The sequence below is a fragment of the Streptomyces sp. NPDC001492 genome, from assembly GCF_053597275.1.
Genome location: NZ_JBSFHW010000028.1, coordinates 19,289 through 129,736, shown reverse-complemented (window position 1 = coordinate 129,736; position 110,448 = coordinate 19,289). Strand labels below are relative to the sequence as shown.

The 110,448-nt window shown below is 70.8% G+C and carries 96 protein-coding genes, 3 tRNA genes and 3 pseudogenes; 60 read left to right on the top strand and 42 right to left on the bottom strand.

Features of this window, described 5'->3' with window-relative positions; translation table 11 throughout:
- Positions 1–137, top strand: a pseudogene (locus ACWC1K_RS31510) (DNA polymerase III subunit beta); the annotation flags it as partial.
- Here the strand turns inward: ACWC1K_RS31510 and ACWC1K_RS31505 are convergent.
- Positions 113–781 carry a pirin family protein gene (locus tag ACWC1K_RS31505; RefSeq protein ID WP_450836353.1) on the bottom strand — a complete coding sequence of 223 codons (669 nt, stop codon included), beginning with the start codon at positions 779–781 and terminating at the stop codon, positions 113–115. The pseudogene ACWC1K_RS31510 and the gene ACWC1K_RS31505 overlap by 25 nt on opposite strands.
- Before the next feature lie 62 nt (positions 782–843).
- On the opposite strand from ACWC1K_RS31505, the gene ACWC1K_RS31500 reads away from it, so the two are divergent.
- The 5 genes from ACWC1K_RS31500 (at position 844) to fabF (ending at position 5,786) form a co-directional block, all read left to right on the top strand.
- On the top strand, positions 844–2,049 hold the full coding sequence (locus tag ACWC1K_RS31500; RefSeq protein WP_450836344.1) for a PucR family transcriptional regulator: 1,206 nt from the start codon (positions 844–846) through the stop codon (positions 2,047–2,049).
- Positions 2,050–2,138: 89 nt separating this feature from the next.
- Positions 2,139–3,056 (top strand): ACP S-malonyltransferase, encoded by a 918-nt coding sequence (locus ACWC1K_RS31495; RefSeq protein ID WP_450836343.1) that lies wholly within the window; start codon positions 2,139–2,141, stop codon positions 3,054–3,056.
- Positions 3,057–3,076: 20 nt separating this feature from the next.
- Positions 3,077–4,078, top strand: a complete 1,002-nt coding sequence (locus tag ACWC1K_RS31490) for a beta-ketoacyl-ACP synthase 3 (protein ID WP_450836342.1) — start codon at positions 3,077–3,079, stop codon at positions 4,076–4,078.
- A gap of 108 nt (positions 4,079–4,186) precedes the next feature.
- The gene (locus ACWC1K_RS31485; protein WP_030931809.1) at positions 4,187–4,435 is read left to right on the top strand and encodes an acyl carrier protein; all 249 of its coding nucleotides are present in this window, start codon (positions 4,187–4,189) and stop codon (positions 4,433–4,435) included.
- Between the two features lie 79 nt (positions 4,436–4,514).
- Positions 4,515–5,786 carry a beta-ketoacyl-ACP synthase II gene (fabF, locus tag ACWC1K_RS31480; protein ID WP_099928643.1) on the top strand — a complete coding sequence of 424 codons (1,272 nt, stop codon included), beginning with the start codon at positions 4,515–4,517 and terminating at the stop codon, positions 5,784–5,786.
- Positions 5,787–5,919: 133 nt separating this feature from the next.
- Here the strand turns inward: fabF and ACWC1K_RS31475 are convergent, their stop codons facing one another.
- Positions 5,920–6,414 (bottom strand): DUF3145 domain-containing protein, encoded by a 495-nt coding sequence (locus ACWC1K_RS31475; protein ID WP_115908388.1) that lies wholly within the window; start codon positions 6,412–6,414, stop codon positions 5,920–5,922.
- Between the two features lie 266 nt (positions 6,415–6,680).
- On the opposite strand from ACWC1K_RS31475, the gene ACWC1K_RS31470 reads away from it, so the two are divergent.
- On the top strand, positions 6,681–7,568 hold the full coding sequence (locus tag ACWC1K_RS31470; protein ID WP_450836341.1) for an SGNH/GDSL hydrolase family protein: 888 nt from the start codon (positions 6,681–6,683) through the stop codon (positions 7,566–7,568).
- A 45-nt stretch (positions 7,569–7,613) separates the two neighbouring features.
- The gene (locus ACWC1K_RS31465; RefSeq protein ID WP_450836340.1) at positions 7,614–8,588 is read left to right on the top strand and encodes an aldose epimerase family protein; all 975 of its coding nucleotides are present in this window, start codon (positions 7,614–7,616) and stop codon (positions 8,586–8,588) included.
- A 77-nt stretch (positions 8,589–8,665) separates the two neighbouring features.
- Here the strand turns inward: ACWC1K_RS31465 and ACWC1K_RS31460 are convergent, their stop codons facing one another.
- The gene (locus tag ACWC1K_RS31460; protein WP_450836339.1) at positions 8,666–11,110 is read right to left on the bottom strand and encodes a beta-glucosidase H; all 2,445 of its coding nucleotides are present in this window, start codon (positions 11,108–11,110) and stop codon (positions 8,666–8,668) included.
- A gap of 105 nt (positions 11,111–11,215) precedes the next feature.
- Here ACWC1K_RS31460 and ACWC1K_RS31455 point away from each other — a divergent pair, with 105 nt between their 5' ends.
- The gene (locus tag ACWC1K_RS31455; protein ID WP_398950805.1) at positions 11,216–11,794 is read left to right on the top strand and encodes a TetR/AcrR family transcriptional regulator; all 579 of its coding nucleotides are present in this window, start codon (positions 11,216–11,218) and stop codon (positions 11,792–11,794) included.
- 187 nt (positions 11,795–11,981) lie between these two features.
- The gene (locus ACWC1K_RS31450) at positions 11,982–13,088 is read left to right on the top strand and encodes an RNA-guided endonuclease InsQ/TnpB family protein (protein ID WP_450836338.1); all 1,107 of its coding nucleotides are present in this window, start codon (positions 11,982–11,984) and stop codon (positions 13,086–13,088) included.
- A gap of 56 nt (positions 13,089–13,144) precedes the next feature.
- Here ACWC1K_RS31450 and ACWC1K_RS31445 read toward each other — a convergent pair whose 3' ends face one another.
- From ACWC1K_RS31445 to ACWC1K_RS31435, 3 genes are read right to left on the bottom strand one after another with little or no spacing between them, the layout of a single operon-like run.
- Positions 13,145–13,483, bottom strand: coding sequence for a YrdB family protein (locus ACWC1K_RS31445; protein ID WP_450836337.1), 339 nt, complete (start codon positions 13,481–13,483; stop codon positions 13,145–13,147).
- Positions 13,484–13,508: 25 nt separating this feature from the next.
- A complete protein-coding gene (locus tag ACWC1K_RS31440; RefSeq protein WP_450836336.1) occupies positions 13,509–13,898 on the bottom strand; it encodes a RidA family protein in 390 nt (129 codons plus the stop codon).
- 9 nt (positions 13,899–13,907) lie between these two features.
- A complete protein-coding gene (locus ACWC1K_RS31435; protein ID WP_450836335.1) occupies positions 13,908–14,726 on the bottom strand; it encodes an NAD(P)-dependent oxidoreductase in 819 nt (272 codons plus the stop codon).
- A 50-nt stretch (positions 14,727–14,776) separates the two neighbouring features.
- Here ACWC1K_RS31435 and ACWC1K_RS31430 point away from each other — a divergent pair, with 50 nt between their 5' ends.
- On the top strand, positions 14,777–15,727 hold the full coding sequence (locus ACWC1K_RS31430; RefSeq protein WP_450836334.1) for a LysR family transcriptional regulator: 951 nt from the start codon (positions 14,777–14,779) through the stop codon (positions 15,725–15,727).
- Between the two features lie 134 nt (positions 15,728–15,861).
- Positions 15,862–17,115 carry a pyroglutamyl peptidase gene (locus ACWC1K_RS31425; RefSeq protein WP_450836333.1) on the top strand — a complete coding sequence of 418 codons (1,254 nt, stop codon included), beginning with the start codon at positions 15,862–15,864 and terminating at the stop codon, positions 17,113–17,115.
- Here ACWC1K_RS31425 and ACWC1K_RS31420 read toward each other — a convergent pair.
- Complete coding sequence (locus tag ACWC1K_RS31420) at positions 17,060–17,908, bottom strand: EI24 domain-containing protein (protein ID WP_450836332.1); 849 nt, start codon at positions 17,906–17,908, stop codon at positions 17,060–17,062. The genes ACWC1K_RS31425 and ACWC1K_RS31420 overlap by 56 nt on opposite strands.
- A gap of 53 nt (positions 17,909–17,961) precedes the next feature.
- On the bottom strand, positions 17,962–18,825 hold the full coding sequence (locus ACWC1K_RS31415; protein WP_450836331.1) for a hypothetical protein: 864 nt from the start codon (positions 18,823–18,825) through the stop codon (positions 17,962–17,964).
- A gap of 197 nt (positions 18,826–19,022) precedes the next feature.
- On the opposite strand from ACWC1K_RS31415, the gene ACWC1K_RS31410 reads away from it, so the two are divergent.
- Positions 19,023–20,174: a serine hydrolase domain-containing protein gene (locus ACWC1K_RS31410; RefSeq protein ID WP_450836330.1), complete on the top strand. Its 1,152-nt coding sequence runs from the start codon at positions 19,023–19,025 to the stop codon at positions 20,172–20,174.
- An 83-nt stretch (positions 20,175–20,257) separates the two neighbouring features.
- On the opposite strand, the gene ACWC1K_RS31405 is transcribed toward ACWC1K_RS31410, so the two are convergent.
- A complete protein-coding gene (locus ACWC1K_RS31405) occupies positions 20,258–20,677 on the bottom strand; it encodes an organic hydroperoxide resistance protein (RefSeq protein ID WP_450836329.1) in 420 nt (139 codons plus the stop codon).
- 104 nt (positions 20,678–20,781) lie between these two features.
- Positions 20,782–21,780 carry an NADP-dependent oxidoreductase gene (locus ACWC1K_RS31400; protein ID WP_450836328.1) on the bottom strand — a complete coding sequence of 333 codons (999 nt, stop codon included), beginning with the start codon at positions 21,778–21,780 and terminating at the stop codon, positions 20,782–20,784.
- 123 nt (positions 21,781–21,903) lie between these two features.
- Here ACWC1K_RS31400 and ACWC1K_RS31395 point away from each other — a divergent pair, with 123 nt between their 5' ends.
- Positions 21,904–22,350 carry a MarR family winged helix-turn-helix transcriptional regulator gene (locus tag ACWC1K_RS31395; RefSeq protein WP_351470320.1) on the top strand — a complete coding sequence of 149 codons (447 nt, stop codon included), beginning with the start codon at positions 21,904–21,906 and terminating at the stop codon, positions 22,348–22,350.
- Positions 22,351–22,454: 104 nt separating this feature from the next.
- Here ACWC1K_RS31395 and yjfF read toward each other — a convergent pair whose 3' ends face one another.
- From yjfF to ACWC1K_RS31365, 6 genes are all read right to left on the bottom strand, one after another.
- The gene (yjfF, locus tag ACWC1K_RS31390; protein WP_450836327.1) at positions 22,455–23,477 is read right to left on the bottom strand and encodes a galactofuranose ABC transporter, permease protein YjfF; all 1,023 of its coding nucleotides are present in this window, start codon (positions 23,475–23,477) and stop codon (positions 22,455–22,457) included.
- Positions 23,477–24,586, bottom strand: coding sequence for an ABC transporter permease (locus ACWC1K_RS31385; RefSeq protein WP_450836326.1), 1,110 nt, complete (start codon positions 24,584–24,586; stop codon positions 23,477–23,479). The genes yjfF and ACWC1K_RS31385 overlap by 1 nt, the downstream gene beginning before the upstream one ends.
- Positions 24,583–26,121, bottom strand: coding sequence for a sugar ABC transporter ATP-binding protein (locus ACWC1K_RS31380; protein ID WP_450836325.1), 1,539 nt, complete (start codon positions 26,119–26,121; stop codon positions 24,583–24,585). The genes ACWC1K_RS31385 and ACWC1K_RS31380 overlap by 4 nt, the downstream gene beginning before the upstream one ends.
- A 97-nt stretch (positions 26,122–26,218) precedes the next feature.
- On the bottom strand, positions 26,219–27,226 hold the full coding sequence (locus ACWC1K_RS31375) for an ABC transporter substrate-binding protein (RefSeq protein WP_450836324.1): 1,008 nt from the start codon (positions 27,224–27,226) through the stop codon (positions 26,219–26,221).
- A gap of 134 nt (positions 27,227–27,360) precedes the next feature.
- The gene (locus ACWC1K_RS31370) at positions 27,361–28,407 is read right to left on the bottom strand and encodes a LacI family DNA-binding transcriptional regulator (RefSeq protein ID WP_450836323.1); all 1,047 of its coding nucleotides are present in this window, start codon (positions 28,405–28,407) and stop codon (positions 27,361–27,363) included.
- A gap of 480 nt (positions 28,408–28,887) precedes the next feature.
- Positions 28,888–29,679: an SCO2400 family protein gene (locus tag ACWC1K_RS31365; protein ID WP_450836322.1), complete on the bottom strand. Its 792-nt coding sequence runs from the start codon at positions 29,677–29,679 to the stop codon at positions 28,888–28,890.
- 255 nt (positions 29,680–29,934) lie between these two features.
- On the opposite strand from ACWC1K_RS31365, the gene ACWC1K_RS31360 reads away from it, so the two are divergent.
- The 9 genes and pseudogenes from ACWC1K_RS31360 (at position 29,935) to ACWC1K_RS31320 (ending at position 42,025) form a co-directional block, all read left to right on the top strand.
- Positions 29,935–31,098: a mandelate racemase/muconate lactonizing enzyme family protein gene (locus ACWC1K_RS31360; RefSeq protein WP_365843262.1), complete on the top strand. Its 1,164-nt coding sequence runs from the start codon at positions 29,935–29,937 to the stop codon at positions 31,096–31,098.
- Positions 31,095–32,102, top strand: coding sequence for a zinc-dependent alcohol dehydrogenase (locus tag ACWC1K_RS31355; RefSeq protein ID WP_450694549.1), 1,008 nt, complete (start codon positions 31,095–31,097; stop codon positions 32,100–32,102). The genes ACWC1K_RS31360 and ACWC1K_RS31355 overlap by 4 nt, the downstream gene beginning before the upstream one ends.
- A gap of 110 nt (positions 32,103–32,212) precedes the next feature.
- Entirely contained in the window at positions 32,213–33,181 is a 969-nt protein-coding gene (locus ACWC1K_RS31350; RefSeq protein WP_450836321.1) for a hypothetical protein, read from the top strand.
- A 136-nt stretch (positions 33,182–33,317) separates the two neighbouring features.
- Entirely contained in the window at positions 33,318–34,427 is a 1,110-nt protein-coding gene (gene chvE / locus ACWC1K_RS31345; protein WP_450836320.1) for a multiple monosaccharide ABC transporter substrate-binding protein, read from the top strand.
- An 85-nt stretch (positions 34,428–34,512) separates the two neighbouring features.
- A complete protein-coding gene (gene mmsA / locus ACWC1K_RS31340) occupies positions 34,513–36,063 on the top strand; it encodes a multiple monosaccharide ABC transporter ATP-binding protein (protein WP_450836319.1) in 1,551 nt (516 codons plus the stop codon).
- Entirely contained in the window at positions 36,060–37,307 is a 1,248-nt protein-coding gene (gene mmsB / locus ACWC1K_RS31335) for a multiple monosaccharide ABC transporter permease (protein ID WP_450836318.1), read from the top strand. Before mmsA ends, mmsB begins: the two co-directional genes overlap by 4 nt.
- A gap of 61 nt (positions 37,308–37,368) precedes the next feature.
- Positions 37,369–38,421 (top strand): annotated as a pseudogene (locus tag ACWC1K_RS31330) (aldose epimerase family protein); the annotation flags it as partial.
- Positions 38,422–38,704: 283 nt separating this feature from the next.
- Complete coding sequence (locus ACWC1K_RS31325) at positions 38,705–40,372, top strand: pyridoxal phosphate-dependent aminotransferase (RefSeq protein ID WP_450836317.1); 1,668 nt, start codon at positions 38,705–38,707, stop codon at positions 40,370–40,372.
- Positions 40,373–40,834: 462 nt separating this feature from the next.
- Positions 40,835–42,025 (top strand): MFS transporter, encoded by a 1,191-nt coding sequence (locus tag ACWC1K_RS31320; RefSeq protein WP_450836316.1) that lies wholly within the window; start codon positions 40,835–40,837, stop codon positions 42,023–42,025.
- Between the two features lie 124 nt (positions 42,026–42,149).
- Here ACWC1K_RS31320 and ACWC1K_RS31315 read toward each other — a convergent pair whose 3' ends face one another.
- The 3 genes from ACWC1K_RS31315 to ACWC1K_RS31305 form a co-directional block, all read right to left on the bottom strand.
- Positions 42,150–42,800, bottom strand: coding sequence for a DUF4360 domain-containing protein (locus ACWC1K_RS31315; protein WP_450836315.1), 651 nt, complete (start codon positions 42,798–42,800; stop codon positions 42,150–42,152).
- 200 nt (positions 42,801–43,000) lie between these two features.
- On the bottom strand, positions 43,001–43,558 hold the full coding sequence (locus ACWC1K_RS31310) for a TlpA family protein disulfide reductase (protein WP_450836314.1): 558 nt from the start codon (positions 43,556–43,558) through the stop codon (positions 43,001–43,003).
- Positions 43,555–44,022: a hypothetical protein gene (locus ACWC1K_RS31305; protein WP_450836313.1), complete on the bottom strand. Its 468-nt coding sequence runs from the start codon at positions 44,020–44,022 to the stop codon at positions 43,555–43,557. Before ACWC1K_RS31305 ends, ACWC1K_RS31310 begins: the two co-directional genes overlap by 4 nt.
- Before the next feature lie 117 nt (positions 44,023–44,139).
- Here ACWC1K_RS31305 and ACWC1K_RS31300 point away from each other — a divergent pair, with 117 nt between their 5' ends.
- Complete coding sequence (locus ACWC1K_RS31300) at positions 44,140–44,634, top strand: DUF3515 family protein (protein WP_450836312.1); 495 nt, start codon at positions 44,140–44,142, stop codon at positions 44,632–44,634.
- Positions 44,635–44,638: 4 nt separating this feature from the next.
- Here ACWC1K_RS31300 and ACWC1K_RS31295 read toward each other — a convergent pair whose 3' ends face one another.
- Complete coding sequence (locus ACWC1K_RS31295; protein ID WP_115908355.1) at positions 44,639–45,097, bottom strand: RrF2 family transcriptional regulator; 459 nt, start codon at positions 45,095–45,097, stop codon at positions 44,639–44,641.
- 91 nt (positions 45,098–45,188) lie between these two features.
- Between ACWC1K_RS31295 and ACWC1K_RS31290 the strand changes: the two genes are divergently transcribed.
- Positions 45,189–48,170 (top strand): beta-galactosidase, encoded by a 2,982-nt coding sequence (locus ACWC1K_RS31290; protein ID WP_450836311.1) that lies wholly within the window; start codon positions 45,189–45,191, stop codon positions 48,168–48,170.
- A 4-nt stretch (positions 48,171–48,174) separates the two neighbouring features.
- Here ACWC1K_RS31290 and arfA read toward each other — a convergent pair whose 3' ends face one another.
- Positions 48,175–49,686 carry an arabinosylfuranosidase ArfA gene (gene arfA, locus ACWC1K_RS31285; protein WP_450836310.1) on the bottom strand — a complete coding sequence of 504 codons (1,512 nt, stop codon included), beginning with the start codon at positions 49,684–49,686 and terminating at the stop codon, positions 48,175–48,177.
- 257 nt (positions 49,687–49,943) lie between these two features.
- Here arfA and ACWC1K_RS31280 point away from each other — a divergent pair, with 257 nt between their 5' ends.
- Together ACWC1K_RS31280 and ACWC1K_RS31275 are read left to right on the top strand one after the other, a co-directional pair.
- Positions 49,944–50,516, top strand: a complete 573-nt coding sequence (locus tag ACWC1K_RS31280) for a toxin-antitoxin system, toxin component family protein (RefSeq protein WP_450836309.1) — start codon at positions 49,944–49,946, stop codon at positions 50,514–50,516.
- Positions 50,513–51,751 carry an MAB_1171c family putative transporter gene (locus tag ACWC1K_RS31275; RefSeq protein ID WP_450836308.1) on the top strand — a complete coding sequence of 413 codons (1,239 nt, stop codon included), beginning with the start codon at positions 50,513–50,515 and terminating at the stop codon, positions 51,749–51,751. The genes ACWC1K_RS31280 and ACWC1K_RS31275 overlap by 4 nt, the downstream gene beginning before the upstream one ends.
- Before the next feature lie 97 nt (positions 51,752–51,848).
- Here the strand turns inward: ACWC1K_RS31275 and ACWC1K_RS31270 are convergent, their stop codons facing one another.
- Positions 51,849–52,694, bottom strand: coding sequence for an SMP-30/gluconolactonase/LRE family protein (locus ACWC1K_RS31270; RefSeq protein WP_450836307.1), 846 nt, complete (start codon positions 52,692–52,694; stop codon positions 51,849–51,851).
- A complete protein-coding gene (locus ACWC1K_RS31265) occupies positions 52,691–53,464 on the bottom strand; it encodes an IclR family transcriptional regulator (RefSeq protein WP_450836306.1) in 774 nt (257 codons plus the stop codon). Before ACWC1K_RS31265 ends, ACWC1K_RS31270 begins: the two co-directional genes overlap by 4 nt.
- 152 nt (positions 53,465–53,616) lie before the next feature.
- On the opposite strand from ACWC1K_RS31265, the gene ACWC1K_RS31260 reads away from it, so the two are divergent.
- Positions 53,617–54,669 (top strand): NAD-dependent epimerase/dehydratase family protein, encoded by a 1,053-nt coding sequence (locus ACWC1K_RS31260; RefSeq protein WP_450836305.1) that lies wholly within the window; start codon positions 53,617–53,619, stop codon positions 54,667–54,669.
- 21 nt (positions 54,670–54,690) lie between these two features.
- Here the strand turns inward: ACWC1K_RS31260 and ACWC1K_RS31255 are convergent, their stop codons facing one another.
- Positions 54,691–55,932, bottom strand: coding sequence for a PucR family transcriptional regulator (locus ACWC1K_RS31255; RefSeq protein WP_450836304.1), 1,242 nt, complete (start codon positions 55,930–55,932; stop codon positions 54,691–54,693).
- A 3-nt stretch (positions 55,933–55,935) separates the two neighbouring features.
- Positions 55,936–56,088: a hypothetical protein gene (locus ACWC1K_RS31250; protein ID WP_344406642.1), complete on the bottom strand. Its 153-nt coding sequence runs from the start codon at positions 56,086–56,088 to the stop codon at positions 55,936–55,938.
- Between the two features lie 199 nt (positions 56,089–56,287).
- Here ACWC1K_RS31250 and ACWC1K_RS31245 point away from each other — a divergent pair, with 199 nt between their 5' ends.
- The 10 genes from ACWC1K_RS31245 (at position 56,288) to ACWC1K_RS31200 (ending at position 68,638) form a co-directional block, all read left to right on the top strand.
- Positions 56,288–57,262, top strand: coding sequence for a DUF3068 domain-containing protein (locus tag ACWC1K_RS31245; RefSeq protein WP_450836303.1), 975 nt, complete (start codon positions 56,288–56,290; stop codon positions 57,260–57,262).
- A 206-nt stretch (positions 57,263–57,468) separates the two neighbouring features.
- Positions 57,469–58,620, top strand: a complete 1,152-nt coding sequence (locus tag ACWC1K_RS31240) for a glycosyltransferase family 4 protein (protein WP_450836302.1) — start codon at positions 57,469–57,471, stop codon at positions 58,618–58,620.
- Positions 58,621–58,709: 89 nt separating this feature from the next.
- Complete coding sequence (locus ACWC1K_RS31235) at positions 58,710–59,450, top strand: class I SAM-dependent methyltransferase (protein ID WP_450836301.1); 741 nt, start codon at positions 58,710–58,712, stop codon at positions 59,448–59,450.
- A complete protein-coding gene (locus ACWC1K_RS31230; RefSeq protein WP_450836300.1) occupies positions 59,447–63,844 on the top strand; it encodes an alpha-(1->3)-arabinofuranosyltransferase domain-containing protein in 4,398 nt (1,465 codons plus the stop codon). Before ACWC1K_RS31235 ends, ACWC1K_RS31230 begins: the two co-directional genes overlap by 4 nt.
- Positions 63,841–65,301, top strand: coding sequence for a condensation protein (locus ACWC1K_RS31225; RefSeq protein WP_450836299.1), 1,461 nt, complete (start codon positions 63,841–63,843; stop codon positions 65,299–65,301). Before ACWC1K_RS31230 ends, ACWC1K_RS31225 begins: the two co-directional genes overlap by 4 nt.
- Positions 65,298–66,047 (top strand): methyltransferase domain-containing protein, encoded by a 750-nt coding sequence (locus ACWC1K_RS31220; RefSeq protein WP_450836298.1) that lies wholly within the window; start codon positions 65,298–65,300, stop codon positions 66,045–66,047. Before ACWC1K_RS31225 ends, ACWC1K_RS31220 begins: the two co-directional genes overlap by 4 nt.
- Before the next feature lie 24 nt (positions 66,048–66,071).
- The gene (locus ACWC1K_RS31215) at positions 66,072–66,992 is read left to right on the top strand and encodes a hypothetical protein (RefSeq protein ID WP_450836352.1); all 921 of its coding nucleotides are present in this window, start codon (positions 66,072–66,074) and stop codon (positions 66,990–66,992) included.
- Positions 66,989–67,213 (top strand): Trm112 family protein, encoded by a 225-nt coding sequence (locus tag ACWC1K_RS31210; protein WP_450836297.1) that lies wholly within the window; start codon positions 66,989–66,991, stop codon positions 67,211–67,213. Before ACWC1K_RS31215 ends, ACWC1K_RS31210 begins: the two co-directional genes overlap by 4 nt.
- A gap of 2 nt (positions 67,214–67,215) precedes the next feature.
- Positions 67,216–68,046 (top strand): FkbM family methyltransferase, encoded by an 831-nt coding sequence (locus ACWC1K_RS31205; RefSeq protein ID WP_450836351.1) that lies wholly within the window; start codon positions 67,216–67,218, stop codon positions 68,044–68,046.
- A complete protein-coding gene (locus ACWC1K_RS31200; protein ID WP_450836296.1) occupies positions 68,012–68,638 on the top strand; it encodes a hypothetical protein in 627 nt (208 codons plus the stop codon). Before ACWC1K_RS31205 ends, ACWC1K_RS31200 begins: the two co-directional genes overlap by 35 nt.
- On the opposite strand, the gene ACWC1K_RS31195 is transcribed toward ACWC1K_RS31200, so the two are convergent.
- On the bottom strand, positions 68,601–69,476 hold the full coding sequence (locus tag ACWC1K_RS31195; protein ID WP_450836350.1) for an ATP-grasp domain-containing protein: 876 nt from the start codon (positions 69,474–69,476) through the stop codon (positions 68,601–68,603). The genes ACWC1K_RS31200 and ACWC1K_RS31195 overlap by 38 nt on opposite strands.
- A gap of 184 nt (positions 69,477–69,660) precedes the next feature.
- Between ACWC1K_RS31195 and ACWC1K_RS31190 the strand changes: the two genes are divergently transcribed.
- From ACWC1K_RS31190 to mreB, 5 genes are all read left to right on the top strand, one after another.
- Positions 69,661–71,106 carry an acyl-CoA synthetase gene (locus tag ACWC1K_RS31190; protein ID WP_450836295.1) on the top strand — a complete coding sequence of 482 codons (1,446 nt, stop codon included), beginning with the start codon at positions 69,661–69,663 and terminating at the stop codon, positions 71,104–71,106.
- On the top strand, positions 71,099–72,529 hold the full coding sequence (locus ACWC1K_RS31185) for a carboxyl transferase domain-containing protein (RefSeq protein ID WP_450836294.1): 1,431 nt from the start codon (positions 71,099–71,101) through the stop codon (positions 72,527–72,529). Before ACWC1K_RS31190 ends, ACWC1K_RS31185 begins: the two co-directional genes overlap by 8 nt.
- Before the next feature lie 101 nt (positions 72,530–72,630).
- The gene (locus tag ACWC1K_RS31180; RefSeq protein ID WP_450836349.1) at positions 72,631–73,002 is read left to right on the top strand and encodes a CU044_2847 family protein; all 372 of its coding nucleotides are present in this window, start codon (positions 72,631–72,633) and stop codon (positions 73,000–73,002) included.
- A gap of 219 nt (positions 73,003–73,221) precedes the next feature.
- The gene (locus ACWC1K_RS31175; protein WP_450836293.1) at positions 73,222–73,449 is read left to right on the top strand and encodes a hypothetical protein; all 228 of its coding nucleotides are present in this window, start codon (positions 73,222–73,224) and stop codon (positions 73,447–73,449) included.
- 135 nt (positions 73,450–73,584) lie between these two features.
- A complete protein-coding gene (gene mreB / locus ACWC1K_RS31170; protein WP_450836292.1) occupies positions 73,585–74,622 on the top strand; it encodes a rod shape-determining protein MreB in 1,038 nt (345 codons plus the stop codon).
- 102 nt (positions 74,623–74,724) lie between these two features.
- On the opposite strand, the gene ACWC1K_RS31165 is transcribed toward mreB, so the two are convergent.
- Complete coding sequence (locus ACWC1K_RS31165; RefSeq protein WP_450836291.1) at positions 74,725–75,660, bottom strand: anti-sigma factor RsbA family regulatory protein; 936 nt, start codon at positions 75,658–75,660, stop codon at positions 74,725–74,727.
- A gap of 618 nt (positions 75,661–76,278) precedes the next feature.
- Between ACWC1K_RS31165 and ACWC1K_RS31160 the strand changes: the two genes are divergently transcribed.
- From ACWC1K_RS31160 to ACWC1K_RS31140, 5 genes are read left to right on the top strand one after another with little or no spacing between them, the layout of a single operon-like run.
- Positions 76,279–76,908 carry a hypothetical protein gene (locus ACWC1K_RS31160; protein ID WP_450836290.1) on the top strand — a complete coding sequence of 210 codons (630 nt, stop codon included), beginning with the start codon at positions 76,279–76,281 and terminating at the stop codon, positions 76,906–76,908.
- Positions 76,905–77,504, top strand: coding sequence for a toxin (locus tag ACWC1K_RS31155; protein ID WP_450836289.1), 600 nt, complete (start codon positions 76,905–76,907; stop codon positions 77,502–77,504). Before ACWC1K_RS31160 ends, ACWC1K_RS31155 begins: the two co-directional genes overlap by 4 nt.
- Positions 77,505–77,515: 11 nt before the next feature.
- The gene (locus ACWC1K_RS31150; RefSeq protein WP_450836348.1) at positions 77,516–78,799 is read left to right on the top strand and encodes an MAB_1171c family putative transporter; all 1,284 of its coding nucleotides are present in this window, start codon (positions 77,516–77,518) and stop codon (positions 78,797–78,799) included.
- A complete protein-coding gene (locus ACWC1K_RS31145; protein WP_450836288.1) occupies positions 78,792–80,195 on the top strand; it encodes an NAD(P)/FAD-dependent oxidoreductase in 1,404 nt (467 codons plus the stop codon). The genes ACWC1K_RS31150 and ACWC1K_RS31145 overlap by 8 nt, the downstream gene beginning before the upstream one ends.
- A gap of 43 nt (positions 80,196–80,238) precedes the next feature.
- The gene (locus ACWC1K_RS31140) at positions 80,239–80,724 is read left to right on the top strand and encodes a hypothetical protein (protein ID WP_450836287.1); all 486 of its coding nucleotides are present in this window, start codon (positions 80,239–80,241) and stop codon (positions 80,722–80,724) included.
- 7 nt (positions 80,725–80,731) lie between these two features.
- Here ACWC1K_RS31140 and ACWC1K_RS31135 read toward each other — a convergent pair whose 3' ends face one another.
- A complete protein-coding gene (locus tag ACWC1K_RS31135; RefSeq protein ID WP_351470497.1) occupies positions 80,732–80,896 on the bottom strand; it encodes a hypothetical protein in 165 nt (54 codons plus the stop codon).
- A 170-nt stretch (positions 80,897–81,066) separates the two neighbouring features.
- Here ACWC1K_RS31135 and ACWC1K_RS31130 point away from each other — a divergent pair, with 170 nt between their 5' ends.
- Both ACWC1K_RS31130 and ACWC1K_RS31125 read left to right on the top strand, forming a co-directional pair.
- Positions 81,067–81,330 carry a type II toxin-antitoxin system VapB family antitoxin gene (locus ACWC1K_RS31130; RefSeq protein ID WP_450836286.1) on the top strand — a complete coding sequence of 88 codons (264 nt, stop codon included), beginning with the start codon at positions 81,067–81,069 and terminating at the stop codon, positions 81,328–81,330.
- Positions 81,327–81,740, top strand: a complete 414-nt coding sequence (locus ACWC1K_RS31125) for a PIN domain-containing protein (protein ID WP_450836285.1) — start codon at positions 81,327–81,329, stop codon at positions 81,738–81,740. Before ACWC1K_RS31130 ends, ACWC1K_RS31125 begins: the two co-directional genes overlap by 4 nt.
- Positions 81,741–81,837: 97 nt before the next feature.
- Here the strand turns inward: ACWC1K_RS31125 and ACWC1K_RS31120 are convergent, their stop codons facing one another.
- Positions 81,838–84,996, bottom strand: coding sequence for a DUF1349 domain-containing protein (locus tag ACWC1K_RS31120; RefSeq protein ID WP_450836284.1), 3,159 nt, complete (start codon positions 84,994–84,996; stop codon positions 81,838–81,840).
- Positions 84,997–85,219: 223 nt separating this feature from the next.
- Complete coding sequence (locus ACWC1K_RS31115) at positions 85,220–85,984, bottom strand: FadR/GntR family transcriptional regulator (protein ID WP_450836283.1); 765 nt, start codon at positions 85,982–85,984, stop codon at positions 85,220–85,222.
- Positions 85,985–86,111: 127 nt separating this feature from the next.
- Here ACWC1K_RS31115 and ACWC1K_RS31110 point away from each other — a divergent pair, with 127 nt between their 5' ends.
- Positions 86,112–87,227 (top strand): enolase C-terminal domain-like protein, encoded by a 1,116-nt coding sequence (locus tag ACWC1K_RS31110; protein ID WP_450836282.1) that lies wholly within the window; start codon positions 86,112–86,114, stop codon positions 87,225–87,227.
- 507 nt (positions 87,228–87,734) lie between these two features.
- On the opposite strand, the pseudogene ACWC1K_RS31105 reads toward ACWC1K_RS31110, so the two are convergent.
- The 4 genes and pseudogenes from ACWC1K_RS31105 to ACWC1K_RS31090 all read right to left on the bottom strand — a co-directional run.
- Positions 87,735–88,013 (bottom strand): annotated as a pseudogene (locus ACWC1K_RS31105) (IS1380 family transposase); the annotation flags it as partial.
- Between the two features lie 518 nt (positions 88,014–88,531).
- Positions 88,532–88,608, bottom strand: a tRNA-Ile gene (locus ACWC1K_RS31100).
- Between the two features lie 166 nt (positions 88,609–88,774).
- Positions 88,775–88,847 (bottom strand) — tRNA-Asn (locus tag ACWC1K_RS31095).
- Positions 88,848–88,852: 5 nt separating this feature from the next.
- Positions 88,853–88,925, bottom strand: a tRNA-Asn gene (locus tag ACWC1K_RS31090).
- A 135-nt stretch (positions 88,926–89,060) separates the two neighbouring features.
- On the opposite strand from ACWC1K_RS31090, the gene ACWC1K_RS31085 reads away from it, so the two are divergent.
- From ACWC1K_RS31085 to ACWC1K_RS31070, 4 genes are all read left to right on the top strand, one after another.
- The gene (locus ACWC1K_RS31085) at positions 89,061–89,366 is read left to right on the top strand and encodes a YtxH domain-containing protein (protein WP_351470508.1); all 306 of its coding nucleotides are present in this window, start codon (positions 89,061–89,063) and stop codon (positions 89,364–89,366) included.
- Between the two features lie 78 nt (positions 89,367–89,444).
- Entirely contained in the window at positions 89,445–90,887 is a 1,443-nt protein-coding gene (locus ACWC1K_RS31080; RefSeq protein WP_450836281.1) for an FGGY family carbohydrate kinase, read from the top strand.
- A gap of 115 nt (positions 90,888–91,002) precedes the next feature.
- On the top strand, positions 91,003–92,736 hold the full coding sequence (locus tag ACWC1K_RS31075) for an ABC transporter ATP-binding protein (RefSeq protein WP_450836280.1): 1,734 nt from the start codon (positions 91,003–91,005) through the stop codon (positions 92,734–92,736).
- Complete coding sequence (locus tag ACWC1K_RS31070) at positions 92,736–94,667, top strand: ABC transporter ATP-binding protein (RefSeq protein WP_450836279.1); 1,932 nt, start codon at positions 92,736–92,738, stop codon at positions 94,665–94,667. Before ACWC1K_RS31075 ends, ACWC1K_RS31070 begins: the two co-directional genes overlap by 1 nt.
- Positions 94,668–94,840: 173 nt before the next feature.
- Here the strand turns inward: ACWC1K_RS31070 and ACWC1K_RS31065 are convergent, their stop codons facing one another.
- The 5 genes from ACWC1K_RS31065 to ACWC1K_RS31045 all read right to left on the bottom strand — a co-directional run bounded on the left by ACWC1K_RS31065 (position 94,841) and on the right by ACWC1K_RS31045 (position 101,853).
- Positions 94,841–96,160, bottom strand: coding sequence for an RNA polymerase sigma factor (locus ACWC1K_RS31065; protein ID WP_450836278.1), 1,320 nt, complete (start codon positions 96,158–96,160; stop codon positions 94,841–94,843).
- Between the two features lie 103 nt (positions 96,161–96,263).
- Positions 96,264–98,162 (bottom strand): DNA primase, encoded by a 1,899-nt coding sequence (gene dnaG, locus ACWC1K_RS31060; RefSeq protein ID WP_450836277.1) that lies wholly within the window; start codon positions 98,160–98,162, stop codon positions 96,264–96,266.
- Between the two features lie 38 nt (positions 98,163–98,200).
- Positions 98,201–99,466, bottom strand: a complete 1,266-nt coding sequence (locus ACWC1K_RS31055; protein ID WP_450836276.1) for an NAD(P)/FAD-dependent oxidoreductase — start codon at positions 99,464–99,466, stop codon at positions 98,201–98,203.
- Between the two features lie 168 nt (positions 99,467–99,634).
- Positions 99,635–100,888: a deoxyguanosinetriphosphate triphosphohydrolase gene (locus tag ACWC1K_RS31050; RefSeq protein ID WP_450836275.1), complete on the bottom strand. Its 1,254-nt coding sequence runs from the start codon at positions 100,886–100,888 to the stop codon at positions 99,635–99,637.
- A gap of 92 nt (positions 100,889–100,980) precedes the next feature.
- Positions 100,981–101,853 (bottom strand): sirohydrochlorin chelatase, encoded by an 873-nt coding sequence (locus ACWC1K_RS31045; protein WP_450836274.1) that lies wholly within the window; start codon positions 101,851–101,853, stop codon positions 100,981–100,983.
- A gap of 224 nt (positions 101,854–102,077) precedes the next feature.
- On the opposite strand from ACWC1K_RS31045, the gene ACWC1K_RS31040 reads away from it, so the two are divergent.
- Together ACWC1K_RS31040 and ACWC1K_RS31035 are read left to right on the top strand one after the other, a co-directional pair.
- Positions 102,078–102,749, top strand: coding sequence for a SanA/YdcF family protein (locus tag ACWC1K_RS31040; protein ID WP_450836273.1), 672 nt, complete (start codon positions 102,078–102,080; stop codon positions 102,747–102,749).
- A 102-nt stretch (positions 102,750–102,851) separates the two neighbouring features.
- The gene (locus tag ACWC1K_RS31035; RefSeq protein ID WP_450836272.1) at positions 102,852–104,951 is read left to right on the top strand and encodes a molybdopterin oxidoreductase family protein; all 2,100 of its coding nucleotides are present in this window, start codon (positions 102,852–102,854) and stop codon (positions 104,949–104,951) included.
- 15 nt (positions 104,952–104,966) lie between these two features.
- On the opposite strand, the gene ACWC1K_RS31030 is transcribed toward ACWC1K_RS31035, so the two are convergent.
- A complete protein-coding gene (locus tag ACWC1K_RS31030; protein WP_450836271.1) occupies positions 104,967–105,377 on the bottom strand; it encodes a gamma-glutamylcyclotransferase family protein in 411 nt (136 codons plus the stop codon).
- 162 nt (positions 105,378–105,539) lie between these two features.
- On the opposite strand from ACWC1K_RS31030, the gene ACWC1K_RS31025 reads away from it, so the two are divergent.
- Positions 105,540–107,192, top strand: a complete 1,653-nt coding sequence (locus tag ACWC1K_RS31025) for a M4 family metallopeptidase (RefSeq protein ID WP_450836270.1) — start codon at positions 105,540–105,542, stop codon at positions 107,190–107,192.
- A 69-nt stretch (positions 107,193–107,261) separates the two neighbouring features.
- Here ACWC1K_RS31025 and ACWC1K_RS31020 read toward each other — a convergent pair whose 3' ends face one another.
- The gene (locus tag ACWC1K_RS31020; protein WP_450836269.1) at positions 107,262–107,840 is read right to left on the bottom strand and encodes a hypothetical protein; all 579 of its coding nucleotides are present in this window, start codon (positions 107,838–107,840) and stop codon (positions 107,262–107,264) included.
- 118 nt (positions 107,841–107,958) lie between these two features.
- The gene (locus ACWC1K_RS31015; RefSeq protein WP_450836268.1) at positions 107,959–108,558 is read right to left on the bottom strand and encodes an NADPH-dependent FMN reductase; all 600 of its coding nucleotides are present in this window, start codon (positions 108,556–108,558) and stop codon (positions 107,959–107,961) included.
- Positions 108,559–108,837: 279 nt separating this feature from the next.
- Here ACWC1K_RS31015 and ACWC1K_RS31010 point away from each other — a divergent pair, with 279 nt between their 5' ends.
- Both ACWC1K_RS31010 and ACWC1K_RS31005 read left to right on the top strand, forming a co-directional pair.
- The gene (locus ACWC1K_RS31010; RefSeq protein WP_450836267.1) at positions 108,838–109,368 is read left to right on the top strand and encodes a hypothetical protein; all 531 of its coding nucleotides are present in this window, start codon (positions 108,838–108,840) and stop codon (positions 109,366–109,368) included.
- 156 nt (positions 109,369–109,524) lie between these two features.
- Complete coding sequence (locus ACWC1K_RS31005) at positions 109,525–110,109, top strand: class F sortase (protein WP_450836347.1); 585 nt, start codon at positions 109,525–109,527, stop codon at positions 110,107–110,109.
- Positions 110,110–110,448: the final 339 nt, after the last annotated feature.

The following is a 110,448-nucleotide window of genomic DNA, read 5'->3' as shown; positions in this document are numbered from 1 at the left end:
CCCTGGTCGCCGAGCGCAACACCCCGGTGCGGCTGAGCTTCGAGCAGGGCGTGCTGATCCTGGAGGCCGGCTCCAGCGACGATGCACAGGCTGTGCGGCAGCCCCCAGACGGTCACCATCGTTCCGTCTCGTTCTCAAATGCCCAGATCAGCAGCTCCGCGTCCGTCGCGGCCAGGGCCTCCAGGTCCTTGGCGTCCGTGATGCGGGCCGCATCACCCGGCCCCAACTCCTCGCCGTCCAGCCGCACTTCACCACGTACGACGTGGAGATACACGTACCGCCCGTCCGGCACCGCCGTGCGCTCCCCCGCGCTCAGCCGTCGTACGTGGAGCATCGCGCCCGCCTCCGGGACCGCGTACGGGGTCGAGTCCGCGATGCCGTGGACGATCTCGTAGGCGGGGTCGCCGCCGGGGTCGCGGGGGGCCAGCCACATCTGGACGAAGGTCAGGGGGCCGTCGCCGTCGTTGCGCTCCACGTGCCGTACGCCCGCCGCCGAGCTCAGCCGCTGCACGTCGCCGGGACGGACCGTCGTCTCGTGGCCGAAGGAGTCGCGGTGGGTCAGCTCGCCCTCGACCACCCACGTCACGATCTCGGTATGGCTGTGCGGGTGTTCGTCGAAGCCGGCGCCGGGCGCGAGGCGCTCCTCGTTGCAGGCGATCACCGCGCCGAAGCGGAGGTTGTCGGGGTCGTAGTGCGGGCCGAAGGAGAAGGCGTGCCACGACTCGATGCCTGCTGCCGGGTCGCCCCCTGGGTAGCGCTCAGCAGCGCGCCGTACGTCCATCACGCGGTCCACGGTAGACCCGGCGACGCACGCTCCCGTCCGGATAAGGCAGTCTTGTCCCCGTGCCCGAACCCGAAACGAGCAAGCCCCAAGCCGCCGCACCCGGCGTCCACTCGCACGCGGCGACCCTGAAGCGACTGGAGAAGTCCTCCGGTTCTCTCGCCGCGCAGGCCATCTCGCGCATGGACGAGACGCTGCCGTGGTACCGGGCGATGCCTCCGGAGAACCGTTCCTGGATCGGGTTGGTCGCCCAGGCCGGTATCGCCGCCTTCACCGAGTGGTTCCGGCATCCCGACGCCCCGCAGGCCATCTCGACGGATGTGTTCGGGACCGCGCCCCGCGAGCTGACCAGGGCGATCACGCTGCGGCAGACCGTGGAGATGGTGCGCACCACCATCGAGGTCATGGAGTCCGCCATCGACGAGGTGGCGGCGCCGGGTGACGAGAACGTGCTGCGCGAGGCGCTGCTCGTGTACGCCCGGGAGATCGCCTTCGCCACCGCCCAGGTGTACGCCCAGGCCGCCGAGGCACGCGGTGCCTGGGATGCCCGCCTGGAGTCCCTCGTCGTCAATGCGGTGCTCAGCGGTGAGGCCGACGAGGGCGCCGTCAGCCGGGCCGCCGCCCTGGGGTGGAACGCCCCCGAGCATGTGTGTGTCGTCCTCGGGACCGCCCCCGACGGGGACTCCGAGCTGACGGTGGAGGCGATCCGGCGGGCCGCCCGGCACGCCAAGCTGCAGGTGCTCACCGGGGTGCTCGGTGACCGGCTCGTCGTCATCGCCGGTGGCAGCGACAATCCGATCGGTGTCGCGAAATCGCTGATCGGGCCGTATGCCGCCGGGCCCGTGGTGGCCGGGCCCGTGGTGGCCGATCTGCTGGCCGCGACGCGGTCCGCGCAGGCCGCGGCCGCCGGCCTGAAAGCGTGTTCCGCCTGGCAGGACGCCCCACGGCCGGTTCTGGCGGACGATCTGCTTCCGGAGCGTGCCATCGCCGGCGACCCGAGCGCACGCGAGCAGCTGGTGGAGGAGATCTACAGACCGCTGGAGGAGGCCGGGTCGGCGCTCCTGGAGACGCTCTCCGTCTATCTTGAGCAGGCGAGCAGTCTGGAGGGCGCGGCCCGGATGCTCTTCGTTCACCCGAACACCGTGCGCTACCGGCTCCGACGTGTGACTGACGTCACCGGCTGGTCACCTTCCGATGTACGCTCCGCGTTCACGCTGCGGATCGCGCTGATCCTGGGGCGTCTGGCCGACGGGGATCTCCCCGCCTAGTGTTTTGTCGGGGGTCCACAAAACCCCCTCGTGTTCTTCGTCCCTGTCCTCACGGGCGGCCTTGGCCGTCCACAAGAGAGAGTGTGAGAGTGCTCGTACTCGTCGCTCCCGGCCAGGGCGCCCAGACGCCCGGCTTCCTGACTCCCTGGCTCGAACTGCCCGGTGCCGCAGACCGCGTCGCCGCCTGGTCGGACGCCATCGGACTGGACCTCGCCCACTACGGCACGAACGCCGATGCGGACGAGATCCGCGACACCGCCGTGGCCCAGCCGCTGCTGGTCGCCGCCGGCATCCTGTCCGCCTCGGCACTCGGTGCCATCACGCCGGGCGCCGTCGCGGGCCACAGCGTCGGGGAGATCACCGCGGCCGCCTTCGCGGGCGTCCTCGACGACACCTCCGCGCTGACCCTCGTACGCAAGCGGGGTCTGGCCATGGCCGACGCCGCCGCGATCACCGAGACCGGGATGTCGGCGCTGCTCGGCGGCGACCCCGAAGTCTCCGTGGCGCACCTGGCGAAGCTGGGCCTGACCCCGGCGAACGTGAACGGCGCGGGCCAGATCGTCGCCGCGGGCACGCTGGAGGAGCTGGCCGCGCTCAACGAGGACAAGCCGGAGGGCGTCCGCAAGGTCGTCCCGCTGAAGGTCGCCGGCGCCTTCCACACGCACCACATGGCGCCCGCCGTCGACGCGCTGGCGAAGGCCGCCGCCGAACTGGCCCCCGCCGACCCGAAGTTCACGTACGTGTCCAACAAGGACGGGCAGACGGTCGCGACCGGCGCCGAGGTGCTGGAGCGCCTGGTCGGCCAGGTCGCCAACCCGGTCCGCTGGGACCTGTGCATGGAGACCTTCAAGGAGCTCGGCGCGACCGCCCTGATCGAGGTCTCCCCCGGCGGCACGCTGGTCGGCCTCGCCAAGCGCGCGCTGCCGGGCGTGCAGACGCTCGCGCTCAAGACCCCCGACGACCTCGACGCGGCCCGCGCGCTCATCGCCGAGCACGCCGAAGCCTGACCCCAAGGAGCCGTACGAACATGTCGAAGATCAAGCCCAGCAAGGGCGCCCCGTACGCGCGCATCCTCGGTGTGGGCGGCTACCGCCCGACCCGGGTCGTGCCGAACGAGGTGATCCTCGAGACGATCGACTCGTCCGACGAGTGGATCCGTTCGCGCTCCGGCATCGAGACCCGGCACTGGGCCTCCGACGAGGAGACCGTCGCCGCGATGTCGATCGAGGCGTCCGGCAAGGCGATCGCCGACGCGGGGATCTCCGCCGAGCAGATCGGCGGCGTGATCGTCTCGACCGTCTCGCACTTCAAGCAGACCCCCGCGGTCGCGACGGAGATCGCCGACAAGCTCGGCACGAACAAGGCCGCCGCCTTCGACATCTCGGCGGGCTGCGCCGGCTTCGGCTACGGCCTCACCCTCGCCAAGGGCATGATCGTCGAGGGCTCCGCGGAGTACGTCCTCGTCATCGGCGTGGAGCGGCTGTCCGACCTCACCGACCTGGAGGACCGTGCGACGGCCTTCCTGTTCGGCGACGGCGCGGGCGCGGTGGTGGTCGGCCCGTCCACGGAGCCGGCGATCGGCCCGACCGTGTGGGGCTCGGAGGGCGACAAGTCCGAGACGATCAAGCAGACCGTGCCGTGGACGGACTACCGCGAAGGCACGGTCGCCAAGTTCCCTGCGATCACGCAGGAGGGCCAGGCGGTGTTCCGCTGGGCCGTGTTCGAGATGGCGAAGGTCGCCCAGCAGGCGCTGGACGCGGCCGGGATCACCCCGGACGACCTGGACGTCTTCATTCCCCACCAGGCCAACGAGCGGATCATCGACTCGATGGTGAAGACGCTGAAACTGCCGGAGCACGTCACGGTCGCGCGTGACGTACGCACCACCGGCAACACCTCGGCCGCCTCGATTCCGCTCGCCATGGAGCGGCTTCTGGCGACCGGTGAGGCGAAGAGCGGCGACACCGCGCTCGTCATCGGCTTCGGGGCGGGTCTCGTGTACGCCGCGACGGTCGTTACCCTCCCCTAGGCACTCCGTGCCGGATCATCATCGGATCCGGTGCGGAAAGCACAGCAACACCTGCCGCTGACGCGGCGGGCGCCACACCCTCTGGATTACTACGAAGGAGCGCCTGACATGGCCGCCACTCAGGAAGAGATCGTCGCCGGTCTCGCCGACATCGTGAACGAGATCGCCGGCATCCCGGTTGAGGACGTCCAGCTGGACAAGTCCTTCACCGACGACCTGGACGTCGACTCGCTGTCCATGGTCGAGGTCGTCGTCGCCGCCGAAGAGCGCTTCGACGTCAAGATCCCGGACGAGGACGTCAAGAACCTCAAGACGGTCGGCGACGCGACCAACTACATCCTCAAGCACCAGGCCTGAGCCTTCTAGGCCCGGCTGCTTTGCCCCGCCACCCGGCGGTGGCGCCGCTGAATCCCGATCCGTTGGAGAAAGAATTCCCGTGAGCCCGACCAATCGCACCGTGGTCGTCACCGGTATCGGCGCAACCACACCGCTGGGTGGCGACGCAGCCTCTACCTGGGAGGGCCTGATCGCCGGCAAGTCCGGCGTGAAGCCCCTGGAGCAGGAGTGGGCCGCCGAGCAGGCGGTCCGTATCGCCGCGCCGGTCGCCGTGGAGCCCACCGAGGTCATCCCCCGGCCGCAGGCCCGCCGCCTGGACCGCTCGGCGCAGTTCGCGCTGATCGCGGCCAAGGAGGCCTGGGCGGACGCCGGTTTCACCGAGAAGGCCGGTGACGACGCAAGCATCGACCCGGACCGTCTCGGTGCCGTCATCGCCTCCGGCATCGGTGGTGTGACGACCCTGCTCGACCAGTACGACGTGCTCAAGGAGAAGGGCGTACGCCGCGTCTCCCCGCACACCGTCCCCATGCTGATGCCGAACAGCCCCTCCGCCAACGTGGGTCTCCTCGTGGGCGCCCGGGCGGGTGTGCACACCCCGGTCTCCGCCTGCGCCTCGGGCGCCGAGGCCATCGGCTACGCCATCGAGATGATCCGCACCGGCCGCGCCGACGTCGTCGTCGCGGGTGGCACGGAGGCGGCCATCCACCCGCTTCCCATCGCCGCGTTCGGCAACATGATGGCGATGTCCAAGAACAACGACGACCCGCAGGGCGCCTCGCGACCCTACGACGTCGCCCGTGACGGCTTCGTCCTCGGCGAGGGCGCCGGCGTCCTCGTCCTGGAGTCCGCCGAGCACGCCGCCAAGCGCGGCGCCCGCGTGTACGCGGAGGCGGTCGGCCAGGGCATCTCCGCCGACAGCCACGACATCGTGCAGCCGGAGCCCGAGGGCCGCGGCATCTCGCACGCCCTGCAGAACCTGCTGGAGCGCACCGACCTGGACCCGGCGGAGATCGTGCACGTCAACGCGCACGCCACCTCGACGCCGGCTGGTGACGTGGCCGAACTGAAGGCGCTGCGGAAGGTGTTCGGCGACGACGCCGACCACATGGCGGTCTCGGCCACCAAGTCGATGACCGGTCATCTGCTGGGTGGGGCGGGTGGTGTCGAGTCCGTCGCCACGATCCTGGCGCTGTACCACCGGGTTGCTCCGCCGACCATCAATGTCGAGAACCTTGATCCCGAGGCGGAGGCGGCTGCGGACATCGTCCGCGGCGAGGCGCGGAAGCTGCCCGTTGAGGGCCGTATCGCGGCCCTCAACGACTCCTTCGGGTTTGGTGGGCACAACGTGGTGTTGGCGTTCCGGACGGTCTGAGAATTGCCGTGAACGGCGAATGGCCCGTACTCCCTATTGGGGCGGGCCATTCGCCGTTTTGCTGTCTGTTGTCAGCCGGCTGCGGGCCGGTGGGGGTTGATCGCGCAGTTCCCCGCGCCCCTTCAGGGGCGCTTCAGACCACCTGATGCAGCCAGCGCACCGGGGCGCCCTCACCCGCATACCTGAAAGGCTCCAACTCGTCGTCCCACGGCTTTCCGAGCAGCTTGGTGATTTCGGACTCCAGTTCCGTTTCGCCCTGCTGTGAGCGGGTCAGGGCGGCGCGGAGGCGGTCCTCCGGGATGAGGATGTCGCCGTGGATGCCGGTGACGGCGTGGAAGATGCCCAGGTCGGGGGTGCAGCTGTAGCGTTCGCCCTCCGCGGTGGGGCAGGGCTCCGCGGTGACCTCGAAGCGCAGGAGCTGCCAGCCGCGCAGCGCGGAGGCCAGCTTGGACGCCGTGCCGACCTCGCCCTGCCAGGAGAACTCCGAGCGCCAGGTGCCGGGCGCGGCGGGCTGCCGGATCCAGTCGAGGTTGACGCGTGTGCCGAGCACGCCGGCGACGGCCCACTCGACGTGCGGGCACAGCGCGCGCGGTGCGGAGTGCACGTACAGAACCCCACGTGTCGTCACCGGGACCTCCGGGCAGAGCAGGACAATCTGGCGAACTGGCGGACGGCCGTGGCCGGGCGGCCACGTTGATGGCGAGGCTACCGTGCGGCGGCGCAAGGAGTGTGACGTACCGTCGGTCCCGATGCGCTGAAACGTCCGCCATTCACCCGGCAGGACGCTTGTACGGGTGTGAACCGTTGCAGGCTGCGTGGATCGGGAACTCCCGCGCGTTGTTATGGGGTGACACATCCGTACACAGACGGACGCACCGAGGGGATCACCGGCCTATGCGGAAGCCAAGCCACCGTTCACGGACCGTTCTCGCCGCCGTGGCGGCGACCGTCCTGGGCGTCGCCGGGTGTGACGCCGTCGGTGGCAACTCCGCCGGGCCGACGGGCACGAAGGCGCACAGCGCGAAGCCCGCGCCGGCGTGGGACGTGAGCCCCCGTTCGATCGCCGCGGTCGGTGACTCCATCACGCGCGGCTTCGACGCCTGTACGGTCCTGTCGGACTGCCCCGAGGTGTCCTGGGCGACCGGCAGCAGCGCCAAGGTCGACAGCCTCGCCGTACGGCTGCTGGGGAAGGCGCAGGCCGCCGAGCGCAGCTGGAACTACGCGGTGACGGGGGCGCGGATGGCGGACCTGCCGGGTCAGATGGCGCAGGCGGTGACGCGCGGGCCCCAGTTGGTGACGGTGATGGCGGGGGCGAACGACGCCTGCCGGGCGAGCACGGCCGCCATGACCTCGGTGGCGAGCTTCCGCGCGGACTTCGAGGATGCGATGAGCACCCTGCGCCGCTCCCTGCCGAAGACGCAGGTGTACGTGGCGAGCGTGCCGAACCTGAAGCGGCTGTGGTCTCAGGGGCGCACCAACCCGCTGGGCAAGCAGGTGTGGAAGCTCGGCATCTGCCCCTCCATGCTGGGCGACGCGGACGCCCTCGACTCGGCGGCGACGCTGCGGCGGGACACCGTGCAAAAGCGCGTGGAGGCGTACAACAAGGTGCTGGAGGAGGTCTGCGCGAAGGACCGGCGGTGCCGGTTCGACGGGGGCGCGGTGTACGACTACCGGTTCGGCACGGCCCAGTTGAGCCAGTGGGACTGGTTCCACCCCAGTGTGAACGGTCAGGCGCGGCTGGCGGAGATCGCCTACCGGAAGGTCACGGGGAAGAAGGCGTGAGTGCTGTGATCGGGGGTCGGAGGGCCGTGTTTTAAAGTTCCGCACATGAACGAACTCTTCGGCGCACTTGCCGACGGCACCCCGGTTCACCGCTGGACCCTGGAGCGGGGCGGTGTGCGGGTACGGATCCTGTCGTACGGCGGGATCGTGCAGTCCCTTGAGGTCCCGGACCGGGACGGGCGGGCCGGGAACGTGGTGCTGGGGTTCGCGGACCTGAAGGGCTATCTCACGCACCCGGAGCCGTACCTCGGCGCGCTGATCGGCCGGTACGCCAACCGGATCGCGGGCGGCCGCTTCCCGCTGGACGGGGTGACGTACGCGCTGGAGCAGAACACGCCTCCCAACTCCCTGCACGGCGGCGAACACGGTTTCGACAAGCGGGTGTGGGAGGTGACGCGGGCCGGGGAGTACGGGGTGCGTCTGAGCCGGGTCAGTGCGCATGGCGAGGAGGGGTTCCCGGGGCGGCTCGAGGTCTCGGCGACGTTCACGCTCGACGAGTCCGGCGCACTGCGCATCGCGTACGAGGCGGTGACGGACGCGCCGACCGTGGTGAACCTGACGAACCACAGCTACTTCAACCTCGGCGGCTCGGGCAGCGCGGGCGGCCACGAACTGCGGCTCGCCGCCTCCCGCTACACCCCGGTCGACGCCGACCTGATCCCGACCGGCGAGCCGGCCGATGTGACGGGCACGCGCTTCGACTTCCGTCAGGCGCGGAAGGTCGGTGCCGGATACGACCACAACTTCGTGCTCGACGGCGGAGTGACCGAGACCCCCCGTGAGGTGGCCGAACTGCACGACCCCGCTTCCGGCCGGGTCCTGACCGTGGCCACCACCGAACCGGGCCTCCAGCTCTACACGGCGGACCACCTGTCCGCCCCCTTCGCCCCCGGCGACGGCATCGCCCTGGAGACCCAGCACTTCCCCGACTCCCCGAACCGCCCGGACTTCCCGAGCACGGTGCTGCGGCCGGGCGGGGTGTTCAGGTCGGAGACGGTGTACGGCTTCGCCACCCGCTAGCGGCAGCGGAACGTACGAGCCCCGGCCCAGGGGTCAGGTCCCGGGCCGGGGCTGTTGGTGGGGAGACTTGTCCCGGATCAGACGTCAATCGTCGCGGTGAGGCGGCGGTCGGTGATCGAGCGGCCCACCTGGATGTCGTACGAACCCCTCGCAAAAGACCATGAGTCCGTTCCCTCGTCCCAGACCTCGAAGGCGCGGCGGGGGATCTCGACGACCACTTCCGCCGTCTCGCCGGGGGCCGCCTCGACCCCCGCGAAGCCCGCCAGCCGGCGTGCGGGGCGGTCGGGGCCGGGCTCGGCCGGCGCCAGGTAGACCTGGACGACCTCCCGGCCCACGCGCTCGCCGGTGTTGCGGACGCGGATCGTGACGGTGGTGCCGTCGACCTCGACGGACTCGTAGGCCCAGTCGGTGTAGCCGAGGCCGTGGCCGAAGGGGTACGAGGGGGTGCGGCCCTGCTTCTCCCAGGCCCGGTAGCCGATGAAGACGCCTTCGGTGTAGGCGAGTTCGCCGCCCTCGGGCACCACCTGGGTGACCGGGGCGTCGGACAGGGAGCCCCAGGTGGTGGGCAGGCGGCCGCCCGGCTCGTGCGCGCCGGTCAGCACGTCGGCGAGGGCCGCGCCGCCCTCCTGGCCGGGGAACCAGCTGAGCAGTACGGCGGCGGCCTCGTCCCGCCAGGGCAGCTCCACCGGGGAGCCGGAGTTGACGACCACGACGGTGTTCGGGTTGGCGGTGGCGACCGCGCGGACCAGGTCGTCCTGGCGGCCGGGGAGGTCGAGGTCCTTCCGGTCGAAGCCCTCCGACTCCACGCGGTCGGTGGTGGCGACCACGACGACGGCGGTGTCGGCGGCGCGGGCGGCCTCGACGGCCTCGGCGATCAGCTCGTCGGCGTCGCGCTGCGGCTCCAGGTGGGCCAGGGCGAAGGCGACGACCTTGAAGGGGAACTCCTCGGGGAGTGCGTAGACGTAGGTGAGGGAGACCTCGACCGGGCGGCCCGCGGTCAGTTCGGCCTCGGCACGGGGCACCGGGGCGCCGAAGAACGCCTCGAAGGGGTCGCTGTCGTCGGTGGGGCCCTGGAGGTCGTCGTAGTACGTCGTGCCGTCGACGGTGAGGGTGAAGTGGCCGGTGCCCTTGGCGCCGAAGGTGTGCAGGCCGGTCTCGCGCGGGGTGAAGGTGCCGGTCAGCTCGACGGTGTGCAGGCGGTCGTGGGTGACGCCCTCGGGGAGGTCGGAACCCATCCACTGGATCTGGCCGTTGGGTACGGAGGCCGTCCCGATGACGTTCCCCTCGGCGTCCCGGCACACCGCCCGCAGTGCGAAGCCCTTGTCGGCGACGGCGAGTTCGGTGGTGGGGTCGGCGCCGACGGCGTAGCTGAGGGTGCCCTCGGGGAGGGCGGCGGTGAGGCCGTCGAGCGGGGAGACGATCCGGGCCGGGAAGACCGTGGCCGAACCCCCGCCGAGGACGCGGGCGTCGCGGGCGGCGGCCCCGATCAGCGCCACCGTGCCTGGCTTGAGGGGCAGGGCGTTGTCGTCGTTCTTCACCAGGACGAAGGCGCGGCGGGCGATCTCACGGGCCAGTGCGATGCCGTCGACGGGTTCGGGCAGCTCGGTGACGGCCGGTTCGGCGCTCTCCAGGGCGCCGACGCGGGCGGCCAGCCGCAGGACGTTGCGTACGGCCTCGTCGACGACGGCCTCCTCGACCTTGCCGTCGCGCACCGCCTGGGCGAGCGGGGCCCCGTACACGGTCTGCGGGCCGGGCATGGCGACGTCGAGGCCGCCCTCGATGGCGCCGACCGTCGACCGGGCGGCCATCCAGTCGGAGACGTTGTAGCCGTCGAAGCCCCATTCGCCGCGCAGGACCTCGTTCACCAGATAGCGGTGCTCGGTCATCGTCGTGCCGTTGACCGTGTTGTAGGCGGTCATGATGCCCCAGGGGTGGGCGTTCTCGACGATGAGCTCGAAGGGGGCCAGATAGAGCTCGCGCAGGGCGCGCCGGGAGACCAGGTTGTCGACGGTGAAGCGGTCGGTCTCGGCGTCGTTGGCGACGAAGTGCTTGACGGTGGTGCCGACGCCGCCCGACTGGACCCCCTGCACATACCCCGTACCGATCAGCCCGGTCAGATACGGGTCCTCGCTGTAGGCCTCGAAGTGCCGTCCGCCGAGCGGGGAGCGATGGAGATTGACCGTGGGGGCGAGCAACACGTGCACGCCCTTGCGGCGGGCCTCCTGCGCGAGCAGGGTGCCGGCGCGGCGGGCGAGGTCCGGGTCCCAGGTGGCGGCCAGGGCGGTCGGGGACGGCAGTGCGACGGAGGGGTCGTCGGCGCTCCAGCGCACTCCTCGGACGCCGATCGGCCCGTCTGACATGACGAGGGACTTCAGGCCGATCTCCGGCAGGGCGGGCAGGGACCACATGTCCTGGCCGGACAGCAGCCGGGCCTTGGCGTCCAGGTCCAGCTTGCCGAGCGCCGCGTCGACGGCGGCCTCGCGCGCCCGGTCGGCCGGAGAGGTTCCAGGGGTTCCCGCCATGGCGGTGCCTCCTCATCGAGTCATGTCGTCCTGCGCCCCATCGTGCACCCGCTCCCTGTAACACGGTAGGTTTCGTTATCGTGCCGTGATATTTCCTGTACGGGGATGTCGTACGGTGACGCCATGAACGCCAGGGTCAGAAGCGAGGAGCGGCGCGCGGAGATCGTGCGGGCGGCACTGGAGGTGATCGCCGAGCGCGGGTACCGGGGCGCGTCCCTGGCGGCGGTGGCCGAGCGGGTCGGACTCACCCAGCAGGGGCTGCTGCACTACTTCCCCACCAAGGACGCGCTGCTGGTCGCCGTCCTGAAGGACCGGGACCAGTGGGATGCCGTACCGGCCACGCAGTGGCGGGTGGATCTGCTGGCCTCGCTGGTCGAGTACAACGCGATGCGGCCCGGGATCATCCAGACGTTCTCGGCGCTGCTGGGCGAGAGTGTGACGGAGGGGCATCCGGCGCGGGCGTACTTCACCGGGCGGTACCGGCAGGTGCGGGAGAGCATGGCGGCGGTGCTCCGGGCCGAGTACGGGGAGCGGCTGCCGAACGGGCTCACGCCGGAGCGGACGGCTCCGCTGCTGGTGGCCGTGATGGACGGGTTGCAGTACCAGTGGCTGCTGGACCCGGAGTCGGTGGACATGCCGGGGGCGTTCCGGGATTTTCTGGCGTTGCTCGGGGAGGAAGTCTGAGCTCCCTGCTACACGGCATCATTCGCGGCGCTCCGGTCTTCAGGTCGGAGGCGAAGCGAATCTTTTGGCCGCGACGCGGAGCGTCGCGGTGGTGTTCCGGCGGAGCCGAATGCTACTTCGTGGCGGTGACGAGTCGTTCATATGTTCTCGGTGACGACGTGGGTTCGAGATGCCTAGCGTGATCGTCATGCAGCTCCGGTACAGACAGCCCTTCCCGACGGCCGGTCAGCTGTCCCGGAAGCTGATCACCGAGGCGAAGCGGACAGTCGAGCGGTCCTGGCTCGGCGAGGTCTCCGCAGTGGTGCTCCAGCAGTCGCTGCGGGACGCCGAGAAGGCGTACCGCAACTTCTTCGCCTCCCTCAAGGGCACATGCAAGGGACCGAAGGGGGGAGCACCGCGGTTCAAGTCCCGTAAGGACACGCGGCAGTCGATCCGGTTCACCGCCAACGCCCGCTGGAACATCACCGACAGCGGCCGTCTGAACCTGCCGACGATCGGCGCGGTGAAGGTGAAATGGTCCCGCACCCTGCCCGCCACCCCCACTTCCGTCACAGTCGTCAAGGACGCGGCCGGCAGGTTCTTCGCCTCCTTCGTCCTCGACACCGACCCCGCCGCCGACGCGACGCGGAGGCCGGAGACCGACCGCACCATCGGCATCGATCTCCTGACCCATTTCGTTGCACTGTCCGACGGCACGAAGATTGACTCCCCACGGTTCCTGCGGCGCGCGGAAAAGAAGCTCAAGAAGGCCCAGAAGGAACTGTCCCGCAAGCAGAAGGGATCAAAGAACCGGGCCAAGGCCCGTCTCAAGGTCGCCCGCGCCCACGCCGAAGTTGCTGACGCACGCCGGGAGTTCCACCATCAGCTCTCCACGAAACTGATCTCCGAGAACCAAGGGATCGCCGTGGAGGACCTGGCGGTGAAAGGACTCGCGCGCACGAAGCCGGCCAAGTCCGTGCACGACGCCGGATGGGCACAGTTCGTCAGCATGCTGGTCTACAAAGGACAGCGGTACGGTCGCACCCTGGTCAAGATCGGCCGCTTCGAGCCGACCTCCCAGACCTGCTCCACCTGCGGCGCCGTGGACGGACCCAAACCCCTCAACGTCCGGGAATGGACCTGTGCCGCCTGCGGCACCGTCCACGACCGGGACACCAACGCCGCGATCAACGTGAAGACGGCCGCCGGACTGGCGGTGGCGGCCTGCGGAGCGCCGATAAGACCGGGAGCAGTCCCGGCACAGCGCGAAGAAACAGGAAGCCACGGATTCCCGACCGAACCCCGTGCCGCGTAGCGGCACAGCAACGATCGAGAAGGTCAGAATCCTCGCCCTTCAGGGCGAGGAGCATGTCAATGACGCCAGATCACGGCGAGCGTCTTGCTCACCGCGCACACGGCGGCGAAGGCGATTGCCCAGCCCACTGCCCCGGCGGCGAACAACGCGGCCACCCCCGCCCCGAACCAGAGCAGTTCGAAGCCGACGCGGACCGCACCGCGTGTCTTGTACGACGCCTTCTGGGAGCCGAACAGCGCCCACAGCACGATCAGTACGGCCGGGGCACCGAGGCCGAGGAGCCAGGCGAGCGGGGTGGCCACGTCCCGGGTGAAGCCCCAGTAGGAGACGGCAGCGAGAGCGCCGAGTTCGATGAGGAACAGGACGCCGAGGTTCGCTGCCTTGATTGCCTTCATGGGCGGCAGTATCGCCCGGAAGCGATCACTCCGGGGCGGGTACGGCGGCGACGACCTCGATCTCGATCTGCGCCTCGGGCCGGAACAGCCGCGAGGCCTCGAAGGTCATGCTCGTCGGCGGCGTCCCGGTGAGGAACTCCCGCCGTACGGTGCCGTATTCCTGCAGCTTGCCGATGTCGGTCAGGTACGAACGGATGTTGATGACGTCGGCCAGGGTCGCCCCGTGGGCGCGCAGCAGCGCGTCGAGCCCCTCGAAGATGCCGCGCGTCTGCTCGGCGAGGGTGTCGCCCTCGGCGGTCTGGCCGGAGACGAACAACAGGGCGCTGCCGTCGGGGTGTTCGACCCGGGCGACCTGGGAGTAGTAGGGGCTGGCGGGCTGCGGGGCGCCGACCGGATTGTCGAGGGTGACCTTCACGGGGCTCCTTCAGGAGGTGCGGATGCGGGCGGCGGCGCGGGAGAGGTCCACGTCCGCGAGGGCGGGGTCGGCGGCGGCCTGGCGGTAGTGGGCCAACGCGGCTTCCATGGCGGGCAGTTCGGCCGCCTTCGTCGCCAGGGCCAGGTCCTTGACCGCGAGGGCCGTGCCGAAGTGCACGCCTTCGGCGAAGGCGCGGGTGACGGCTCCGCCGAGCGGGCTGCCGGCCAGGGCGGTGCGCGCGAGGTCGCCGTCCACACCCAGGGCGTCGGCCAGGCGCAACGCCTCGGCGACCAGCGCCACCCCGCCGATGACGGCCGAGTTGAGGACCAGCTTGAGGGCGGCGGCGGAGCCGGGGCCGCCGGTACGGGTGACGGTGCCGAGGCGGGCCAGGACGTGCTCGACGCCCGCCGTGTCGCCGCCGGCGAGGATGCCGAGCTCACCGGCCGCCGCCCGGTCGGTGCTGCCCATGACGGGGGCGTCGATGACGGTGGCCGACTCCCCTGCCCTGGCGGCGAGTTCGCGTACGGCGTCCGGGCCGACGGTCGACATCTCGAGCCACCGGGTGCCGGGGCGCAGTGCGGGCACGGTCTCGGCGGCCACCGCGTCGAGCGCGGCCGGGTCGGCGAGCATCGTGATCACCACGTCGGCGTCCCGCACGGCGTGGGCGGGGGAGGCGGCGAGCACGGCCCCGTCGGCGACCAGCGGTGCGGTTTTGGCGGCGGTGCGGTTCCAGACGGTCAACGGGTGCCCGGCGGCGAGGAGTCGGCGGGCCATGGGGGCACCCATGTGTCCCAGGCCCAGGAACGCGATCTGATCCAGCTGCGGCATGCCATCGACGCTAGGCCCGCCACCTGCGATGCGACAAGCGAATGTCTAGCATGGCTCCCATGCCGAAACAGCATCCCTCAGCAGGGGTACCGGTACCGGACCTCTCCACCGTCTGGCTGCGGGTGTTCCTGGTGGTCGCCCGGCACGGATCGTTCACGGTGGCCGCGCGGGCGCTCGGCTGGACGCAGTCGGCGGTGTCGCGGCAGATCTCCTCGCTGGAGGCGGCGCTCGGCGGCGCCCCGCTCTTCGACCGGCTGCCGCGCGGTGTACGGCTCACGGAGGCGGGCCGGCTGCTCGTCCCGCACGCGGAGACGGTGGCCGAGACGCTGCACGGCGCCGCGCGCGAACTGGCGGCCCTGCGTGAAGTGGCGGGCGGACGGCTGCGGTTCGGTGCGTTCGCGACGGCCGACGCGGCGCTGGTGCCGCACGCGCTTGCCGCGTTCCGGGCCCGCCACCCCCGGGTCCGGCTCTCCCGCGAGGAGGGCCTCACGCCCCGTCTGCTGGACCGGCTGGCCGCGGGCCACCTCGACCTGGCGGTCGTCTCGACGACCGGGCGCGCGCCCCTGGAGTCGTACGAACTCCACCATCTCCTCGATGAGTCGCTGTACGTCGCCGTCCCGGCCGACCACCCGCTGGCCGGCCACGAGGGCCCGGTACGGCTCGGCCAACTCGCCGACGCCGACTGGATCTCCGGGAGCTCCCGCCCCGAGGGCACCCTCCTGGACGCGGCCCTGCGCCAGGGTTTCCGCCCGCGCGTGACGCATGTCGTCGCCGAGTGGACCGCCAAGCAGGGGTACGTCGCCGCAGGGCTGGGAGTCACTCTGGTCCCCGCGCTGGCCGCCGAGTCCGTACGCCCGGACATCGCGCTGCTGCCGGTCCTCGACGAAGGGGCTCCGGCCCGGGCGGTGTACGCCGCGACGGCACGGGGGCGGGCGCCCACGCCGACCGTGGAGGCGTTCGTCAGGGCGCTGCGGGAGGCGGTGGCCCGTATCCCCGGGTAGGTGGGCGCACTTACTCCGATACTCCTCTGCACACCTGACACACGTGCACCATGGCGTAGACCACTTCCGTCGGGCGATACTGCGGCCGTCGCACCACGCTCCCCCACAACGGCGACGGAAGGACCTGAACTCCCTTGAACTCCATACGTGTTCGGATCGGCGTATGCGGACTGGCACTGCTGGCCGGGTTCGCTGCCCCCACCACGGCGACCGCCGCCGCGACCGTCCCCTCCCCCACCGTGGAGGAGCAGCGGCTCGACAAGGCCGTACCGCAGGAGATCCTCGAACGGTCGGGGTTCGACGACGTGGCCCCAGGGCTCACCCGTGCACTGGAGGGGGCCTGTTCCTATGCGCAGGCCCGCCGCATCGTCGTGCACGAGGGGTCGGCGCTGTGGCGGCGGGCCGTGGAGCGGGCTCAGGGGCGAGGGCCCGCGGGCGGGGACCTGGCTCGGGACGACGACCGGCCGCTGTACTGGGCGCGGCTCGGGATGACCCGGGACCTGCGCACCTGGGAGCCGGAGTTCGGGCTGAGCGACCAGCAACGGGCTGCGCTGATCGACGCGTTGGAGCGCACCTCGCGCGGGCAGACCGACGTCCGCTACCCGCAGGGCAAAGGTCTGAGGCGTGTGCTGGTCACCGGCTTCGACCCGTTCACCCTGGACCGGGACATCCGGATCTCCAACCCCTCCGGGGCCACCGCGCTCGCGCTCGACGGAACGGTGATCGAGACGGCGGACGGGCCGGCGCGGGTCGAGACCGTGGTCTTCCCGGTGCGTTGGCAGGACTTCGCCGACGGCACCGTGGAGCGCACCCTGCGGCCGTATCTGAAGAAGGTGGACCTGTTCACGACCGTGAGCCAGGGGCGGGTCGGGCGGTTCGACGTGGAGCGGACCAACGGGGCCTGGCGGGGCGGGTTCGCCGACAACGACAACATCAGCCGGACGGAGACCGTCCCGGTCACCGATCCCGCCTCACAGCCGCAGTGGACGACCACCACCCTGCCGTACAAGGCGATCGTGGCCGCGAACACGGGACGCTTCCCGGTGTACGACCACACGGAGGTGACCGAGATCCCGGCGGGCGGCACGGATGCGGTGGTACGGCCGGACGGGCCGACTCCCGGCTCGACCGCTCGGGCCGGCGGCGGGGGCGACTACCTCTCCAACGAGATCGCCTACCGGGCCACCCTGCTCCGGGACCGTCTCGGGCTGCACGACACCCTGCCCGGAGGCCATGTGCACACACCGGTGCTGCAGTTCGGCACGGGCAACACCGATCCGGCGACCGGGACGGTCACGGACCCGCAGTTCCTGCGGAACCGGCAGGACATCATCACTCAGGTACGGGCGATCCTGACCGTGGCGGTCGACGCCACGACCGCTGGGTGACGTCCTCCTCGTCGGGGGCCTCGGCGGTGTCGTCGTCACCGCCGTCGGTCTCCTCGCCCAGCAGTTCCCGCGCCAGCAGCGTCGCGCCCGCGACCGCGCCCGGCATCAGGAACACCGCGACGAAGGGGACCAGGAAGGCCAGGCCGAGCGGGGTGCCGAAGCCCCAGACGAGGGTCTTACGGGAGCGGAGCAGGGTGAGGCGGGCGCGCAGTTCGACGCCGCGGCGCTGGAGGGCCACCGCGGTGAGTTCCTCCGTGAGGAAGAAACCCGTGACGAAGAAACCGATCACCGGGACGACGGTCTGGCCGACGAGCGGGACGAAGCCGAGGGCGAAGAGCAGGACGCCCCACAGCAGTGCGCGCACGAGGATACGGAGGCTGTCGCGGGCCGAGATCCACAGTTCGCGCCAGAGGGGGAGGCCGGACTCGGGGGCGGTGCCGTTCGGGTCGACGTCGGCGTCGACCTTTTCGGAGAGGTTCTCGTAGAAGGGCTGGCCTATGAGGAGCGTTACGGCCGTGAAGGTGAGGACGGCGAGGAGGAGGGCCAGGGCGAAGAGCACCGCCGTGAGGAACCCGCGGAAGACGCCTTGCCAGGGGCCGGACCAGTCGTCGGCGAAGGGGGTCGCCCAGGTGACGGCGTCTTCGCCCCACAGGGCGAGGGTGGTGAGCGCCGCCGCGTAGAGGACGAGGGTGATCAGCCCCGGCAGCAGACCGAAGCCGTATTGCCTGCCGTGGCCGGCCACCCATCGTTGGCCCTTCAGCAGGTAAGTGAAGCCCGCCCCTAGATCACGCATGGGGGAACCCTATCGGGCCCCGATGTGCCGGACGGCACCGCCAACACCTGGCACTACACCGGGGTGACGGACACCACGACCCCCCGCTCCGCCGCGGGCGACACCGCCGCGCTCACCCGTATCGCCGCCGCCCGCGCCACCCGTCCCGCTCGGGAAGCCGCGGACAGCAGCAGGGGCTGGAGTTGTTCCAGGCCGGTCACCAGCAGCTCCTCGCTCGCGACCAGCACCGGTCGGGCCGCCTTCGTCGTGGCCGCTGCCGCCTCCGCGAGGTCGGCCAGTGGGGGCAGGGTCGCCCGGACGACGCCTGCTCCGGCGGCCGCGGCGCGTTCCGCGAGGGCGACCTGGAGCGGCATCAGCGGGGCGAGGGCCGCGGTCAACGCGTCCGCGACGCGCCGGAGTTCGGGCGAGGACTCGCGCAGGACGTCCGCCGCGGCCCGCAGCACCGGCGTCACCGCGAGAAGTGCCCCGGCGGCCACGCCCGCCGCCGCGGGCAGCAGGGGGGACGTCGCCTCGACCAGGTCGCCGAGGGCGTCCGCGAACTCCTCCACGGCCGGCTCGACCGCGTCCAGCACCGGCAGGAGGCTGTCGCCGATCGCCGTCAGCAGGGCCTGCGCCGGTTCGCTCACGGGGTGCACGGCCAGCGGCGCCCCGCTCGTGCCCAGCCGGGTCAGGGTGTCGACGATCCGGTAGAACGCCTCCTGCGCCTGCGGAGACGCGCTCGCCTCGGCCAGTTCCGCGGTGGTCTCGCGCAGCACGCGCAGCACCTCGGCGCCCGAGCCGTCCCGCGGGTCGAAGGTGTTGATCGCGATCCGGGTGATGTTCCCGGCCGTGTCCAGGAGCTGGCCGGTGATGTCGGTGGTGTTGCGTGCCATGCGCAGGACGTCGTCCCTGCTGGGGAGCGAAGGGATCGTTGCCATGGGCTCTCCTCGAATGGAGCCTCGGTGCCGACGGTCGCCCCTCAGCATGCCCCCATCCGACGGACGGCGTCGCCCCCTCCGGCCCACTCGCGCTACGCCATAGGGGGCATCCGTGACATGAACCGCCTGCTGTTGGGGTTGAGTCGGACAGGTACATCTCGCCGTATCGATCTCAGGAAGCCCAGGAGGAGGTACGCGTGCAGCAGCAGATCCACGGCACCGTCGCGGACGGCTTCGAGGCAGTGCGTGAGGAGTTCGCCGCGTTCGTGGCGGGGGAACGGCCCGACTACGAGGGCCAGTTGTGCGCGTATGTGCACGGCCGGAGGGTGGTCGACCTGTGGGCCGGTGACGGCAACGACGCCGAGTCCCTCTACGGCGTGTTCTCGTCGACCAAGGGCGCCGCCCATCTGGTCCTCGCGCTCCTCGTGCAGGACGGCACGCTCGAACTGGACCGGAAAGTGACGTACTACTGGCCGGAGTTCGGGACCGAGGGCAAGGCGGCGCTGACCCTGCGGGACCTGGTCACGCATCGCGCCGGGCTGATCGGGCTCGACGCCGGGTTCAGCGAGGACGAGCTGGCCGACGACCGCGTGATCGCCGAACGGCTCGCCGACCAGCGGCCCTTCTGGCGCCCGGGCACGGCGTTCGGCTACCACGCGCTGGTCATCGGCGCGCTCACCGGGGAGGTGATCCGGCGGGCCACGGGCCACACCCTCCAGGAGATCTACGAGGAACGGGTGCGGGCCCCGTACGGGCTGGACTTCTTCCTGGGGCTGCCCGAGGCGCTGGAGCCCCGCTTCCGGTCCGTGCAGCCGATGACCCCGACGGCGAAACAGCAGGCCGTGCTGGACGCGGCGCCGAGAGGGCCGCACACGCTCGCCTCGATCGCGTCCAACACCCATGTCCACGGGACGGGGGATCTGGTCGGTCACGCCAACTCCCGCACCGTGCGCGCCAAGGGCCCGGCTTCGGCCGGCGGCGTGGCCGCGGCGCGCGGGCTCGCCGGGATGTACGCGGCGGCGATCAGCGAGGTGGCGGGCCGGCCGCCGCTGCTGAAGCCGGACACCGTGGCCGAGGTCGGGCAGGTCCACTCGGTCGGGTACGACCTGGTGGCCCGCGGCCACCGGGCCTTCGGCCTCGGCTTCCAGGCGACGGGCGAGGCCTGGTACCTGTTCCTGGGCGCCGGGGCCTTCGGGCACTCCGGGGCGGGCGGCTCCCAGGCCTTCGCGGACCCGCGCAGCGGGCTGGCGTACGGCTACACCCGGCGGCGCATCGCCTTCCCGGGCGGGGCGGCGCCGGAGAACGAGCGGCTGGTGAAGGCGGTCCATACGGCGGCGCTGGCTTCCTGATCCCGTACAGCCGTCTGTTCCCCGTACGACAGAGGCCGCACCCCACGTCCAAGGGTGCGGCCTCTGTCGTAGCAACGAGTGCGTCAGACCAGCGTCACGGTGATGTTGCCGCGGGTTGCCTTCGAGTACGGGCAGACCTGGTGGGCCTTCTCCAGGAGGGCCCCGGCGGTCTGCGCGTCGACGTTCGGGATGCTGGCGGAGATCTCGACGATGATCCCGAAGCCGTCGTCGTTCTTGCCGATGCCGACCTTCGCGGTGACCGTCGAGCCGGAGATGTCGGCCTTCTCCTGGCGGGCCACCACGCCCAGCGCGCCCTGGAAGCAGGCGCTGTAGCCGGCCGCGAACAGCTGCTCCGGGTTGGTGCCGGCGCCGCTGCCGCCCAACTCCTCGGGCGGGTTCACGACGACGTCGAGCTTGCCGTCCTCGGTGGCGACCCGGCCGTCGCGACCGTTCTCGGCGGTGGCGACGGCGGTGTAGAGGACGTCGGTCTGCTGGATGGACATGCGGTTGTCTTCCTCCTCGGTCCGCCGCGACTCGCGCCCACGATCGACGACGGTTTCGGAAAGAAGTTACCGCATGCCGGAAACAGCGGGAAAGGCCGGAAGACCTACAGCTTGACGATCATCTTTCCGGTGTTGTCGCCGCGCAGGACCCCGAGGAAGGCCTCCAGGTTGTTCTCGATGCCCTCGACGACCGTCTCGCGGTACTTCAGCTGACCCGAGGCGACCCAGGGGCCGACCTCCTGGACGAACTCGGGCTGCAGGTCGTAGTGGTCGCCGACCAGAACGCCCTCGACGCGGAGCCGGTTCTGCAGGATCTTGACCATGTTGCGCGGGCCGGGCGTCGGCTCGGTCGAGTTGTACTGCGAGATCATGCCGCAGATCACGGCCCGGCCCTTGAGGTTGAGCGCGCCGATCGCGGCCTCCAGGTGCTCGCCGCCGACGTTGTCGAAGTAGACGTCGATGCCGTCGGGGGCGGCCTCCTTGAGCTGCTCCCGGACCGGGCCGTTCTTGTAGTTGAAGGCGGCGTCGAAGCCGTACTCCTCGACCAGGAGCTTGACCTTCTCGTCGGAGCCGGCGGACCCGATGACCCGGGAGGCGCCCTTCAGCTTGGCGATCTGGCCCACCTGGCTGCCGACGGCACCCGCGGCGCCGGACACGAAGACCGCGTCACCCTCCTTGAAGGCGCCGACCCGCAGCAGGCCCGCGTACGCCGTCAGACCCGTCATGCCGAGCACACCGAGGTACGTGCTCAGCGGCGCGGCCTCCGGGTCGACCTTGACCGCGGTCTTCGCGTCCACGACCGCGTACTCGCGCCAGCCGAGGAAGTGCAGCAGGTGGTCGCCGACGGCGATGCCCTCGGCGTTGGACTCGACGACCTCGCCGACCGCACCGCCCTGCATGACCTTGCCCAGCTCGAAGGGCGCGACGTACGACTTCGCGTCGCTCATGCGGCCCCGCATGTACGGGTCGACCGAGAGGTACTTGTTGCGGACCAGCACCTGACCCTCACCCGGCGCTGCGACCTCCGTCTCGACCAGGGCGAAGTCCTCGGGCTTCGGCCAGCCGACGGGGCGGCTGAGCAGGTGCCATTCGCGGTTGATCATGACGAGTGCCTTTCGAGTGTGCGGGAACTGCCTCAGATGCTCCGGGTACCGAATACTTCAGCACCTGAAACAACCATGCTCCTGAATATTTCATGTTGTCAAGTAACGGGGTAGGCTGAGCCCATGGCCACTCCACCGAACACCCGTCGTCCCGATGAACTGACCCTCGAGGTCGTCGAGCTCATCGGCGACATCGTGGCCCGCTATCACGAGGACTACGAGAATGCCGCCGCCGAGCACTCGCTGACCGGCGCCCAGGCCCGTCTGCTGAGCCTGCTCTCCCTGGAACCGCTGCCCATGCGCAAGCTGGCCCAGAAACTGAAGTGCGAGCCGTCCAACGTGACCGGCATCGTCGACCGCCTGGAGTCCCGTGGCCTGGTGGAACGCCGCCCCGACCCGGCCGACCGGCGCGTGAAGCTGGCCGCGGCGACGCAGGAGGGCCGGCAGGTGGCCAGGAACCTGCGCGAGTCCCTGCGCTTCGCGCGCGAACCACTGGCGGGGCTCGGCAGGGAGGAACGGCTGGCACTGAGGGGCCTGCTGCGGCGGATGCTGGGGCAGACCGAGGACTGAGGCCGGCAGGACCCGGCATGCGAGAGGTCCGGTGCACGGGATGCGTACACCGGACCTCCTCACACTGGGAGCGGGCCGGGCGGCTCAGCTCCTGCCACGGGGCGTCAGGTCTTCCTGCGGGCCGTCATGACCCGCTGGACCAGGATGAACGCGCACAGCAGCACACCGGTGGCGATCTTCGTCCACCAGGAGCTGAGCGTGCCCTCGAACTGGATGATGCTCTTGATCAGGCCCAGCACCAGCACTCCGAACAGCGTGCCCACCACATAGCCGGAACCGCCCGTCAGCAGTGTGCCGCCGATGACGACCGCGGCGATCGCGTCGAGTTCCATGCCGGTCGCGTGCAGCGGGTCACCGGACTGGATGTAGAGGGTGAACAGCAGTCCGGCGAGCGCCGAGCAGAAGCCGCTCACGGTGTACACGGCGATCTTGGTGCCGCCCTGCGGGAGACCCATCAGCAGGGCCGACTGCTCGTTGCCGCCGATGGCGTACACGCGCCGCCCGAAGCGGGTGTAGTGCAGGACGTAGAACGCCACGGCGAGGACGACCAGCGAGACCACCGCGCCGATCGACAGGAACCCCATCCCCAGCGACACCTGCGCCTGGGCCATGTCGCTGACCGCGGAGTCGCTGATGGAGATCGACTCCTTGCTGATGACCAGGCACAGGCCGCGGAAGAGGAAGAGGCCGGCGAGGGTCACGATGAAGGGCTGGATCTCGAAGTTGTGGATCACATAGCCCATCAGGAAGCCGCCGAGGGCTCCCACCGCCAGCGCGATGGGGATGACCACCAGGAGGGGCAGCCCCTCGCGCTCCACCAGCCAGGCCGTCAGCATCGTGGTGAAGCCGATCACCGAGCCGACGGACAGGTCGATGCCGCCGGACAGGATGACGAAGGTGACACCGACCGCGGCCACCAGCAGATAGCTGTTGTCGATGAACAGGTTCAGGAAGACCTGCGGTTCGGCGAAACCGTAGTACTGGTACCGGGCCAGGCCCCCTCCGTACATCACGAGGAAGAGCAGGGCCGTCGCCGCGACGGGCAGACGCCGGTCGCCCAGCAGACGCTGGGCCTTGGACGGGGTACGGCTGTCCGCGGCCGTGGGGCTCTGGGTGGTCGCGGTCATCACGACACCTCCATCTTCGCAGCGGCGTCGGTCGACGCGGCGGTGTCCGCCTCGGTCGCGGCAGGCTTGACGCCACCCTTCGCGCCGAACCGGGCGCCGAACCTGGCACCGAAGACCTTGGCGCGGAACTTCGGGGACTGGAGCAGGCAGACGACGATGACGACGGCGGCCTTGAAGACCAGGTTGGTCTGGGTCGGCACACCGATGGTGTAGATCGTGGTCGTCAGGGTCTGGATGACGAGGGCGCCGACCACCGTGCCGCCGATGGAGAACCGGCCGCCCAGCAGCGAGGTGCCGCCGATCACCACCGCGAGGATCGCGTCGAGCTCGATCCACAGACCGGCGTTGTTGCCGTCCGCCGCCGAGGTGTTGGAACTGATCATCAGGCCCGCGATGGCGGCGCACAGCGCGCAGAACACGTACACCATGATCTTGATGCGCCGGGACCTGATGCCCACGAGACGGCTGGCCTCGGCGTTGCCACCGACCGACTCGATCAGCAGCCCGAGCGCCGTGCGACGGGTCAGCACCACGGTGACGGCGACGACCAGGGCCACCACGAAGATGGAGAACGGCAGCGTCAGCCAGTAGCCGCCGCCGATCAGCTTGTACGGGTCGCTGTCGATGGTGATGATCTGGCCGTCGGTGATCAGCTGGGCGACACCGCGTCCGGCGACCATGATGATCAGCGTGGCGATGATCGGCTGGATGCCCATCCTGGCGACCAGGAAGCCGTTCCACAGGCCGCAGACGACCGCGGCCAGCAGACCAAGACCCATGGCGAGCAGCACCCCGGACAGGGCGTTCTGGTCGGCCTGGTGGCTGATGTACGAGCAGGCGAGTGCCCCGGTGATGGCGACCACGGCGCCGACGGAGAGGTCGATGCCGCCGGTGGCGATGACCACGGTCATGCCGACCGCGACCAGGATGAGGGGCGATCCGAACAGCACGATCGAGACGAGGCTGCCGTAGAGGTGGCCGCCCGTCATCTTGACCGAGAAGAAGTCAGGGGTGAAGGGCACGTTGACGAGCAGCAGGAAGACAAGGACCGCGACCGGCCAGAACAGGTGGTGGTGTGTCAGTGCTCGCCATCGGGAGTTGGTGCTCACTGGTGTTCTCCGCTCGCGATGGTCTCCATGATCCGGCTGCTGGTGATCTCCGGCCCGTTGGCGAGCTGCGCCACCAGCCGGCGGTCGCGCAGCACTCCGATGGTGTGACTGAGCCGGAGTACCTCCTCCAGCTCGGCCGCGATGTACAGCACGGACATGCCCTCCTCGGAGAGCGAGACCACGAGTTTCTGGATCTCCGCCTTGGCGCCGACGTCGATGCCGCGCGTCGGCTCGTCCAGGATCAGCAGCTTGGGCTGGGTGATCAGCCAGCGGGCCAGCAGCACCTTCTGCTGGTTGCCGCCGCTGAGCTGGCCGACCCTGGCCTCGGGGTTGGCGGGCCGGATGTCCAGCGCCTTGATGTACTTGGCGACGAGTTCGTCGCGCTGGGCGACCGGGATGGGCCGCGTCCAGCCGCGCGAGGCTTGCAGGGCCAGGATGATGTTCTCCCGCACCGTCAGATCGGGCACCAGGCCCTCGGTCTTGCGGTTCTCGGAGCAGAAGGCGACACCGGCGCCGATCGCGGCGTTCGGGGCGCTCATCGAGACCTGCTTGCCGCCGATGGTCACCTTGCCGCTGTCCGGCTGGTCGGCGCCGAAGAGCAGCCGGGCGAGTTCGGTCCGGCCCGATCCCAGCAGGCCGGCGAGTCCGAGCACCTCGCCCTTCTTGATCTCCAGGTCGAAGGGGGCGATGCCGCCGGTCCTGCCGAGGCCCTCCGCCTTCAGCAGTGTCTCGCCGACGTCGGAGTGCAGCTGCTGGTCGTGCAGCTCCTCCAGCTGGTCCAGGGCCTTGCCGATCATCAGCTGGATCAGCCCGACCTGGTCGAGGTCGGCGACCATGTGCTCGCCGACGAGGGTGCCGTTGCGCAGGACGGTCATCCGGTCGCAGATCTCGTAGATCTGGTCGAGGAAGTGCGAGACGAACAGGATCGCCACGCCCTCGTCCTTGAGCCGCCGCATCAGGCGGAACAGCTCCTGGACCTCGTCACGGTCGAGGCTGGACGTCGGCTCGTCCAGGACCAGCACCTTGGTGCCCGATCCCTGGCCGTCGCTGTCGCCGGTGCCCACCGACCGCACGATCGCGACCAGTTGCTGCACGGCCAGCGGGTACGAGGACAGGGGCGCGGTCACGTCGATGTCGAGGCCGAGCCGGTCCACCAGCTCCGCCGCCTCCTTGCGCATCCGCTTCCACTGGATACGGCCCATGCGGGTCGGCTCGCGTCCGATGAAGATGTTCTCCGCCACCGACAGGTTGGGGCAGAGGTTCACCTCCTGGTACACCGTGCTGATGCCTGCCTGCTGCGCCTGCAGCGGGCTGCCGAACCGTACGGACCTGCCGTCCAGGGTGATGGTGCCGCCGTCCAGGGAGTAGACCCCCGTCAGCACCTTGATCAGGGTGGACTTGCCCGCGCCGTTCTCGCCCATCAGGGCGTGGATCTCGCCGGGGAAGAGCCGGAAGTCGACGTCCGACAGAGCCCGTACCCCCGGGAACTCCTTGACTATGCCCGTCATTTCCAGCACGGGCCGCGGCTCTGCCATGGCAGCGCTCCTTGTGGGATTGGTTCATTCCCGCAGGGAGCCCCCTCGGACCGATGGCTCGGTCGGCCGGAGGCTCCCTGCCGGTGGGTGCGGTGGGTCAGTACTTCCGGGTCGGGAGCGCGGCCTTGGCCTGGTCCTGCGTGTAGTCGCCCTCCTTGGTCTTGATCCAGCGCTCGACCTTCTGGCCTTCGTGGACCTTCTTCACGACCTCCATCAGCTGGGGGCCGAGCAGCGGGTTGCACTCGACGATGCCGTTGATCTTGCCCTGGGACATGGCGACGAAGCCGTCGTGGACGCCGTCGACCGAGACGATCAGGATGTCCTTGCCGGGCTTCTTGCCGGCCGCCTCGATCGACTGGATGGCGCCGATGGCCATGTCGTCGTTGTGCGCGAAGAGCACGTTGATGTCCGAGTGGGACTGCAGGAAGGCCGCCATGACCTGCTTGCCGCCGGCGCGGGTGAAGTCACCGCTCTGGCTGACGACGATCTTCCAGTCGGACTTGTGCTCCGCGTCCATGATCTCCTTGAAGCCCTTGCCGCGCTCGATCGCGGGAGCGGCGCCGGTGGTGCCCTCCAGCTGGGCGATCTTCACCGGGCCCTTGAGGCCGGCCTTGGCGATGACCTTCTCCAGCATCCGGGCCGCGCGCCGGCCCTCGTCGGTGAAGTCGGAGCCGACCAGCGTGACGTACAGGGAGCTGTCGGAGGTCTCCACCGAGCGGTCGGTGAGGACCACGGGGATCTTCGCGGCCTTGGCCTCCTTGAGCACCGCGTCCCAGCCGGTGACGACCACCGGGGAGAAGGCGATGACGTCCACCTTCTGCGCGATGTAGCTGCGGATCGCGGAGATCTGGTTCTCCTGCTTCTGCTGGGCGTCGGAGAACTTGAGGTTGATGCCCGCCTCCTTGGCCGCGGACTTCACCGAGGTGGTGTTGGCGGCGCGCCAGCCGCTCTCCGCGCCGACCTGGGAGAAGCCGAGCGAGATCGCCTTGCCGCCGCCTCCGGAGCCGGAGCCGGAGCCGGAGTCGTCCTTCTTGGCGCAGGCGGCCAGTCCACCCGCGGCTGCCACGCCGACCGCCGCGGTGAGGAAGTTCCTTCTGTTGAGCATGTTCTTCTCCTTTGAAGAGCCGGCCCGGGACGGACCCGCTGGTACTCGAGGGGACCGGCCGCACTACGTCCAGCCTGTCGATCATTGTTCGGTATTTCGACCACACGGAACCGCTTGTGTGGTTGGTCTGTACGTCAGAGAGGTACGCCCTCCGGTTGGACGGCGTGCGGGAAAGTACTGGCCCTGACGACCAGTTGGGGTTCGATGGCGATCCTGCGCGCGGTGGCGGGTGGCCGCCCCTCGATCAGCTCCAGGAGCGTCGCGATGCCGCGCCTTCCCACCGTCGAGAAGTCCTGCCGGACGGTGGTGAGGGGAGGTGCGAAGTACTCCGACTCCGGGATGTCGTCGAAGCCCACGACCGCCACATCCTGGGGGGTCCGGACCCCGGCCTCGCGCAGCGCCCGCAACACCCCCAGCGCCATCTGGTCGTTGGCGACGAAGACGGCGGTCAGCCCCCGGCCCACCCAGCCGGCCAGTTCCTGGCCGGCGCGGTAACCCGACAGCGGACTCCAGTCCCCGCGCAGCAGCATCGGCGGCTCCGCCCCCGCCGCTTCGAGGGTCGCCCGCCAGCCGGCCGCCCGGTCGGCCGCCTCCTGCCACTCCTCGGGCCCGGCGAGGTGCCAGACGTTACGGTGGCCGGCGGCCAGCAGGTGACCCGTGGCCAGCTCGGCTCCGAGGTGCTGGTCCACGCTGACGCTGGGAATCTCCACGCCCGGACCGCTGCCCACGACCACCACCGGGAAGGGGCAGCGCAGTTCGGCCAGTGCGACCACCGCGGACCGCTGCGGGGCGATCGCGACCACGCCTTCCACCCCGCCCTCACTGAGGTGGTCCAGGGCCTCGGACAGCGTCTCCACGGTCAGCTTGCGCAACGTGACCGTCGAGACGAGGTATCCCTCGGCCCGCGCCGCCTCCTCCAGCGCGAACAGGGTGCTGGCCGGTCCGTAGAGGGTGGTGTCGGAGGCCACCACCCCCAGCGTCCGGGTGCGCCGGGTCGCCAGGGCCCGTGCGGAGGAGTTGCGGCGGTAGCCCGTCTCCTCGATCACACGCAGCACCCTGGCCCGTGTCTCGTCCCGCACGTTGGGGTGGTTCCCCAGCACGCGGGACACGGTCTGGTGGGACACGCCTGCCAGGCGTGCCACGTCGGCCATGGTGGGCGGCCGAAGCTGCGCGTTGGTCACGGCCGCACCTCCTTGGCGCTCGTCTGCCGGCAAAGCACGCGTCGTGGGCGGACGGTCCCGCCCGACGGCTTCACACAAGTCTCCGGAACGGCCCAACAGCACTGGCGGGATCGGCTGGTCGGGACACTGCGGGCACGACGCTCATATCTCCCACGCTGACGTTGGACGTTGACCGGTGAATGCGGAGGTCATTGTGAGCGCTAACAAATCACAGCGGTCAAGAGGGCTGCAGACAGAAGGCCGTCACGGTTGGATAACGCGGCTGTTAAAAGGTCATGCCTCAACCGCCGGCACATCACGCGAGTTGACGCCCACCAGCAGCCCCGCGCCCACCACCACGGGAAGCCGCGCCCGCCCGCGACAGCGGCGAAAACGGGTCCGAGGAGGGCCGATGGAGCCGGGAGAGGCCCGGTCGAGCGACCGCTCCGGCAGTGCCTCAACCGCGGTCGTATCAGGCGGGCTTGATGCCGGACGGCAGAGTCACGTACACCACCACAGGAAGCGCTTGCACGTCTCCGACGGCGACGGCCGCGGGGACGGGCCAGAGGTCGTCGGGTCCGAGGTCGGGGTCGAGCCCGAGGCGGGCGGGGGCGTCGAGCCGGAGGAGCCGGGGACGGCCGCCGACGGGGTCGACCTGCCGGGGGTCGCGGACGCGTCGTGCTTGCTGTCGGCGGACTTCGACGGCGAGGCGGAGGTGTCCGGGGAGGCCGAGGGCTTGCCGTCCAAGGCACCCCTCCCGCCGGCGCGGGGCCCTGCGGACTCGCTCGGCTTCGCCGTGGAGTGGTCGACCTCGGACGCCTCGTCCCCGGCCGCGGACGGGTCGGGGGACGAGGAGAACACCGGTGCGTCCATGCCGAGTTCGGCCAGACTCAGACCACCCGCCGCCAGGACGAACCCCGCGGCGACGAGCAACGTGCGCTTACGGCGCCGGCGGTGGAGCGCGGCCTTGCGGTCGCGACGGCTCGCGTCCGTCGCACCGTCCGCACCGGCAGGACCCCGACGACCACCGCGGCCCCGCTCGCGGCGGCGCGCGGCGCGCCCGTGGGGCTCGTCGCTCTCGCCTTCGTCACCGCCGTGGTCCTCGTCGTCCAGGTGGGGGGCTTGGTCGTCGGGAGCCACCGGTGCATCATGATCAACGGGAGCGACGGCGTGATCGTAGGGCTCCGGCTCGTAGGCATCCCGGTATGCGCGCATCTGCTCGACGCGTGTCCCGCACCCCGGACAGGCGAGGGCGCCGTTGAGGTGCCGTTGGCACGGGTAGCAGTAGTCCATGACGCGGGAAGAGTAAGTTCCCGGAGGGTCACGTTCCTAGGCACGACCGTGAAGGTTGTGTGGGAACCGGCCAAATCGGCGCGACCTCCGGAGTGAACTGGCACACACCGGGGAGGGGCCACCTGGGCAAGAGGCGCCGAAACTGGCGAAACCGTAAGCCGTCCTACCCATTGACACCCCGCTCACACCGTCCTTACTGTCTGCCCAGCATTTCGAACATGAGCCGAAATCTCGAACAGCCGAAGGGTAACTTCCGTGCGCATCACCGGAATCAGCACGCACGTGGTCGGGACACCGTGGCGCAACCTGACCTACGTCCTGGTGCACACCGACGAAGGCATCACGGGTGTGGGCGAGACCCGCATGCTGGGTCACACCGACGCGCTGATCGGATACCTGAGAGAGGCCGAACAGAACCATATTCTCGGCTCGGACCCGTTCGCCGTCGAGGACCTGACCCGCCGTATGAAGTACGGCGACTACGGCCGCGCCGGCGAGATCGTGATGTCCGGCATCGCCGTCGTCGAGATGGCCTGCTGGGACATCAAGGGCAAGGCCCTCGGCGTGCCGGTGTGGCAGCTGCTGGGCGGCAAGGTCACCGACAAGGTCAAGGCCTACGCCAACGGGTGGTACACCACCGAGCGGACGCCCGAGGCCTACCACAAGGCCGCTCAGGGCGTCATGGAGCGCGGTTACCGGGCGCTGAAGATCGACCCGTTCGGCACCGGGCACTTCGAGCTCGACCACGAGCAGACCATGTACGCGGTCTCGCTGATCGAGGCCGTCCGGGACGCCATCGGCCCCGAGTCCGAGCTGATGCTGGAGATGCACGGCCGCTTCTCCCCCGCCACCGCCGTCCGGCTGGCCAAGGAGCTCGCGCCCTTCAAGCCGGCCTGGCTGGAGGAGCCGGTGCCGCCGGAGAACCTCAAGGCACTGGAGAAGGTCGCCGCGAAGGTGGACATGCCGGTGGCCACGGGTGAGCGCATCCACGACCGGATCGAGTTCCGGGAGCTCTTCGAGAGCCAGGCCGTCGACATCATCCAGCCGGACGTCGGCCACATCGGCGGCATCTGGGAGACGCGCAAGCTGGCCGCGACCGCCGAGACCCACTACATGCTGGTCGCCCCGCACAACGTGGGCGGGCCGGTACTCACCTCCGCCTCGCTCCAGGTCGGCTTCACCTCCCCGAACTTCAAGATCCTCGAGCACTTCAACGACTTCGCGGACGCCGAGATCAAGAAGGTGGTCAAGGGCGCGCCGCAGGTGAACCCGGAGGACGGCTGCTTCCACCTCTCCGACGCGCCCGGCCTGGGCGTGGAGCTGGACGTGGACGCCGCGGCCGAGTTCCCCCAGCAGCGGGCGCACTTCGACCTGTGGGCCGAGGGCTGGGAGAAGCGGAACCCGAAGGGCGACCAGTGAGTTCCGCCGCCGTCGTCGTCGACGCCCCGGGCACGTTCCACCTGGCCGAGCACACGCCCCGCGACCCCGGTCCGGGCGAGGCGCTGGTGCGGGTGCACGCGAGCGGGATCTGCGGCAGCGACCGGGAGGTGTTCCAGGGCAACCGGCCCGAGGGGTACGTGCGCTACCCGCTCACGCCCGGCCACGAGTGGTCCGGAACGGTGGAGCGGGTCGGCGCCGGGATCACCGGGACGCTGGTCGGCCGCAAGGTCGTCGGCGAGGGCTTCCGGAACTGCCAGGTGTGCGACCGCTGCCACGCGGGTGAGACCACGCTGTGCAGCGCCGGGTACGAGGAGACCGGGTTCACCCAGCCGGGCGCGATGGCGCCCACGCTGACCCTCCCGGCGAGACTGCTGCACGTGCTGCCCGACGACGCCGACCTGACGGCGGCGGCCCTGCTGGAGCCGGCCGCCTGTATCGCGGCCGCCGCTCTCAAGGCGAACGCGCAGCCGGGCGAGAAGGTCGCCGTGGTCGGCACCGGCACCCTCGGGATGTTCGCGGTGCAGTTCCTCAAGGCCGTCTCGCCGGTGGAGCTGCTGGTCGTCGGCACCCGCCGGGACCGCGAGGCGCTGTCGCGGCAGTACGGCGCGACCGACTTCCGTACGAAGGACGAGGCGCTCCCGGACGACTTCGACGTCGTCATCGAGACCGCCGGGTCCGCCGACGCCGCGCGGACCTCCGCCGCCCTGCTGCGGCGTGGCGGGCGCCTGGTCCTCACCGGGATCCCGGCGCCGGGTGCGAACGGGCTCGACCCGACGGATCTCGTCGTCCGGCAGCTGGAGGTGCACTCCGTCTTCGGGGCGCCGCCGGACGCATGGGCGCACACCGTGCGGGTGTTCGGGGCCGGGTTGCTCGACCCGCTGCCGCTGGTCACGCACGAGCTGCCGCTCGCCGAGTTCCCGCAGGCCATCGAGCTCGTCGGGTCCGGTGATCCGAAGGTCGGCAAGGTCCTCCTTCGCCCCTAGCAGTACGCCGGTGCGGGCGACCTGACGGCCCCGCACCGGCGTACACCCAAGCCCCGCACGGTTTGAGCCGCGAACTTCGTCCGAAATATCGAACACTCTAAGGACACCTTGTGACCGACGCTTCCGCCCCGGCAGCCCGTCGACCCGGCGAGCAGGCGCTCGCCGCCCTCGGTCTGGGCGCGCCCGACCTCTCCCCTGCCGACGCCTCGCCCCACACCTTCCCGGGTGGTGGCCGCTGGCGCACCGAGATCCCCTCGTGCGAGGGCCCCGAAGCGCTGGCCGTCGTCCTGAAGGAGGCCTCGCGGCTCGACGTGCCGATCCACCGGATCAGCCAGGGCAGCGGCGTGTGGATGCTGACCGACGCCGAGATCACCGAAATGGTCGAGGCGACCGGCGAACGCGACATCGAGCTCTGCCTGTTCACCGGCCCGCGCGGCACCTGGGACATCGGCGGTTCCACGCGCACCGACTCACGGGGGGCCGGTCTGCGCGCCCGCGGGCACGACGCCGTCGCAGGGTGCGTCGAAGATGCCGTCCGCGCCACCGAGTTGGGCGTCAAGTGCCTCCTCGTCGCCGACGAGGGCGTGCTGTGGACACTGCACCGCGCACGCGTCGCCGGCATCATCCCGGCCGACACCACCCTGAAGGTCTCGGCGCTGATCGGTCCGGTCAACCCGGCCGCGTACGCGGTGTACGAGCAGCTGGGCGGCGACTCCATCAACGTGCCCAGCGACCTGACACTGGATCACCTCACCGAGATCCGGCGGGTCTCCGCCGCCCCCATGGACATGTACATCGAGGCCCCCGACGACCTGGGGGGATATGTCCGGATGTACGAGGTCGCCGAGCTGATCAGACGCGGGGCACCGCTGTACCTGAAGTTCGGGCTGTCCAAGGCGCCCGGCATCTACCCGTACGGCAACCACATGCGGGACCTGACGCTCGCCACCGCCAAGGAACGCGTCCGGCGCGGCCGCCTGGCCCTCGACCTGCTCGCACGCCACGGAGCCGACGGCGACATGGCACCCCTCGGGTCGCGCCTGCCCGGCACACTCAAGCGGTTCGGCACGTCCGTATAACGTTCAAACAACGCCCCTTCACAGAAGAAGACGGGCTCAAACAGAATCCCACATACCACTCGGTCTCCGCACCCGCCCCCAAGCGTCCTTGCACAGCCAGACCGAGCCTGCCTCACAGACATCAAGGATGATGATCATGCGCACTCGCAGAGCCGCACTCGCCGCCGTCGCCGGAGCAGCTTCCCTCGCCCTGACCCTGTCCGCCTGCGGCCAGAGCAGCGAGGGCGGCAGCAAGGAGGACAAGGGCAGCGCCAAGGGCGGCACCATCGGTATCGCGATGCCCACCAAGTCCTCCGAGCGCTGGATCGCCGACGGCAAGAACGTCGTCAAGGACCTGCAGGCCAAGGGCTACAAGACCAAGCTGGTCTACGGCGAGGACGACCCGGCCAACCAGGTCTCGCAGATCGAGAACCTGATCACGCAGGGCGTCAAGGGCCTCATCATCGCGGCCATCGACAACAAGTCGCTGAACAGCGTGCTGCAGCAGGCCGCTGACGCCAAGATCCCGGTGATCTCCTACGACCGCCTGATCCTCGGCACGAAGAACGTCGACTACTACGCCTCGTTCGACAACGAGAAGGTCGGCAGGCTCCAGGGCACGTACATCGTGCACAAGCTCGGCCTGGACAGCGGCAAGAAGGGCCCGTTCAACATCGAGCTGTTCGCCGGCTCCAACGACGACAACAACACCAAGTACTTCTTCAACGGCGCGATGAGCGTGCTCCAGCCGTACATCGACAAGAAGCAGCTCGTCGTCAAGTCCAAGCAGACCGCGCTCACCAAGGTCACCACGCTGCGCTGGGACGGTGCCACCGCGCAGAAGCGCATGGAGGACATCCTCACCTCCACGTACACCAGCGGCAAGGTCGACGCGGTCCTGTCGCCGTACGACGGCATCTCCATCGGCATCCTCGCCGCCCTGAAGTCGGACGGTTACGGCTCGGCCGCCAAGCCGCTGCCCGTCATCACCGGCCAGGACGCCGAGCTCGCCTCGGTGAAGTCGATCATCGCGGGCCAGCAGACGCAGACCGTCTACAAGGACATCCGCAAGCTGGCCAAGGTCGCCTCGACCATGATCGACGACGTGCTCAACGGCAAGAAGCCCGAGATCAACGACACCAAGTCGTACGGCAACGGTGTCAAGACCGTCCCCGCCTACCTGCTGCAGCCGGTGAGCGTCGACAAGACCAACTACACGAAGGAACTGGTCGACACCGGCTACTACACGGCGGACCAGCTGAAGTAGTCCCCCTGTCGGTGGTGTCGGCCACGCGGCCAAGCCGCATATCGACACCCACACCGGCCATTCCTACGGATTGAAAGGGCACACCATGGCGGGACCCGTCCTGGAAATGCGCTCGATCGTCAAGACCTTTCCCGGGGTCAAAGCGCTGTCGGACGTCACGCTGACTGTTCGTCAGGGCGAGGTCCATGCCATCTGCGGTGAGAACGGCGCCGGCAAGTCCACCTTGATGAAGGTGCTCTCCGGCGTCCATCCGCACGGCAGCTACGAGGGCGACATCCTCTTCGAGGGTGAGCCCTGCGAGTTCAAGGACATCCGGGCGAGCGAGCAGCGCGGGATCGTGATCATCCATCAGGAGCTGGCGCTGGTCCCGTTCCTGTCGATCGCGGAGAACATCTTCCTCGGCAACGAACACGCCTCGGGCGGGTTCATCAACTGGAACGAGACGCTCAAGCACGCCACCGAGCTGCTGCGCCGGGTGGGTCTGACCGACCACCCGGAGACCCGGATCGCCGACATCGGCGTGGGCAAGCAGCAGCTGGTGGAGATCGCCAAGGCGCTCTCCAAGAAGGTGAAGCTGCTGATCCTCGACGAGCCGACCGCGGCTCTGAACGACGAGGACAGCGGCAAACTCCTGGATCTCATCCTGGAGTTGAAGAACCAGGGCATCACCTCGATCATCATCTCCCACAAGCTGAACGAGATCCGGCGGGTCGCCGACGCGGTGACGATCATCCGCGACGGCAGGTCCATCGAGACCCTCGACGTGAAGTCGGCGGAGACCACCGAGGACCGCATCATCTCCGGCATGGTCGGGCGCGACCTCGACCACCGCTTCCCCGAACGCACCGCGTACGAGGGCGAAGTGGACGCGGCACCCGCGCTGGAGATCCGCAACTGGACGGTGCACCACCCGATCGACCAGCAGCGCAAGGTGGTCGACGACGTGTCGATCAACGTGCGGCGCGGGGAGATCGTGGGTATCGCGGGGCTGATGGGCGCGGGCCGCACGGAACTGGCCATGAGCGTCTTCGGGCGCAGCTACGGCCGGCACGCGGGCGGCACGGTCCTCAAGGACGGCAAGGAGATCCGTACGAAGACCGTCGCGGAGGCGGTCGGACACGGCATCGCGTACGTCACCGAGGACCGCAAGCACTACGGCCTCAACCTCATCGACAACATCAACCGGAACATCTCGCTGACCGCCCTGGGCAAGGTCGCGAGGCGGGGTGTGGTCGACGAGCACGAGGAGCGGAAGGTCTCCGAGCTCTTCCGCAAGTCCATGAACATCAAGGCGCCGACCGTCTTCGAGACGGTGGGCAGGCTCTCCGGCGGCAACCAGCAGAAGGTCGTCCTCAGCAAGTGGATCTTCGCGGGTCCCGAGGTGCTGATCCTGGACGAGCCGACGCGCGGCATCGACGTGGGCGCCAAGTACGAGATCTACACGGTCATCGACCAGCTGGCCGCGGAGGGCAAGGCGGTCGTCTTCATCTCCTCCGAGCTGCCGGAGCTGCTCGGGATGTGCGACCGCATCTACACCATGGCCGCCGGGCGGCTCACGGGTGAGGTCCCGCGGGCCGAGGCCACGCAGGAAGTGCTGATGCGCCAGATGACGAAGGACAAAGAGGTAACCCGATGAGCACGGATGTGACGGACAAGGTCCCGGCCTCGGCGCCGCCCGGGAAGAGCGGGGGGTCGGCCTCCGGCGAGAACCTGCTGCAGCTGATGCTGGGCGGCCTGCGCCGCAACATGCGCCAGTACGGCATGCTGATCGCGCTCGGCCTGATCGTGGTGCTGTTCCAGGTGTGGACCGGCGGCGACCTGCTGCTGCCGCGCAACGTCTCCAACCTGGTGCTGCAGAACAGCTACATCCTGATCCTCGCGATCGGCATGATGCTGGTGATCATCGCGGGTCACATCGATCTGTCGGTCGGTTCGCTGACGGCGTTCGTGGGCGCCTTCGCCGCCGTGCTGACGGTCAACCATCATGTGGCGTGGCCCCTCGCCCTGGTGCTGTGCCTACTGGTGGGCGCCGCCGCGGGCGCGGTGCAAGGGTTCCTGATCGCGTACTTCGGCATACCGTCGTTCATCGTCACCCTCGCCGGCATGCTGCTCTTCCGCGGTCTGACGGAGATCTTCCTGCAGGGCCAGACCCTCGGCCCGTTCCCGAACGGTCTGCAGAAGATCGGCAACGGCTTCCTGCCCGAGGTCGGCCCGAACACCAACTACCACAACCTCACACTGCTGCTGGGCATCGTCCTGCTGGCCTTCGTGCTCTACCAGGAGGTCCGCGACCGCAAGCGCGAGCAGGAGTTCTCCCTGGACGTGCTGCCGCGCAACGCCTTCCTGCTGAAGCTGGTCGCGATCGCCGCCGCGGTCCTCGCGGTGACGATGCTGCTCGCCAGCTACCAGGGCGCGCCGATCATCCTGATCGTCCTCGGTGTGCTGGTGGTCGGCTACGGCTACGTCATGCGCAACGCGGTCTTCGGCCGGCACATCTACGCGATCGGCGGCAACCTGCCGGCGGCGAAGCTGTCCGGCGTCAAGGACAAGAAGGTCACCTTCCTTGTCTTCCTCAACATGGGCGTGCTCGCGGCCCTGGCGGGTCTGGTGGTCGCCGCCCGTCTGAACGCGGCCTCGCCGAAGGCGGGCCTGAACTTCGAACTCGAGGCGATCGCCTCGTCGTTCATCGGTGGCGCGTCCATGAGCGGCGGTGTCGGTACCGTCCTCGGCGCGATCATCGGTGGTCTCGTCCTCGGCGTGCTGAACAACGGCATGAACCTCCTCAGTGTCGGCACCGACTGGCAGCAGGTCATCAAGGGCCTCGCCCTGCTGGCCGCGGTCGGGTTCGACGTGTGGAACAAGCGCAAGTCCGGTTCGTAGACCGGAGAGACCGGATCGGGCCCCGCCGCGAGGCGGGGCCCTTCCCATGGGAGGGAGAGGCAGACCAGTGACATCGCTCTTCGGCGAGCTCGCCGACGGCACGCAGGTCCACCGCTGGTCGCTGGAGAACGGCGGCACCCGGCTGAAGGTCCTGAACTGGGGCGGTGTCGTCCAGGCTCTGGAGATCCCGGACCGGGACGGCCACCACACCAACGTCTGCCTGGGCTTCGACAACATCGACGACTACGTCGCCAAGACCCCGTACTTCGGCGCCCTGATCGGCCGCTACGGCAACCGCATGGCCAAGGGCCGGTTCACCCTCGACGACAAGACGTACCAGCTGTCCGTGAACGACGGCGTCAACAGCCTGCACGGCGGCGAGCAGGGCTTCGACAAGCGCATCTGGGACGTCGAGCCGTTCGCCGAGGGCTCCGACGTCGGCCTGGTGCTCCACCGCACCAGCATCGACGGCGAGATGGGCTACCCGGGCACCCTCACGACGAAGGTGACGTACACCCTCACCCGGCACGGCGACTGGATCATCGACTACGAGGCCACCACCGACCAGGCCACGGTGGTCAACCTCACCAGCCACGTGTACTGGAACCTGGCCGGAGAGGGCAGCGGCACCATCGAGGACCACGAGCTCACCATCGAGGCCTCGCGCTACACGCCCACCGACTCGGGCCTCATCCCGACCGGCGAACTGGCGAAGGTGGCGGGCACCCCCTTCGACTTCCGCAAGACCAAGCCGATCGGCCGCGACATCCGCGACGGCCACGTCCAGCAGATGCAGGCCAAGGGCTACGACCACAACTGGGTCCTGGACAAGGGCGTCACGTCCAAGCCCGAGCACGTCGCCACCCTGCGCGACCCGCGCTCCGGCCGCACCCTGAGGATCGCCACCGACCAGCCGGGCCTGCAGTTCTACTCCGGCAACTTCCTCGACGGCACGCTCACCGGCACCGGCGGCAAGACCTACCGCCAGGGCGACGCCCTGTGCCTGGAGACCCAGCACTTCCCGGACTCGCCGAACCATGCGAACTTCCCGTCCACGGTGCTGCGGCCGGGGCAGACGTATCGGACGCGGACCGTCCATACGTTCAGCGCGTAGCGCTCCGCTGGGGGCCGTGGGGAACTGCGGGGCCGTTGTAGCTGGTCGCGCCCACGCGGCTGAGCCGCACATTCGACCGCAGCCCCGCGCCCCTTCAGGGCGCGGCCGGCCCCGTGGACGCGTGAAGCGGAGGCATGGTTCCCGAACTCACACTCCTTTCACACGCGTTGAACAACGCCACCCCTGACCCCGTATCTAAGGGCGGCCCGTGCTCCCCCGCGCGGGCCACCCAAACGCGACGGGCCCGGTCGTCCCTGCCGGGCCCGCCCCATACGGAGGTTCCATGGCCGACAACGTCACCTCGCTGTTCCGCAGCGACGCGGCACACAGCCCGTCGATGGCGGCGCTGACGCGGCAGGGCGGCGACGGGACCGGCCCCGTGGACTTCTGCATTCCCTGCAATCCGTACTTCCCCACCCCGGCGATGTTCGAGGAGATGTCGGCCCGACTGCGCGACATCGTCACGTACTACCCGAGCAGCGCCGACACGATCACCGCCGAGCTGTGCAACCTGCTGCAGCTCCCGCCGCAGTGCGTCGCGATGGGAAACGGCTCGACCGAACTGATCACCTGGATCGACCACCTGATGGTCCGCGAGTCCCTCGCCATCCCCGTCCCCACCTTCGGCCGCTGGACCGACCAGCCGATGGAGACCGGCAAGCGGGTCGACATGTTCCCGCTGCAGGAGTCCAGCGGCTTCGCCCTGGACCTCGCCAAGTACGCCGAGTTCATCCGGGCCCGCGGCACCCGGGTCGCCGTCATCTGCAACCCGAACAACCCCGACGGCGGCTTCCTGCACAAGCAGGCCCTCGTGCAGTTCATGGACGCGATGGCCGATCTGGACCTGATCGTCATCGACGAGTCGTTCCTGGAATTCGCCGACGCCGAGGCCGAACCGTCGGTCGTCCAGGAGGCGATGATCCGCCCGAACGTCGTCGTGCTGCGCAGCCTCGGCAAGAACTTCGGCCTGCACGGCATACGTTTCGGCTACCTGGTCGCCAACCCGGCCCTGGCCGGCCGCGTCCGCTCCATGCTCCCGAAGTGGAACCTCAACGCCTTCGCCGAGTACGTGGTGTTCATGCTGAAGGAGCACGGCGCCGAGTACGCGCAGAGCCTCCACCAGGTGCGCCGCGACCGCCTGGACATGGCCAGCCAGCTCTCGGCCCTCCCCGGCCTCACGGTCTACCCCTCCCAGGGCAACTTCCTCTTCGTACGCCTCCCCGTGGGCGCCGAAGGCACCGTGGTCCGGGACCGGATGCTCACCGAGCACCGGATCCTGGTCCGTGAGTGCGGCAACAAGATCGGTTCGTCCAGCCGCTTCCTGCGACTCGTGGTGCGCCCCCAGGTGGATGTGCGTCGCCTGGTGTCCGGCCTGGAACAGGTGCTCTACGGGACCAGGAGGGGAGCCGCCGTACCCGAGCTGGGCACCGGGACCAGCTACAGCTCGGGTACGGCGGCCGTGGACCGCCTGGTCAGCGCCACCAACGGGGCGGGCATGCCGCTCGCTGCGATGGCCTCCGGCGGTTCGATGGGGGGCGGGACGCCGATGCCCATGCCGATGCCGGCGGCTGCGCAGGCCCCGATGCCGGCGGTGGCCCAGGCCCCGATGCCGGCGGTGGCCATGGCGGCCCCCCAGCCGGTCGGCTACCCCGCCCAGGCGCCGATGCAGCCGGTACCGGCCCCGATGCAGCAACCGGCCCCGGCGCCCGCTCCGGTGCCGGCCCCGACGCCGATGCCCACGCCGGTGCCCGCTCCGACACCGATGTCCACGCCGGTGCCCGCTCCGGCCCCCGGTCGGACCCCGCCGGGCGTCCCGGCCCGCGGCGGCCTCACGGCGGCCCAGGTACGCGGCACCACGGGCCCCGCCCCGGGCCTCACCCCGGCCCCGGCCACCGGCTGGCCGAACGCCCAGAGCTGGCCGAACGCGGCCGGTATGGGACAAGCGGGCTGAGCGGCACCCCTCCAAGGGGCGCGGGGAGCAGTCCGGTGGCGGCGGTGGCCAGGCCGATGGCCGGGATGTTCAAGCCGAACGGGGAACGACGTAGCTGCTCCACCGACTCGGCTTGCCGGCAAAGGCGTCGCCGCCGGCGCTGAAAGGCGATGCGGTCACTGGACTTCTTGTCGGCGAGCCCGCCGCCGGTGGCGCGTAGAGCAGGTACGGCCCGGACGAGGTGCGGATCACCGTCGGGTCGTGCACGACGGTGGAGCAGGTGACCGTACCGGGATTGGGGTACGCCGACGCGGTGCAGGGAACTGGTGACCGCGGCCTCGGCGGGTGCACTCCGAACGGCCGACGCGGCACGTGAGTTCGACGCGCTGTTGAGCTCCTGAGTCCGGGACCGATCCTGCAGAGGAGCAGCTCCTGATGACACCGGCGGCGGATGCAGGCAGGCGAGGGGAAACCCTCTTTCTCATGGCCCGTTCCGCATCGACGATGGGCGACAACATGTACACCGTGGCCGTGGTCTTCGCCGCGCTGCGGGCGGGCGGCAGCAGCGCCCTCGGCGTCGTACTCGCCGCGGAGATGCTGCCGAAGTTGCTGCTGAGTTCGCTCGCGGGGTGGGCGGGCGACCGCTGGCGGCCGGCCTCGATACTGATGCTGGGCGATCTGGCGGCCGGCTGTGTGACCGCATGCGTCGCGGTGATGATCGCGACGGGCCACAACAGCGTCGTGATGCTCGCGACCGCGTCGGTCCTGCTCGGCGCGGCGACCTCTTTCTTCGATCCCGCCGCCCTCAAGCTCATATCCACAGGCTTCGCCAAGGAACGCCGCAAGGACCTCAACGCCCACCTCGGCATCGCTTCGAGCGTCTCCAGGATTCTGGGCCCGACCCTGGCGGGGTTCCTGGTCGCCGCCGCCGGGACCGCAGGCGTGGTGGCGCTCAACGGGATGTCGTTCCTCGCGAGTGCCCTGCTCTTCGCGGCCGTCGGACGGACCGTCCCCCGCCGGACAGGTCAACGACGCAGCCACGGCAGCGAAGATGCCGGCCGCGTCACGGCAGGCTTCCGTGACTACTTCCGCATCGGCTGGCTGTGGCGCCTGGGAGTGCAGACCAACGTGGTGCTGCTGTTCGGCGTGGCGCTGCTCAATGTCGCGGGCCCGGTGTACGCCGCCCAGACTCACGGCGGCGCCAAGGCGTGGGGCCTGGTGCAGGCCTGCAACGGCGTCGGCTGGTTCACCGGGCGAGTGGTGGCGCGGCGGTATCACTTCCGCCGTCCGGCCCAGGCCGCCGCCGTCTGCCTCCTCGCCGTCGCGCTGCCCGTCCTGGTCATCGGCGTGAACGGCGGCCTGCTGCTGCTCGCTGCGGCCCAGGCGGTGAGCGGCTGCGGGCTCGCCCTGCGGTCCACCCTGTGGGGCGGCCTGGTGGCGACCGCGATCGACGAGTCCGTCATCGGCCGGGTCGTCTCGGTGGAGCAGATCATGGGTCTGCTCACCACCAGTGCGTCCATGGCGGTCGTCGGAGGGCTGGTGAGTGCCCTGGGATTGCGTGTGATGCCACTGGCCGGTTTCGCGGCCGTCGTCGCGATCAGCGTCACCGTGGCGGCAGCCCCCACGCTGCGGCAGTTGACCGAACCGTCCCTGCCCCAGGAGGCGGGCTCGTGAATGCGATCAGGAAGCACGGCATCCGGAAGGTGCGGACCGCCCGGCGACCGGCCGCCTTCAGGGCGGGCCAGTGGGAGCCCGTGGGGGCCGACGACTCCGCCGGAACCCCCACGGGCCGTGCGCCTCAGTTCGCCGGGCACTCCTTCCACGCCATGTGGTACACCGTGCTGATGTTGCCGTCGGTCGAGTCCATGGTCATGAAGCTGACCTTGCCGGGGTTCGCCGTTCCCGCGCTCACTCTGAGTTCGGTGTTGATGTTGAAGTTGCGCTGAACTCCGCAGGGTGCCCAGACCAGTTGGGCCCAGTCGGTGGAGTCGGTGGCCTGCCAGTCGTCGTTGTACGAGCCGCTGAACGGGTGGGTCTTGGGCACCGTGTTCGAGGAGCCCTGGAAGTAGTACGAGGCCTTCTGCGTCGCGGAGGCCCCCGGCTGGAGCGAGAGGAAGCCCCGGTAGTCGGCGCTGGCGATGGCGTAGGTGAAGCCCTGGGGGACGTGCACGATCAGGTTGAGCTGGCAGTTCTTGCGGAACGCCGTGGGGTCGGAGTTGCCGCCGGCCTGGGCGAGGTACTGGCTGTAGGTCACCGTGAAGGCCGTGTTGTCGGGGGAGACGGCGACGGCCGCGGTGCCCTGGGGGCAGCCGGAGCCGTTCACGGTCGCCACATCGATGACGATCTTGTCCGGGGGCGGGTTGTCGAACACCCCGGACGAGCTGTGCGCGGGTATCGCGGTGGTGAGCAGAGCGGCTACCGCGCCGCCCAGAAGGAGTGCACCAGGCATGGTCTCTCCGGTTCTGTGAGTGGGGGGTGGCACACCTCGGCCCGGCCCGGAACCCTTGAAGAAACCATGGGGATCCTGTGAAGGCGCGAGGCGATCGCATCGTAGGGAGGCACGCCCGAACCGGTCAGGGCGAACTCAAGCCATTCACAGGTGGGGATTTCACACGGCGAACGTCCGGTCCGCCAAAGCCGCGGCCGCGCTCACAGCAACGGCTCGATGATCTTCGCGAGCCGTGCCTCCGTCACCGCCCCCATCCGCACCGCCGCCACCTTCCCGGACGAGTCGACGACGATGGTGAACGGCAGCCCCTGCGTGGTCACCACGCCCCGCGGCAGCCTCAACAGCTGCTTGCCCGACGGGTCGTGCAGGGAGGGGTAGTCCAGCCGGTACTGCTTCTGGAAGGCGAGACCGGCACCCCGGCCGCCGTCGTTGTCGAGGCCCAGTACGCGCAGCCCGCGGGCGCCGTACTTCTTCTGGATCTTGTTGAGCTCGGGGGCCTCCGCCCGGCAGGGAGGGCAGTAGGAGGCCCACCCGTTGATCAGGACGACCTTGCCCCGGTAGTCGGAGAGGCTGACCGTGGTGCCCTCCAGGGAAGGCCCGGAAAGGTCCGGAACAGCGGGACGCTCGCCCTCCTTCCAGGTCCTGATCAGCGGATCCCCGGGACTGGTGTCGCTGATCGGCGCCGGGGAGGAGCAGCCGGCGAGGACCGCCGCGCAAGCCGCCGCCACCACCGCGTACAGGTGTCGAGTCCTCGTCATCGGCCGGCCACTCCCCCGTGCAGTTCGTCCGTCCCCGTCCCGCTGAGGACGACCTCCAGGCTCCCCGACCGCCAGACGCACAGCACCCACGCGGCCGGCAGCTGGAGCGTGTACAGCGCCACGATCGCCATGACGAACGCCCAGTCCGCCGGTGCGCCGTCGCCCTCGGCCCATGCCGACACCCCCCAGCAGACCAGCAGCGCCGCCAGGTAGACGGACCCGTCGACCAGCATCACGCGCCAGCGCGGCAGGGGCGCCAGCAGCCGCCGTGCCAGCACCAGGGAGACGGTCGCGGCGCCCACGAAGACCGCGTGCCACGGGTTCTTCCACCAGAAATCGGCCCAGCCCCCGACACTGCCGCCGGGCGCGGCCTGCCAGGCCAGGTCCACGCCTGCCCCGACCAGCCAGGACAGGACAACGACGGTGAGCGCGTAGGAAACGGCGCCCCGCCAAGTGACAGTCACGTCACTCCCCCTTTCGTCGGCGGGCCCCAACTGCGGCCCGCCACACGATCATTGTGCTCCCGGGCACCGCGGGGACCGGGTCCGGGGTCGACGGCGGGCTGTCCTAACGTTCTGTCCATGCCGTCGATACGTCTGCGCCCGACCCGACTCACCCTGGCCGTGGGCGTCTGCCTCCTCGCCGGCGGTGCCGCCCTCGCCGCCCATGGCTTCACCTACACCGATGCCGACGCCGGCGTACGCCCCGCCAGGTTCTCCGGCGCACCGCACTGCCACCGCATCGCCGACAGCGCCCCGGCCTCCCTCGGCGGCCTGTCCCGCCGGGACAGCAGCCTTCCCGGGATCGCCGTCTGGGGGGACCGGGACATCGTGCTGCGCTGCGGTGTCACGCCTCCGGGAGTCACCGGCGACCCGTGTTTCGCGGTCGACGGTGTGGACTGGGTGATGGACCTGGCGCAGTCCACCGACACCAGAAAGGTGATCGTCACCTACGGCCGCGACCCGGCGACCCAGGTCGTCTTCGACGGCTCCAGCCAGACCGACGCGGCCCTGATCGACCTCTCCCGGACCGTCTCCTCCGTCAGGCAGACGTCCCACTGCATCGAGCGCGGCTGACCCGCTACGGGTTCTCCCAGGCAGCCGGCTCCGCCGCCAGTTCCCGTACCGGCTCCGGCAGGGCGTCCGCCGCGATGTCCGCGATGGTGACGCCCTCCAGGATGCGGCGGACGTTGGCCCGCAGCGCGATCCACAGCGGCAGCAGCGGCTGCGCGGACCCCGTGTACTCCAGGCCGGTGGGCCGCTCCCCGCGCACGGACACGATCGGGCCGTCCACCGCCCGGATCACATCCGCGACCGTGATCCGCGCGGCCTCGCGGGCCAGCCGGTAGCCGCCGCCTCCCCCGCGCCGGCTGTCGACGATGCCGCCGCGCCGCAGATCGCCGAGGATCCCCTCCAGGAACTTGTGCGGGATCTCCTGCGTGGCGGCGATGGCCTCCGCCTTCACGGGCCCGTCGTCCTGCCGGACCGCAAGTTCAAGAACCGCCCGTACCGCGTAATCCGCCCGTGCCGAGATCCTCATACGACCATTGTGATGGGTGCGGCCGTACACAATGACCTCGCACGATGACCTCACACGCGCCGCCGACCGGCCGGCCCGACGGGAGGCTCCCTTGGGGCTCAGCAGACGTACCTTCAACGCCCTCGCCGGCACCACGGCCCTCGGTCTGGCCCTGGGCGGCAGCGGCGCCATGACCTGCGCCTACGCCGCCCAGACCGCCCCCACGGGCCCGCCGCCCGGCACACCGGGCGCGGACGGGCGGCGGCACACGGTCGGCTTCGACCGCTACTCGCTCCTCGTCGACGGCAGACGGCTGGTGGTCTGGTCGGGCGAGATGCACCCCTTCCGGCTGCCGAGCCCGTCCCTGTGGCGCGACGTCCTGCAGAAGATGCGCGCCCACGGCTACAACACGGTCAGCATCTACGTGTCGTGGAACTACCACTCCCCCGCCCCGGGGCAGTACGACTTCACCGGAATCCGCGACCTGGACCTGTTCCTGCGGACGGCGAGCGAGACCGGCCTGTACGTCATCCTCCGCCCCGGCCCCTACATCAACGCCGAGATCGACGGCGGCGGCTTCCCCGGCTGGCTGGCGGCCACCGAGGGCCGGGCACGCACCGCCGACCCGACGTATCTGTCGTACGCCGACGAGTGGCTGACCCGGGTGAACGCCATCGTCGCCCGGCATCTGTACACCAAGGGCGGCGGGACGGTCCTGCTCTACCAGATCGAGAACGAGTACGACGCCTTCGTCAACGAGCCCACCGGCCGTGACTACATGGCCCACCTGTACCGCAAGGTCCGCTCCGACGGCATCGACGTACCGCTCTTCCACAACGACAAGGGCAGGAACGGGTACTGGATCCCCGGCTCCTTCGACACGGGCGGCGAGAAGGGCCGCTGGCTGTACGGCTTCGACGGCTATCCGTCGCCCACCCTGACCCCGCCCGACTGGGGGCACTTCGGGGTCGGCGGGGCGAAGGGCGGCGCGACGGCCAGCCCCCAAACCCCCGGTTTCGTACCGGAGTTCGGGGGTGGCTGGTTCGATCCGTGGGGCGGTGCCTGGTTCGGCGGGAAGGGCTACGCGGAGTCGCGGCGGCTGCGGGACGCGGCGTACGAGCGGCGCTTCTACCTCACCAACCTCGCCAACGGCATCACCCTGCACAGCGTCTACATGACCTTCGGCGGCACCTCCTGGGGCTGGCTGCCCGCACCGGTCGTCTACACCTCGTACGACTACGGGGCGGCCATCGACGAGGGCAGGCAGCCGACCGCCAAGCTGATCCCGATGCACCAGCTCGGGCATCTGCTGCGGCACTTCCCCGACTTCGCCAAGCTGGACCGCGCGGCGGACGTCGAGGCGGACGCCGCGGCGGAGGGGCTGAAGGTGTACCACCTGGCCAACCCCGACACCGGCGCCCATGTGTACGTCCTGCGCAACGACGGCGAGGTGCCGGTCGCCTCCGAACTCCCCCTGCACGGCGCCGAACTCCCCGTCCCCGTGGCCGTGCCGGCGCAGGACGCGCGGCTGCTGGCCGCCGGGATCAGGCTGGGGCGGCGGAAGCTGCGCTATTCCAGCGCCCAGCCCATGCTGGCCCTCACCGCGGGGCGGCAGGAGATCGCCGTGCTGACCGGGCGGCCGGGAGAGGACACGGTGACCGCGCTGGAGTGCGCGAGCGAGCCGGCGGTCACCGTGCTGGAAGGGGAGGCCGAGCACGCGTACGCGGACGGGCTGCTGCGGATCGAAGCCCAACTCGACGGTCTCACCCGGGTGTTGGTGAGCGGCGGCGGAACCTCCACCCCCCTCCTCCTGTTCCTCGCCGACGACGAGACCTCCGTACGACTGTGGCCCTACGACACCCCGTCCGGCTCCGTTCTCGTGTACGGGCCCGCCCTGTTGCGGACCGCGGCCGTCGACGCAACGACGGTCCGGCTGACCGGGGACACCATCGAAGCCGCGGACCTGGAAGTGTGGGGGCCGCGCGGTATCCACGAACTCACCTGGAACGAAAGGGCGTTGAAGGCCCACTCGACCTCCTCCGGCAGCCTGCGCGCCGCGCAGCCGCTGGCCGGTGTCGGGGCGGTCGCGCTGCCCGTGCTGAGCAACGGCTGGCTGCGGAAGACGGAGAACCCCGAGTCGGCCCCCGCCTTCGACGACTCCTCCTGGACGCCCGCCGACAAGACCACCAGTCACAGCACCACACCGGTCCCCGCCGGACAGCCCGTTCTCTTCGCCGACGACTACTCCTTCCACTACGGCGACGTCTGGTACCGCGGGCGCTTCACCGACGCGACCGGCGCCGAGTCCGTGTCGCTCGCCTACAGCACGGGCACGCAAGGGCTGCTGATGGCCTGGCTCGACGGGCGGCCGCTGGGCACGCACCGGATGCCCGTTCCGGACAACAAGACGGTACGGAAGGGGAGTTGGGCGGCCACGGCCGTGTTCACCGTGCCGAAGGAGCTGCGCACGGACGAGCCGCATGTGCTGTCGGTCCTCGTCCGCCGTATGCAGCGCGACCAGGACGGCACCTCGCAGGACACGCACAAGGTGGCCCGCGGGCTGACGGCGGTCACCTTCGCGGGGGCCGCCCCGCAGCTGAGCTGGCGGCTCCAGGGCGAGACGGCGCCCGACCCCGTGCGCGGGCCGCAGAACAACGGCGGGCTGTACGGGGAGCGCAGCGGCTGGCATCTGCCGGGGTACGGCGACGGCGGCTGGGAGCCGGTGCAGCTGCCGCGGGCGGACCGGCGGCAGGGGGTGACCTGGTACCGGACGACCTTCCGGCTCGCGGTCGACGCCGGCACCGACGCCTCCGTCGGGCTGGTCCTCGACGACGACCCGGTCCGCGCCTACCGCGTCCAGATCTTCCTGAACGGCTGGAACATGGGCCAGTACATCAACGACGTGGGCCCTCAGCACACCTTCCCGCTCCCGAACGGGATCCTGCGCACACGTGGCGCCAACACGCTCGCCCTGGCCGTCCTGTCCGACGGCACCACACCCTCGGGACCGTCGGACGTACGGCTGACACTGCTGGGCGCGGCGGCCGGAGGAGTACCGGTGGCACCGGTGGCCTCCCCCGGCCGGTCGGCATGAGGTCCTAGGCCAACCTGATCACGTTCCAGGACAGCGGTTCCAGTACGGCGGTGAGGGTGCCGTCCCGCAGGGCGGTGCCCTCGACCGTGTGCGGGGCGACCCGCTCGGGGTCGTCGAGGGTGTTGCGGGCGTCCGGGTCGGCGTCGGCGAGGGCGCTGTGCTCGACGACCTCCGTCAGGTCCAGGCCGTTCAGGGCGATTTCGAGGGGCAGCGCCCCGGTGCGGCCGCGGTTGACGGCGAAGACGGTGACGGTGCCGTCCTCCGCGCGCACGGCGGTGGCGTGCAGGAGGTCCGTCTCGCCGTACCTCCGGGTCTCGTACGTCGGTGAGTCGACCCGGACGTCGAGGACCTGGCCGCGGCCGTACCGCGAGGCCTGGGCGAAGGGGAAGAAGGTCGTCTGGCGCCAGGCCGGGCCGCCGGGCTCGGTCATGATCGGGGCGATGACGTTGACCAGCTGGGCGAGGCAGGCGACGGTGACACGGTCCGCGTGCCGCAGGAGTGCGATGAGGAGCGAGCCGAAGACCACGGCGTCCAGGACGCTGTAGTTGTCCTCCAGGAGGCGGGGTGCCTCCGCCCAGTCCCGCGCGCCGGAGTTCTCGATCTCGTGCCACTTCGAGATGTACCAGACGTTCCACTCGTCGAAGGAGAGGTTGATCTTCTTCTTCGACTTCAGCTTCGCGCCGATGTGGTCGGCGGTGGCGACCACGTTCTCGATGAAGGACTCCATGTCGACGGCGGAGGCCAGGAAGGAGTCGATGTCACCGTCCTCGGGCTGGTAGTAGGCGTGCAGGGAGATGTGGTCGACGAGGTCGTACGTCTCCTCCAGGACCGTCGCCTCCCAGGCGGCGAAGGTCGGCATGGACTGGCTGGAGGAGCCGCAGGCGACGAGTTCGACGCCCGGATCCATCTGGCGCATCGCGCGGGCGGTCTCGGCGGCGATCCGGCCGTACTCCTGGGCGGTCTTGTGGCCGGTCTGCCAGGGGCCGTCCATCTCGTTGCCCAGGCACCACAGCTTGATGCCGAAGGGGTCCTTGTCGCCGTGCGCGGCACGGAGGTCGGACAGGGCCGTGCCGGCGGGGTGGTTGGCGTACTCCTGGAGTTCGAGGGCCTCGGCGACGCCCCGGGTGCCGAGGTTGAGGGCCATCATGGGCTCGGCCTGGGGGCCGATCTTCTTCAGGAAGGCGATGTACTCGGAGAGGCCGAAGCGGTTGGTCTCGGTGGAGCGCCAGGCGAGGTCGAGGCGGCGGGGGCGGTCCTCGACGGGGCCGACGGAGTCCTCCCACTTGTAGCCCGATACGAAGTTGCCGCCGGGGTAGCGGACGGCGGTGACGCCGAGTTCGCGGACGAGGTCCAGGACGTCGGTACGGAGGCCGGCCTCGTCCGCGGTGGGGTGGCCGGGTTCGAAGATGCCGGTGTAGACGCAGCGGCCGAGGTGTTCGACGAAGGAACCGAAGACACGGGGGTTGACCTCGCCGATGGTGAAGGCGGGGTCGAGGGTGAAGCGGGCGGTGCTCATTTTTTCCTTTCCAAGGTTCGGATTCGCCTGCCGTTCGGGTCGTCCCATGCCCTGCCTTCCTGCCCTGACTGCTCGGTATCCTGCCCTGGCGTACCGTTCGGTATTTCGAAATATGCTCGTAACTTCGAACGGGACCGTAGAGAGGAAGCGCTTACCAGTCAATGGGTTGGGCAGGACTTTCCGGCCAGGGCGACAGTTCGGGGTTGAACGACGGCGTAGGCTCGGACGGCCTGTCTGTGGCGTCGGAAGGGGGAGCGATGGACATCGCCGCCGGACTGCGGCGCTCGCGGAGGGTCTCCGGGATGCGGAAGCTGACCAACGGCCTCGGGGCGGCGGTGCGGGCAAGACCGCGCCCGCCGGCCGATGCACGGGAGCTGTGCCGGGCGCTGTGCGAGGAGATGACCGTGCTGCGCGGCGGGCGGCCGGTGGAGCTGCGCTTCGAGCGGTTTCCCGACGAGATCGAGGTCACCGGGCTGTGGGTGGAGTTCTCCGACTTCGACCTGGTGATCGTCGAGGAGCGGGCCGAGGCGGTGCAGCAACTGGTCATCCTCGGCCATGAGTTGTGGCATCTGCACGCCGGGCACAGCCATCACCATAGGGCGGGGGCGGCGCTTGCCGACCGCCGCACGTGGAACGCCTTCAAGGACGCAGCCTTGTCGGTGGCCGCGCGCGACGGTTCGCGCGTCGCCGACGAGGCGGAGGCCGACGACTTCGGGCACCGGCTCGCGGCCGCGTTCCGGCCGCTGCTGTCGGGGCGGGACGCCGACGCGCCGCTCGGCCGTATCCAGCGGTCCCTGGGCTACCGCGGGCGCGGGGGAACGGGGCGGTGACCGCGGCCCTCGCCCGACTGGCCTGGTCCCCCGCGGGTTTCGTCAACGAGTTCTACCCGTCCTTCTGGTGGATCCCGGCCGGGGTGCTGACCGCCGCGCTGGCGATCAAGCTGCCGACCATCGTGCGCCTGTGGAGCGATCCGCTGCTGCGCGCCGTCGGCGGTGTACTCCTCATCGCCTGCGCGGTGTTCGTGTTCGTGGCGCCGTCGACGATCGCCCGGGTCAACCGGGTCACGGGCGTACCGAACATCTCGGCGCCCTGGGTGTACTCGCTGCTGACGGCGTTCTGCGGCTCGTGCCTGCTGCTGATCATCGCGTGGCGCAACGGGCTGTCCGACCGCTCGGCGTCGACCGTGCGCGCCGTGCGCTGGGTGGTGGCGGGCTCCCTCGGGGTGATCGCCGCGCTGTGGGTGCTGTTCGCGCTGGCGGACGCGCCGGTGGAGCGCCTCCGGGACCTGGACACGTACTACGCCAACACGCCGTACATGCGCGAGATGATCCTGCTGTATCTGCTCGCGCAGGCGGTGGCCACGGTGATCACCTCGGGGCTGATCTGGAACTGGGTGCGCACCGACGGGCTCGACGCGTGGCTGCGCTGGGGCCTGAAGTTCCTCGGGGTCGGCTACGCGGCCCAGCTCTCCTTCTACGCGGTCAAGTTGCCCGCGGTGGTGGCTCGCTGGACGGGCCATGACCTGGACTGGCTGAGCACGGCCGTGGCACCCCCGCTGGCCTGTCTCTCCGCCCTCCTGATCGCGGTCGGCTTCATCCTGCCGCACGCGGGTCAGTACCTGGCCGAGCGGTGGCGGGTGCGGCTCGCCCACCGGCGGCTGCGGCCGCTGTATCTGCTGATGCGTTCGGTCAACGGGGGTGGCGTGCCGTTCGTGCTGCGGGGCACGCCGGAGCTGCGGCTCATCCGCCGGGAGACGTTCATCCGGGACGCGCTGCTTCCGCTGGCACGGCGTATCGACGAGGGCGGTCGCCGACGGGCGTACGAGGCGGCGCTCGCCCTGGGCCACGACCCTGCGCGGGCCAAGGCGCTCGCCGCCGCGGTGGCCATCCAGGATGCCGTCGAGGCTCGGCGCTGGTCGGTGGACGCGGAGGGTCACCATGACCCGGATACGACAGATCTGCTGCGGGAGATCGGGGAGGTGTCCGAAGCTCTGCGGCGGGCTGAGGAGCTGGGGGCGGTGCGGGAGCGGGTGGGGGGTGTTCCCCGGCCGGGGGTGCGGAGCTGAGCCCTGCGGGGCCTGGGGTGGGGGGGTGTGCTTGCCCGCGCTTGCGGGGTGCCGCCTGCGCCCACCCGTCCCGCCCCAGGCGGCGCAGGGCCCGCGGCTACCCCAGAAACGCCGGCTGGGGCAGGCCCTTTCCCGCACCCGGGACCACCAGCAGGGAGCCCGCCACCGGGTGGGGCGCCGTGAGGCCCACTCGGGCTGTGGTGATGTACAGGTCCGTGAGGTCCGGGCCGCCGAAGGCGCAGGCGGTCACGCGGGGGGTGGGGAGTTCGATCACGCGGTCCAGTTCGCCGTCGGGTGTGTAGCGGCGCACCGCTCCGCCGTCCCACAGCGCCACCCACACACAGCCGTCGGCGTCCACCGTCAGGCCGTCGGGGAAGCCGGCGCCGTCCTCGATCTGCGCGAACCGGCGGCGGTCCGCCACCCGGCCGTCCTCGTGGTGGAAGACGTCCACCTGCCGGGTGGGCGAGTCGACGTAGTACATCAGGCGGCCGTCGGGGCTCCAGCCGGTGCCGTTGCTCACGGCCACGTCGTCGAGGACGAGCTCGACCGAGCCGTCACCGGTGATCCGGGACAGCGTGCCGCCGCCCGCGGCCTCGTCGTAGCGCATGGTGCCCGCCCAGAGGGAGCCGTCGGGGGCGACGGCGGCGTCGTTGGCACGGCGGCCGGGGACGACCTCGCGGTGCAGCCAGCCGAAGGTGCCGTCCGGGTCGACGAGGCCGACCCCGTCGCGGAGATTGAGCACCAGCCCGCCGCCGGCCCTCGGCTTCGCCGCGCCCACATGCTGGTCGGTGACACGGGTCGTACGACGGCCGGTCACCGGGTCGTACGTGTACACCCGCGCGCCCAGGATGTCGATCCAGATCAGCCGCCCGGCCGCCGCGTCCCAGGTCGGCCCCTCGCCCAGGGTGGCCTCGGCGCGCACCGCCACCTCGTACGCCGTCATGCGACGGTCCGGTGGCCGAGGCGCTCCGACAGCTCGACGGCGCCCTTGGCGGCGAGCTGCTCCAGCTCGGCGCGGCGCTCGTCGCTCCAGCGGATCATGGGCACGGAGATCGAGAGGGCGGCCACGACCTGCCCCGTACGGTCCCGCACGGGCGCCGCCACACAGCTCACATCCGGGTTGGACTCACGGCTCTCGACCGCGATCTGGCGCTGCCGGATCTGCGCCAGGGCCTCGCGCAGGGCGGACGGCTCGGTGATGCTGTTGGGAGTCATCGCGACGAGCTCGGCGTCGTCCGGGATCCGCGCCGTGAGCTCCTGCTCCGGAAGGGAGGCCAGCAGCATCTTCCCCACCGACGTGCAGTGCGCCGGCAGCCGCCGCCCGGCCGCCGACACCATACGCACCGCGTGGGTGGAGTCCACCTTGGCGATGTAGATGACGTCGGTACCCTCGAGGATCGCCACGTGCACCGTCTCGTCACAGGTCTCGGCAACGGACCGGGCCACCTGCTGCCCCTCGGCCGCGAGGTCCAGCTGCTCGGCGTACCGGCTCCCGAGCTGGTACGGACGCACACCGAGCCGGTAGCGTCCCGGCTGCCCGGGCACCTGCACGATGTACGACCGGGCGGCGAGCGTGGTGACCAGCTCGTGCACGGTGGTGCGCGGCAGCTGCAGCTTGCGCACGATGTCGGGGGCGGAGAGCGTCCCGTCCCCGTCGAGGAAGAGCTCAAGAATGTCGAGAGCCCGAGTCACGGCAGGTACCAGGCGACCCACGACCGGCCCCCTCCCTTGTTGTCCGAGGATGTTGAGGTTCTGAGGTTGTTGAGCTACTCACCCTAGGCGCCTGTTCGAAATTTCAACAGACGATCGGCATGACGAACACAGGCTACGCATAGTGCGTTTGCCCGGGCAATGGTTCTGACCGAATGATCGGAGTGCGCGTGGACGTGCTGGTGACCGGAGGCAGTGGGTTCGTCGGTTGTCATCTGGTGGGGAGGCTGCTGGAGCGCGGGTACGGGGTGCGGGCCACCGTGCGCAGTGTCACGAACAGGGCGAAGGTCGCGCCCCTGACCGCATTGCAGGACCGCTTCCCCGGTCGGCTCGAGCTGTTCGAGGCCGATCTGCTCGTCGAGGGGGCCTTCGACGAGGCCATGAAGGGGTGCGAGGTCGTTTTTCATGTCGCCTCGCCGTTCTTGATGCCGGAGAGGATCAAGGACGGGCAGCGGGACATGGTCGAGCCCGCGCTCGCCGGTACCCGCAATGTGATCGGGAGCATCGAGCGGACGGGCGGCGTCCGCAGGCTTGTCTTCACCTCCACGGTCGGCGCGATATTCGGCGACTACGCGGACGTGAGGGAGATGGAGGGGCAGGTCCTCACCGAGGCGTACTTCAACACCACCAGCACCGTCGAGAACAACCCGTACCACTATGCCAAGACCGTGGCGGAGCAGGCCGCCTGGGAGGCCGAACGCTCCCAGGACCGCTGGCGCATGGTCGCCGTCAATCCGGGGCTGGTGCTCGGGCCCTCCCTCACCCCCGCCTCCGAGTCCGGCAGCCTCTTCCTCCTCGAAGAGCTCTTCAAGGGGTACTTCTTCTACGGCGCCCCCGACTTCAGCTTCACCACGGCCGATGTGCGCGATGTGGCGGACGCGCACATCGCCGCCGCTGAGACGCCGGACGCACACGGGCGGTACATCGTCGCGGCCGAGACCATGACGTCCTTCCATGACATGGCGCGAATCATTCGCGGGCGGTACCCGAGAGATCTGCGGCTGCCGCGAAACCGCCTTCCGCACTGGCCCGTCCGTGTCCTCGGGCCCTCCTTCGGGCTCACCCAGGACTACATCCGCAAGCACCTGGGGATCCGGTTCCGGGTCGACAACAGCCGTGGCGTCGAGGAGTTGGGCATCAGCTACCGGCCCGTCGAGGAGACGCTCCTGGACCATTACGAGGCGTGGCGGAGGCAGCGGTCCCGGTAGCGCTCCCCGGCAGCGGATGCGTCACGACCGCCCCGCCTCCCCCAGCACCCCCCTCAACCGCTGCGCCCTGAGCACCAGTTCCAACTCGAAGCGGCGGTCCGGGTCGTCGATCTCGTCGCCCCACAGCTCACGGATCTGGCGGAGGCGGTAGCGGACGGTCTGGGGGTGGACGCCCAGCCGGGCGGCCACCTCCGGTGCCCCACCTCGTGTCTCCAGCCACGCCAGTAACGTTTCAGCAAGCCGGCGCCCGTGCGCCGGACCGCAGTGGGCGAGCGGGGCCAGACAGCGCAGCGCGAGGTCGTCGATGAGTTCCTCGGGCTGGAGCAGGACCAGGGCCTCGGTGTGTTCCGTGCAGTACAGGACGTCCCCGGCGGGCAGCAGCCCCCGCTCCATCAGGTGTACGGCCGCCTCGGCCCAGCGCAGCGACTTCGCCGCGTCGGACAGCGGCACGGGCGGCCCGATCGCCCCGGACCAGCCGGTCAGCGCCCGGTGCAGGAGTTCGGGGCGGCCGGCCGCGTCGGGTTCGGGGACGACCATGCGGGGCTGCTCGTACTCCATGTCGAGCAGCACGCCCTGCCCCACGGCGGGCGCGACCGCCTCGCGGGCCGGGCGGAGCAGCACGCCGACGGCGACCTTGCGCGGCAGCGTCCAGCCGACCCGGGCCGCCCGTTCGGTCAGTGCGTCGGCCGGGTCGCCCCGGTGGTGTTCGGCGAGCAGCAGTTCCATCAGCCGCCGCTGGAGCCTCAGCCGCTCTCCGGCCTGCCTCGCCGCCGCCTCCGCATAGCCGCGCACCGACTGGTCGACCAGGCCGTCCAGGTACTCGTACCCCGCGTCGACGAGCTCGTACATCGCGGGCGGCGGGATCTCGACCCGCTGCCCGATCTCGGCGAAACGGCGCCAGGCAAGCCGTACGCCCATCCGGTAGATCGCCTGAAGGGAGTCCAGCGAGCGGCCGTGCAGGCCCTCGCCGCGGCCGAACTCCTGGAAGACGCCCGGCGGGACCGTCGGGCGGCCCTCCGACTGCTCCAGGTGCTGGACGAAGACCTCGATGGCGCGGCGGATGCCGACCAGGGCCATCGGCTCGCCCGACTCGTCGAGGACGACCGGCAGGTGCGGGTACTCGCGGCGGATCTCGCGCAGGATCTCCTCGGCGAGCGCGGGCGCCTCGGCCATGGCGAGGGCGGCGAACCGGCGGACCTGGAGACGGGGCACGTCGTGCCAGGCCGAGCGGGCGGTGACGGCCGGGGAGTGAGCGGGCGTCACCGGTCAACTCCCTTGCCCGGCTTGCTCGTACGTGATCAAGGGGGTGTTGGGCTGGGCGGGCGTCGCGTCGAGCAGCGCGACGATGCCGAGCGCGGCGCCCACGGCGAGTGCGGCGGCGGCCACGACGGTGAGAAGGGCAGCGAGCAGTCTGGACATCGCAGGGTCAGCCTCTCTGTCCGGAGGTCGTCCCACCCCGGTGCCCCCACCCCTGCCTGTCGGCCCCAGTTTCGACAAGCATTGACACCCCGTCAAGAGCAGCCTACGGTTCCCGGCCCAAGGCCCCGTCTTCCCGCCAGTCCGGCGTCGCGGGCCGGAGCGGCCCCAACTCCGCCATCCCTCCCCCTGGAGTGTCCGGATGCGCCGTACAGCCTCCCCCCTTTCGCTGATCCTGCTGGGACTGGGCACGTTTTTGCTGGTCCTGGCGCCGCTGCTGGCCTGGTACGTCGAGCCGCGGGCCGCCGTGAACCCGATCGACATCGACACCACCGCCGTCTACAGAGGCACCGGAAGCTACTTCGACACCGACCAGATCCAGACGGTCCACGACCAGCGGATCACAGTCACCCAGCAGGTGCGCGGCAATGTCGCGGACAGCGAGAAGAGCGGGCGGGCGGTGTGGGACGTGACGACCACGGTCGACACGGACAAGTCGCTGCCGGCCGCCGATCCGCACGACGCGCTGGAGTTCTTCCTCAACCGCTGGGTGACCAACCGCCACACCAACCAGCCGGTGCACTGCTGCAAGGAGAACCCGTACTTCGAGGGCGACGCCTATCTGAAGTTCCCCTTCGACGTGCACCGAAAGTCGTACCAGTGGTGGGACAACTCACTTGGCTCGACCGTCACTTTGCATTACTCCGGCACCAGGAAGATCCAGGGGTACCGGGGTTACCGCTTCACCGGCACCGTCCCGCCGTCGAAGATCGGGACCCGGCTGGTCCCCGGCACCATCGTCGGGCAGAAGAACAAACCGCAGGTCCTGGCCGAGGAGTGGTACGCCAACCACGGCATCGAGCTGGTCGTCGACCAGCGCACCGGCCGGGTGCTCTACGCCCAGGTCGGCCCGCGCCGCACCCTGCGGGCGCCGGGCGCCAGGAAGGACGCGGTGGTGCTGCTGGACAGCCGGAAGCTGGGGTTCACCACCGCCACCCAGAAGGACCAGGTGAAGCTGGCCAAGAAGGAGAGCGGTCAGCTGCTCATGGTGGGGCAGACGTTGCCGATTGCCGCCGCTGTGGCCGGATTCGTACTGGCGGTGGTGGGTGGGGTTTTGGTGGTACGAGGACGGAAGCGCCCCGATTCGCCCGAGACGCCCCGGACTTCACAGGCTTAGCTCACGTTGTGACATGACGTCAGTTCTAATAAGGCGGAAATTTGTCACCCCGGTGAGTAGCCGTGGCGAACGGCTGGGCGAAAACTGTCCAACCCCACCCAAGCACAACGTGTCCACACCCCCCGCCCATGAAGAGCTCAGTCCCCCCACAGCAAGTCCTGAAAGTCACTGCTGAGTTCCGCACCCTGAGACGAGTTGGAGCACCCATGCCCCAGCACGTGCCTTCCCCGCTGCGCGCCACGCACCCCGGGGCTCCGCAGCACCCCTCGGCGCTCCCCCCACAACCGCGCCGAATCGTTTTCCTCGCCCACCGGGATCTCGGCAATCCGGCGGCCGGCGGCTCGGAGCTGCTGGTCGACCGGCTCGCCGAGGGACTCACCGGCCTCGGCCACCAGGTGACCCTGATCTGCGGGGGTCCCGCGGCCTTCCGGGACTACCGGGTCGTGTCGGCCGGCGGCGAGTTCGGCCACTATCTGCGAGCCCGTTCCGCGTTCGCCCGTCAGGTCGGCGAGGCCGATCTGCTGGTCGAGGTCTGCAACGGGATGCCGTACCTCGCGCCCTACTGGCACCACGGGCCCACGGTGTGCCTGGTCAACCACGTTCACACCGATCTGTGGAAGATGCGGTTCGGCGGGCCCCTCGCGCCGGCCGCGCGGATCGGCCGAAGACTCGAGCAGTGGGCGCTGACCGGTGCGCAGCATCGCAGCCTGCTGGTCGCGGTCTCTCCCTCGACCGCGCATGCGCTGCGGGGGATCGGCGTCTCGCGGGACCGCATCCGTGTCGTGCACAACGGTGTGGAAGAGCCCGGACCGCGGGACGAGCGGTCGGCCGAGCCGCTGTTCGTGGCGGTGGGCAGACTCGTGGAGTACAAGCGGATCGATCTGCTGCTGAGACTCTGGGAGCGGGTGCGGCCGGTGACCGGCGGTCGGCTCGTCATCGTCGGTGACGGGCCCGAGCGGGGGCGGCTCGAGCAGCTCGCCGGGCCCGGCGTGGAGTTCGTGGGTCATGTCTCCGAGGCGGAGAAGCACCGGCTGTTGTGCGCGGCCTGGCTGCTGCTGCACCCCTCCGCGGTGGAGGGGTGGGGGTTGGTCGTCACCGAGGCGGCGACTCGGGAGACGCCCACCCTTGCCTTTGACGTGCCCGGGTTGCGGGATTCCGTCGTGGACGGGGAGACCGGTGTGCTGGCGCACGGGGAGTCTTCGTTTGCTGCTGCCTGGTGCACGCTGGCACTGTCCGGGCATCGGCGGGAGTTGATGGGGAAGGCTGCCCGTGACCGGGCGGCGCGGTATCGCTGGCACCGGACGGTGAGACAGTTTCGGGCGGTGGCCGCGGAAGCCCTGCGGGGCTGGGCGTCGTGACGCCTATGCGCCGTGCGGGGCGTGTCGGTTCGCGACTGCGGGATCGTCGTGGCTGGTCGCGCAGTTCCCCGCGCCCCTTGAGGGGCGCGATGCCAGGCCGGAGCTTCAAGGATCCGTCTTTTCAGCGCTCCCTTGCCCTCTTCCGTGCCTTCCGGCACGAGCAGGACGACCCGGAGAGCTGCTACGAAATACTCGCCCGTGACGCCGCCGATCAAGTCGAGGCCTACGACGGGGCCGTCATCGGCCGGACCGTCGTGGACGTCGGCGGCGGGGGCGGGTACTTCACAGAAGAGTTCCGCAGACGGGGCGCCAACGCCTACCTCTTCGAGCCGGACGTGACGGAACTCGGCGAGAAGCCGCCCGACGGGGCCGTGATCGCCGACGGGTATCTGTTGCCTCTGCGGGACGGTGTCGCGGATGTGACCTTCTCCTCCAATGTGCTGGAGCATGTCGCCGATCCGCAGACGTTCCTCAGTGAACTCGCCCGGGTGACGCGGCCCGGTGGGCTGATCTATGTGTCGTTCACCAACTGGCTGTCCCCGTGGGGCGGTCACGAGTGGGCGCCGTGGCACTACTTCGGGGCCGAGCGGGCCCGTGCCCGCTACCGGCGGCGTACCGGAAAGCCCGCCAAGCACACCCTCGGCGAGAACCTCTTCGCCGTGCACATCGGCGCCACCCTGCGGCAGGTGCGCGCCCGCGACGACGTCACGGTCGTCTCGGCGCGCTCCCGCTACTGGCCCTTCCTCGCGGAGACCGTCGTGAAAGCGCCGGGGATACGTGAGGTGGCCACCTGGAACCTTCTCCTCATCCTCCGGCGGTGTCCCCCATGACGACCACGGTCCAGGCCCCTCCTCCGGCAGCCGTCCACACCACCGCGGCCACCTCGGGCCCGCCGGAGGGCCCGCGGTCGCGGCGCTGGCTGGTGGGGTTCTGGGCCGTGGCGTTGCTGCTGTTCCTGGTGGTGCACCCGGGTCGGCAGACCTTCGACACCAAGCTGGGTGTGACGGTCGACCCGGGTGCCTTCTTCTCCGACCTGGGGCAGCTCTGGCACGACCAGGGCAGCTTCGGCGGTATCCAGGACCAGTACGCCGGCTATCTCTGGCCGATGCTGCCGTTCTACTGGCTGGCCCACGCCCTGCACCTGCCCGTGTGGCTGGCGGAGCGGCTGTGGATGTCGCTGATCGTGTCGGTCGCCTTCTGGGGGGCGCTGCGGCTGGCCGAGCGCTTGCGGGTGGGCAGCAGTGGCTCGCGGCTGCTCGCGGGGGTCGCGTATGCGCTGTGGCCCGTCTTCACCATCGTCGTCGGGTCGACGTCCGCGGCGGCGCTGCCCGGTGCCTTTCTGCCCTGGGTGCTGCTGCCGCTGACGAACGAGCGGTACAGCGCACGGGTCGCCGCCCTGCGCTCGGCGCTGATGGTCCCCTTCATGGGTGGCGTCAACGGCGCCTCCACCCTGGCCTCGCTGCTGCCGGTCGGGCTGTACCTGCTCTCCCGCCCGCCCGGGCCACGGCAGCGCAAGCTGATCGCCTGGTGGGTGCCGGGTGTGATCGTGGCGACCGCCTGGTGGTGGATCCCGCTGGTCATGCTCGGGGTCTACGGCGAGAACTTCCTTCCGTACGTGGAGACCTCGCAGACCACGACGGCCACCATGTCGGCGACGGAGGCCCTGCGCGGGGCCGGCAACTGGGTCGCCTATCTGCACTTCGGGCAGGCCTGGCTGCCGGCCGGGTGGACGGTCGCCGCGTCGGTGATCGTCGTCGTGTGTTCGGCGCTCGCCGCCGGGCTCGGCCTCGCCGGCCTCGCGAGACGGGACATGCCGGAGCGGCGGTGGCTGGTGCTGACCGTTCTCTCCACGGCTCTGGTGCTGCTCGCCGGGTACGGCGGCGCGTTCGGCGCCCCCTTCCACGGAGTCGTGCAGGACTGGCTGAACGGCGGGCTCGTCCCCTTCCGGAACATCTACAAGTTCCAGACGGGGCCGGCTCTGGCGCTGGTGCTCGGGCTCGCGCATGCGGTGGGGATCGCGGCCGAGCCGCGGGGTGCCCGGCCGGTGCGCGGGCGCCGGTTCGCCCCGCTGGCCGCCGCGGTGCTGATCCTGCCGGGTCTGCTGTGGCCGTATCTCAACGGCTCGATCCTCAACCCGGGGTCCTTCCAGGAGCTGCCCAAGTACTGGAAGACCACGGCGAGTTGGCTGCAGAAGTACTCCCCCGACTCCCGCGCCCTCGTCGTCCCGGCCACCTCGCACGGCATCTACACCTGGGGCTCCCCCATCGACCAGCCCCTCGACGTCCTCGCCAAGTCCCGCTGGGCGCAAAGGGATTACGTCCCCTTCGGGACCCCCGGCAACCGGCGCGCCATGGACGCGGTGGAGGACGCACTCGCCTCCGGGAGCGATGTCCCGGGGCTTGCCGACTACCTGAGCCGGGCGGGGATCTACTACGTCGTCGTACGCAACGACCTCGATCCCGACCAGATCGGCTCCGTGCCGACCACGACGGTGAAGCGGACCCTGGAGCAGTCGGGATATGTGCGGGTGACCGGGTTCGGGCCGGTCATGACCGGCGGCCGGATCGCCCATGATGCGCCGCTGCAGGTGGAGGGGCTGTATCCGCGGCAGCGGGCGGTCGAGATCTACGAGCCCTCGGGCGAGGGAGTCCCACGGCCGGGGCAGGCCCATCTGCTGCCCGTCTCCGACACCGCGGTCGTCTCCGGCGGGCCCGAGGCCCTGCTGCCGCTCGCCTCCGGACTGCGCGGCCGTGCGACCGTGCTGACCGGCGACAACCACCCCGGGCTCGGCTCCCCGCCGCTCCAGGTGGTCGGCGACGGGCTGCGGCGCGCGGACACACGGTTCGGGCTGGTCAGCGGCAACACCTCGTACACGTACACCGGTTCCGAGCGCAACGCGCCGGACGCCGTACAGGACGCGGGCAGGCAACCGCACCAGATCCTGCCGACCAAGGGGCTCGACCACCAGACGGTGGCCCAGCTGCGCGGCGCCCGGTCGGTGACGGCGTCCTCCAGCGGCAACTGGCTCTTCCACCTCCCGCAGTACGACCCGGTGAACGCCTTCGACGGCAACCCGGACACGGCCTGGGCGGAGGGCGCCCCCGGCTCGGCGGACGGGCAGTGGCTGCGCATCGGGTTCACCGGCTCGTACGACATGCCGTCCTCGTTCAAGGTGACGCCGCTGCCGCAGGAGAGCGTGCGGTCGGCGGCGACGAAGGTGCGGGTGGAGACCGAGAAGGGGACCAGGACCAGCTTCCTGCGGCCGAACGGCCAGACGCAGAGCATCAAGGCACCTGCGGGCGCGACGAGTTGGATGAAGCTGACGATCGTCGACTCGGTGGAGCGTCGCTCGGGTCTGACGGGGGCGGGCTTCTCCGAGATCGCTCTCCCGCACGTCCAGGTGACCCGGCTGCTGCGGCTGCCCACGGACGCGGACGACTCCGACGCCGCCGCCACGCTGATCTCCCTGCACCGCACCCCCGACCCCACCGGCCTCTCCGCGACCGGCACCGAGGCCGGCCTGCACCGGCTGTTCACCACGGCCACGGCGGGGACGTACGAGGTGAAGGCGGGCGCGGTGCCGGTCAACGGCGAGGCACTGGACAAGCTGCTGTACGAGGTCGCCCCGGACCAGCAGAACCGCATCGTCGCCACCGCCGACTCCACGGCGGCCCTCGGCGCGGGCCTGTCGGCGCGCAACCTCACCGACGGCGATCTGACGACGGCGTGGATCGCGGGCGACCGGCCGACGATCCATCTGAGCTGGAGCGGCAAACAGCCGGTGGGCGAGATCGTGCTGGCGCCCGCGGGCGGCCTTTCGACCCGTCCCACGCAGGTGGACATCAGCTCCCCCGACGGCGCGACCATCGCCGGCGTCGACGAGAACGGCGTGGTCCGCTTCGACCCGATCACCACCGACCGCCTGGACGTCACGATCACCCGGACGGCACCCCTGACCCTGCACAACCCCGTCGCCGACGAGGACCTGCAGCTCCCGGTGGGCCTGAGCGAGGCGTACATCCCGGCGCTCGACCAGTACCGCACCCGGCAGCCCAGCGGCTCCCGCGCCTTCTCGCTGCCGTGCGGGCAGGGGCCGGCCGTCGCGGTGGACGGCAAGCTGTACCAGACCAGTGCGAAGGGGACGGTACGGGACCTGACGGAGCGGCGGACGGTCGATGTGACGCTCTGCCAGCAGGGCCGTGACGACGACACCTTGGAGCTCACCGCCGGCTCCCATCGCGTGGAGGCAGGGGACGCCGGACCACTCACCCTGACGGATGCGACCCTGACCCGCGGCACGGTCGCCGAACCCGCCGCCGTGGACCGCCAGTTGACGATCCGGGACTGGCTGGGCGACCGCCGCGAGGTGACGGTCGGCTCCGGTGCGGCCACCTATCTGACGATGTACGAGAACTACAACGACGGCTGGAAGGCCACCCTGGGCGGCAAGGAACTGACCCCGGTCCGCCTCGACGGCTGGCAGCAGGGCTGGCGGATCCCGGCCGGGGCGGGCGGCGCCGTCAAGCTGTCGTACGAGCCCGCGACGGCCTACAAGGGCGGGCTGATCGGCGGTGCGGTGGGCCTGGCGGTCCTGGTCGGGCTGGTCGTCTGGCGCCGCCGCGCACCGAACCCCGACCCGCCGCAGCCGGTACCGCCGCTCCCCGGGCTGTGGCTCGGCACGGTGGCCCTGACCGTGGTGGGCGTGCTGATCGCCGGATGGTTCGCACTGCTGGTGCCCGCGCTGGCACTGCTGGCGCACCGGCGGCACGCGCTGCTGGTACCGGTCGCGTTCGTCGCCCTCGCGGGGGCGGGGATCGCGGCGGCCACAGGGGCCGGGGAGCCCGTGGGAGCGGGCGGGGGCGCCTTCGGCCACCCGGCCCAACTGCTCGCGCTGATCGGGTTGTTCGCGGGGGTGGTGAGCGTACGGGAGCCCGACGAGGGGCCTGGTTCGACGGCGGTGCTGCCGCCGGTGCCGGGCTCGGAGGCCCCGACCCGCCCTCTGCCGCAGCGCCGCCGCGGCGGGACCGGACCGGTGCCGGAGGGCGAGACCGCGGCCCCCGCACCTCTTCCCCGCCCCGACGCCGGGCCGACCGTCTCGGCCCGCGGCCCCGGTGGGCCCGATCCCGACCCGCCGACCGCGCGGATCCAGTTCCGCAAACCGAAGTTCCGGCCGACTCCGCCCGAGCAGCCGGAGGCCCCCAGGGGGAGGGACGAACCCACGTGACCGCACTCGAACACCCCGCCCGCGCCGAGGGCCCGCCGGCCCGCTCCCCGGCCCGCATCCCCTTCCCCGTCGTCGACGAGGTCGCCCGGCACTGCCTCCAGGAGGAGGAACCGGAAACGGTCCACATCGAGGTCCACCTACCGGGCCCCCTGGACCGCGACCGCCTCCGCACGTCCTTCGCGGAAGCCCTCCGCCGCCACCCCCGCATCCTGATGCGCGAGGCCCCCGGCCAGTGGTACCGCCGCCGCTACGAATGGGAGCTGACGGAGGAACCGGACACGGAGGTGGTGACCTTCCTGCGGCCGGGCCCGTCCGCGCTGCGGGACGCCCGAACCCGGGCCCTGACGACGGCACCACCCCTGACCTTGTCACCGCCGATACGGCTGGAGGTGGTGGAGGGTGCGGGCCCGGCAGAGGGCAGCGAGGCGTCGGACTCGGTTGGCGTAGCTGCGGGCAATCGTGCCGCTACGGCGGCTCCCGCCCCAAAGAGAGCGGCACCCGGCCGGCGCCGGCTCGCGTCCCCCACGCCCACCCCCGACTCCGGTACCGCAAAAGGCACCGTCCTCTTCCTCACCATCAACCACACGGCCCTGGACGGCCCCGCCTGCCTCCGAGTCCTGGCCACGGCCGCCGAAATCTACAGCGGCCGCAACAACAACCCCACCGCACCCCCCACCCGCACACCGGACACCACCCCCCAGCCCCCCGTCGACACCCCGTCCAACTGGACCCCACCCGCCAGGGTGGCCCAAGGCACCCCCGAACCCTCCCCCGGCAACGGCATGCTCGTCACCGAACTCCCCCTCCCCCACCGCCCCAAGGGCTCCCCCTACACGGTGAACGACCAGCTCATGGTCACCACAGCCCTCACCATCGCCCACTGGAACAGAGAACACGGCGCATCCCCCCGCCCCCTCCGCATCACCATGCCCGTGGACGACCGCCCCCGAGACGCCACCATGCCGATGGGCAACGGCACCCGCCTGGTCGAAGTCCCCTTCTCCGCCGACGAGTTGGCCGCCCACGACCCCACCGCCATGCCCGCCCTGCTGCGCCGCACGGCAACCCGTACACGAGCCCTGAAATCCCTCCCCCGCCCCCAACTCGGCCACGGCGCGGCCCTCCTCACCGCCCCCGTCACCCCCGTGGCCTGGCGCGCCGCCCTCACCCGCGGCCTGCGCAAAGCAGCCGCGCCCTGGACGTCGACCACGCTCCTCAGCAACATCGGCCGCATCCCGTACCCCCTGGACTTCGGCGAGGAGGCGGGCCGCGCGCACGCGGTCTGGTTCTCGGCGCCGGCCCGTATGCCCCGCGGCCTCACCGTCACCACCGCCTCCACCGCGGGCCGCCTCCACCTCGCCCTGCGCTGGTCCCGCGCCCTGCTCAGCCACGGCGACGGCGCCCACCTCCGCGATCTGTTCGAGCACTATCTGCACTCCACGGAGGTGACCCCGTGAAGACGACCACCGCCCCCGTGCACCGCCCCGACCTGCGCGACTTCTACGAGGACCCCGCCGTCCCGGTCGCCTCCGGCACCCCCCGCAGCCTCCGCCAGGCCCGTATGCTGGCCGCCGCCCTCGGCCCGGCGGCCACGGGCACCCCCCGCACCATCCTCGACATCGGCTGTGGCGACGGCACCGCGGCCGCCACCGCGGCCCAGCTCCTGACCGGCCACCGCATCGTCGGCGTCGACTGGTCCCAGGACGCCCTGAAACGGGCCCGCACCCACCTGTCGTACGCCATCCGCGGCGAACTCACCGACGGCGGGCTCCCGTTCAAGGCCGCCTCCGCCGACGCCGTGCTGTTCAGCGAGGTGATCGAGCACCTCGTCGACCCGGACGCCGCCCTCGACGAGATCCGCCGCGTCCTGCGCCCGGGCGGCCACCTCATGCTCTCCACCCCGAACCTGGCCGCCTGGTACAACCGCGCCCTGCTGCTGGCGGGCGTACAGCCCGTCTTCTCCGAGGTCAGCCTGCGGGCGATCCACGGCCGGCCGGGCACGGAGGTGGTCGGACACCTGCGGCTGTACACCGCCCGTGCGCTGCGGGAGTTCGTGGCCGCGTCCGGCTTCGAGATCGTGGACCTCAAGGGCGCCCCCTTCCACGGCGTACCCCGTCCCCTGCGTCCCTTCGACCGGCTGGCCTGCTCCAGACCCGCGCTCGCCTCGATCCTTCTCCTGCACGCGCGCAGGACAAAGACGTAGAGGGGGCACGTCATGTGGTGGGGAGTGGCCGCGGCCCTGCTGGCGAACACCCTGTACAGCCTCGGTTTCGTCCTGGAGAAACGGGCGCTCACCGCGCTGCCCGAGGTGACGATCCGCAACCCCGCCCGGCTGCTGAGACTGGTGCTGGGCAGCCCGCTGTGGATCGGCGGCTCGCTCGCCCTCGCCTCCGGTTTCGGCGCGCAGCTCGTCGTGTACCGGACGCTGCCGATCGCCGCCGCCCAGGGCATCTTCGTCTCCGGTCTGGTGCTCCTCGTCCTGCTCTCCGCCCGGCTGCTGGGCGAGGAGACGACCGGGCGGGAACGGTATGCGCTCGGCGCGATCCTCGCCGCGCTGCTGATGGTCGTGCTCTCGCTCAAGGAGGGCTCGGACACGGTCAGCCGCAGCGCCCCGTACCAGCTGATCCTGCTGGTGTGCGTGCCGTCGCTGGCGGGGGGTGTGTGGCTGTACGGCGCCGCGGAGCGACGCACCCGCCACCGCCACCGCGCACCGACGACGGGTGTGGAGTACGGGGTGGCCGTCGGCCTGCTGTACGGGGTCAGCTCGCTCGCCATCAAGGGCGTGTCGAGCTACCTGACGTCCAGCGGACTGGGCGGTGCGGTGGTGGGCCTGCTCAGGTCCCCGTACCCGTATCTCCTCCTCTTCACCGGCGCGTTCGGGCTGGTGATGTCGCAGGCCGCGCTGCAGCGCTGCCGGGCCTCGCTGATCGTGCCGGTGTGCACGACGGTGACCTGTCTCTACACGGCCGTCCTCGGCACCCTCTCCTTCGGCGAGGCGCTCCCGCACGACCCGCTGCGGCTCGCCCTGCGTCTCGCGGGCACGGTCCTCGCCGTCTCCGTTCTGCTGGCCATGCCCAAACACGATCAGCCGGCACCTGGCACGCCTCCCCAACCCCCCATCGCCACCAAGGAGTTGACCCCTCCATGAAGCCCGACGACCCGCTGCTGCGGATCCTGGCGTGCCCGCTCGACAAGGGCCCGCTGCACCTCGTGAGGCCGGGCGGCCCGACCGCCCCCGAGGCCCTGTACAACCCGCGCCTGCACCGCCGCTACCCGATCGTCGACGGCATCCCTCAGCTGCTGCCGTCGTCCGGGGAGCAGGTGTCGGACGACGAGCACGAGGCCTTGCTCAAGCGGATGGCCCAGTGACCGTGACCCCGCCCCGCACCCTGGCCGCCCGACTGGCACCGCTCCTGCCCGTCCGTGTGGTGGCCGCCGCCGCCCGGGCGGTCTACCCGCGCTTCGAGCCCGAGCTGGCCCGGCTGCCCGACCTGTGCCCGCCCGGCTGCGGCACCGCCGTGGACGTCGGCGGCTGGTACGGCCCCTGGACCCGGCGCCTGGCCGGCCGCGCCCGCCAGGTGGTGACCGTCGAACCGGTCCCCCACCTGGCCCGACTCCTCACCTCCGGCGCCCCGCCGAACGTCCGTGTCGTCCAGGCCGCCGCCTCGGACCGCCCCGGCACCGCGCGGCTGTGGCTCCCGCCGGACGACGCCGGCGACCGGGGTGTGTCCTCGCTGGTCCGCCGTGACATCCACGCCCGGGCCCTGCACGTCCCCTGCGTCACCCTCGACGAACTCGGCCTGCGGGACGTCGGCTTCATCAAGATCGACGTGGACGGCAACGAGCTCGCGGTCCTGCGCGGCGCCACGGGTCTGCTGGCCCGGGACCGCCCGGCCCTCTTCGTGGAACTGGAGTCCCGGATCCAGCCGATCGCCCCCGTCGTCACCTATCTGTCCCTGCTCCGCTACGACGGCTGGGTGCTGCCCGGCTCGACCTGGGTGCCGCTCGCGAAGTTCCCCTTGGAGGCCCACCAGGCCAGCACCTCGCACGTCGTCGCCCAGGGCCTGCTGGGCCGCGTCCTGCCCTTCCGCAGGCACCCGCGTTACGTCAACTCGGTCCTCTTCCTCCCGGACGGCCGCCGGCCCGGTGTCAGTGGCGTGAGCAACCATGGTGCCCATGCCCTCCGGAAAGCGCCCCGCTAGCCCGTTCACCCCCCTCGACTTCCAGCTGGTCCTGCTGCGCCGCATGGCCGACCACAACCCGGACCTGGTGGAGGACGCCCGCCGCGAGCTGGGCGTCTCCATCGCCGACATGAGGGAGGCCAACAAGCGCTGGCAGGCGATGCTGCACTCCCCGCGTTCCCGCGCCGCCGTCTCGCGCTACCGCTCGATTCTCGGCGCCCCCGAGTCGACGATCACCCGGAAGGTCGGCGACCTGGACTGCGAGGCCCTGCTCTGGCCCGTTCCCCTCTGGCCCGACCTGCGCTTCGAGGTCCTCCTCGCCCCGAACGGCGCCGTCTGGAACGAATGGCTGGTCCGCGCCCCGGGAGCCGAAGGACCGGTTCTGAAGACCCTCGACGACCTCACCCCCTGGTCCTGCACGGTCGAGGAGGCCGCCCGCGCCTTCGCCCCCGCCCGGCCCCTGGAGGGCACGGCACCCACGCGGTGGGGCCTGGCGTTCACGGCGCCCGATGCGCAGGGAGTGCGGCGGGAGGTGGCCGCCGAGTTCACCTGGGGCTTGTTGCAGCGGGTGGCGGTCAGCGACCGGTCGCCGTCGCCAGAATCGCGTCCCTGACCGGCGCCACCGACCCGGGATGCAGATCGAGGAACAGATTCGGCTCGACCAGCTCCAGCTCCATCACCCGCGGCTCCCCGTCCGCCCCGTCGACCAGGTCCACGCGCGCGTACAGCAGCTCCGGCGCATCCGGTACGGCGGCCAACGCCCGCTCGGCCACGGCGAGTTCGGCCGGGGTGGGGGTCCACGGGACCAGGTCCGGGTGGGCCACCTTGTCGTCGTCGTAAGCCGTGCCCGGGGTCAGTACGGCGCCCTTGCGGCTGGCGTGCAGGAAGCGGCCGCCGAAGAACTGCAGGGCCCGCTCGCCGCTGATGTCGATGCCCGACAGATACGGCTGGACCATCGCGGTCAGCCCCTCCTCGTGCATGCGCGCGAGGTGCCGTACGGCCGTGTCGTGGTCGTGCGGCGTGTAGCGGGCGGCGTACCGGGCGCCCGCGCCCGAGGTGGGCTTGATGACGTACTCGTGGTCGTCGGGGAGCTCAGGGGCGTCGCCCGGTGCGAGGTAGCGGGTGGGAACGACGGGGACTCCCGCCTCCGCGAGGTCCCCGAGGTAGCGCTTGTCGGTGTTCCAGCGCACCACCTCGGCCGGGTTGGCCAGCCGGGTGACCTGGGCGCACTTCTCGGCCCACGCCACGAATTCGTCCGCCCGCCAGCTGTAGTCCCAGGTCGACCGGATGACGACGAGGTCGAAGCCGCTCCAGTCGGTGCCGGGGTCGTCCCACGGGACGGCGACGGCCTCGGCTCCGGCATCCCGCAGCGCCTGCACCAGCACGGGCAGGCCGCGGTCCTTGCTCGGCTGCGCGCCGGGGTCGTAGGTGGCGAGTGCGACTCGGGACACGGCGGACTCCAGTTCGTACGTCATACGGCGGTGCGTCGTTCCGCAGGCTAACCGTGGTCCCCGCAACCGAAGCAACCGGATTGACCTTCCCCCTCGGTGCGGGAGGCCTCCCGATCGTCGGCGGCGGGGCGGCTGGTGTAGGAACGAGGGTGTCGTTCCTGCCCTGACGGATGGAGTGCATCGCGTGTCCTCTCTCTTTCCCGCCCTGGTGAGCCCGAGCGAGCGGGTGGCTCTGCGCTTCGGCGACCGGTCCCTGACGTACGCCGAGCTCGCCACCGCGACCGGCGCCCTCGCGGCCCGGCTCCCGCCGGGCGGACGGGTCGCGGTCTGGGCCACGCCCACGTTGGAGACCGCGGTGGCCGTGGTGGCGGTGCTGCGGGCCGGGGCGGCCGCCGTTCCGCTCAATCCGAAGTCGGGCGGGAAGGAGCTCGGACACATCCTGTCGGACAGTGCGCCATCGGTGGTACTGGCGGCTCCCGGCGATGAACTGCCTTCACCTGTACGGGACTTGGAGCGCCTCGATGTCGACGTGACCGGCACCGGAAGCACCGCCCTCGCCCTCCTGATCGACGACGAGGACCCCGCCCTGATCGTCTACACCTCCGGCACCACCGGCCCGCCCAAGGGCGCCGTCCTGCCCCGCCGGGCGATCGCCACCACGCTGGACGCACTCGCCGACGCCTGGCAGTGGACCGGTGACGACGTACTCGTGCACGGGCTGCCGCTGTTCCATGTGCACGGGCTGGTGCTGGGCATCCTGGGCCCGCTGAGGCGCGGCGGATCCGTCCGTCACCTGGGGCGGTTCAGCACGGAGGGCGTGGCGCGCGAGCTGAACGAGGGCGCGACCATGCTGTTCGGGGTGCCGACGATGTACCACCGGATCGCCGGGGCCCTGTCCGAGGAGCCGGAGCTGGCGAAGGCCCTCGGGCGGGCGCGGCTGCTGGTCTCCGGTTCCGCCGCCCTCCCGGTCCACGACCACGAGCGCATCGCGGCCGCCACCGGACGGCGGGTCGTCGAGCGCTACGGCATGACGGAGACGCTCATGAACACCAGTGTGCGGGCGGACGGCGAGCCGCGCGCGGGCACGGTGGGCGTGCCGCTGCCGGGTGTCGAGCTGCGGCTCGTGGAGGAGGACGGGACGGCGATCACCTCGTACGACGGCGAGACCGTCGGCGAGATCCAGGTGCGCGGCCCGAACCTGTTCACCGAGTACCTGAACCGGCCCGACGCCACGGCCGCCGCGTTCACCGCCGACGGGTTCTTCCGCACGGGCGACATGGCGGTCCTTGAGCCCGACGGGTACGTCCGCATCGTCGGCCGCAAGGCCACCGACCTGATCAAGAGCGGGGGTTACAAGATCGGGGCCGGTGAGATCGAGAACGCCCTCCTTGAACACGCGGGGGTGCGGGAGGCCGCGGTCACCGGGGAGCCGGATGCGGATCTGGGCGAGCGGATCGTGGCATGGGTGGTGCCGGTGGACCCCCAATCGCCGCCCGACGCGGAGGAGTTGGCGGACCATGTGGCGGGCCGCCTCGCCCCGCACAAGCGTCCGCGCGTGGTCCACTACCTGGAGAGCCTCCCCCGCAACGACATGGGGAAGATCATGAAGCGGGCACTGCACCGTGCCTGAGCCCCGCCTCTCCGCCCGCGAGATCCTCGCACTGGTCACCGACGCCTCGACCTTCACCGAACTCCCGTACCCGGCACGGGACTCCAGGCCGGACGGCCCCCTCGCCTGGCAGGGTTACGACACCTCGCGCGCCCGTGCGGTCGAGCGCACCGGCGAGACGGAGTCGGTCGTGTGCGGCACCGCGAGCGTCGCGGGCACGGAGGCCGTACTGATCGCCTTCGAGTTCGGCTTCCTCGGCGGCTCGCTCGGCGAACGGACCGGCGACCGCCTGGAGGCCGCCCACGGCCATGCCCGTGCGCACCGCCTCCCGGTCGTTGCGCTGGTCGCCACGGGCGGCAGCCGTATGCAGGAGGGCATGCTCGCCCTCACCCAACTCCAGCGGGTGGCCCGCCAGTCGGCGCTCACCCGCGAGGCCGGCCTCCCCCAGATCGCCGTCCTCAGGGACCCCACGACCGGCGGCGGCTGGGCCACCCTCGGCGCGGGCGCAGACGTGATCCTCGCCCTGCCGGGAGCACAGGTGGGCTTCGCGGGCTCCCGCGTCCGGCCCCCGGACGCGGACCCGTCGGCGTACACGGCGGAGGCGCAGGTGGCGGCGGGGGCGGTGGATGCGGTGGTGCCTCCGGGTGAGCTGCGGGAGACGCTGGGTCTGTGGCTCCGCCTGCTGTCCGCGCCCCAAAGGGGCGCGGGGCTGTATCGATCAGCGGCTCCGCCGCCGGGAGCGACCAGCCACAACGGCGCCGCGGACGCCATACGATCCAACGTGGCACCCCGAGCAGCGCCGCTCCCCTCCGCCCTCGGTACTCAGAAGCTCCCCAGCACCGGCTGGGACGCAGTCCAACAAGCCCGCTCCCCCCAACGCCCCCGCGCCCACGCCTACTTGGACGCCTACTTCGCGCACCGCGCAGCGATCCACGGCGACCGCTCCGGCGGCACGGACACCGAGGGCATCCTCTGCGGCTTCGGCGAACACGAGGGCCGCACCGTCGCCTACGCCGCCCAGACCGGCACCCCCACCCGCCCGGCGGGCTACCGCACAGCCACCCGCCTGGTCCGGCTCGCGGACCGCCTCGGCATCCCGGTGCTGACCCTGGTGGACACCCCGGGCGCGGCCAACGACGCGGAGGCGGAACGGCAGGGCGCGGGCGCCGCGATCGCGGAGCTGTTCGGCGCGGTGGCGGCCGCCCGTGTCCCGGTCACCACACTGGTGATCGGCGAGGGCGGCTCCGGGGGCGCGCTGGCTCTGGCCGCGGCGGGCAACACCTGGGCCACGGCCGACAGTTACTTCTCGGTGATCGCACCGGAGCTGGCGGCCGCGATCCTCAAGCGGCCGGCCGAGGAGGTCGAGGCCACGGCCGACCAGCTGCGCATCCGGCCGCAGGACCTGGTGCGGCTGGGGGTGATCCGGGGCATCGTCGGGCCCTGACCGGCAGCCCGTCCCAGCAGAACCCGGGACATCGCCAAGCACCGTCCGCAACAATGAAGTTCGGCGAGGTCACACAGCACACGGGGGAGCGAGCGGCAGCCATGGACGGGTTGATGGAGTTCAGGACCGAGGACGGTGCCCGGGTCGTCGTGGAGGGCGTGGAGAGCGAGACCGGCGCCCGGCTCGTCTCCCGCGGCGGCAGTCCCGTCCTGGCCGCGCGGACGTTCGAGGCGGCCCTGGACGGGGTGCGGGCGGCGGCCGAGTCGGCGCTCAGGGTGTTCCGGGACGGCTCGCTCAGGCCCGACACCGTGGAGCTCGAGTTCGGCGTGAAGCTCAGCACGGAGACGGGCGCGGTCATCGCGAAGGGCGCCGCGGAGGGGCATCTGGTGGTGAAGCTCAGCTGGTCACCACAGCCGTCCGGGCCCGCTCCGCAGCCGCCGCAGCCGACTCCCGCGGACACCGGCCGGTCATGAGCACAGCTGCCGGGTGCTGACCTGCGCCCATGTCGTCGGGCAGAGCGGCGCGGCGGCCGTGACGGTGTCGCTCCCGCAGCGCAAGGAGCTCGGTGCGCTCTCCGCCACGGTGGCGGTGCACGGCGGCAGGGCGGGCACCGCGTCCGACCCCGGCGCCCTGGCCGCACTGGAGCTGGAGCACGAAGCGCCGCTGCCCCGGCCGGGTTCAGCGGGGCTGCGGTGCCCCTCGGGGACGGCAGGGTCGTCGGCATGGTCTCGGCGATCGCGGGCGCAAGGGACGTACGGGTGGGCCGGATGCATGTGGACGACCCGGTGGCGTTCGTCCGTGCCGAGGCGACGGACGTTTTCGACCGCCTCCTCACCCACCTCACCGAGGAGGCGCGCCGCATCACCGTCCGGCTGAGGGATGCGGGGCGAGGCCCAGGGAGCCCACGGCGGCGAACGTAAACCGCAAAACGCCCATTCAGCTGCACCCCGACCGGCCCCCCACAAAAGGCGCCACCCGCCTCCGGCACCGCACGATGCCATTGGGACCCGCTGCCCGGCGGCCCCCACGGTCTGCGTTTTTCTGGAGGACCCTGCATGACCGCAAGTCTGGAGCAGTTGCGGCGCTGCCATTTCGCCGTCGACCTGGGGGCGGCCCGGACCCGTGTCTACGTCAGGGGCGTCGGCCTCGTCGTCGACCAGCCGTCCGTCGCCGCCGTGAACACCCGCAGCGGTGCCCTCATCGCCGTGGGTGACTTCGCCGAGCGGATGAGGGGCCGCACTCCGGGCCACATCCGCGTGGTGCGCCCGGTGTCCGGCGGCACCGTCGTCGACATCGAGATGGCGCAGCGCATGCTCCGGGGCCTGCTCGGCGACAGACTCCGCCGGGCCCTGCGCCGCAAGCCCTTCCTGCGCGCCGCGGCCTGCACCCCGCACGAGGCCGACCCGCTGGCCCGGCGGGCGGCCGTCGAGACGCTCGTCGGGCTCGGCGCGCGGCGGGTGGAGCTCGTCGACACGCTGATCGCCGCCGCCGTGGGGTGCGGGCTGCCCGTGCAGCAGCCCGAGGCCACCATGATCATGGCCTGCGGGACCGCGACCACCCAGGTGGCCGTGCTCTCGCTGGGCTCGACGGTGAGCTCCGAACGGATTCCCGTCGGCGGCGATGCCGTCGACCACGCGATCGTCCAACACCTGCGCCACCAGCACGAGTTGATGCTGCCCAGCCAGTCCGTACGCCCCCTGCACCTCGCCCTCTCCGACATAGGGCTCACCGCCCAGGGTCCGAAGTCCACCGTGATCCGGGGGCGGGACGTGGTCACCGGCCTCGTCCGCTCGGTGCAGGTCGACACCGCCGCCGTGCGCGAGGCGATCGAGACGCCGCTGACCGCCGTGGTCGACGTCATCGGCCGGGTGCTGCGGGAGTGCCCGCCCGATCTGGTGGCCGACCTCGCCGACCGCGGGATCATGCTGGTGGGCGGCAGCGCGCTGCTGCCGGGGCTGGACGAGATGGTGCGGCAGGCCACCGGTATGCCGGTGCACATCGCCGAACGGCCCGACGTGTGCGCCGTACAGGGCCTGGGCTACATGCTGGAGGGCAGGATCGAGCCGCTGGTGCTCGGCCCGACCGTCATCTGAGCGCCGTCCGCGCGCCGACGACCACGAGGAAGGCGTCCTCGTCGAGCGGGACAGGGGCGGAGGCCCTCCCGCCGGGCGTCGGCCGGGCCGGCGCGGCGCCCGTCAACGGGCGAACCAGCAGCGCACGGTGGTGCCGTCCGGACCGGTGTGCATACGCACCAGGTCCGCGACGAGGTTGACCATGAGGAGCCCACGGCCGCCGCTCTGGTCGCGCGGAACCGGCCGGCGGCCGGCCAGCGGGTCGGTCATGTGGCCCTTGTCGTGCACCTCGCACACCACGTACCCGTCCTCGGCCCACACGCCGAGCTCACCCGAGCCGCCGCCGTGCACCACGCTGTTGGTGGCCAGTTCGGCGGTGACCAGCGCCAGGTCCTGGACCCGGTCGGACGGCAGGCCGAGGCGTACGGCCTCGTCGACGGCGAGGTGCCGGGCCTCGGAGAGGGAGTCCGTGTCGAAGCGGAAGGACAGGGCGGCCGGGGCGGGCGGCAGCGGTTCGTTGTAGCGGGCCACGACGTCCGCGGGGGCGAAGGCCCCGCTGTCCTCGTACCGTCCGGAGCCGGCCCGGAGGAGGGTGGGGTGGGTGGCGAAGGCGTCCGCGACGACCTGCGGGTCGAGGCGCCGGATGTCGTACGGGCACAGGATGGTGGCGCTCCGGCCCCGGAAGGCCGCGTTGATCAGCGCCTCGTGCTGGACGCAGGCGGGGTATTCGGCGGTTGTACGGCCGGACCAGATCGGTTCGCCGATGATGCTCACACGGGTGCCGGACGGCTGGGCGTCGGCGAAGGCACGCAGCACCGCGGGGATGATCCGGCCGGGGTTGCGCCCGGCTTCCCGCATGTCCAGGAACCGCACGGCGGAGGCGTCGTCGCCCAGGGCGTCCCGGATCAGCCGGAGGCGCTCCGCGGGCACGGCCACGGCGACGCGTTCACCGGCCGCGAGGGCATCCCGGACGAAGGGGACGGTGCCCGCGACGTACTCGCGCTCGTCGCCGTACAGGAGCGCCGGGTGTACGAAGGGGGCGAGGTCGGCGGGTGTCACTGCCGACCACTTCCGTCGACGCGCATGCTCACCACCGCCTCTCCTGCCCCACCGGCTCCCTTGCTATCAGCCCGCGTACCCCGAAGGACGGCTGTCATTCCCCCCGGAACCCGCGGGGCGGTCCGCGTGCGGCATCAGTACGGCAGGATCCGCCCCGACGGTGTCCTGCGGTCGATGGTGGTGTCGCGGGGAGCTGCGGGCCTGCGGCTGATACGGACGCGGGTCTGACGGTTCATGACGCCCTCCTCGGACCGGCTGGCTGACGTGAACCAGCCTGGTCCGCGCGCCCTTTCGCCACATCGTGCCCACGGAGGCACCTGCCATGCCTCCGCAGCACGACTCGGGGCAGAACTCGCTGCTCCGCGGGGAGGAGGACGACCCTTAGAAACCCATTGGCCCGCTATGTGCGAGCTGGTCGGCACCCAGCCGAGGGCCTCCGGCGCGGGAAGGGTTTCGGGGAAGGCGGCGCCGAGGGCGGTGGCCTCCTGGTGCTCGACGAGCTGTCTCGCTCTGCGTAACACCTGGACCGTTCAACGACTAACAGCTGACCGTTCAACGATCGTTTTTTGGCCGATAAACGATCGTTGAGAGACGCGGGTGCGCCCCTAGGCTGCGGGCATGGTGGAGTCAGCCACACACCTTCCCGAGACGCTCCGCCGTCTCGACGCACTCGCCGAAGAGCAGGGCCTGCCCCGTTCGGCCCTGTTCGACCCGCGGGAGCTGGCGGCCAGGACGGCCCTGCCCGAGCGCACCGTGCGCACGCTGCTCAAGGGCGGCACCGCTCCGCCCGACAAGGTCAACGACCGTGTCTGCGCCCGCATCAGGACCCTCGCGGAGGCCCATCTGGCGCGTACCGGCTGCCGTATGTCGGACCTCGCCGCCGACATCCGCGAACGCCTGGGCGTCTCCGACTACTGGGCGCGCCAGGTGTGCGCCGGCAGGAAGGTGCCCAGCGTCGAGTTCCTGCACGGCCTGGTGGAGTTCTTCGGCGTCGAGGGAGGCGAGGCGTTCTTCACCGCGCCCGCCGCCGATGCCCTCGACCGCGTACTGGTCACCGTACTGAGGGAGTTCGAGCAACCGGCGGAACAGCGGGACCCCATACTGGCCCTGATGGACCGTTACGGACTGAAGGCCGCCGATCTGCGGCGCCACGGCGCGATGACAGCCGAGCAGCTGGACCGTCTCCTGGAGGGCGTCATCAGGTCGGCCGTCCCGCAGGAGTCAGGCGAGGGGGGCAGCGCCCGATGAGCACCAGGGCGATGAAGTCGCTCCTCTCCGAGCTGGGCCGGGAGGCGGCGAAGTCGATCGCGCGGCCGGCCGAACCGCGGGCCGTGATGGAGGAGTTCTGCCGGGCCATGAGCGTCCGGGTCGGACGGCCCATCCAGCTGCTGTTCCGGGCGTTCCCGCCGGACATCCCGGTGTCGGGCATGCGTGTGGACTACGGGGACCGTTCCCTCATCGTGGTGGAGGAGTGCACCGTCCCCGAGGCCCAACTGGTCATCTTCGGCCACGAGTTGTGGCACGAGGAGCAGGGCACCTGCGGCGACCACGCCATCGGCCCGACGGCCGCCCGCTCGCTCGGCGGCCCGCCCGGGGCACTGGCGCGGGCCGCGCAGCAGGTCCTCGCCTCCGAGGAGGTCCCCCGCGAGGTCTGCCGCACGGTGACGGCCCGGTCCGCCTCCGCCGACAACCACGAGGTGGACGCGGAGACCTTCGGCCTGCTCTTCGCCCGCGAGGTCCGCACCTGGATGAAGGGCCGGTACGCACAGGGCCCGGTGACACCGGCCACCGTGGAGGGCCGCATCAACCTGTCGCTGGGCCACCGCGGCGGACGCATCCTCTGATGACGGACCTGATGGACCCTCACTTCCACATCCCCTACGCCGTGCCCACCGCACTGCTGGCGACGGCGCTCCTCGTCAAGCTGCCGACGCTCGTCCGCGCCTGGCGCGACCCGGACGTACGGGCGACCGCGGTGCTGCTGGCCTCGGCCACCGCCGTCCTGGTCGTCATCACACCGGTCAACATCGAGCGACTCAACGAGCTGACGGGCGTGCCCAACATCGCCTCGCCCTGGGCCTATTCGTTCCTCACCGCGTTCTGCGCCACCGGCCTGACGATGATCATCCGCTGGCGGGAGGAACCGTCCGAGCGTCGCCGCCGCAGGATGCGCCGCATCTACTGGGCCTACGCCGGTGTGGTCGTCGCGCTCTGGGTGACGTTCCTGCTGGCGCACGCGCCCGAGCCGCGGATCTACGACCTGGACACCTACTACGCCTCGACCCCGTGGATGCGCGAGCACATCCTGCTCTACCTGACCGCGCACATGGTGTCGTCCCTGGTCGCCGCCTCGATGCTGTGGAAGTGGTTCCCGGAGCTCGAGAACCGCTGGCTGAAGGCGGGCGTCGTGCTCCTGCAACTCGGCTTCGCCTCCGGCCTCCTCTTCGACGCGGCGAAACTGACGGCGATCGGCGCCCGCTGGTCGGGCCACGACTGGGACGCCCTCAGCACCAAGGCCGCCCCGCCCTTCGCACTCATGGAGGCGGCCCTGGTGGCGCTCGGCTTCCTGGTGCCGCAGCTCGGACCGTTCCTGCACCGGTGGATCCGCGACCGGCGCGAGTACCGGCGGCTACGGCCGCTGTGGCGGGCGGTGCGCGTCCTCGGTGCGTCGGCCGCACCGGCCCGGCTCGGCTTCTGGGCACCGCTGGACCTGCGCCTGATGCAGCGCCGGCAGCACATCCACGACGGACTGCGCCTGCTCAACCCGTACTTGGACGAGAGCCTCTACCAGCAGGCCTACGAGGCCGCGCGGGCCGCCGGCGACGAAGCAAGGGCACGCGGAGCGGCCGGCGCGGTGGCGGTACGCGCCGCCCTGGCCGCCCGCGGCACGGGGGCCCCGGCCACGCCCGACCCCGGCTCCGCCCGGACCGCCGCCCGCATCACCGCCGACATCGAGTCCGTCTCCCGGGCACTGCGCCGCCCGCACACCGGCGGGGCCGGGCAGCGCCCCGAAGGGGCGCGGGGCGGTATCGATCGGCGGCTCCGCCGTGGGGAGCGACCAGCCCCAACGCACCCGCACCTGACAGACCGCGCAGCCGGCGCAGGACCCAGTACAGAAAGCACGAGCACCCATGCCTGACAGACCCACCGCCCACCGGGCCCACGCCGTCGTCGTCGGCGGCAGCGCCGGCGGACTGTTCGCCGCCGCCGCGCTGGCCGAGTTCGCCGACGTCACGATCGTCGAGCGCGACACGCTCCCCGAGGGGCCCGAGCCGCGCCGCGGCGTCCCCCAGGCCCGCCACGCACACCTCGTGTGGAGCGGCGGGGTGAATGCCTTCGACGAGCTGCTCCCCGGCCTCACCGCGGAGATCGTCGCGAACGGCGCCCGCCTGGTGCACATCATGGGCGACATGGTCTCCCGGGCCCCCAACGAGATCTGGTTCCGCCGTTTCACCTCCACCCACCACCGCAACCTGGTGTGCTCCCGCGACCTGCTCGACGCGGTGATACGCACCCGCGTCCTCGCCGACCCTCGCGTCACCCTCCGCCAGAACACCACGGCGCTGTCCCTGCTGGGCGACCGGGACCGCGTCACCGGCGTCCGGGTCCGCACCGGCGACGAGGAACTCGCCCTGCCCGCCGACCTGGTGGTCGACGCCTCCGGACGCGGCTCGCACGCCCCCCGCTGGCTGACCGCGCTCGGCCTGCCGCAGGTCACCGAGCGCGAGGTGAACGCCGGCGTCGCCTACGCCACCCGCCTCTACCGGGCCCCGGGCACGGCCGCGGACAGCGCCTTCCCCCTGGTCAACGTCCAGGCCAACGCCGCGAAGGCGCCGGGCCGTGGCGGCATCATCGTGCCCATCGAGGGCGACCGCTGGATCGTCACGCTCTCCGGCACCCGCGGCGGCGAACCGGGCCCCGACCCCGACACCTTCACGGACTTCGCGCTCGCCCTGGGCGACCCGGTCATCGGAGAACTGATCCAGGACGCGGAGCCGCTCGGCGACGTCGCCACCACCCGCAGCACCGCCAACCGCCGCCGCTACTACGAGAAGCTGCGGCCCTGGCCGGACGGCTTCACGGTCCTCGGCGACGCGATCGCCGGATACAACCCGGTCTACGGCCACGGGCTCACCGTCGCCGCCCAATGCGCCCTCGGCCTGCGCACCGTCCTGCGCTCCACCGCCCTCACCGCCCCCGGCACCGCCCGCCGCGTCCAGCGCGCCGCGGCCCGCCCGGTCGGCGCCGCCTGGGACCTGGCGGTGGGGCAGGACGCGTTCTACCCCGGCGCCACGGACACTCCCCCGACCGCCCTGGAGCGCGTCCTCGCCCGCTTCGTCGACCGCGCGGTCGCCACCGGGGCCCGCAACCCCCGCGCCCTCGGCGCCCTCCTGGACGTCATGAGCCTGGAGAAGCCCGCCACCCGGCTCTTCTCGCCCGACATGCTGATCCCCATGCTCTTCGGCCCGAGGAAGCCACACCTGCAAGGCCCGCCCCTGACCGAACCGGAACGCAAGACGGCCGCCCCGTACTGACCGGACCGGTCGGCTCCCGGCGCGCCAGGCGCACACTGGAGCCATGCGCCTACGCACACCCCCGGGCGCCGTCCGGTGGCGGCGCGCCGCACGAACGCTCGCCCGCCACCAGCGCCCGGCCCCCGCCCGCCCTTCACACCGTGCCCAGCTGCTCGCCCTGGTCGCCGTCCTGGACGAGGCGGTGGCCGCCCAGACGCCGGCCGACGCGGCGGTGGCCGCCTGCGGCGAACCGGGTCCCGTCTCCCGCCGGACGGCACGCATGTGCAGCCGCCAGAGCAGCACCCTGCACCGCCTGCGCACCCGCCTGCAGGACCTCGAACTCACCGACCCGGACCTGCAGCGGGCCCAGGCCCACGCGGCACGGCTCCTCGCCTACGACCTCTGGATGCTGCGCGAATCCCTCGACCTGGCCTTCACGCTCCGCCCCGGCCCCCGCACCGAGGCCGCCCGGCTGCGCCTCAACGGCCTGGGCCGGCACGCCGACGACCTGCGCCGCCTGCGCGACGGGCTGCGCGAGGAAACGGGCTGAGACCTGGCTATCCGAGGACGGACGAGGTGGCCGAGGGAGGATCGGTCGGCCTGGGCGAGGTCGCCTCGCCGGAGTCGGCCTGGATCACCAGTACGACCGCTATGACCGCCATGGTCACGGCCGTCAACGTGACCAGCCACCACATCCTGATCGGTTTCGCGTGCCCGCCCATGGCGCCCTCCTTGGGCGCGAGCGTACGCGCAACGGGCCCCGTCAGGCCCCCTCTTCACAGCACACCGACGAGCACGACACCGCACCAACGCCCCGGCACCACCATCAAGATACAAAGGATCTTGTATCTTGATACACTCCAATTGATATACACAGGGAGAGGAGGACATCATGAGTCGGACGGTCATCGATCTCGACGACGAGGCGCTGGAGGAAGCAGCCAAGGAACTCGGCACCACCACCAAGCGCGACACGATCAACACTGCCCTGCGGGAGGTCACCGCCCGCTATCGGCGCCTGCGTTCTCTCGAAGAAGCCCGCGACCTGGCGGCCGAGGGCGCCCTGGACATCGACATGTTGCTGGACAAGCGGACATACCGGCCCACGAGCGCCGACGCGGCACGCGGTGATCGCAGCGCCGGAGCGGACGCGTGACCGTCGCCGACTACCTCGTCGACACCTCCGCCCTCGCCCGCATCCTGCTCCGCCAGAACACCGCCGAATGGGACGACAGGATCGCCGCCGGCCTCGTCGCGATCTGCGATCTCACCGAACTGGAAGTCCTCTACTCGGCACGTTCCGCCACGGACCGCACCCGCTTGAAGGCGGCCCTCGACGCCCACTACACCTGGTGCCCCATGCCCGACGGCGTCTACCGCCGCTCCCGCATCGTCCAGGAACAACTGACCGCCAAGGGAGAGCACCGCAGCGCGGGCCCCATCGACCTCCTGGTGGCCGCAGCCGCGGAAGAAGCGGGACTCACCCTCCTCCACTACGACCGCGACTTCGAAACCATCGCCCGTACGACAGGGCAACCGGTCCGCACGATCGACCTCAGGCAGTAGAACTGGCGCGGTACGGACGGGCACCGAGCTTCTCACCGACCGGGTGGTGGTGCGGAAACCGCACCACCACCCGGAGACGGTGACCCGAACTGCTCCGTCAGCTCACTGAGAACTGGCTGAACTTCGCGGTGCCGGGTGCTCCGCCGTGAGCCGTGAAGAACACCCCGGCGTCCTCGGTGCTGTTGGCACCGGTCAGCGTCGCCGTGCCCACCGTGGTCCAGGTGGTCCCGTTGGCCGAGTAGGAGCCGGTGACCGAGTTGCCGCTCCTGACCAGGCGGAGCCAGACCGGGGCGATGGCTCCGCTGCCGGTCTTGGTGGTGAAGGAGTCGAGGTAGCCGTCACTGTCGGAGTCCGACGACAGCGTGACGCCATTGCCCGGTGTAGCGGCGAGGACGAGGTATCCGGTCGAGGAGCCGGTGCGGGTGATGTCGTTGCGCAGCATCAGGCCGGCCTTGCCCCAGGCATTGGTGTTGTCCTGGCTGTCGACATGGACGGTGACGGTCGACGACGTTCTCGCCACGCCGGACTGGTAGGCCGCGGAGTACTCGTCGTCGTGCTGCGAGCTCGTTTCCCATGTGTCGATGCCCGCGTTGGTCAGGGAGGTCACTCCCTGGCTCTGGCCCACCGCGGCCGGGATGGAGCCGTAGGCCTTGAAGGGGGACGTGACGATCCGCAGGTTGCTGAAGGCCGCGCTACCGACGGTGGTGCTGTGGGCGCTGTGGATGACACCGGCGTCCTGAGTGGCGGCCATGGACGGCAGGGTGACCGCCGAGCCGATCTGGGTGAAGCCGGCTCCATCGGTGGAGTAGAAGGCGGACACCTGGGTGGCCGTGCGGGTGAGCCGCACCCACACGGGCGCGTTGACCGACGAGGACGTACACGACAGCTGGTCCAGGTAGCCGTCCGCGGTGGAGTCCCACTGGAAGCACACGCCTTGGCTCGGGGTCGCCGCGACCACCGCGTATCCCGGGGAAGAGCCGTTGCCGGTGAGGCTGTTGCGCAGGACGACGCCCGCCTTGGCCCAGCCGTTGGTGTTGTCGATGCTGTCGACCCGCGCGGTCACCGAGGTGCCGGCCACAGCGGAGTTCGCCAGATAGGCGGTGCCGTAGGCGTCGTCGTGCTGTCCGCCGGCACCCCAGATGTCGGCTCCCGCATCGGTGACGGTGAAAGTGCCGCCGCTCTGGCCGGTCAGGGCGGGAGTGGAGGAATAGCTGCTGTAGGGGGCCGTGACGGGGTCCGTGGTCAGGGGCCGGTACTGGGGCTGGATGCCCGCGTTGTCCATGACCGTGCGGGCGCCGGAGGGCCAGTTGCCGTCGGAGACGACCACCGTGCCGCTCACGACATTGCCGCGGCTACCGTCGGATATGTCGGTCGAGGAGTTGCTCGTCCAGTTGCCCTGGACGGTCAGGGCGCCGGTGTTGTTGGTGGAGTTGGCGTTCTCGTGGGCCCACTCGCCCACGTTGCGGAAGACGTTGTTGGTGTCCGTGAAGTGCCGGGATCCCTCGTCGTGGTAGAAGCCGAAGTAGCCGTTGTCGGTGTGGCAGTAGTTGCGTTCGAAGGTGCTGCCGGGCGAATCCGACAGGGTGTACAGACAGCCGCCGTCGTTCATCTGCTGCATGATGTCGTGGATGTAGTTGTCGGTGATGTGGTTGTTCGCGGCGGTGGTGGCGGTCTGGTAAATGGGCTGGTAGTTGTACAGGCCGCGGTTCACGTAGTCCTGGCTGCCACCCGGGTCGTTGACGCCCCAGCCGTAACCGATGGTCAGTGCCGAGTAGGGCAGGTTGTAGACCTCGTTGTGCGAGATGGTCGCGCCGTTGACGTAGGTGGCCAGGATGGCCGACATGTCCCGGTAGTCGATCGCCACGTCGTGGATGAGGTTGTTGCTCAGGGTGATGTTCTTGTTGGTCATCCGGCTGTCACTGGGGTGATGCGCGTCCGCCTGGAGCCCGCCGACGGCTATGCCTCCGCCCGCGTCCTGGGTGAAGACATTGCCGGTGGCGGTGACGGTGTCGGCACCGAGGCCGACCCCGGTGGCGTGGGCGTTGGCGTCCTGGCCGATGCCGAGTGCCACCTGCCCGAGCTGGGTGAACCGGTCGCCGGTGAAGGTGATGTGGTCGGCGGCCGAGACCTGGACGGCGGCCGGCATCTGGTCCCAGTGGGGGCGGGTCGCCTCGAAGAGCGGGCAGCCGCTCTGGCAGGAGGTCAGCGCGTCGGAGGGACGGTTCCAGGTACCGGTGAGGTACGCGCCGGTCTGCTGGCTGGCGTAGCCGTGGGTGCTGGGATCCAGCCAGCTGGTGCCAGAGAACTGGAGCCCTGAGAACGTGATGTGGGTGGCGGGAGAGGCGTAGCTTCCCCCGACATCGATGAGCGAGTCGACCTTCGGCACCTCGACGTCCGCGGTGCTCATGCTCTGCCCCGGCAGCGGCTTGTAGTAGAGGGTGCCGGAGCTTGTGTCGAGGTACCACTCGCCGGCCGCGTCGAGGAACTCGTAGGCGTTCTCGATGTAGAGCGGTGCCGCCCGGAAGGGCTTGGTCAGGGTGTCGTAGCCGAAGGTGTTGTCGTCCCAGGCCGGCTGATCCATGGTGATGGTGCCGTTGCTGATGCCGGACACCGGGGAGTAGCGGTCGGTGAAGGATCCGATGCCGTGGATCTCGGTGCGGCTCGGGGCGGCCAGGCTGTTGAGGTAGTTCAGCGCGGTGTTGGTGAAGGTGTAGCCGGTGGTGGTCGCGGTCAGGTCGGCGCGGTTGATCGTGGAGCGGGCCCTGGTTGCCAGGACGCCGTCGACGTAGAGCTGCCGGGTGTCGAACCCGGTCCCGACGTTGGCCTTCCAGATGTTCTTCGCCGAGTCGTGCAGCGTCCAGCCCGTGGCCCGCTGCGCGCCGGTGATGACTGGGCGGGCACCCAGCGCGGCCTTCCAGATCACCGAGAAACCGCCGGTGCCGGAGTCCGCCGCGGTGAAGGTGAGGGGGGCCGTCAGCCGGTACGTGCCGTCGGCGACCTCCACGACGATGTCGCCCGTCATGGAGTTGTTCATGGCCCGGACGTTGGTCTTGGCCTGGGTGAGGGAGCACGGCTGGCTGGTGGAGCAGGCGGTACCGGTGCCGTTGGGGGACACATGGAGCGTCGCGGCAGTGGCGGCGGACGCGGGCACGGCCTGCGCGACGACAGCCCCGGCAGAGGCGGTGAGGAGCGCGAGTGCGGCCAGACATGGTCTGAGCCGGTCACGCAGTGCGGGGCGGCTGCGGGTTGGGCGCATCTGGGACCTTCCGAGGTGCGAGAGGGCACGCGCGGGGCGTCCTCCCACTCAGGGGGATACGGCCCTGCGGTGATTGCGGAGGTGATACGGCGACGTAACGTTAGTCGTCATACGTATGCTGTCAATATGTGCCGCAGCAATAGATCTGCACCACAAGAGAAACCCGCCCCCGGCCTGACGGCCGGGGGCGGGTTCCGGCGCATGCAAGTGGCGCGGGGTGCGGTCAACCGGTGATACCGGGGTGCGGAATGCGGCGGCGGCTCCAGGCCGCTTCGATGTGGGCCGTCATGGCCTGCGCCGCGCCCTGGGGGTCGCGGGCCAGGAGCTGCTCGACGATCCGGCGGTGCTCGGTGTTGGCCTGCCTGCACGAGGGGCCGTCGGGAGTGCCGGTGTACAGGAACGTACTGCGGGCCTGGGTATGGACGGTCCGGATGACGGAGCGACCCAGCCGGTTCCGGGACGCCTGCATGATCCGGTCATGGAAGAGCACATCGGTCTCGATGAACCGGGCAGGAGTGGCGATCTCCTCGTCGAGGCGACCGAGCAGCCGCTCCACCTCCCGGAGATCGTCATCGGTGGCGAGCTCGGCGGCCTGCGCGGCCATCTGCGCCTCAAGGACCGAACGCACGCCGACCAGCTGGTCCAGCACGACGAGTTCGTCGTCGTGCCGGACGGTGGCCGCCAGCACGACAGGATCCAGGAGATTCCACTCCTCGGACGGGGTGACCGTGGTGCCGGAACCCTGCCGGGCCCGGACCAGCCCCTTGGCCTCCAGCGACTTGACCGCCTCACGGATCGTGATCCGGCTGACGCCGAACGTCTCGCACAGTTCGGGTTCGACCGGCAAGGTGGAGCCCGACGGGATGGCACCCGAGACGATACTGTCGGTGAGGGACTCCACCACCGCATGCGCCAGCCGCGCCGGGCGCTTGGGCCAGGGCTTCAGGGCCGACTGATCCTCGACGCCGCTTCGACCGCTCTTCGCCATGGGGCCCCCTCACCGTTGTGGACGATCGCCGAGTCTACTGCTCCCGACTCCTTGACAGCATTCGTATGACGACTTACGTTACACGAAAATTTCGCAGCAGTAGCTGCCACTGCAAGGGGTAACGAACGTGCGCATTGCCGAGGTGGAGAGCTATCCGGTCCGGGTTCCGGGCGCCAGTCCGCCGTTCGTCTGGCGTGACGGATTGCTGGGCAGCCCGCCGGACGGCGAGGCCGCGGTGCTGCGTATCTGCACCGACGAAGGGGTCGAGGGCGTCGCGATGGCCCCCCGCCGGGGCAGCGCCGTCCTCCTGGCGGACCTGCTGGACCGCTTCCTGCGCAAGGAGCTCGTGGGCCAGGACCCGCTCCAGCGGGAATGGCTGTGGCACCGCATGTGGGAGCTGGACCGCACCGAGGAGCTGCCCCTCTACCTGCTCGGCCTCGTCGACACCGCCCTGTGGGACCTGGCCGGCAGGCTCGCCGACCGGCCCACCTGGCAGATGCTGGGCGGTTTCCGCACCTCGATCCCCGCCTACGCCTCCACCGTCACCTACTCCTCCGTGGAGGAATACCTGGACATCGCCGACCAGGCCCTGGAGCTCGGATACCCCGCCATCAAGCTCCACGCCTGGGGCGACGCACGCCGCGACGCCCGGCTGTCGGTGGCTCTGCGGGAACACGTGGGGGACGCGATCCCCCTGATGTTCGACGGGTCGGCCGGATTCGACCTCCCCGACGCGATCCACCTCGGGCGCGCCCTGTCCGACGCGGATTACCTCTGGTACGAGGAGCCGATCCGGGAGTTCAGCATCACCGCGTACAAGCGCCTCGCCGACGCGGTGGCGGTCCCCCTACTGGTGGCCGAGACCTCCGACGGGGCCCATATGAACTCGGCCGACTTCATCCAGGCCGGCGCCGCCACCTTCGGCGTCCGCGCCTCCACCCAACTGCGCGGCGGCTTCACCGGCGCCATGCGCACCGCCCACCTCGCCGACGCCTTCCGGCTGCGCGCCGAGGTGCACGGGCCGGAGATCCCCAACCGACACCTGTGCATGGCCATCTCGAACACCACCTACTACGAGTCCCTGGTCATGGGCAATCCGATCAGCCGCGAGAGCGGCATCGACGCCCAGGGACTCGTCCATGCCCCCACCGGGCCGGGCGTGGCGCTGCCCGCCGGCCTGGACTACCCTCCCATCCTCCAGCAGTTTGTCGACAAGGAGACTTTGACGCCACCGAAGGCCTGATCCGCCCCGTCCGTCCCCCTCTCACGATCGCCCCTTACCCGACCCTCCACACCTCCCCTCTCCGGTGCTTGCGCCGACATCCCGGCGCTCGTCGCACGCGGCGGTCGTCACCATCTGCTCCATCGCGGGGACCCGGAGGCGGAACGCGCCGCCCTCGCCGTCGACGGGGACATGCAAGGGCTGCGACTGCGTCCGGCGGCCGGCTCATGAGAGCGACCACGCTGGGCGCCAGGGGCGTCAGACGGTCGCGGAGAAGAGCGCCGGCGGCCACCCGCAGGACTGACCGCCAGGACCACTACGACGCCCGCACCTTCCTGGGGAGGGTGCAGGCGTCGTGTCTTGTGCCAGGGGCGGAGCGATCAGATCACGATGCGCGGGGAGCCGCGCGACTTCCCGTTCTGACGAGCCGCGGCGGCAGCATGACTCCACAGCGGAGCCTTGGAACCGTTCGGCGTCGCCGCGCCGGTCACCGTCGAGGCAGAGTCCGGACAAGTCGTTGGTGACCCTGATGTGGTCCGCGGAGGTGTGGGAGCCCGAGTTGCCGGGCCGCAGCAGGCCCACGACCGGCTCGCCGGACCCGCCGCGGCCGTGGTCGACGAATCCCGTCAGCGGGTGGTGGCCGAACGTCTTCTTCCCGGTCACGGTGGCTTCCTGCTTCTCGGGGTGCGCCAGGACGAGGACCCCGTCGATGTCCACCACGTGCCCGCCCGCGTCCGGCGCCGCTTCACCGGCCAACCGCCGTACACGTTCGCGTACTTCGGCACGGGCGGTACGCAGCGCGGCCAGGACCCGCTGTCCGCCCGCCGCCGGCTTGCCGGCCTTGCGGTCGACTTGGGCCATTGGAGCGCAGACCCGCCCCGATGCCGGTCTCCTCGGCACGGTCACACCGGCCGGCCGCGGCCAGGACGACGCCGCCGACGCGGCCGTCAGGTGGATACGCGATCACTGTGCCCCGAACAACCTGGAGCTGGTCCGCGTCGAGAATTTCAACGACCGCTCCTCCGAGGAGCAGCGGCTGGACTCCTCGCTGACGCGCTTTCACGGTCAGCCGCCCGCAGGGCCCCGGCTTGGACACCCGGGTGCTCCCGACGGGTCTGCCGTCGACACCGCGACGGGCCTCGCGCCGGTCCTCCAACAGGCGTACGACGGCGGCATGAGGGCCCTCCGTCCCCTGATCCGACCCTGTGTCCCCTGCCTGTCCCCCGGATCTTGGTCTGCACGCATGAACGGGGGCAACCACCTTGGAGTGGCGCCCCCTGCTCGTACGTGTGTGCAGGTAGAAACGGTTCTGCTCGCGTAGCGAGTGGTGGGGCGGGTGGGACTCGAACCCACGGCCGACGGATTATGAGTCCGCTGCTCTAACCGGCTGAGCTACCGCCCCATAGCGGCGTGTCGCGCACATTTGTGCGCGCCGTCTGCCGCAGCATAGCCGCTCATACGATCTCCTGCTTCGGATGGTCGACTTCGCACGCCCATGGAGACTGCCCCGCCGCCTGCGCGGTTCCCGCCCACATGAAAAAGGACCCCAAGGGGGTCCTCTTCTTGTGCTCCCCCGACTGGACTCGAACCAGTAACCTGCCGGTTAACAGCCGGCTGCTCTGCCAATTGAGCTACGGAGGACCGAGCTCCCCCGACTGGACTCGAACCAGTAACCTGCCGGTTAACAGCCGGCTGCTCTGCCAATTGAGCTACGGAGGAATGCCTCGTTGCATCGAACGTGCCTGCCTGGGTATTCGCCAGAGGGCGGGCGCTCGCTGCGACACATACATTAGCGCAAGCAGGGGGGTGCTCCGCCAATCGGTACTCCCCAAGGACCGGAAGGGTGGCTCCGCCATGCGCTACAAGCTCACGTTCGTCGTCGGACTGGCTCTGGGTTACGTCCTCGGCACACGTGCCGGTCGCGAGCGCTACGAGCAGCTGAAGAAGTCCGCGCGCCAGGTCGCGGAGAACCCGGCCGTCCGCAACACCGCGGAGTCGGCCGCCCAGCAGGGCCGCGAGTTCGCCGGCAAGGCGTACCACGCGGTGAGCGACAAGGTCGGCGACCATGTGCCCGACTCGGTGGCCCAGCGGGTCCGCTCCCTCCGGGCGCGCAACACCAACGGCGCAGCCGAGGACGACTGGGGCACCAGCGACACGTAGCAGCTCACCTGCCACGACGCGCCCGTACCCGGTGAAGCGCACACACCCCTGCGGCGCAGGGCCCATAGAATTTTCGCCATGGGGATAGTCGCCGGGTTGGACAGTGCACCCGATTTCACTCGCATCGTCGTCTGCGACACGGACACGGGCACCGTGCTCAGGCAGGGGTATGCCCCGCATCCGGTGGACGGCGACCGGCCCGCCGACGTCGACCCGCAGGCCTGGCTGCTGTCCCTGGGTGAGGCGGCCGGCGGCGGGCTCCTCGAGGGCGTGCAGGCCATCGGCGTGTCGGCGCAGCAGAACGCGGTCGTGCCGCTGGACGCGCAGGGCGGCACGGTCCGCCCCGCGATGGTCGGCGGCGACAAGCGCGCGCAGGTCGCGGCGGCCGATCTGATCGACGCCCTCGGCGGCCGTGAGGCCTGGGCGCAGGCGGTGGGCTGTGTGCCGCAGGCCGCGCAGCCGGTGACCAAGCTGCGCTGGCTCGCGAAGAACGAACCCGATGCCGCCCTGCGCACCGCGATCCTGATGCAGGCTCACGACTGGCTGGTGTGGCAGTTGCTGGGGCGGCCGGTGAGACGGACCACCGACCGGGGCGGCGCCTCCGGCACCGGGTACTGGTCGGCGGCCACCGGCAACTACCGTGCCGATCTCGTCGAGCTGGCGCTCGGCCACCAGGCGATGCTGCCGGAGGTGATCGGCCCTGCGGACGCCGCCGGTACGACCCCCGAGGGGCTGCTGATCTCCGCCGGGACCGGCGAGACCATGTCCGCCGCCTTCGGCCTTGGCATCGGGCTCGGTGACGCGGTGGTCTCGCTCGGCGCCTCCGGGTCCGTGATGGCCGTACACCCCGAGGCCCTGGTCGACAGCACCGGGATGATCACCTCCCTCGCCGACGCCACCGGTATGCATCTGCCGGTCGTCACCACGCTGAACGCCGTACGGACCCTGCGCGGGACCGCCGAGCTGCTCGGGCTGCCCGATCTGGACAGCCTGTCCGAGCTGGCGATGAAGTCGACTCCGGGCGCCCACGGGCTCGTACTCCTGCCGTATCTGGAGGGTGAGCGGACGCCGAATCTGCCGCACACGGCGGGGTCGATCGCCGGGCTGCGGCGGGAGTCGATGAAGGGCGAGCATCTGGCGCGGGCGGCGTTCGAGGGCATGCTGTGCGGGCTCGCGGACGCGCTGGACGTGCTGCGCGGCCGGGGCGTCGAGGTGCGGCGGATCTTCCTGCTGGGGGCGGCCGCCGAGCTGCCCGCCGTGCAGGCGGCGGCGCCCATGCTCTTCGGGGCGCAGGTCGTCGTGCCGCAGCCCGCGGACTACGCGGCGATCGGTGCCGCCCGGCAGGCCGCCTGGGCGCTCGGGGTCTCGCAGGGCACCCTCGATCCGCGCAACCCGCCCGTGTGGCAGGGCGCGAGCGGACAGGTGCTTGAGCCCGGCGACGAGCTGGCGGTGGGCCAGGCGGTCAGGCAGCAGTTCGTTTCCGTCCGGGAGCAGACGCACCCCGGCGCATTCCGCCCATAAGGCGGTAAGGAGCACTGCTGTCGGCTTAATCGGTTGAGGTAACACGGGTGGAGTGTCCGACGATAGGAGCCTGGGGCATCAAGCCCGCCCCGCCGCCGACTCCGAGAGACGTAGCGTGCTCATACGACTTCTGCGGACCTATCTCAGGCCCTACAAGAAACCCATAGCCCTGCTGGTGCTGCTGCAGTTCCTGCAGACCTGCGCCACCCTCTACCTGCCCACGCTGAACGCGCACATCATCGACAACGGTGTCGTGAAGGGTGACACCGGCTACATCCTCTCCTTCGGCGCCCTGATGATCGGCATCTCGCTGGCACAGGTCGTGTGCAACATCGGTGCCGTGTACTACGGCGCCAAGACCGCCTCGGCGGTCGGCCGGGACGTCCGGGCGGCGGTGTTCGACCGGGTGCAGTCCTTCTCGGCGCGGGAGGTCGGGCAGTTCGGGGCGCCCTCGCTGATCACCCGTACGACCAACGACGTCCAGCAGGTCCAGATGCTGGCCCTGATGACGTTCACGCTGATGGTGTCGGCGCCGATCATGTGCGTGGGCGGCATCGTGCTGGCGCTCGGCCTGGACGTGCCGCTGTCCGGGGTGCTGGTCGCGGTGGTGCCGACGCTGGGCATCTGCGTGACGCTGATCGTTCGGCGGCTGCGGCCGCTGTTCCGGGCCATGCAGGTGCGGCTCGACACGGTGAACCGGGTGCTGCGGGAGCAGATCACCGGCAACCGGGTGATCCGGGCGTTCGTACGGGACGACTACGAGAAGGATCGTTTCCGTAAGGCGAACGCCGACCTCACCGAGATGCAGCTGGCCACCGGCAACATGCTCGCGCTGATGTTCCCGATCGTGATGACAGTGGTGAACCTGTCCTCGATCGCGGTGGTGTGGTTCGGCGCGCATCGCATCGACAGCGGCGGAATGGCGATCGGTGACCTGACCGCCTTCCTCGCCTATCTGATGCAGATCGTGATGTCCGTGATGATGGCCACCTTCATGTTCATGATGGTGCCGCGCGCGGAGGTGTGCGCCGAGCGGATCGAGGAGGTCCTCGGGACCTCGTCGAGCGTGGTGCCGCCGGTCGCGCCGGTCACGGAGCTGCGCCGGCACGGGCATCTGGAGATCCGGGGCGCCGGGTTCCGCTATCCGGGCGCCGAGGAGCCCGTGCTCAAGGGCATCGACATGGTGGCGCGGCCCGGTGAGGTGACCGCCGTCATCGGCTCGACCGGCAGCGGCAAGTCCACGCTGCTCGGGCTGGTCCCGCGGCTGTTCGACGCGACCGACGGCGAGGTGCTCGTCGACGGCACGGACGTCGCGACGCTCGACCCGAAGCTGCTCGCCAGGACCGTCGGCCTGGTGCCGCAGAAGCCGTACCTGTTCGCGGGGACGGTGGCGACCAATCTGCGCTACGGCAATCCGGACGCCACCGACGAGGAGCTGTGGCACGCGCTGGAGGTGGCGCAGGCCAAGGACTTCGTGGAGGGGCTGGAGAACGGCCTCGACTCCCCCATCGCGCAGGGCGGAACGAACGTCTCCGGTGGTCAGCGGCAGCGGCTCGCGATCGCGCGGACGCTGGTGCAGCGCCCGGAGATCTACCTCTTCGACGACTCCTTCTCCGCCCTCGACTACGCGACCGACGCGGCGCTGCGGGCGGCGCTCGCGCAGGAGACCGCGGAGGCGACCGTCGTGATCGTCGCCCAGCGGGTGGCGACCATCCGGGACGCGGACCGGATCGTCGTACTCGACGAAGGACGTGTCGTCGGGACCGGCCGCCATCACGAGCTGATGGCGGACAACGAGACCTATCGGGAGATCGTGCTCTCCCAGCTGACGGAAGCGGAGGCTGCCTGATGGCCGGGCCGATGGCACGGATGATGGGCCAGGGCGGCGGTCCCGACAGCCGTTCGATGGACTTCAAGGTGTCGGGCAAACGCCTGATCGCCCAGTTCAAGCCGGAGCGGCTGACCATCTACGTACTGCTGCTCTGCGTGGTGGTGAGCGTCGGTCTGAACGTGGTCGGGCCGAAGATCCTCGGCAAGGCCACCGACCTGGTCTTCGCCGGCATCATCGGGCGGCAGATGCCGGCCGGGGCCACGAAGGACGAGGTCCTCGCGTCCATGCGGCAGCGGGGGCAGGGCCAGGTCGCCGACATGCTCCGCAGCACCGACTTCACCCCGGGCAAGGGCATCGACTTCGGCGCGGTGGGCGACGTACTGCTGCTCGCGCTGGGCACGTTCCTCGTCGCCGGTCTGCTGATGGCGGTGGCGACACGGCTGGTGAACCGGGCCGTGAACCGGACCATGTTCCGGCTGCGCGAGGACGTGCAGGCGAAGCTGTCCCGGCTGCCGCTGTCGTACTTCGACAAGCGGCAGCGCGGTGAGGTGCTGTCCCGGGCGACCAACGACATCGACAACATCGGGCAGACACTGCAGCAGTCGATGGGCCAGCTCATCAACTCGCTGCTGACGATCATCGGTGTGCTGGCGATGATGTTCTGGGTGTCCTGGCTGCTGGCGCTGGTGGCGCTGGTCACCGTGCCGCTGTCGTTCGTGGTCGCCACGCGGGTCGGCAAGCGGTCGCAACCGCACTTCGTGCAGCAGTGGCGCACGACGGGCAAGCTCAACGCCCATATCGAGGAGATGTACACCGGCCACACGCTGGTCAAGGTGTTCGGGCGGCAGGAGGAGTCCGCGAAGCAGTTCGCCGAGCAGAACGACGAGCTGTACGAGGCCGGGTTCAAGGCACAGTTCAACAGCGGGGTCATGCAGCCGCTGATGATGTTCGTGTCGAACCTCAACTATGTGCTGGTGGCGGTGGTCGGCGGTCTTCGGGTCGCGTCCGGCGCGCTGTCCATCGGTGATGTGCAGGCCTTCATCCAGTACTCACGCCAGTTCTCGATGCCGCTGACGCAGGTCGCGTCGATGGCGAACCTGGTGCAGTCGGGTGTCGCCTCGGCCGAGCGGATCTTCGAACTCCTGGACGCGGAGGAGCAGGAGGCGGATCCGGTGCGCGGCGAGCGTCCCGAGGAGCTGCGCGGGCGGGTGGAGCTGGAGAACATCTCCTTCCGCTACGACCCCGAGAAGCCGCTGATCGAGGGCCTGTCCCTGAAGGCGGAACCCGGGCACACGGTCGCGATCGTCGGCCCGACGGGGGCGGGCAAGACCACGCTGGTCAATCTGCTCATGCGGTTCTACGAGGTCTCCGGCGGGCGGATCACCCTCGACGGCGTCGACATCGCCACGATGTCCCGGGACGAACTGCGGGCCGGGATCGGCATGGTGCTGCAGGACACCTGGCTGTTCGGCGGCACGATCGCGGAGAACATCGCGTACGGCGCCTCGCGGGACGTCACGCGCGGCGAGATCGAGGAGGCGGCGCGGGCGGCCCACGCGGACCGGTTCATCCGGACGCTTCCCGACGGGTACGACACCGTGATCGACGACGAGGGCACGGGGGTCAGCGCCGGCGAGAAGCAGCTCATCACCATCGCGCGGGCGTTCCTGTCCGACCCGACGATCCTGGTGCTGGACGAGGCGACCTCCTCGGTGGACACCCGGACCGAGGTGCTGATCCAGAAGGCGATGGCGAAGCTGGCGCACGGGCGTACGTCGTTCGTGATCGCGCATCGGCTGTCGACGATCCGGGACGCGGACACGATTCTGGTGATGGAGAACGGGGCGATCGTGGAGCAGGGGGCGCATGCCGATCTGCTCGCTGCGGACGGTGCGTATGCGCGGTTGTACAAGGCGCAGTTCGCGCAGGCGGTGGCCGAGGTGGACTGAGCGGGTTGCCCGGCGTCGGGGCTGGGGACGGGTGGGTGCGCTTGCCCGCGCTCGCGGGGTGCCGCTCTCTTTGGGACGGGCGGCGCCCCTGGCGGCACGACTGCCCGCAGCTACGGCGGCCTTTAGGGGCGCGGGGAACTGCGCGACCAGCCCCCACCGGCCCGCAGACGGCGTCAGTCCAGATAGCCCCTCAGCTGGTCCGCAAAAGCATGGTCCCGGAGCTTGTTCAGGGTCTTCGACTCGATCTGGCGGATGCGTTCGCGGGTCACGCCGAAGATGCGGCCGATCTCCTCCAGTGTCCGGGGGCGGCCGTCCGCCAGGCCGTACCGGAGCTGGACCACCTTGCGCTCCCGCTCGCCGAGCGTCGACAGCACCGCCTCCAGATGCTCACGCAGCAGCAGGAACGCCGCCGACTCCACCGGCGAGGCGGCATCGCCGTCCTCGATGAGGTCGCCGAGGGCCACGTCGTCCTCCTCGCCCACCGGGGCGTGCAGGGAGACGGGTTCCTGGGCCAGGCGGAGGACCTCGCTGACCCGCTCGGGGGGCAGGTCGAGATGGTCGGCGACTTCTTCCGGCGTGGGCTCGTAGCCGCGTTCCTGGAGCATGCGGCGCTGGACGCGGACGACCCGGTTGATCAGCTCGACGACGTGGACCGGGACCCGTATCGTCCGGGCCTGGTCGGCGAGGGCCCGGGACATGGCCTGGCGGATCCACCAGGTGGCGTACGTCGAGAACTTGTAGCCGCGGGCGTAGTCGAACTTCTCAACTGCCCTGATCAGGCCCAGGTTTCCCTCCTGGACCAGGTCGAGCATGGTCAGCCCGCGGCCGACGTACCGCTTGGCCACGGACACGACGAGCCGCAGATTCGCCTCGATGAGGCGGCGCTTGGCCATCCGGCCCATGACGACGAGGCGGTCCAGGTCGAGGGCGAGCTGGCTGTCCAGGTCGGGGGCCGTGCTGAGCCTCTCCTCGGCGAACAGGCCGGCCTCGACACGGCGGGCGAGCTCGACCTCCTCGGCCGCGGTCAGCAGGGGTATACGGCCGATCTCGCGCAGGTACTGGCGGAACAGGTCCGAGGACGGGCCGCTGGTGTCGGCGGCGCGGGCACGCGGCGGTTCGGCCGGCTCGGGGTCCTCCGCCGCCTCCAGCGCCTCGGCGGGCGGTTCGGCCGGCTCGGGCGAGCTCTCGCTCTCGGGCTCCGCCTCGGGGTGGTGCGCGACACGGGTCTGCGGGGGGACCGCGACGAGGACGTCCGTCGCGGCGTCCGGCGCAGTGCTGTCATCTCCGATGGCGCTATTGCTGTCGGTCTGGGTGAGGGTCTGGGTCTGCACGGGGGCGACCTCCAGGATGATCGCTGCTGAGGTGTGCGGCAGCGCTGCTTCGGGAGCGGAGTCGACGGCCTCGCCGCTGTCCGTCCCGTACGCGATGAGCGGAACCGCGGGGGTGTGGGATCCGCTGGGGACGGATCGGCCGCGCTCCGAGGACTCAGGCACCGGACCCAGTGTGGAGTACGACACATCGCCGCCACGAGGGGCGTGCGGTGACTTTTTGCAATCGGGCCGTGACCGCGCGGTTACCGCGGCGTACGCGAACGGCTCAGAGAGCTGCGGCTCCGTGCTCGCGCAGCGCCTGGTCGTACTGCTGGAGTACCCACAATTCGTTCTGTACCGCGGCCAGTTGTGCCGGGTCCGAGTGGGTGCCGAGGCGGGTGAGGGTGCTCTGGATGTCGCGGACGCGGCGCTCCACGGCCCGGCGGCGGACGGTCACCAGCTGCTCGCCCGCGTAGTTCTCGTCGACCGTGCGGCGCATGATCGCCTCGACGGCCAGCTCCGTGACCATGGCGCGGACCGTGTCGTCGGGTGCGGCCTCGCGGACACGGACCAGGTAGTCCTGAGCGTCCTGGACGCCGTACTCCGCGCCGCCCGCCTCCATGATCGCCTGGCGTACGGCGGCATAGGGCGCGGCGGTGAACTCGTCTATGCCGTAGGCGTCGAAGGCCGGGGAGACCAACTCGGGGCGCTGGAGGGCGAGTTTGAGGAGCTCGCGTTCGGTGGCGTAGACGGGGTTGCGGAGGTTGAGGGCCGGACCGGAGGCCGTGTGGCGCGGGGCGGCGTCGTACGACTGCGGGCCGCGGGCCGGGGCCGGCCCCTTGCCGCCGCGGTCGCGGGCCCAACGGGCCAGCTGGGCCACCCGCTTGACCACGAACTGGGTGTCGAGGATGCCGAGCATGCCGGCGAGCTGGACGGCGACCTCGTGCTGGGCGCCGCTGTTCTTGATGCGGGCGACGATGGGGGCGGCCTCGTCCAGTGCGGCGGCGCGGCCCGCCGGGGTGTCGAGGTCGTAGCGGACGACGATCTGGCGCAGCGCGAACTCGAAGAGCGGGGTGCGGGGTTCGACGAGGTCCGCGACCGCCTCGTCGCCCTTCGCCAGGCGCAGTTCGCAGGGGTCCATGCCGTCCGGGGCGATGGCGATGTAGGTCTCGGCGGCGAACTTCTGGTCGTCCTCGAAGGCGCGCAGGGCCGCCTTCTGGCCGGCCGCGTCGCCGTCGAAGGTGAAGATGACACGTGCGCTGCCGTTGTCCATCAGCAGCCGGCGCAGGATCTTGATGTGGTCGCCGCCGAAGGCCGTGCCGCAGGTCGCGATCGCGGTCGTGACACCGGCCAGGTGGCAGGCCATCACATCGGTGTAGCCCTCGACGACGACCGCGCGGCTGGCCTTGGCGATGTCCTTCTTCGCCAGGTCGATGCCGTACAGGACCTGGGACTTCTTGTAGATCGCCGTGTCGGGGGTGTTGAGGTACTTGGGGCCGTTGTCCGCCTCGTACAGCTTGCGGGCGCCGAAGCCGACGACGTCCCCGCCGATGTCGCGGATCGGCCACATCAGGCGGCCGCGGAAGCGGTCGATGGGTCCGCGGCGGCCCTCCTGGGAGAGGCCGGAGAGCAGCAGCTCCTTGTCGGTGAAGCCCTTGCCACGCAGATAGCGGGTGAGGTGGTCCCAGCCCTGGGGGCTGTAGCCGACGGAGAAGTGCTCGGCGGCCGCCTGGTCGAAGCCCCGCTCGGCGAGGAACTTGCGGCCGGTGTCGGCCTCCGGGCTGGTCGCGAGCTGTTCGGCGTACCACTGTGCGGCGATCTTGTGGGCCTCGACCAGGCGGATGCGCTCGCCGCGCTGGTGGGCGGGGTTGTAGCCGCCCTCCTCGTAGCGCAGGGTGATGCCGGCCTGGCCGGCCAGGCGCTCGACGGCCTCGGAGAAGGAGAGGTGGTCGACCTTCATCACGAACGTGATGGTGTCGCCGCCCTCCTGGCAGCCGAAGCAGTGGAAGAGTCCCTTGCTCGGGCTGACCTGGAAGGACGGCGACTTCTCGTCGTGGAACGGGCACAGGCCCTTGAGGTTGCCCCCGCCCGCGTTGCGCAGCTGGAGGTACTCGGACACCACGGCGTCGATCGGGACCGCGTCCCGTACCGCCTTCACGTCCTCGTCGTTGATCCGTCCTGCCACGTGGTGATTCTACGGGGACGGACTGACAGCCTCGGTTCTCAGGAGACGAGGCTTTCGAGCGGAACGTGCGGGTCCGCCAGGGCCTCCGTGTTCACCTGGGTCTTCGAGCGGATCAGTTTCTGGATGGGGTCCGTGACATCCCACACGTTCACGTTCATCCCGGCCAGCACCCGGCCCTCCTTGATCCAGAAGGAGATGAACTGACGCTTGCCCGCGTCCCCCCGGATCACCACTTCGTCGTACGACCCCGCCGGCGCCCACCCGCTGTACTCCATCCCCAGGTCGTACTGGTCGGAGAAGAAATAGGGCACGCGGTCGTAGGTGACGTCGCGGCCGAGCATCGCGCGGGCCGCCGCCGGGCCGCCGTTGAGGGCGTTGGCCCAGTGCTCGACGCGGAGGTGGGTGCCGAAGAGGGCGTGCGGGAAGGACGCCACGTCGCCGGCCGCGTAGATGTCGGGGTCGGAGGTGCGCAGGCGCTCGTCCACCACGACGCCGGCGCCATGGGCCCGGTCGGCGATCTCCAGACCGGCGGCTTCCGCGAGGCCGATGCGGGGGGCCGCGCCGATCGCCGCGAGGACGTCGTGCGCGGGGTGCTCCTCGCCGTCGTCGGTGCGGGCCGCGAGGACCATGCCGTCCTGGCCGACGATCTCCGTCAGCCGCACGCCGAAGTGGAAGCGGACGCCGTGCTCGCGGTGCAGCTCGGCGAAGAGGTTGCCGAGCTCGGGACCGAGGACCGCGTGCAGCGGGGTCTGCGCGGGTTCGACGACGGTGACCTCGGCGCCGTACTCGCGGGCCGCCGCCGCGACCTCCAGACCGATCCAGCCGGCGCCGGCGATCACGATGTGCCCGTTGTCCCGGCCGAGGGCGGTCAGCACGTGCTTGAGCCGCTCGGCGTGGGCGAGGCGGCGCAGATGGTGCACGCCGGCCAGGTCGGTCCCGGGGATGTCGAGACGGCGCGGCTCCGCACCCGTGGCCAGCAGGAGCTTGTCGTAACGGACGAGCGTGCCGTCCTCGCCGAAACGGACCGTCTTCGCCTCGCGGTCGATGGCGTCGACGGTCTCGCCGAGGTGCAGCTCGATGTCGTTCTGCGCATACCAGGCCGGCTCGTGGACGAAGACGCTGTCGCGCTCCTCCTTGCCGAGCAGATAGCCCTTGGAGAGGGGAGGGCGCTCGTACGGGTGGTCACGCTCGTCGCAGATCAGTATCACGCGCCCGGTGAAGCCCTCCGCTCGGAGCGTCTCGGCCGCTTTCGCACCGGCGAGACCGCCTCCGACGATGACGAATGTCTGATCCGCGTCGACCACTTGATGCCTCCTACGGGGTGTCTGAGGGGTGTCCCCTCGGAAAACACTGTGCGTGCCGCCATATGCGAGCGTCCCGCACGGAGTGTGATGGGGGAAGAGGGAGTGGCCCGATCAGGCCACGGAGGGTCACAATCGGGCTCGTTCGGCGTCCCCCGCGTCCCGTCAGTCTCACAGATGCCCCGTCAGACGCGCATGAAGTGAACGGGCCGATGCGTCGGTGAGGGAGGCGATCTGGTCGACGATCACCCGCTTGCGGGCCCGGTCGTCGTCTGCCTGGTCGAACAGGGCGCGGAACTGGGGGTCGAGGCCGTCCGGGGCGCGGGCGGTGAGTGCCTCGGCGAGCTCGGCGACCACGATCCGCTGGTCGGCCCGCAGCAGCTCCTGTTCGGCACGCTGCATGACGTACCGGTCGGCGACGGCCTTCAGGACCGCGCATTCCAGGCGTGTCTCGTGCGGTACGACGAGTTCGGCGCCGTAGCGGGTGAGGCGGCCGGTGCCGTAGGCCGCGCGGGTGGCGGTCTCGGCGGCGAGGCAGAAGCGGCCGATGAGCTGGCTGGTGGCGTCCTTGAGGCGGGCCTGGGCGACCGCGGTGCCGTCGTAGCCGTGCGGCCACCACTCCTGGTCCTGGAGGCGGTCCAGCGCGGCGGCGAGTTCGGCCGGGTCGGTGCCGGCGGGGACGTAGCGTCCGACGGCGACCGCGAAGACCGCCTGGCGTTCGGGCTCCGCGTGCAGGCAGTTGGGGTCGATGTGGCCGGCGTGCAGGCCGTCCTCGACGTCGTGCACCGAGTACGCCACGTCGTCGGACCAGTCCATGACCTGGGCCTCGAAGGTGGTGCGGGTGCCCGGGGCGTCCTTGCGGACCCAGTCGAAGACAGGACGGTCGTCCTCGTAGACGCCGAACTTGGGGGAGGACGGGTCGGTGGGGTGGGCGCCTCGGGGCCAGGGGTACTTGGTGGCGGCGTCCAGGGCGGCGCGGGTGAGGTTGAGGCCTACGGAGCCTTCCGGGGTGAACCGTTTGGGTTCGATGCGGGTGAGGAGGCGCAGTGACTGGGCGTTGCCCTCGAAGCCGCCGCAGTCCTCGGCGAATTCGTTCAGGGCCTGTTCGCCGTTGTGGCCGAAGGGGGGGTGGCCGAGGTCGTGGGAGAGGCAGGCGGCTTCCACCAGGTCGGGGTCGCAGCCGAGGGCTGCGCCCAGTTCACGGCCTACCTGGGCGCACTCCAGGGAGTGGGTCAGGCGGGTTCGGGGGCTTGCGTCCCAGGCCTGGCTGCGGGTTCCTGGGGTGACGACCTGGGTTTTGCCTGCCAGGCGGCGCAGTGCTGAGCTGTGCAGGATGCGGGCGCGGTCGCGTTGGAAGGCTGTGCGGCCGGGGCGTTTGTCGGGTTCGGGGGCCCAGCGTTCTGTTGACTGCGCGTCGTACGACATGTCTCGACAGTAAGCGCAGGCAGTGACAATCGGATGGTGGCGGGGCGCCCCATAGGGTGCCGGGATCTACGGAACTGCAGTCACCCGGCGGTTCAGGCCGACGCCAGTTCCGGGGCCGTACTGATCGGTGTCGTGAGCGCCTGGTCGTAGCGGTGGAGGACCAGGCGCGCCATCTCGGGGTGCGTGCCCAGCGGGGCCGACGCGATCCAGGGTGCCGCCTGCGCGGTCTCCGTGGCGAAGCGGCCGGGAGCTGTGAAGTACGAAGCCACCGCCACGCGGTCTCGGCCGCTCGCGACCAGGGCACGGACGGCGTCCGGGACCGTCGGGGCGGCCGTGGTCGCGTACGCCGGGACCACCGGGACCCCCAGGCGTTCCGACAGCAGCTGGGCCGTGCGGTTGGTGTCGATCTTGGACTCCGGGTCGCGGGAGCCTGCCGCGGCGAGGACGACCGCGCTCCTGCGGCGGGTGGTGTCGTCCATGCTCGTGCACCAGCCGGCCTCGACGAGGCGGGCGCAGAGGGCCTCCACGAGCAGCGGATGCGGGCCGAGGGCGCCGGCCACCCGGGCGCGTACCTGCGACTGGGCGGCCATCTCGGGGATGTCCCGCTTGATGTGGTAGCCGCGGCTGAGGAGGAGGGGAACGAGGACGGCCTCGCGGGTGCCGAGAGTCGCGAGGGTGTCGGGGAGCAGCGGGTCGTTCAGCTCGATGTGGCCCAGGTGGACCGGCAGGCCGGGGCGCTGCTCGCGGATGCGCTCCAGGAGCGTACGGACGGTGCTCAGGGCGCGCGGGTCGCGGCTGCCGTGCGCGACGACGACCAGCACCGGCGGGGCCGGGCGTCGTCTGCCGTTCAGGTGGACGAGGCTGAGCTGGCTGGCGAGCTGGCTGCTGATCCGGTTCATGAGATGCGCCGTACTGTCGAGGTGGGCGGTCGTGGACTCGTCGCGAGGAGGGTTCGACGCCGTCATGGACCGATGGTGGCGGCCGGAGGTTGCCGCCCCGTTGCATGAGAATGACGGGCTTTTTCCGACGGTTCACGGCGGGGGGTGTGGGGTGTGTGAGGCGATCTGACCTGCGGTTTCCTGCTGGGGAGTGAAGCTGGTCACGTCTCGGGTGGCGAACCGTACGGCCTGACAGGACGTCTCTGACTGTCGAAAAGCAGGCCGGAAAGCAGGCCGGAGAAGGGGGACCGATGCGCAGACCACGCCTGCCACGCACGCGTGCCGGGCAGCGGAAGCTGGTGCAGGCCGTGATGGCCGGGTGTGTGCTGGCGCTGCTGCCGGTGACCTGGTTGTACGTCACGACGGGCGACCGGCTGCGGACGACCGCCGACGCGCCCCGCACCGAGGTCGCCGTCGTCTTCGGCGCGGGCCTGTGGAACGGCGAGCCCTCCCCGTACCTCGCGAACCGTCTGAAGGCGGCCGCGCAGCTGTACCGTGCGGGCCGGGTCGAGGTCGTCCTCGTCACCGGCGACAACAGCCGCAAGGACTACGACGAGCCCGACGCCATGCGCACGTATCTGAAGAAGCACGGTGTCCCGGAAGGGCGGATCGTCAGCGACTACGCGGGCTTCGACACCTGGGACTCCTGTGTCCGCGCCAAGAAGATCTTCGGCGTCGACAGGGCCGTGCTCATCAGCCAGGGCTTCCACATCCGGCGGGCGGTCGCCCTGTGCGAGGCGGCGGGTGTCGACTCGTACGGCGTGGGGGTCGACGCCAAGCACGACGTGACCTGGTACTACGGCGGCACTCGTGAGATCTTCGCGGCCGGAAAGGCGGCCCTGGACGCCGTGTTCCACCCCGACCCGCGGTTCCTCGGGCCGAAGGAGGAGGGGGTCGCGAAGGCGCTCGCCGACGCCCGGTGAGCGGTGCCTCACCGCCGCTCCCGGCCGGCCGGGAGGTCGCCGTGCCGCCCGTGTAACAAGGAGCCGTCCCGCACGTAACACAGCCGAAGCACGCTGAGTGGCATGCAGATCTCCGCGACGCCCACGCACTGTCCGTACTGCGCCCTGCAGTGCGGGATGAACCTGACGCCCGCGCCGGACGGCACGGTCGAGGTGAGCGAGCGCGCCGACTTCCCGGTGAACCGGGGCGCGCTGTGCGGCAAGGGCCGTACCGCGCCGGCCCTGCTCTCGTCCCGGGTGCGCCTGACCTCCCCGTTGGTGCGCTCCGAGGGCACTCTGACGCCCGCCACCTGGGACGAGGCGCTGGACCGTATCGCCGAGGGGCTGCGCCGGACGCGTACGGAACATGGCCCGGACGCGGTCGGCGTCTTCGGCGGCGGCGGCCTCACCAACGAGAAGGCGTACACGCTCGGCAAGTTCGCCCGGGTGGTGCTCGGCACCTCGCAGATCGACTACAACGGGCGGTTCTGCATGTCGTCGGCCGCCGCTGCCGGCACGAAGGCGTTCGGCCTCGACCGGGGGCTGCCGTTCCCGCTGGAGGACATCCCGAGGACGGGCTGTGTGATCCTGGTCGGCTCGAACCTCGCGGAGACCATGCCGCCCTCGCTGCGGTTCTTCAACGAACTCAAGGAGAACGGCGGCACCCTGATCGTCGTCGACCCGCGCCGCACGAAGACCGCCGAGCAGGCCGACCTGCATCTGGCACCGAGGCCCGGTACGGATCTCGCGCTGGCGCTCGGTCTGCTGCACCTGGTCGTTGCCGAGGGGCGGGTGGACGAGGAGTACGTGGCCGAGCGCACGGCCGGCTGGGAGGACGCCCGGGCTGCGGCGATGGCGCACTGGCCGGAGTACGTGGAACGGATCACGGGGGTGTCCGTTCCCCAACTGCGGGATGCCGTACGGCTGTTCTGCGAGCCGGAGAACGCGATGGTGCTGACCGCGCGCGGCCCCGAGCAGCACTCCAAGGGCACGGACACGGTCGGCGCGTGGATCAACCTGTGCCTGGCGACCGGCCGCGCGGGCCGCCCGCTGTCCGGGTACGGCTGTCTGACCGGGCAGGGCAACGGGCAGGGCGGACGCGAACACGGCCAGAAGGCCGACCAGTTGCCCGGCTACCGCAAGCTGGACGACCCGGCGGCACGGCGGCATGTGGCCGAGGTGTGGGGCGTGGACCCGGACTCGCTTCCCGGGCCGGGGCGCAGTGCGTACGAGCTGCTGGACGCCCTGGGTACGGACATCAGGTCGCTGCTGCTGATGGGGTCCAACCCGGTCGTCTCGGCGCCGCGTGCCGCGCACATCGAGGACCGCATCAAGTCGCTGGACTTCCTGGCGGTCTGCGATGTCGTCCTGTCGGAGACGGCGGCGCTCGCGGACGTCGTGCTCCCCGTCGCGCAGTGGGCGGAGGAGACCGGCACCACGACCAACCTGGAGGGCAGGGTGCTGCTGCGGCGGCGCGCGATCACTGCTCCCGGCGGTGTCCGCAGCGATCTGGAGGTCATGCACGAACTGGCCGGCCGGCTCGGCGTGGAGAAGGGCTTCCCGACCGATCCGGAGGAGGTCTTCGAGGAGCTGCGGCGGGCCAGCGCGGGCGGGCCGGCCGACTACTCGGGGATCACCTATCGCAGGCTGGCGGAGGAGAACGGGGTGTTCTGGCCCTGTCCGAATACGGAAAGCCAGGGCGAGGGCCGCGGTGAGGACCACCCCGGCACCCCCCGCCTCTTCCTCGACCGCTTCGCGACCCCGGACGGCCGGGCCCGTTTCGTCCCCGTCTCGCACCGGGCGTCCGCCGAGGAACCGGACGAGGAGTATCCGGTGCTGCTGACCACCGGCCGGGTCGTCGCGCAGTACCAGTCCGGTGCCCAGACCCGCCGGGTCGACGAGCTGAACGCCGCGGCGCCGGGACCGTTCGTGGAGCTGCACCCGCGGCTCGCTGCCCGGCTCGGGGCGGCCGAGGGCGACCCGGTGGCGGTGGTCTCCCGCCGGGGACGGGCCGTCGCACCGGCCCGCATCACCACCTCGATCCGCCCGGACACGGTCTTCATGCCCTTCCACTGGCCGGGCGAGGGCCGCGCCAACACCCTCACCAACCCGGCCCTCGACCCGACCTCACGCATGCCGGAGTTCAAGGCGTGTGCGGTGCGGGTGGAGGCGGTTCGGCCGTAGCCGGGGCAGGCGGACTCATCTGATCCGCCAGTCCCCGCTCTCGATCAGCTTCCCGCGGGCGCGCAGACGTGCGGCGACGGCGGGGGCGGCGACGTACACCCAGGCGCGTACGGCCGTGTTTCCGCCCTCGCGGAGCACCTCGCGCTCGACGCGCTCGTAGAGGTTGCGCGGATCCCCGGGGGCGTACTCCTCCAGCCGGTCGAGGGCGACGAGCAACTCCTCGTACCTCTCCGGCATCGCGGTCACGAGCTCCCCGTGCACCACTCCGCCGCGCTCCTCGACGGCGTACGGATATCCGGGTCCGTCGTACAGGACCGCGTCGTTCAGCCGCGCCGGCTCCTCGGCCGCCGTGCAACCGCGCAGGAACAGATCGTGGTTGACCTCGCCGGGGAGGAGGGTGCCGTAGACGAAGAACGGGAGTCTCACAAAAACGATTCTCTCTCCTCACATTCCCCCTCCCATACCTCCCGGTACGCGCTATGGACCTCGCCGTGTCATGGCCCCTTAAATCGTCGTCAACACCTCTGCGCACTCCCCCACGCCCCCACGCGCCCCCACGCGCCCTTTGGCGCCTTTTCGAGGAGATCGATGAGCCGGATACGTATCGACGTCCGAGGTTCCCGTCGGCTCGCCGCCCTCGGCGTGGCCGCCACCACCGCCAGTCTGCTGGCAGCGGCGCTCTCCCCCGCCGCGGTGGCCGACGAACGACCGACCAGGGCGGGCGCGATCGCGAACGCGGCATCGGCGCTCCTGGCGCATGCCGCGAGCCTCGGGCTCACCTCCGACGAGGGCACCAAGGTGCGGGACGTGATCGTCGACAAGGACGGCACGCAGCATGTGCGCTACGACCGGACGTACCGTCAACTCCCGGTGCTCGGCGGCGACTTCGTGGTTCATCTGACCTCGGACGGGAAGTACCGCAGCGCGAACCGGGCCGCGCGGAGCAAGATATCCCTCGCCTCGATCGTCCCCTCCATATCGGCCCCGAAGGCCGCCGACCTCGCGGCGAACGCCCTGCGCGCGGTCAACCTCGGCGAGACGCTGAGGAAGCTGACGGCCAGGCCGGAGCTGGTCGTCGACGCCCTGCACGGGACGCCGAAGCTGGCGTGGCGGACGCAGGTCGCGGCCAAGGACTCCCTGGGCAACCCGGTCTCCCGGACCGTCCTCACGGATGCCCGCACCGGCCGTCAGATCGACGCCTGGGACGACATCGAGACGGCGACGGGCGACGGCAAGTCGCTGTACAGCGGGACGGTGCCGCTGGAGACGACGCAGTCGGGATCGACGTACCAGCTCAAGGACCCGACGCGGGGCGGCACGTACACGGGTGACGCGGCGAACCAGACGGACCTCTGTTTCCTGACCAGCATCTGCGTCAGCCGCGCCCCGTCGACCGTGTTCACGGACACGGACAACCACTGGGGGACGGGTACGGACGCCGACCGCGCCTCCGCCGCCGTGGACGCCCAGTACGGCACCAACGTGACCTGGGACTTCTACAAGAACTCCTTCGGCCGCAACGGCATCGCGAACGACGGCAAGGGCTCGTACAACCGCGTCCACTACGGCAACAAGTACAACAACGCCTTCTGGGACGACAGTTGCTTCTGCATGACGTACGGCGACGGTGACGGCACGAGCCTCGGCCCGCTGGTCGGCCTGGACGTGGCCGGCCACGAGATGACGCACGGCGTCACCTCCAAGACCGCGGCGCTGACCTACTCGGGCGAGTCCGGCGGCCTCAACGAGGCGACGTCCGACATCCTCGGCACGCTGGTCGAGTGGTACGCCAACAACCCCTCGGACCCCGGGGACTACCTGATCGGCGAGAAAATCGTGCGGCCGGGATTCGGCCAGGCCGCCCTGCGCTACATGGACAAGCCCTCCAAGGACGGCAAGTCGGCCGACTACTGGAGCTCGTCGGTGGGCAACCTCGACGTCCACTACTCCTCGGGCGTCGCCAACCACTTCGCCTACCTCCTGGCGGAGGGCAGCGGCGCGAAGACCATCAACGGCGTCAGCTACGACTCCCCGACGTCCAACGGCAAGACGGTGACGGGCATCGGCCGGGACAAGCTCGGCCAGATCTGGTACCGGGCGCTGACGGTCTACATGACGTCCTCGACGAACTACGCGGGGGCGCGTACGGCGACCTTGAACGCGGCGAAGGATCTGTACGGGGCGGGGAGCACGGAGTACAACGCGGTGGCTGCGGCCTGGAGTGCCGTCAATGTGAACTGACCGACCGTGCGGTGAGCGCGCGGACGGCCGCCTCGGTGATCGACCGGGGCGGCCGTCCGGCCGCTCTCGTCACCGGGGCCAGTACGCGAAGCCGTTGCCCACGTACCAGTCGAGGCGGGTCTTGCCGCAGATGCCGCTGCGAATGTCGAGGAAGTCCACATAGACGGCTTTGACCGACCTCTTGGGAAACGTCACGGAGATCTCGGTGGTGACGGTGCCCCGCGCGGGAATGGTCCCCAGCGACAGGGTGCCCGAGTTCCACAGCGGCAGTGAGCCGTTGGTCCTGCTGTTCCAGTGCAGGCCCATCTTGTGCCAGTGCCCCCTGCCGATGCGCCACTGCACGACGGGGGCGGGCCCGCGGTTCCTCGTGAGGTTGCCGACGGCGTAGACGTAGGTGGCCTTGGCCAGGGCCACGGCCTCGGTGTTGTGGACTCGCAGGCGGGCGTACAGCGGTACGCCGGTCCTGCGCGCGGTGGGAACCACCGAGCCTGCGGCATCGGACACCGACACCGCGTCGTACCTGCAGTCGTACACGGCCGTCGAGGCGGCGGCCGACTGGGCGGCCGCGTCGACGGTGCCGGGCAGTAGGCCGACGATGCCGGCCGCCGCAACCAGAGCGGCTCTGCGGCGAACGGTCAATCTCGCCATGTCCCCCTCATTCCCCTGATCTTCGGCGGCAGCATAGCCGGAGTCCGAAGGGGCACCTCGTCGCTCCGGGGCTCTTGTGCGGACCCATGGTCATGACTGCCCGCAGCCTGCGTGCGTCTCATGCCCCGTACGGCCGCCTCTCCCGTGCCTCCCGCAACCCCCTCCCCCACCACACCAGCTGATCCAGCATCACCTTCGCCGCCGCCTCAGGGCCCGACGGGTCCTTGAGGCGGCCCTCGTCGAAGGACGCGCCCGCGTTGTGGAAGGACACCGTGTCGCGGATCGTGACCGCGTGGAGTTCGGCGAAGACCTGGCGGAGGTGTTCGACCGCGCGCAGGCCGCCCGAGACGCCGCCGTAGGAGGCGAGGGCCACGGGCTTGGCCTGCCATTCGGCGAAGTGCCAGTCAATGAGGTTCTTGAGGCCGGCCGGGTAGGAGTGGTTGTACTCGGGCGTGAGGACCACGAAGGCGTCCGCGGCCGCCAATTTCGGGGTGACCGACGAGCGCGCCGCCATCGCCTCGGCGGTCGGGGCGAAGGTCGTGGGCAGGTCCGCTTCGGCCACGTCGACGACCTCGGGGAGCAGGTCGTCGCGGTCGCGCATACGGGCCAGGAGCCAGTCGGCGACGACGGGGCCGAAACGGCCGTGGCGGTTGCTGCCGACGATGAGGGTCACGGCGAGCGGGGTTTCGGTTTCGCGGGGTGCGTCTGTGATCTGCATGCGGCCCAGCCTCGTACCTCGACCTTGATTGAGGTCAAGCCGAGGCCGCGAGCAACGGGTCACCCGTTCACACGCGCGCCCTGCGCCCATCGGGTGCTGTTCCCCACACCCTCCGTCATACGCCGGTGACCTGCTGAAAGTCCGGCCGAGCGGCCGTGCCGCACCGGGATCTGACACCCATTCACCGCATTTCTGACAGACCCTCAGGAAGCGCGCTCGCGCGGCTGGCACTTACCTCGGAAGGGCAGGGGACACCGAAGAGAGCTCGGAGGAGCATCGATGCGACGTACCGCCCGTCTGCTGACCGGTACCGCCCTCGCCGTCGCAGCGGCGGGCTTCGTGGCCGTGCCCGCGTACGCCGATGAAGGCGGCGGCGGTGGTGGTGGTCTGGAGGTGTTCCCCTCCCAGGCCGTGCCGGGCACCCAGATCACGGTGAACACCGCGGAATGCGGCACGGAGGGTACGGCGGCGGGTGACGCCGGGGCGGTCGGGGCCGGTGTCTTCACCCTGGCGCCGAGTGCGCACGACGGCGAGGCGGTCGGGCAGTTCCGGGTGCCGCCGAGCGCGCAGCCGGGGACGTACGAGATCGTCGCCAAGTGCGGCGAGGGCGACCGGCAGGTCACGGGTGACCTGGTGGTGACCCTGACCGCGGGCCATGGGCAGGAGCCCCACGGAAGTGTGAAGACGGGGGTCGGCGGCGCCCTGGGCCCCGATCCCGTGCAGACCGCGGCCGGCGTGACGGCTCTCGCCGTTGCCGCCGCGGGCGGTACCTGGCTCCTGCATCGCCGGGCGAGAGGCGACGGGATCTGACGGACACCCTCCGCTGTCCGTCCACCGGTACCGCATGTCCCTCCCCCTCCGGGTCCGACGCCCCTCGCGGCTCGGAGGGGGTCGGGTACGACCGCTCGAGTCAGGTAGGAGGCTCGCGTGCGCAGAGTCAGCAACGGCGCGATAGGAACCGTCACCATGGTCGCCCTGTGCTCCGGCGCCTGGCTGCTCGGTGGCGGCGCCGGGACGCACGCCCCGCCGCAGCCGTCCGCCGCGCAGGCGGCCCGCTCCGGCCACGGCGGCCAGCCGCGCGGCGCGCCCGCGCTGCCGCCCTCCCCGCCCGACCGCATCCGCATCCCGTCGATCCACGTCGACGCCCCCCTCATGGGCCTCGCGCTCACCCCCTCCGGCAGCCTCGGCGTGCCGCCGGCGGCGAGGAGGAACCTCGCGGGCTGGTACGAGGCCGGCACCACCCCCGGGGAGAAGGGGACCGCCGTCGTCGCGGGCCATGTCGACAACGCCGACGGTCCCGCCGTCTTCTACGACCTCGGCGCCCTGAAGAAGGGCAGCCGCATCGAGGTGGACCGCCGGGACGGCAGCACGGCGCTCTTCTCGGTGGACGCGGTCGAGGTGTACGACGCCGCGCACTTTCCGGACGAGAAGGTGTACGGCGCCGCGAACCGCCCCGAGCTGCGGGTGATCACCTGCGGCGGGGGGTATTCGCGCTCGACCGGCTACGAGGGAAACGTGGTCGTGTTCGCCCACCTCACCGCGAGCCGCTGAGCACCGCAGCCGCGCTGGTCGGCGCACGGTCCACCGACTCCGCGCGCGGTGTCCACCCGGACGTCGTACAACCCGCGCTCAACCGGCCACACGGGAAACGTGGTCGTATCCGCCCACCTCACCACGAGCCGCTGAGCACGCCTGCCGCGAGCCGCTCGGGAGCCTGTCACGAGCCACTGAGCACCGCCGCCGCGCTGGTCGGCGCACGGTCCAGCGACTCCACGCGCGGAGTCCACCCGGACGCCGTACAACCCGCGCTCAACCGGCCACACGGGAAACGTGGTCGTATCCGCCCACCTCACCACGAGCCGCTGAGCACGCCTGCCGCGAGCCGCTCGG

What these genes read in the sequence shown, in the direction of transcription:
- ACWC1K_RS31505 (WP_450836353.1), bottom strand. Translation starts at nt 781, where the DNA reads ATGGACGTACGGCGCGCTGCTGAGCGCTACCCAGGGGGCGACCCGGCA.
- ACWC1K_RS31490 (WP_450836342.1), top strand. Translation starts at nt 3,077, where the DNA reads ATGTCGAAGATCAAGCCCAGCAAGGGCGCCCCGTACGCGCGCATCCTC.
- ACWC1K_RS31485 (WP_030931809.1), top strand. Translation starts at nt 4,187, where the DNA reads ATGGCCGCCACTCAGGAAGAGATCGTCGCCGGTCTCGCCGACATCGTG.
- ACWC1K_RS31470 (WP_450836341.1), top strand. Translation starts at nt 6,681, where the DNA reads ATGCGGAAGCCAAGCCACCGTTCACGGACCGTTCTCGCCGCCGTGGCG.
- ACWC1K_RS31465 (WP_450836340.1), top strand. Translation starts at nt 7,614, where the DNA reads ATGAACGAACTCTTCGGCGCACTTGCCGACGGCACCCCGGTTCACCGC.
- ACWC1K_RS31460 (WP_450836339.1), bottom strand. Translation starts at nt 11,110, where the DNA reads ATGGCGGGAACCCCTGGAACCTCTCCGGCCGACCGGGCGCGCGAGGCC.
- ACWC1K_RS31455 (WP_398950805.1), top strand. Translation starts at nt 11,216, where the DNA reads ATGTCGTACGGTGACGCCATGAACGCCAGGGTCAGAAGCGAGGAGCGG.
- ACWC1K_RS31450 (WP_450836338.1), top strand. Translation starts at nt 11,982, where the DNA reads ATGCAGCTCCGGTACAGACAGCCCTTCCCGACGGCCGGTCAGCTGTCC.
- ACWC1K_RS31445 (WP_450836337.1), bottom strand. Translation starts at nt 13,483, where the DNA reads ATGAAGGCAATCAAGGCAGCGAACCTCGGCGTCCTGTTCCTCATCGAA.
- ACWC1K_RS31435 (WP_450836335.1), bottom strand. Translation starts at nt 14,726, where the DNA reads ATGCCGCAGCTGGATCAGATCGCGTTCCTGGGCCTGGGACACATGGGT.
- ACWC1K_RS31430 (WP_450836334.1), top strand. Translation starts at nt 14,777, where the DNA reads ATGGCTCCCATGCCGAAACAGCATCCCTCAGCAGGGGTACCGGTACCG.
- ACWC1K_RS31420 (WP_450836332.1), bottom strand. Translation starts at nt 17,908, where the DNA reads ATGCGTGATCTAGGGGCGGGCTTCACTTACCTGCTGAAGGGCCAACGA.
- ACWC1K_RS31415 (WP_450836331.1), bottom strand. Translation starts at nt 18,825, where the DNA reads ATGGCAACGATCCCTTCGCTCCCCAGCAGGGACGACGTCCTGCGCATG.
- ACWC1K_RS31405 (WP_450836329.1), bottom strand. Translation starts at nt 20,677, where the DNA reads ATGTCCATCCAGCAGACCGACGTCCTCTACACCGCCGTCGCCACCGCC.
- ACWC1K_RS31400 (WP_450836328.1), bottom strand. Translation starts at nt 21,780, where the DNA reads ATGATCAACCGCGAATGGCACCTGCTCAGCCGCCCCGTCGGCTGGCCG.
- ACWC1K_RS31395 (WP_351470320.1), top strand. Translation starts at nt 21,904, where the DNA reads ATGGCCACTCCACCGAACACCCGTCGTCCCGATGAACTGACCCTCGAG.
- yjfF (WP_450836327.1), bottom strand. Translation starts at nt 23,477, where the DNA reads ATGACCGCGACCACCCAGAGCCCCACGGCCGCGGACAGCCGTACCCCG.
- ACWC1K_RS31380 (WP_450836325.1), bottom strand. Translation starts at nt 26,121, where the DNA reads ATGGCAGAGCCGCGGCCCGTGCTGGAAATGACGGGCATAGTCAAGGAG.
- ACWC1K_RS31375 (WP_450836324.1), bottom strand. Translation starts at nt 27,226, where the DNA reads ATGCTCAACAGAAGGAACTTCCTCACCGCGGCGGTCGGCGTGGCAGCC.
- ACWC1K_RS31365 (WP_450836322.1), bottom strand. Translation starts at nt 29,679, where the DNA reads ATGGACTACTGCTACCCGTGCCAACGGCACCTCAACGGCGCCCTCGCC.
- chvE (WP_450836320.1), top strand. Translation starts at nt 33,318, where the DNA reads ATGCGCACTCGCAGAGCCGCACTCGCCGCCGTCGCCGGAGCAGCTTCC.
- mmsA (WP_450836319.1), top strand. Translation starts at nt 34,513, where the DNA reads ATGGCGGGACCCGTCCTGGAAATGCGCTCGATCGTCAAGACCTTTCCC.
- mmsB (WP_450836318.1), top strand. Translation starts at nt 36,060, where the DNA reads ATGAGCACGGATGTGACGGACAAGGTCCCGGCCTCGGCGCCGCCCGGG.
- ACWC1K_RS31325 (WP_450836317.1), top strand. Translation starts at nt 38,705, where the DNA reads ATGGCCGACAACGTCACCTCGCTGTTCCGCAGCGACGCGGCACACAGC.
- ACWC1K_RS31320 (WP_450836316.1), top strand. Translation starts at nt 40,835, where the DNA reads ATGGCCCGTTCCGCATCGACGATGGGCGACAACATGTACACCGTGGCC.
- ACWC1K_RS31315 (WP_450836315.1), bottom strand. Translation starts at nt 42,800, where the DNA reads ATGCCTGGTGCACTCCTTCTGGGCGGCGCGGTAGCCGCTCTGCTCACC.
- ACWC1K_RS31310 (WP_450836314.1), bottom strand. Translation starts at nt 43,558, where the DNA reads ATGACGAGGACTCGACACCTGTACGCGGTGGTGGCGGCGGCTTGCGCG.
- ACWC1K_RS31300 (WP_450836312.1), top strand. Translation starts at nt 44,140, where the DNA reads ATGCCGTCGATACGTCTGCGCCCGACCCGACTCACCCTGGCCGTGGGC.
- ACWC1K_RS31295 (WP_115908355.1), bottom strand. Translation starts at nt 45,097, where the DNA reads ATGAGGATCTCGGCACGGGCGGATTACGCGGTACGGGCGGTTCTTGAA.
- arfA (WP_450836310.1), bottom strand. Translation starts at nt 49,686, where the DNA reads ATGAGCACCGCCCGCTTCACCCTCGACCCCGCCTTCACCATCGGCGAG.
- ACWC1K_RS31280 (WP_450836309.1), top strand. Translation starts at nt 49,944, where the DNA reads ATGGACATCGCCGCCGGACTGCGGCGCTCGCGGAGGGTCTCCGGGATG.
- ACWC1K_RS31270 (WP_450836307.1), bottom strand. Translation starts at nt 52,694, where the DNA reads ATGACGGCGTACGAGGTGGCGGTGCGCGCCGAGGCCACCCTGGGCGAG.
- ACWC1K_RS31260 (WP_450836305.1), top strand. Translation starts at nt 53,617, where the DNA reads ATGATCGGAGTGCGCGTGGACGTGCTGGTGACCGGAGGCAGTGGGTTC.
- ACWC1K_RS31250 (WP_344406642.1), bottom strand. Translation starts at nt 56,088, where the DNA reads ATGTCCAGACTGCTCGCTGCCCTTCTCACCGTCGTGGCCGCCGCCGCA.
- ACWC1K_RS31245 (WP_450836303.1), top strand. Translation starts at nt 56,288, where the DNA reads ATGCGCCGTACAGCCTCCCCCCTTTCGCTGATCCTGCTGGGACTGGGC.
- ACWC1K_RS31240 (WP_450836302.1), top strand. Translation starts at nt 57,469, where the DNA reads ATGCCCCAGCACGTGCCTTCCCCGCTGCGCGCCACGCACCCCGGGGCT.
- ACWC1K_RS31235 (WP_450836301.1), top strand. Translation starts at nt 58,710, where the DNA reads ATGCCAGGCCGGAGCTTCAAGGATCCGTCTTTTCAGCGCTCCCTTGCC.
- ACWC1K_RS31230 (WP_450836300.1), top strand. Translation starts at nt 59,447, where the DNA reads ATGACGACCACGGTCCAGGCCCCTCCTCCGGCAGCCGTCCACACCACC.
- ACWC1K_RS31210 (WP_450836297.1), top strand. Translation starts at nt 66,989, where the DNA reads ATGAAGCCCGACGACCCGCTGCTGCGGATCCTGGCGTGCCCGCTCGAC.
- ACWC1K_RS31200 (WP_450836296.1), top strand. Translation starts at nt 68,012, where the DNA reads ATGGTGCCCATGCCCTCCGGAAAGCGCCCCGCTAGCCCGTTCACCCCC.
- ACWC1K_RS31180 (WP_450836349.1), top strand. Translation starts at nt 72,631, where the DNA reads ATGGACGGGTTGATGGAGTTCAGGACCGAGGACGGTGCCCGGGTCGTC.
- mreB (WP_450836292.1), top strand. Translation starts at nt 73,585, where the DNA reads ATGACCGCAAGTCTGGAGCAGTTGCGGCGCTGCCATTTCGCCGTCGAC.
- ACWC1K_RS31160 (WP_450836290.1), top strand. Translation starts at nt 76,279, where the DNA reads ATGGTGGAGTCAGCCACACACCTTCCCGAGACGCTCCGCCGTCTCGAC.
- ACWC1K_RS31155 (WP_450836289.1), top strand. Translation starts at nt 76,905, where the DNA reads ATGAGCACCAGGGCGATGAAGTCGCTCCTCTCCGAGCTGGGCCGGGAG.
- ACWC1K_RS31150 (WP_450836348.1), top strand. Translation starts at nt 77,516, where the DNA reads ATGGACCCTCACTTCCACATCCCCTACGCCGTGCCCACCGCACTGCTG.
- ACWC1K_RS31145 (WP_450836288.1), top strand. Translation starts at nt 78,792, where the DNA reads ATGCCTGACAGACCCACCGCCCACCGGGCCCACGCCGTCGTCGTCGGC.
- ACWC1K_RS31140 (WP_450836287.1), top strand. Translation starts at nt 80,239, where the DNA reads ATGCGCCTACGCACACCCCCGGGCGCCGTCCGGTGGCGGCGCGCCGCA.
- ACWC1K_RS31135 (WP_351470497.1), bottom strand. Translation starts at nt 80,896, where the DNA reads ATGGGCGGGCACGCGAAACCGATCAGGATGTGGTGGCTGGTCACGTTG.
- ACWC1K_RS31130 (WP_450836286.1), top strand. Translation starts at nt 81,067, where the DNA reads ATGAGTCGGACGGTCATCGATCTCGACGACGAGGCGCTGGAGGAAGCA.
- ACWC1K_RS31120 (WP_450836284.1), bottom strand. Translation starts at nt 84,996, where the DNA reads ATGCGCCCAACCCGCAGCCGCCCCGCACTGCGTGACCGGCTCAGACCA.
- ACWC1K_RS31115 (WP_450836283.1), bottom strand. Translation starts at nt 85,984, where the DNA reads ATGGCGAAGAGCGGTCGAAGCGGCGTCGAGGATCAGTCGGCCCTGAAG.
- ACWC1K_RS31085 (WP_351470508.1), top strand. Translation starts at nt 89,061, where the DNA reads ATGCGCTACAAGCTCACGTTCGTCGTCGGACTGGCTCTGGGTTACGTC.
- ACWC1K_RS31080 (WP_450836281.1), top strand. Translation starts at nt 89,445, where the DNA reads ATGGGGATAGTCGCCGGGTTGGACAGTGCACCCGATTTCACTCGCATC.
- ACWC1K_RS31070 (WP_450836279.1), top strand. Translation starts at nt 92,736, where the DNA reads ATGGCCGGGCCGATGGCACGGATGATGGGCCAGGGCGGCGGTCCCGAC.
- ACWC1K_RS31050 (WP_450836275.1), bottom strand. Translation starts at nt 100,888, where the DNA reads ATGTCGTACGACGCGCAGTCAACAGAACGCTGGGCCCCCGAACCCGAC.
- ACWC1K_RS31045 (WP_450836274.1), bottom strand. Translation starts at nt 101,853, where the DNA reads ATGACGGCGTCGAACCCTCCTCGCGACGAGTCCACGACCGCCCACCTC.
- ACWC1K_RS31040 (WP_450836273.1), top strand. Translation starts at nt 102,078, where the DNA reads ATGCGCAGACCACGCCTGCCACGCACGCGTGCCGGGCAGCGGAAGCTG.
- ACWC1K_RS31035 (WP_450836272.1), top strand. Translation starts at nt 102,852, where the DNA reads ATGCAGATCTCCGCGACGCCCACGCACTGTCCGTACTGCGCCCTGCAG.
- ACWC1K_RS31025 (WP_450836270.1), top strand. Translation starts at nt 105,540, where the DNA reads ATGAGCCGGATACGTATCGACGTCCGAGGTTCCCGTCGGCTCGCCGCC.
- ACWC1K_RS31020 (WP_450836269.1), bottom strand. Translation starts at nt 107,840, where the DNA reads ATGGCGAGATTGACCGTTCGCCGCAGAGCCGCTCTGGTTGCGGCGGCC.
- ACWC1K_RS31015 (WP_450836268.1), bottom strand. Translation starts at nt 108,558, where the DNA reads ATGCAGATCACAGACGCACCCCGCGAAACCGAAACCCCGCTCGCCGTG.
- ACWC1K_RS31010 (WP_450836267.1), top strand. Translation starts at nt 108,838, where the DNA reads ATGCGACGTACCGCCCGTCTGCTGACCGGTACCGCCCTCGCCGTCGCA.
- ACWC1K_RS31005 (WP_450836347.1), top strand. Translation starts at nt 109,525, where the DNA reads ATGGTCGCCCTGTGCTCCGGCGCCTGGCTGCTCGGTGGCGGCGCCGGG.